85 protein-coding genes, 2 tRNA genes and 1 pseudogene (1 of these 88 cut by a window edge) are annotated in these 92,742 nt (G+C 42.9%); 24 read left to right on the top strand and 64 right to left on the bottom strand.

What is annotated here, in order from left to right:
• Positions 1–191 precede the first annotated feature (191 nt).
• Both LJ658_RS12585 and LJ658_RS12580 read right to left on the bottom strand, forming a co-directional pair.
• Positions 192–464, bottom strand: coding sequence for a hypothetical protein (locus LJ658_RS12585; RefSeq protein ID WP_230546865.1), 273 nt, complete (start codon positions 462–464; stop codon positions 192–194).
• 173 nt (positions 465–637) lie between these two features.
• Positions 638–976 (bottom strand): single-stranded DNA-binding protein, encoded by a 339-nt coding sequence (locus LJ658_RS12580; protein ID WP_230546864.1) that lies wholly within the window; start codon positions 974–976, stop codon positions 638–640.
• Positions 977–1,122: 146 nt separating this feature from the next.
• Between LJ658_RS12580 and LJ658_RS12575 the strand changes: the two genes are divergently transcribed.
• From LJ658_RS12575 to LJ658_RS12560, 4 genes are all read left to right on the top strand, one after another.
• Entirely contained in the window at positions 1,123–1,488 is a 366-nt protein-coding gene (locus LJ658_RS12575; RefSeq protein ID WP_230546863.1) for a hypothetical protein, read from the top strand.
• 90 nt (positions 1,489–1,578) lie between these two features.
• A complete protein-coding gene (locus LJ658_RS12570) occupies positions 1,579–2,649 on the top strand; it encodes an NADH:flavin oxidoreductase/NADH oxidase (protein WP_230546862.1) in 1,071 nt (356 codons plus the stop codon).
• A gap of 129 nt (positions 2,650–2,778) precedes the next feature.
• On the top strand, positions 2,779–3,198 hold the full coding sequence (locus LJ658_RS12565; RefSeq protein WP_230546861.1) for an OsmC family protein: 420 nt from the start codon (positions 2,779–2,781) through the stop codon (positions 3,196–3,198).
• Between the two features lie 169 nt (positions 3,199–3,367).
• Entirely contained in the window at positions 3,368–3,565 is a 198-nt protein-coding gene (locus LJ658_RS12560; RefSeq protein WP_230546860.1) for a hypothetical protein, read from the top strand.
• Positions 3,566–3,620: 55 nt separating this feature from the next.
• On the opposite strand, the gene LJ658_RS12555 is transcribed toward LJ658_RS12560, so the two are convergent.
• The 7 genes from LJ658_RS12555 to LJ658_RS12525 all read right to left on the bottom strand — a co-directional run bounded on the left by LJ658_RS12555 (position 3,621) and on the right by LJ658_RS12525 (position 12,278).
• Positions 3,621–4,718, bottom strand: a complete 1,098-nt coding sequence (locus tag LJ658_RS12555; RefSeq protein ID WP_230546859.1) for an AI-2E family transporter — start codon at positions 4,716–4,718, stop codon at positions 3,621–3,623.
• A gap of 35 nt (positions 4,719–4,753) precedes the next feature.
• Positions 4,754–6,916: a tetratricopeptide repeat-containing sensor histidine kinase gene (locus LJ658_RS12550; protein WP_230546858.1), complete on the bottom strand. Its 2,163-nt coding sequence runs from the start codon at positions 6,914–6,916 to the stop codon at positions 4,754–4,756.
• A 187-nt stretch (positions 6,917–7,103) separates the two neighbouring features.
• Entirely contained in the window at positions 7,104–8,585 is a 1,482-nt protein-coding gene (locus LJ658_RS12545; protein ID WP_230546857.1) for a glycine--tRNA ligase, read from the bottom strand.
• Positions 8,586–8,690: 105 nt separating this feature from the next.
• Positions 8,691–9,896, bottom strand: coding sequence for a carboxypeptidase-like regulatory domain-containing protein (locus LJ658_RS12540; RefSeq protein ID WP_230546856.1), 1,206 nt, complete (start codon positions 9,894–9,896; stop codon positions 8,691–8,693).
• An 88-nt stretch (positions 9,897–9,984) separates the two neighbouring features.
• The gene (locus LJ658_RS12535; RefSeq protein WP_230546855.1) at positions 9,985–10,956 is read right to left on the bottom strand and encodes a zinc-binding alcohol dehydrogenase family protein; all 972 of its coding nucleotides are present in this window, start codon (positions 10,954–10,956) and stop codon (positions 9,985–9,987) included.
• Between the two features lie 73 nt (positions 10,957–11,029).
• Positions 11,030–11,614, bottom strand: a complete 585-nt coding sequence (locus tag LJ658_RS12530; protein WP_230546854.1) for a Crp/Fnr family transcriptional regulator — start codon at positions 11,612–11,614, stop codon at positions 11,030–11,032.
• A 4-nt stretch (positions 11,615–11,618) separates the two neighbouring features.
• Positions 11,619–12,278 (bottom strand): DNA alkylation repair protein, encoded by a 660-nt coding sequence (locus tag LJ658_RS12525; RefSeq protein ID WP_230546853.1) that lies wholly within the window; start codon positions 12,276–12,278, stop codon positions 11,619–11,621.
• An 83-nt stretch (positions 12,279–12,361) separates the two neighbouring features.
• On the opposite strand from LJ658_RS12525, the gene LJ658_RS12520 reads away from it, so the two are divergent.
• Complete coding sequence (locus tag LJ658_RS12520; protein WP_230546852.1) at positions 12,362–12,865, top strand: hypothetical protein; 504 nt, start codon at positions 12,362–12,364, stop codon at positions 12,863–12,865.
• A gap of 49 nt (positions 12,866–12,914) precedes the next feature.
• The gene (locus LJ658_RS12515; protein ID WP_230546851.1) at positions 12,915–13,871 is read left to right on the top strand and encodes an acetyl-CoA carboxylase carboxyltransferase subunit alpha; all 957 of its coding nucleotides are present in this window, start codon (positions 12,915–12,917) and stop codon (positions 13,869–13,871) included.
• 140 nt (positions 13,872–14,011) lie between these two features.
• Here the strand turns inward: LJ658_RS12515 and LJ658_RS12510 are convergent, their stop codons facing one another.
• The gene (locus tag LJ658_RS12510; RefSeq protein WP_230546850.1) at positions 14,012–17,143 is read right to left on the bottom strand and encodes a DUF2723 domain-containing protein; all 3,132 of its coding nucleotides are present in this window, start codon (positions 17,141–17,143) and stop codon (positions 14,012–14,014) included.
• Positions 17,144–17,356: 213 nt separating this feature from the next.
• Here LJ658_RS12510 and LJ658_RS12505 point away from each other — a divergent pair.
• The 8 genes from LJ658_RS12505 to LJ658_RS12470 all read left to right on the top strand — a co-directional run bounded on the left by LJ658_RS12505 (position 17,357) and on the right by LJ658_RS12470 (position 25,840).
• Positions 17,357–17,427, top strand: a tRNA-Gln gene (locus LJ658_RS12505).
• A gap of 93 nt (positions 17,428–17,520) precedes the next feature.
• The gene (locus tag LJ658_RS12500) at positions 17,521–18,465 is read left to right on the top strand and encodes a ribose-phosphate pyrophosphokinase (protein WP_230546849.1); all 945 of its coding nucleotides are present in this window, start codon (positions 17,521–17,523) and stop codon (positions 18,463–18,465) included.
• 51 nt (positions 18,466–18,516) lie between these two features.
• Positions 18,517–19,101: a 50S ribosomal protein L25/general stress protein Ctc gene (locus LJ658_RS12495; RefSeq protein ID WP_230546848.1), complete on the top strand. Its 585-nt coding sequence runs from the start codon at positions 18,517–18,519 to the stop codon at positions 19,099–19,101.
• A gap of 220 nt (positions 19,102–19,321) precedes the next feature.
• Positions 19,322–19,882, top strand: coding sequence for an aminoacyl-tRNA hydrolase (gene pth / locus LJ658_RS12490; RefSeq protein WP_230546847.1), 561 nt, complete (start codon positions 19,322–19,324; stop codon positions 19,880–19,882).
• Between the two features lie 87 nt (positions 19,883–19,969).
• Entirely contained in the window at positions 19,970–22,435 is a 2,466-nt protein-coding gene (locus LJ658_RS12485) for an outer membrane beta-barrel protein (protein WP_230546846.1), read from the top strand.
• A gap of 19 nt (positions 22,436–22,454) precedes the next feature.
• On the top strand, positions 22,455–22,802 hold the full coding sequence (locus LJ658_RS12480; protein WP_230546845.1) for a Spx/MgsR family RNA polymerase-binding regulatory protein: 348 nt from the start codon (positions 22,455–22,457) through the stop codon (positions 22,800–22,802).
• 130 nt (positions 22,803–22,932) lie between these two features.
• Positions 22,933–25,020 carry a M1 family metallopeptidase gene (locus LJ658_RS12475; RefSeq protein ID WP_230546844.1) on the top strand — a complete coding sequence of 696 codons (2,088 nt, stop codon included), beginning with the start codon at positions 22,933–22,935 and terminating at the stop codon, positions 25,018–25,020.
• Positions 25,021–25,156: 136 nt separating this feature from the next.
• Entirely contained in the window at positions 25,157–25,840 is a 684-nt protein-coding gene (locus LJ658_RS12470; RefSeq protein ID WP_230546843.1) for a carboxypeptidase-like regulatory domain-containing protein, read from the top strand.
• Positions 25,841–25,892: 52 nt separating this feature from the next.
• Here the strand turns inward: LJ658_RS12470 and ilvA are convergent, their stop codons facing one another.
• The 18 genes and pseudogenes from ilvA to LJ658_RS12380 form a co-directional block, all read right to left on the bottom strand.
• Positions 25,893–27,140 (bottom strand): threonine ammonia-lyase IlvA, encoded by a 1,248-nt coding sequence (ilvA, locus tag LJ658_RS12465; protein WP_230546842.1) that lies wholly within the window; start codon positions 27,138–27,140, stop codon positions 25,893–25,895.
• Between the two features lie 210 nt (positions 27,141–27,350).
• Positions 27,351–28,409 (bottom strand): 3-isopropylmalate dehydrogenase, encoded by a 1,059-nt coding sequence (leuB, locus tag LJ658_RS12460; protein ID WP_230546841.1) that lies wholly within the window; start codon positions 28,407–28,409, stop codon positions 27,351–27,353.
• A 97-nt stretch (positions 28,410–28,506) separates the two neighbouring features.
• Entirely contained in the window at positions 28,507–30,024 is a 1,518-nt protein-coding gene (locus tag LJ658_RS12455) for an alpha-isopropylmalate synthase regulatory domain-containing protein (RefSeq protein WP_230546840.1), read from the bottom strand.
• A gap of 129 nt (positions 30,025–30,153) precedes the next feature.
• Positions 30,154–30,750, bottom strand: a complete 597-nt coding sequence (gene leuD, locus LJ658_RS12450; protein ID WP_230546839.1) for a 3-isopropylmalate dehydratase small subunit — start codon at positions 30,748–30,750, stop codon at positions 30,154–30,156.
• 81 nt (positions 30,751–30,831) lie between these two features.
• Positions 30,832–32,238, bottom strand: coding sequence for a 3-isopropylmalate dehydratase large subunit (leuC, locus tag LJ658_RS12445; RefSeq protein WP_230546838.1), 1,407 nt, complete (start codon positions 32,236–32,238; stop codon positions 30,832–30,834).
• A gap of 18 nt (positions 32,239–32,256) precedes the next feature.
• Entirely contained in the window at positions 32,257–33,441 is a 1,185-nt protein-coding gene (locus LJ658_RS12440) for a 2-isopropylmalate synthase (RefSeq protein ID WP_230546837.1), read from the bottom strand.
• 114 nt (positions 33,442–33,555) lie between these two features.
• A complete protein-coding gene (gene ilvC / locus LJ658_RS12435) occupies positions 33,556–34,614 on the bottom strand; it encodes a ketol-acid reductoisomerase (RefSeq protein ID WP_230546836.1) in 1,059 nt (352 codons plus the stop codon).
• 67 nt (positions 34,615–34,681) lie between these two features.
• Complete coding sequence (locus LJ658_RS12430) at positions 34,682–35,260, bottom strand: O-methyltransferase (protein WP_230546835.1); 579 nt, start codon at positions 35,258–35,260, stop codon at positions 34,682–34,684.
• A gap of 2 nt (positions 35,261–35,262) precedes the next feature.
• Complete coding sequence (gene ilvN, locus LJ658_RS12425) at positions 35,263–35,868, bottom strand: acetolactate synthase small subunit (protein WP_230546834.1); 606 nt, start codon at positions 35,866–35,868, stop codon at positions 35,263–35,265.
• 68 nt (positions 35,869–35,936) lie between these two features.
• Positions 35,937–37,676, bottom strand: coding sequence for a biosynthetic-type acetolactate synthase large subunit (ilvB, locus tag LJ658_RS12420; protein WP_230546833.1), 1,740 nt, complete (start codon positions 37,674–37,676; stop codon positions 35,937–35,939).
• Between the two features lie 93 nt (positions 37,677–37,769).
• Entirely contained in the window at positions 37,770–39,479 is a 1,710-nt protein-coding gene (gene ilvD / locus LJ658_RS12415; protein ID WP_230546832.1) for a dihydroxy-acid dehydratase, read from the bottom strand.
• A gap of 801 nt (positions 39,480–40,280) precedes the next feature.
• On the bottom strand, positions 40,281–40,529 hold the full coding sequence (atpC, locus tag LJ658_RS12410; protein WP_230546831.1) for an ATP synthase F1 subunit epsilon: 249 nt from the start codon (positions 40,527–40,529) through the stop codon (positions 40,281–40,283).
• A gap of 77 nt (positions 40,530–40,606) precedes the next feature.
• Positions 40,607–42,112 carry a F0F1 ATP synthase subunit beta gene (atpD, locus tag LJ658_RS12405; RefSeq protein WP_230546830.1) on the bottom strand — a complete coding sequence of 502 codons (1,506 nt, stop codon included), beginning with the start codon at positions 42,110–42,112 and terminating at the stop codon, positions 40,607–40,609.
• A 234-nt stretch (positions 42,113–42,346) separates the two neighbouring features.
• Positions 42,347–43,333 (bottom strand): NAD(P)H-quinone oxidoreductase, encoded by a 987-nt coding sequence (locus LJ658_RS12400; protein ID WP_230546829.1) that lies wholly within the window; start codon positions 43,331–43,333, stop codon positions 42,347–42,349.
• Between the two features lie 39 nt (positions 43,334–43,372).
• On the bottom strand, positions 43,373–44,950 hold the full coding sequence (locus tag LJ658_RS12395; protein WP_230546828.1) for a TlpA disulfide reductase family protein: 1,578 nt from the start codon (positions 44,948–44,950) through the stop codon (positions 43,373–43,375).
• Positions 44,951–45,002: 52 nt separating this feature from the next.
• On the bottom strand, positions 45,003–45,761 hold the full coding sequence (locus LJ658_RS12390) for an oxygenase MpaB family protein (RefSeq protein WP_230546827.1): 759 nt from the start codon (positions 45,759–45,761) through the stop codon (positions 45,003–45,005).
• Complete coding sequence (locus LJ658_RS12385; RefSeq protein WP_230546826.1) at positions 45,758–46,240, bottom strand: hypothetical protein; 483 nt, start codon at positions 46,238–46,240, stop codon at positions 45,758–45,760. The genes LJ658_RS12390 and LJ658_RS12385 overlap by 4 nt, the downstream gene beginning before the upstream one ends.
• A pseudogene (locus LJ658_RS12380) lies at positions 46,218–46,600 on the bottom strand (DUF2809 domain-containing protein). The gene LJ658_RS12385 and the pseudogene LJ658_RS12380 overlap by 23 nt, the downstream one beginning before the upstream one ends.
• A gap of 127 nt (positions 46,601–46,727) precedes the next feature.
• Between LJ658_RS12380 and LJ658_RS12375 the strand changes: the two are divergent.
• From LJ658_RS12375 to obgE, 4 genes are all read left to right on the top strand, one after another.
• Positions 46,728–47,189 (top strand): redoxin domain-containing protein, encoded by a 462-nt coding sequence (locus LJ658_RS12375; RefSeq protein ID WP_230546825.1) that lies wholly within the window; start codon positions 46,728–46,730, stop codon positions 47,187–47,189.
• An 83-nt stretch (positions 47,190–47,272) separates the two neighbouring features.
• A tRNA-Arg gene (locus LJ658_RS12370) sits at positions 47,273–47,346 on the top strand.
• Between the two features lie 57 nt (positions 47,347–47,403).
• Positions 47,404–47,976 carry an adenylate kinase gene (locus LJ658_RS12365; RefSeq protein WP_230546824.1) on the top strand — a complete coding sequence of 191 codons (573 nt, stop codon included), beginning with the start codon at positions 47,404–47,406 and terminating at the stop codon, positions 47,974–47,976.
• 78 nt (positions 47,977–48,054) lie between these two features.
• A complete protein-coding gene (gene obgE, locus LJ658_RS12360; protein WP_230546823.1) occupies positions 48,055–49,056 on the top strand; it encodes a GTPase ObgE in 1,002 nt (333 codons plus the stop codon).
• A gap of 38 nt (positions 49,057–49,094) precedes the next feature.
• Here the strand turns inward: obgE and LJ658_RS12355 are convergent, their stop codons facing one another.
• The 34 genes from LJ658_RS12355 to LJ658_RS12190 all read right to left on the bottom strand — a co-directional run bounded on the left by LJ658_RS12355 (position 49,095) and on the right by LJ658_RS12190 (position 83,782).
• A complete protein-coding gene (locus LJ658_RS12355; RefSeq protein ID WP_230546822.1) occupies positions 49,095–49,646 on the bottom strand; it encodes a WcaF family extracellular polysaccharide biosynthesis acetyltransferase in 552 nt (183 codons plus the stop codon).
• Positions 49,627–50,193 (bottom strand): exosortase Y, encoded by a 567-nt coding sequence (xrtY, locus tag LJ658_RS12350; RefSeq protein WP_230546821.1) that lies wholly within the window; start codon positions 50,191–50,193, stop codon positions 49,627–49,629. Before xrtY ends, LJ658_RS12355 begins: the two co-directional genes overlap by 20 nt.
• Positions 50,180–51,043: a glycosyltransferase family 2 protein gene (locus tag LJ658_RS12345; protein ID WP_230546820.1), complete on the bottom strand. Its 864-nt coding sequence runs from the start codon at positions 51,041–51,043 to the stop codon at positions 50,180–50,182. Before LJ658_RS12345 ends, xrtY begins: the two co-directional genes overlap by 14 nt.
• Complete coding sequence (locus LJ658_RS12340) at positions 51,040–51,660, bottom strand: bifunctional 2-polyprenyl-6-hydroxyphenol methylase/3-demethylubiquinol 3-O-methyltransferase UbiG (protein WP_230546819.1); 621 nt, start codon at positions 51,658–51,660, stop codon at positions 51,040–51,042. Before LJ658_RS12340 ends, LJ658_RS12345 begins: the two co-directional genes overlap by 4 nt.
• Positions 51,647–52,789, bottom strand: coding sequence for an XrtY-associated glycosyltransferase XYAG1 (locus LJ658_RS12335; RefSeq protein ID WP_230546818.1), 1,143 nt, complete (start codon positions 52,787–52,789; stop codon positions 51,647–51,649). The genes LJ658_RS12340 and LJ658_RS12335 overlap by 14 nt, the downstream gene beginning before the upstream one ends.
• The gene (locus tag LJ658_RS12330; RefSeq protein WP_230546817.1) at positions 52,786–54,189 is read right to left on the bottom strand and encodes an exosortase Y-associated Wzy-like protein; all 1,404 of its coding nucleotides are present in this window, start codon (positions 54,187–54,189) and stop codon (positions 52,786–52,788) included. The genes LJ658_RS12335 and LJ658_RS12330 overlap by 4 nt, the downstream gene beginning before the upstream one ends.
• Positions 54,186–55,328 carry a glycosyltransferase family 4 protein gene (locus tag LJ658_RS12325; protein ID WP_230546816.1) on the bottom strand — a complete coding sequence of 381 codons (1,143 nt, stop codon included), beginning with the start codon at positions 55,326–55,328 and terminating at the stop codon, positions 54,186–54,188. The genes LJ658_RS12330 and LJ658_RS12325 overlap by 4 nt, the downstream gene beginning before the upstream one ends.
• Positions 55,319–56,608, bottom strand: coding sequence for a glycosyltransferase (locus tag LJ658_RS12320; protein ID WP_230546815.1), 1,290 nt, complete (start codon positions 56,606–56,608; stop codon positions 55,319–55,321). The genes LJ658_RS12325 and LJ658_RS12320 overlap by 10 nt, the downstream gene beginning before the upstream one ends.
• Entirely contained in the window at positions 56,605–57,630 is a 1,026-nt protein-coding gene (locus LJ658_RS12315; RefSeq protein WP_230546814.1) for an acyltransferase, read from the bottom strand. Before LJ658_RS12315 ends, LJ658_RS12320 begins: the two co-directional genes overlap by 4 nt.
• Positions 57,630–58,859: a glycosyltransferase gene (locus tag LJ658_RS12310; protein WP_230546813.1), complete on the bottom strand. Its 1,230-nt coding sequence runs from the start codon at positions 58,857–58,859 to the stop codon at positions 57,630–57,632. Before LJ658_RS12310 ends, LJ658_RS12315 begins: the two co-directional genes overlap by 1 nt.
• 51 nt (positions 58,860–58,910) lie before the next feature.
• Positions 58,911–59,933 carry a glycosyltransferase gene (locus tag LJ658_RS12305; RefSeq protein WP_230546812.1) on the bottom strand — a complete coding sequence of 341 codons (1,023 nt, stop codon included), beginning with the start codon at positions 59,931–59,933 and terminating at the stop codon, positions 58,911–58,913.
• Positions 59,930–60,931: a glycosyltransferase gene (locus LJ658_RS12300; protein ID WP_230546811.1), complete on the bottom strand. Its 1,002-nt coding sequence runs from the start codon at positions 60,929–60,931 to the stop codon at positions 59,930–59,932. Before LJ658_RS12300 ends, LJ658_RS12305 begins: the two co-directional genes overlap by 4 nt.
• Positions 60,924–61,844, bottom strand: a complete 921-nt coding sequence (locus tag LJ658_RS12295; RefSeq protein WP_230546810.1) for a glycosyltransferase family 2 protein — start codon at positions 61,842–61,844, stop codon at positions 60,924–60,926. The genes LJ658_RS12300 and LJ658_RS12295 overlap by 8 nt, the downstream gene beginning before the upstream one ends.
• 2 nt (positions 61,845–61,846) lie before the next feature.
• Positions 61,847–62,824 carry a hypothetical protein gene (locus tag LJ658_RS12290; protein ID WP_230546809.1) on the bottom strand — a complete coding sequence of 326 codons (978 nt, stop codon included), beginning with the start codon at positions 62,822–62,824 and terminating at the stop codon, positions 61,847–61,849.
• A complete protein-coding gene (locus LJ658_RS12285) occupies positions 62,808–63,962 on the bottom strand; it encodes a DUF563 domain-containing protein (RefSeq protein WP_230546808.1) in 1,155 nt (384 codons plus the stop codon). Before LJ658_RS12285 ends, LJ658_RS12290 begins: the two co-directional genes overlap by 17 nt.
• Positions 63,959–64,942 carry a glycosyltransferase family A protein gene (locus LJ658_RS12280; protein WP_230546807.1) on the bottom strand — a complete coding sequence of 328 codons (984 nt, stop codon included), beginning with the start codon at positions 64,940–64,942 and terminating at the stop codon, positions 63,959–63,961. The genes LJ658_RS12285 and LJ658_RS12280 overlap by 4 nt, the downstream gene beginning before the upstream one ends.
• Positions 64,939–65,955 carry a glycosyltransferase family 10 domain-containing protein gene (locus LJ658_RS12275; protein ID WP_230546806.1) on the bottom strand — a complete coding sequence of 339 codons (1,017 nt, stop codon included), beginning with the start codon at positions 65,953–65,955 and terminating at the stop codon, positions 64,939–64,941. The genes LJ658_RS12280 and LJ658_RS12275 overlap by 4 nt, the downstream gene beginning before the upstream one ends.
• Before the next feature lie 10 nt (positions 65,956–65,965).
• Positions 65,966–66,988, bottom strand: a complete 1,023-nt coding sequence (locus tag LJ658_RS12270; protein WP_230546805.1) for an acyltransferase — start codon at positions 66,986–66,988, stop codon at positions 65,966–65,968.
• Positions 66,985–67,878: a glycosyltransferase gene (locus LJ658_RS12265; RefSeq protein ID WP_230546804.1), complete on the bottom strand. Its 894-nt coding sequence runs from the start codon at positions 67,876–67,878 to the stop codon at positions 66,985–66,987. Before LJ658_RS12265 ends, LJ658_RS12270 begins: the two co-directional genes overlap by 4 nt.
• Before the next feature lie 37 nt (positions 67,879–67,915).
• Positions 67,916–68,587, bottom strand: coding sequence for a CatB-related O-acetyltransferase (locus LJ658_RS12260; RefSeq protein ID WP_230546803.1), 672 nt, complete (start codon positions 68,585–68,587; stop codon positions 67,916–67,918).
• Complete coding sequence (locus LJ658_RS12255; RefSeq protein ID WP_230546802.1) at positions 68,584–69,504, bottom strand: nucleotide-diphospho-sugar transferase; 921 nt, start codon at positions 69,502–69,504, stop codon at positions 68,584–68,586. The genes LJ658_RS12260 and LJ658_RS12255 overlap by 4 nt, the downstream gene beginning before the upstream one ends.
• 13 nt (positions 69,505–69,517) lie before the next feature.
• Positions 69,518–70,375: an alpha-1,2-fucosyltransferase gene (locus tag LJ658_RS12250; RefSeq protein WP_230546801.1), complete on the bottom strand. Its 858-nt coding sequence runs from the start codon at positions 70,373–70,375 to the stop codon at positions 69,518–69,520.
• Positions 70,362–71,300 (bottom strand): glycosyltransferase family 2 protein, encoded by a 939-nt coding sequence (locus tag LJ658_RS12245; RefSeq protein WP_230546800.1) that lies wholly within the window; start codon positions 71,298–71,300, stop codon positions 70,362–70,364. Before LJ658_RS12245 ends, LJ658_RS12250 begins: the two co-directional genes overlap by 14 nt.
• 60 nt (positions 71,301–71,360) lie before the next feature.
• Positions 71,361–72,062, bottom strand: coding sequence for an acyltransferase (locus LJ658_RS12240; protein WP_230546799.1), 702 nt, complete (start codon positions 72,060–72,062; stop codon positions 71,361–71,363).
• Positions 72,063–72,093: 31 nt separating this feature from the next.
• Positions 72,094–73,017 carry an exostosin family protein gene (locus LJ658_RS12235; RefSeq protein WP_230546798.1) on the bottom strand — a complete coding sequence of 308 codons (924 nt, stop codon included), beginning with the start codon at positions 73,015–73,017 and terminating at the stop codon, positions 72,094–72,096.
• Between the two features lie 6 nt (positions 73,018–73,023).
• Complete coding sequence (locus LJ658_RS12230) at positions 73,024–73,836, bottom strand: alpha-1,2-fucosyltransferase (protein ID WP_230546797.1); 813 nt, start codon at positions 73,834–73,836, stop codon at positions 73,024–73,026.
• The gene (locus LJ658_RS12225; RefSeq protein ID WP_230546796.1) at positions 73,833–74,861 is read right to left on the bottom strand and encodes a bifunctional 2-polyprenyl-6-hydroxyphenol methylase/3-demethylubiquinol 3-O-methyltransferase UbiG; all 1,029 of its coding nucleotides are present in this window, start codon (positions 74,859–74,861) and stop codon (positions 73,833–73,835) included. The genes LJ658_RS12230 and LJ658_RS12225 overlap by 4 nt, the downstream gene beginning before the upstream one ends.
• Positions 74,851–76,110: a polysaccharide ABC transporter ATP-binding protein gene (locus tag LJ658_RS12220; RefSeq protein WP_230546795.1), complete on the bottom strand. Its 1,260-nt coding sequence runs from the start codon at positions 76,108–76,110 to the stop codon at positions 74,851–74,853. The genes LJ658_RS12225 and LJ658_RS12220 overlap by 11 nt, the downstream gene beginning before the upstream one ends.
• Before the next feature lie 12 nt (positions 76,111–76,122).
• Positions 76,123–76,986, bottom strand: coding sequence for an ABC transporter permease (locus LJ658_RS12215; protein WP_230546794.1), 864 nt, complete (start codon positions 76,984–76,986; stop codon positions 76,123–76,125).
• Positions 76,970–78,100 (bottom strand): glycosyltransferase family 4 protein, encoded by a 1,131-nt coding sequence (locus tag LJ658_RS12210; protein WP_255670499.1) that lies wholly within the window; start codon positions 78,098–78,100, stop codon positions 76,970–76,972. Before LJ658_RS12210 ends, LJ658_RS12215 begins: the two co-directional genes overlap by 17 nt.
• Entirely contained in the window at positions 78,093–79,883 is a 1,791-nt protein-coding gene (gene asnB / locus LJ658_RS12205; protein ID WP_230546792.1) for an asparagine synthase (glutamine-hydrolyzing), read from the bottom strand. Before asnB ends, LJ658_RS12210 begins: the two co-directional genes overlap by 8 nt.
• A gap of 153 nt (positions 79,884–80,036) precedes the next feature.
• Positions 80,037–80,552: a UpxY family transcription antiterminator gene (locus tag LJ658_RS12200; protein ID WP_230546791.1), complete on the bottom strand. Its 516-nt coding sequence runs from the start codon at positions 80,550–80,552 to the stop codon at positions 80,037–80,039.
• Between the two features lie 15 nt (positions 80,553–80,567).
• Positions 80,568–83,000, bottom strand: coding sequence for a tyrosine-protein kinase family protein (locus tag LJ658_RS12195; RefSeq protein ID WP_230546790.1), 2,433 nt, complete (start codon positions 82,998–83,000; stop codon positions 80,568–80,570).
• On the bottom strand, positions 83,000–83,782 hold the full coding sequence (locus tag LJ658_RS12190; RefSeq protein ID WP_230546789.1) for a polysaccharide biosynthesis/export family protein: 783 nt from the start codon (positions 83,780–83,782) through the stop codon (positions 83,000–83,002). Before LJ658_RS12190 ends, LJ658_RS12195 begins: the two co-directional genes overlap by 1 nt.
• A 95-nt stretch (positions 83,783–83,877) precedes the next feature.
• On the opposite strand from LJ658_RS12190, the gene LJ658_RS12185 reads away from it, so the two are divergent.
• The 5 genes from LJ658_RS12185 (at position 83,878) to pgk (ending at position 88,693) form a co-directional block, all read left to right on the top strand.
• Positions 83,878–84,624, top strand: a complete 747-nt coding sequence (locus LJ658_RS12185; protein WP_230546788.1) for a glycosyltransferase family 2 protein — start codon at positions 83,878–83,880, stop codon at positions 84,622–84,624.
• Between the two features lie 106 nt (positions 84,625–84,730).
• Positions 84,731–85,834, top strand: a complete 1,104-nt coding sequence (locus tag LJ658_RS12180; protein ID WP_230546787.1) for an MraY family glycosyltransferase — start codon at positions 84,731–84,733, stop codon at positions 85,832–85,834.
• A gap of 102 nt (positions 85,835–85,936) precedes the next feature.
• A complete protein-coding gene (gene gap / locus LJ658_RS12175) occupies positions 85,937–86,932 on the top strand; it encodes a type I glyceraldehyde-3-phosphate dehydrogenase (protein ID WP_230546786.1) in 996 nt (331 codons plus the stop codon).
• On the top strand, positions 86,929–87,363 hold the full coding sequence (locus LJ658_RS12170; RefSeq protein ID WP_230546785.1) for a GNAT family N-acetyltransferase: 435 nt from the start codon (positions 86,929–86,931) through the stop codon (positions 87,361–87,363). The genes gap and LJ658_RS12170 overlap by 4 nt, the downstream gene beginning before the upstream one ends.
• A 139-nt stretch (positions 87,364–87,502) precedes the next feature.
• Positions 87,503–88,693, top strand: a complete 1,191-nt coding sequence (pgk, locus tag LJ658_RS12165) for a phosphoglycerate kinase (protein ID WP_230546784.1) — start codon at positions 87,503–87,505, stop codon at positions 88,691–88,693.
• A gap of 590 nt (positions 88,694–89,283) precedes the next feature.
• Here the strand turns inward: pgk and dacB are convergent.
• Together dacB and LJ658_RS12155 are read right to left on the bottom strand one after the other, a co-directional pair.
• Positions 89,284–90,705, bottom strand: a complete 1,422-nt coding sequence (dacB, locus tag LJ658_RS12160; RefSeq protein WP_230546783.1) for a D-alanyl-D-alanine carboxypeptidase/D-alanyl-D-alanine-endopeptidase — start codon at positions 90,703–90,705, stop codon at positions 89,284–89,286.
• Positions 90,677–92,140, bottom strand: coding sequence for an APC family permease (locus LJ658_RS12155; RefSeq protein ID WP_230546782.1), 1,464 nt, complete (start codon positions 92,138–92,140; stop codon positions 90,677–90,679). The genes dacB and LJ658_RS12155 overlap by 29 nt, the downstream gene beginning before the upstream one ends.
• 148 nt (positions 92,141–92,288) lie before the next feature.
• On the opposite strand from LJ658_RS12155, the gene LJ658_RS12150 reads away from it, so the two are divergent.
• Positions 92,289–92,742: the 5' portion of a sodium-translocating pyrophosphatase gene (locus LJ658_RS12150; RefSeq protein ID WP_230546781.1), read on the top strand. It continues 1,784 nt past the right edge of the window; only the first 454 of its 2,238 coding nucleotides appear in the window; the start codon lies at positions 92,289–92,291; the stop codon falls past the right edge of the window.

Below are 92,742 nucleotides of genomic sequence, written 5' to 3'. Positions count from 1 at the left end.
ATGTGAAGTATCAGGAGCAGGAAGAACGAAAAGAAGATGGCTCGACTGATTTGAAGTTGTTTTGACGAATACCTCTTTCAGAGGTTAGAATAAAGCCCCCACCTTAGGTGGGGGTTGTTTACTGTAATCACATAACCTTATAACTGTTTATGGAGATCGGCTTAGTGATTATCTTTTTAATGGTTACAGACTTATTTTTTAAGGATCAGCAGAATTGCCAGTGTTGCGCCCACCTGTCCGATCCAAACAATGAACACCCACTTTACCCAATTGCGGATGTCGTTACCCAGGTCATATTTAACCTTTGACAGGTCATCTTTAGTAGCTAATGCCTGGATGTTGTTTTCCACAGATCGCTCTGTTTTATTATCAATGTATTTAAACATGGCCTCGGCGGTGTCGTTACCTAATTTTTCTGATAACAACTGATACAACCGGACGGTTTCTTTTGCTTCTAAGTACATAATAAATATGGTATTAATATGCTTACATCAAAGTACAATATGATTTTCAACGATGTAAAGTGATAAGGTTTAGGTTATTGATAGGGTTACACAGATTTTTCCGATATGATATAAAGTGATAAGGTTTAGGCGGCAAAATCAGTATAATCAAAGCAAATTGGTGTAATCATTTATTAGTTGCGGCTGCTTACCTTTAAAAATTCGTTCACTACAATCTCTGAGGTGTACTTTTTATTGCCGTCTTTATCTATGTAACTTCTGTTATTTATCCTGCCTTCAATAACAATTTCGTCACCTTTTTTCAGGATGTCTTCGGCTATTTTAGCCTGGGCGCCCCAGATCACCAAGTTATGCCATTGGGTGTCTGTTATCTTTTCGCCTTTATCATTTTTGTAGCTCTCGCTGGTAGCCAGGGATAGCTTGGCCAGCTTTTTATTAGTGTCAAATGTTTTTACTTCCGGATCCATACCCAGGTTACCTACCAGGCGTACGCTGTTTTTTAATGAGTTCATAACTTTTGATTTATCGTGTGTGTTTTTAATTGACGATACAAAAGTGCAGCGGGGCCCGAAAATTAGTCGGTTATTAAGCGTTTATAGTCGACAATATACATTTGCAAACGTTTGCAAGCGGATATATAATTGACTACCTTAGCCTTATGGAAATCGAAAAAACCTGCCTTGATTGTGGTAATCCTATTCACGGCCGTGCCGATAAAAAGTTTTGCAACGATCTGTGCCGCAATAATTATAATAACCAGCTCAACAGTAACAGCTATAACCTGGTGCGCAATATCAATAACATCCTGAAACGCAACCGCCGCATACTGGAAGAAATGAACCCCACCGGCAAAACCAAAACCACTGCCGCAAAAATGGCCGCCAGGGGTTTTAACTTTAAATACCTAACCAATAAGTACGATACCCAAAATGGCAAAACTTACCACTTTTGTTATGAGTACGGCTATTTACCGCTGGATAACGACGAAGTTTTGCTGGTAAAACGCGAAGAAAAAACCGAATAAATGTCATAAAAAGTTTTAGTGCCGGTATTTTACAAAACTGTGAAACGGCACCGAATGTTACTATCCATATTTGCCCGTAAAAAACATAATATGCCAAATCTATTCTCCCCCCTAAAAATAAAAGATATCGAATTCAGGAACCGTATCGTCGTGTCGCCGATGTGCGAGTATAGCAGTACAGATGGCTTTGCCAACAACTGGCACCTGGTACATTTAGGCAGCAGGGCGGTAGGCGGCGCCTCACTGGTTATTACTGAGGCCACTGCTATATCGCCCGAGGGCCGGATCAGTTATGGCGACTTGGGGATCTATGAAGACGAGCATATCTCCAAACTAAAAGAGATCACCGGCTTTATCCACGCCCAGGGGGCCGTAGCCGGCATACAACTGGCTCATGCGGGCCGCAAAGCCAGCCATGAATTGCCTTGGAACGGTAATGCGCAGATCGCGTCTGACCAGCCGAATGGCTGGAAGACTCTGGCCCCAAGCCCCGTGCCCTTTGCCGATACCGAAGAAGCGCCGCAGGAACTGGATAAGGCCGGGATAGAAAAAGTAAAGGCCGATTTTAAAGCAGCCGCCATCCGTGCCGTAACGGCCGGGTTTAAGGTGATTGAGCTACACGCCGCCCATGGCTACCTGCTGCACGAATTTTACTCGCCGCTAAGTAATAAACGTACCGACCAATATGGCGGATCATTTGAAAACCGCGTACGCCTGCTACTGGAAGTGGTGGCCGCCGTAAAAGAAGTTTGGCCCGCGGGCAACCCGCTGTTTGTGCGCATATCCGCAAGCGACTGGACCGAAGGCGGCTGGACCATAGACGACTCCGTTGCGCTGGCTAAAATTTTAAAGGATGCCGGGGTCGACCTTATCGACTGCTCATCGGGTGGTAATGTGCTTGCTAAGATCCCTTTAAAACCCGGTTACCAGGTTGAGTTTGCCGAAGCTATACGCGCCACCGGCATACTTACCGGCGCTGTAGGTTTAATAACCGACCCTAAGCAGGCTGACGAAATCATCCAAACGGGTCGGGCGGATATGGTGATGCTGGCGCGCGAGTTGTTGCGCGACCCTCATTTCCCGCTGCGCGCCGCGCACGAGCTGGGTTATACCGGGGTGAAATGGCCCGTGCAATATGAGCGTGCCAAATGGCCCGCTTAACGGTTGATGTTAGGGTCGCCACCGGCTATGATTATTTAACTGAATATTAAAGATTAGTTAACGCATCGCCGCAGGCAAAACTTATTAAATTTATATATTTACATACACAACAATAAAACCAAAACTAATATGAAACGCACCGCACACGCCCATTGGAACGGCACCTTAACCGAGGGCCAGGGAGAGATCTCTACCCAGAGCACCATATTAAATAATACGCAATATTCATTTAAAACCCGTTTCGCCGATGGCATTGGCACCAACCCCGAAGAGCTGATTGCCGCCGCGCATGCCGGCTGCTTCACCATGGCCGTGGGTGCCGCCCTTAGCCAGGCCGGCTTTACCCCGGGCGACCTGACCACCGATGCCATCCTTGACCTTGATATGCAGGCGCTTGCCATTACCGGTATCCACCTGGAGCTTAAAGGCACGGTGATTGACGGCGTATCTGAAGATAAATTTAAAGAGATTGCCGAAGGCGCTAAGGCCAACTGCATTATCAGCAAGGCGCTGAGTGTGCCCATTACGCTAAATATTAGCTACCAATAAGCAACAACGTCACCGTACAGTATTATTAAGCCGTAACCCCGGGTAATCATCATCCGGAGTTACGGCTTTTTTGTACCCGTGAACGGTTATCGCCATACTACCTTAGTGATGAAGATCATTTTTAATTGACTGATAATGAATTAGTTTTATTACCTAAAGCTGATTTGGCATGACCGATTATGAGTTTACCGTTGAATATCTTAAGGCAATTGAAAAGCAATATAAAGACTACTTCGATACTGCAAGGCGCGGCATCATGTCGTGCGTAGTTATTGAAGGTAAAAAACTGGTCACTGTCCACATCACAGAGCCTGATCTGCCGGCCGAAATAAAGCACGATATTGAAATGATGTTTTGGGTAGAGTGATTAACGCCTACTAAGCCTGAAATAATTGTGAGGCAGTAAAAAGCAGGTTATGCGACTATTTTACGCCGACGGCCTGTTTGCGGCGGCGGCTCCAGATCTGGCCCATGTGGCGGGTAGGGACTGAGTCGCCCAGTAATTTGCCCCAGGGCTTAAGGCCCTCAATACGGTCAAATATGATTTTGAGCACCGCTATAAACGGTATGGACAAAAACATTCCCGCCAGGCCCCACATGGCGTTGCCCAGCAGCACCACCACAATGGATATTAATGAGTTGATCTGCACTTTTGAGGATACAATGCGCGGCACCAGTATATTGTTATCAATAAACTGGATCACTATGTAGGCCAGTATTACCAGCAGTTGGGTACTGTAGCCATCTTTAGTTACGGTGACCATCAACACGGGCAGGGCAATAGCTATAATGCCACCCAGGTAGGGCACCAGGTTTAGTATAGCGCCAATACAGCCTATCAGCAGGGCGTACTTAACCCCCAGCGCAAGCAGCGCCGCCGAGTTCATGGCCGCAACAATCATCATCTCGATCAATAAACCTACAATGTAGCTTTGTATGGCGGTTTTGGTTTGCATTAACACTTCGCTTACTTTTTTTGAGTTCTCTTCGGCAAAAACCTCGTATAAAAAATTAAGGATGAGGGTTTTATAATACAGCATTAAAAATATGTATACCGGCAGTAAAAATATAATGGCCAAAGTACCCAGTAATGATCCCAGGGTACTGCTTACGATGCCCTGACTGCTGTCCAGGGCAGACTTGATCATTTGGTCCTGTTTTTTTACGGCCAGGCCAAAGGTTTGGGCCACCCAGTCTTTAACCTGTATAAATAACTCGGCAAATTTTTGCTGCAGCGCCGGTAGCGAGTCGCCAAACTGGATGATCTGGGTGGACAGGAAATAAAATACGCTGGCCACACCTATCAGCATAATAAGCATAGCCAGTACAATGGCATAAATTTTACGCAGGCCCAGCCGCTCAAATCGGTTACAAAGCGGGTTTAATAGGATAGATAAAAAGGCGGCAAAGGCCAGGGGCACCATAATATCAATCAGTTGTACAAAAATATAAACCAGCAAAATAAGCCCGAACAGGATAACGGTGCTTTTTAAATAAAATGGATATTCTTTAATGGCCATAACAAATAAGCTTTACAAACAAAGGTAAATTAGCCTTAATTGTTTTTGAAAAGGTTTCCTGCCGGGGTGCCGGCGGGTATGGCAAAACAAAGCTCAGTGCCCTGGCCAAGGCTGCTGTTGGCCCATATACGGCCGTTTTGCTTTTGGATCAGATCTTTACAGAACAGCAGGCCCATGCCGGTGCCGCTTTCATTTTCAGTACCGGCATTGCTTATTACCTGGCTTTTAAACAGGGTGTTAAGATATTCGGGGCTCATACCTATGCCGTGGTCCTTTATACAAAACTCCACCTCGTCTCCCTGTAACGATGCCGAGATCTCGAGCACCCCGTTGCGGTTTGAAAATTTGATGGCGTTGGTTAAAAAATTATGGATCACTATGCGCACGGGGTTGGGGTCGGCCAGTGCAACGGCATCTGGAGCGAGCGCCAGCTGAACGATTATATTTTTTTGTTGCAGCTTATCTTCCAGGTGCAGCAGTTCGCGGTCAACCAGGCCGGCCAGTAAAAAGTTTTTGGTTTTATTTTCGCTGGCGTCAACCTGGCTATTTATCCAAAACAAAAGGGTATCTAAAAAGTCGCTGGTATGCTCAAGTGTGTTAAACACCTTGGGGGTAAGCTCAATAAACTCGGCGGCGGTAATGCTGGCATCGGTCATTAAATTAAACAGGCCGCGCAGGGTGCTTATAGGCGCGCGCAGGTCATGCGCCAAAACACCTATAAGGCGGTCCTTTAAAATATTTAGCTCATTTAGCTTGGTGGCTTGTGCGTTAAGGTCCTCCTGTTGCGATATGATCTCTTTATTCTTTTCGGCCAGCAGGCGGTTAATTTTTTGCTGCTTGCTTTTGGCGTTGTAATACACCAGTATAATTATGGTTAAAATAATGATAATGGCTGCCGAGATCAGATTCTCATTGCGCTGTTTATCCAGGCGTTGCTGGTATACCAGCTCTTTTTTCCGCTGGCTGTAGGCAAGGTCGCGCTGCTTTTTATTAAAGTCGATCTCGAGGTTATAAAGCATTACTTTATTGATGCTTTCATTATGCCTCAGGTCGCTTTTGTAGGCCGAGTATTGCCGGTGCTGCTGATAGGCTTCCTCAAAACGTTTAAGGCCGGCCAGCGCCGTGCTTAGTTGCAGGGTGGCATCGGTCATCGCTATCAGGCTGTTTAGCTGACGGGCGGTTTTTTGGGCCTGGAGTGCGTATTTATAGGCCAGAGTGTAATTTTTTTCAAGATTATAAACCTTGGCCAGGCCCTGATAAGCATAGGCCTTATTATAGCGTATTTTATTTTTTAATGCCGATTTCAGCGCAAGGTTAAGGTAGCGCTTGGCGCTGTCTTTATAGCCTGCAAAGTAATTGTACAAGCCCAGGTCATAATACACCATGCCAAGGCCCTCGCTGTCATTCATCCGGGTGAAGATGGCGTGTGCTTTACGGATATAACCTATTGCCTGCGGATATTTTTCCTGGATGATGTAGAGGTCGCCGATGTTAAGGCAGCCCGTGCTGATGCCCTGCTGGTCGCCTGCTTTTTGCCACAGGGCCAGGGCGCGGTTATAATAGGTCAGGGCCTTTGGGTAAAGCTCCAGCTCCTGCATAATAATGCCTATGTTGCTGTATTTATCGGCGGCCCGCCGGTTGTTATTATATTTGATATCAATAAAAAGCGATTTGAAATAGCAATCCAGCGCTTTTGACAGATCACCTTTGCTATCGTAGCTGATTCCCATCAAATTATAGCAATGGCCTTCGTCGATTTCGCTGGGTGTTTTTAAGCAATAAGCCAGCGACTTGCGGTATAGCTGCAGAGCGGCATCGTAATTACCCAAAAAATCCTGGATATGGCCCAGCCCGTTATAACTGTCGCTGATTCCCTTATAGTTGTTAAATTGCTGATAGATTTTTAGTGCTGCATTATAGTTTTTGGCCGATTCGGTATAGTTACCCCTGAAGGTGTTTACGGCGGCCAGTTTGGCGGTACCGTTAGCCACGCCCAGGTTGTAATTTATTTTCTTGGCGAGGCCGATTTCTAATTTGCCGTAATAATAGGTGCTGTCTGGGTATGAATCAAAGTATTTGGCGGCCAGTTTATCAATACGCTTGATGGTAGTTGTATCAATAGCCTGCGCGTTGTTATTTAATACCGGTGCTATGAGTCTTTTAAGGCTATCGACCGATTTATCCTGCTGTTTGGCCATCAGTTTAAAACTGGCCAGATTAAAAATAATAAGTAGGACGAAATAAGGTCTCAAGCGGTTATTATTCGATAGTTAATAAAGAATAAAAGTATAACTTATTATTTAAAAAGTATCGGTAAATAATAAATACAAAACAGCCCGCTTAAAACGACTAAGCGGGCTGTTTTGTTTATTAATTAAGTTTTTTTTATTTAAGCAAATTCTTCCAGCTTACCAGGTCGCCAATGATCTTATCCAATTCATCAGCAGCTACCCGCTCTTGTTGCATGCTGTCGCGATGGCGGATGGTAACGGTATTATCTTCAAGCGTTTGATGATCAACCGTGATGCAAAAAGGCGTTCCTATGGCATCCTGGCGGCGGTAGCGTTTACCAATGGCATCTTTCTCTTCATATTGCAGGTTAAAATCAAGTTTAAGTTGGTCCATAATCTCGCGGGCTTTTTCAGGCAGGCCGTCTTTTTTAGTCAGCGGGAAAATGGCGGCTTTAACCGGGGCCAGGCAGGGGTGCAGGTGCAACACGGTGCGGCTATCCTGTTTCTCGGCAGTGCTCAGGTCTTCTTCCTCATAGGCATTTATCATGGTTAGCAGGAACATCCGGTCTAAACCTATGGAGGTTTCAATTACGTAAGGGATGTAGTTGCCGTAAGGTTTATCAGTAGCCGGATCAATTTCCGGATCAAAATATTGCATTTTTTTGCCCGAGAACTGCTGGTGCTGGCTCAGGTCAAAATCAGTACGGCTATGGATGCCTTCAACCTCTTTAAAACCAAACGGGAACTCAAACTCAATGTCATAGGCGGCATCCGCATAATGGGCCAGCTTGGTATGTTCGTGATAGCGGTATTTAGCAGCGTCGGTACCTAAAGCAAGGTGCCATTTAAGGCGGGCTGCTTTCCATTTTTCAAACCACTCCTTCTGTGTGCCGGGGCGCACAAAATATTGCATTTCCATTTGCTCAAACTCACGCATGCGGATAATGAACTGCCGGGCAATAACCTCGTTACGAAACGCTTTACCTATCTGCGCTATACCAAACGGAATTTTCATCCTGCCTGATTTTTGTACGTTAAGATAGTTTACAAAAATGCCCTGCGCTGTTTCAGGGCGCAGGTATATCGTGTCAGATTCATCCGCTATAGCGCCTACCTGGGTGCTGAACATCAGGTTAAACTGGCGTACTTCTGTCCAGTTAGCAGTGCCGCTGATAGGGCATTTTATATTTTGTTCGATGATCAGTTCGCGCAGGCGTGGAAGGTTCTCGGCTTTAAGGGCGTTATCCATTTCTACCTGTAATTCCTCGGCCTCGCTGGTTTTGCCTTCCTCGTCAAGTTTGGCTATGCGGTCCTCCAGCAGCTGGTCGGCGCGGTAGCGTTTATTTGAATCTTTATTGTCGATCATCGGGTCGCTAAAGCCATCAACGTGACCGCTTGCCTTCCAGATCTTAGGGTGCATAAATATGGCCGAATCAATACCAACGATATTATCATGCAGTTGCACCATTGATTTCCACCAGTAGGTTTTAAGATTGTTTTTCAGCTCGGCCCCAAACTGGCCATAGTCATAAACGGCGCTCAGGCCATCATAGATCTCACTACTCGGGAAAACAAAGCCATACTCCTTGGCGTGTGCTATAACGTTTTTAAACAGTTCGTCGGTATTCTTGCTCATAATAGGGGCAAATATATATCTTTTTTCACCCCACCCAAACCCTCCGCCTAAAAGCGGGGGCTTTAAAAAATAAAAAAGTCTCGGCTAAAAAGAGATCCCGGGGGATTACCTCATCGAGCTTATCGCCAAACTGTCCTTCGTGCTTGGCGTAATAAAATTGTGTTCCTTTAATAAGGCGTCATTAATTGCCACACCGTTATTGCAGAGGTTGCCTTTTTTATAAACTTCGCTGCGGGCAAAAGGTGTAAGGTTAGTTGTACTGATATCCGTGGTAACATACTCACTTCGTGGATTGTAAGTTTGATCAAGCGTTGTGCCTGAAAACTTACCGCCAATATGTACCATCACATCAAATTTGAAAAACCTGGGATATATTTTATTGCCTGACCGTTCATAATTAACCTCGGCATATCGTTTCAAGACTTTTACGTGGATGCCCAGTAAACTGCGGCTGGGTAAATTTTGCATTCGTGTGGGATCTATTTCCAGCCGGTATGATTGCAGGGTAAAATCATCAGTCAGATGAAATGTTACCCGGTGTATTTTATCAGCAGCTGCAGGTTTTGGCGACACAATTACTACCAGGTCGGTTGAGTTTTGCACGCTTTCCATGGTATAATTATAATACTTCAAGTCCTCAACCGGGAAGTACTTATCTATCATTCCATAAAGCATGGCATATTCAAAAAGCCTGTTGGGTGGCACTTTTGAGTCCAGATAAAATTCTTTAGCGGCCGACTTGTCTTTATTGTCTTCTTTTGCTTCGGCGCAGCGGGATGCGATGATCTTTAGTTGCCCGTCATCTGATAATTTATTGGTGCTTCTAAAATAGGTGGTAAGCGCATCTGCATATTCGGTGCATTTATTATTGGTAAATACAAATTCGCGATAATAGCCATTCAATTTCATGGGAGTTAAAAACGCTTTTTGATTATGGATGGTAATGCTGTCCAGCAATTGACGCAGCGTAAGTGGTTTTACAGCCACTTCTTTTAATTGCCGGATTAAAGTATCCAGTTGGATCACTAATTCCTGGCTTAATCTAATATTATTCAGGCCTATTTTTTGTGATTTATAGCCCAGGTAATCAATAGCTAATGAATCGGCGGGGGTAAGCCGGGCAACGAGTGTAAACCTGCCTTCTTCGTTAGTAACGGTGCCGATATCTTTGCCTTGCAGACTGATGGAAACGTTAGAGATTGGCTGTTTATCTGTAGCGGAAATCACTTTGCCATTGAGCCTTGTTTGGCTATAAGCGGATAATCCGTTATAAATTAATACAGTTAGGACGATAAGGTTTTTAAGGCGCATGTGGTGACATTATTAATTGCCTCACTAATATACGGTTTTGAAGCGCCTTCGGCGGCAATGATCTTTAGAATAAAGATCATTGCCGCAATTAGATGGTTACCACCAGGCGTTTTCCGGCCGGAATATCCATATCCCAAAGTTTAGCGATATCCTTTAGCTTAACCGTAATAGTTTCCGTTTTAAGTTTACCTGCCGCGGCCAGTTGAAACATATCGGGCAATATTTCGGTAAAAAGCAGGCCAACCTGCTGCCTTGACCAGGCGCCCAAACCCGAGCCGCTTAGCTGAATGTTGACACTCCGGAGGTTAGCTGCCGATAGCTGGATCAGATCGCCGGTTACGCTGCCTACCGATACATACCGGATATGGTTGGTAAATGAGCCGTCGCCCTTTATACAGGCAAGTATGATTTCGGCGGTGTGCCCCCACAGGTAATCTATGATAATATCAATAGGTGTTTGGGCATGGATTGCTTTAAGCTGTGCTTTAAATGACTCATCATCCTGCAAAACAGAAACTACTTCGTCTGCACCAAGTTTTAAGAGGTCATTAAGCGACTGCTGATTTCTGCCGGTTACAATAACTTTTTTTGCGCCGTAATATTTGGCGATCTGGACAGCTATACGGCCGGTAAAACCCGTGGCGCCGTTAATCAGTACCACGTCACCGGGTTGGATATCCGCTTTAAACCTCAGCCCCATTGCCGCGCCAATTACCGCATTAGGCAGCGCAGCCGCTGCGGCATCATCCAGTTCCCGGGGTAATTTAACCATCCGGTCGCGGTCTATAGTCGCTTTCTCCGCCAGCATACCAGATACGCCCATTGCATACACCCTGGTGCCGTCTGCAAGCAAACAAACGCCATCGCCGCCAACCACCCGGCTACCGGGTTTGGGCGCGTTGCTGGTATAGTGCTTACCGGTAGCGCGCCCTTTATCAAAATGTTTAATGGCGACAGCCCTGACCGTTACCAGTAGTTCGTTATTGGTTTGGGCTATGGGATCGGGGAAATCCATATACTGAGGCAATTCGTTTTTGTCGTAAATTATTGCTGCTTTCATTTTTTTTCTTTTTTGTCAGGGGATAAAATTAGCTAAGTAAGCAGCGCGGCGACGATAACATATGTTATCAAATTCAGAAATGTAATTTACCTTTTGCCAGTTTGCTTTTGATGCGGCTTAAATGCACAGTGCTTACACCCAGGTAGGATGCTATGTAATGCTGCGGCACCCGTTGTATAATATGTGGTCTTTCAGTTAGTAATTTTTGATAACGCTGCTCGGGCTTATCCCTGATAAAGGAAACAAACTCATTAATATAATGGGTTTGCCGCCCGGCCGATACCTGCATAATCAGCCGGGCAAAATAAGGCTCGGAACTTAACTCCTCCATCAACCGGATAACATATTGTTTAGGCAATAAATAGACAACCGATGGTTCGATGGTTTCAATAGTGAACTGGCCGGGGGTATCATTAATAAAGCTTTCAAACGAGGTAAGGCCTTCATTTTCAAAAAAGAACTGTACGGTTTTATCGTCTCCGTTGTTATTAAAAAAGGCCCTGACACAGCCTTTCTCAATAAAAATATAATTTTGTGACACTGTTCCTTCTGCCAGCAAAATGGTTTTTGCGGCAACTTCCTGCCGCTGCTGAAATTCAAGATACTTATCCCAAAATGGATTTAATTGCGGAAATTGATTTTTAAAATGGAAAAGCATAGGTTTACTTTATTTTCTTCCTCAATTCGCTTAACGCATTACCCGCTATCCATCTGGCAGCTTTGCTATCCTGTAGCAAAATCCGCTCTGCGCAGGCAATAGCAACCGGTAACAGCACCCTGTTGCGTTTACCAACCTGGCGCAACGCCCAGTTTACAGCCTTCTTTACAAAGTTCCGGTCGTCCCAGGCCTCGCGTTCCATGATGGGGAAGAAGCTGATAAAAACATCATCGGGTGCTTTTTTATTGTGCACCGCGCATGCGGCCATCAGCACAAAGCCGGCGCGTTTTACAAATTCTTCTTTATGTGCACTAAATTCAATTGCTTTTTCAATGGCGTACGGGGTGCGGTCAAACAGGTTGCCGCAAACCTGATCGCAGATATCCCAGGACGTAAAATCTTTGGCCCACCTGTCAATATGTTGTGGTGTTACCAGCGCCGGGTCATCTATCATTGACGCCAGTATGCGCGCCTCGTGGATGTCAGTAGCCCATAATTTTTGCGCCAGCTCATGATCACTTTTGATCTGTTTAGCCAGCTGTCTCAGTTCCGGAATTTTAACGCCAAGCGCTTTTTCATTCTCAATGCCAAAACGCAGCATTCCGTCGCGGTATTTGGCGTCGGCTTTTTGTTTTAACAGGGCGATAACTTCGGTAACATCCATAACGCAGCAGGTTAATTTCCCGAAAATTATAAAATTTAATGAACTTTGTGGCTCAAATGCCGTTTATTGGGTAAACAAAATTTATGCTTAAAACTTTATTTTCTTTTTTGCCGGTGCTGATGGCTACCTTAATTTATGCGCAAACCCATACGGATACATCGGCCGGGCATTCGCCGGCACGTACCTTAACCTATCAGCAATATCAGGCTTATTTAAAAGGTGAAGCAGGCGAGGAACTGGCCCGGGTTGCTGAAATGAACCATTATCCACTACCGGATAAAGTACTGAAATGGCGCAATGAACTAGACCTTAGTCCTATACAAATAAAGAAAATAACTGAGGCCAGCGCTTACCTAAGGCGTCGCAGATTACAGATTGGCGGTTCTGTTATTGATACAGAACGGATGCTTGATAGCATGTTCAGGTATAATAAAGTGCAGGATGGCGGCCTTATTTTTTATGCTAACCGTTATGGATTATACCAGGGCGAATTAAGAAACGCGTTGTTACAGGCCTGTTTATCAACACAAAAACTATTGTCGCAGAAACAAATAGACAGGTATGAAGGCTTGCAGAAACGTAATTGATGAATATGCCGTTCAATTTATTTAATTTAGCGCCCTCATTATTTTAGATATGAAGATTACGTTCGATTTTGAAAAACCATTGGCAGATTTGCTTCACCAGATTGAAAAAGTGAAGCAGGTTGAAGACAAAAATAAGTTAGACATGTCTGCAACAGTGGCTGAGCTGGAGAGTAAATTAGAAGCAACCAAGAAAGAAATATACGGTAACCTGACAGGCTGGCAAAAAGTGCAGATCTCCCGTCATCCCGAAAGGCCATATACTTTACAATACCTGGAGCTGATGTGCGACGATTTTATTGAATTGCACGGCGACCGCACGGTTGGCGACGATAAAGCTATAATTGGTGGTTTTGGTACCTTAAATGGCGAAACAGTTATGTTCATAGGCCATCAAAAAGGCCGCAATACCAAAGAACGGCAGTACCGCAATTTCGGTATGGCTAACCCAGAAGGTTACCGCAAGGCTTTAAGATTGATGAGGCTGGCCGAAAAATTTGGCAAACCGGTAGTTACGCTTATTGATACACCGGGAGCGTTCCCGGGGCTGGAAGCTGAAGAGCGCGGCCAGGGCGAAGCCATCGCGCGGAATCTGCTGGAGATGGCGGTACTTAAAGTGCCGGTTATTTGCGTAGTTATTGGCGAAGGTGCATCGGGTGGCGCATTGGGTATTGGTATTGGCGATAAGGTAATGATGCTGGATAACTCGTGGTATTCGGTTATATCGCCCGAGAACTGCTCAACCATTCTGTTTAAAACGTGGGAGCAAAAAGAACGTGCTGCAGAGATGCTGAAACTGACCTCGACCGAGATGTTAAAAAATAAACTGATTGACGGCGTTATTAAAGAGCCACTGGGCGGCGCACATCAGGACCCGGTTGCCATGGCAGCCACCTTAAAGAAACAACTGTTAAAAGATATTAAAGCCCTTAAAGAACGCGACGTTAACGAACTGGTTACCGAGCGTATAGACAAGTTCTGCTCAATGGGTGTGGTAATAGAAGGGTGATAACAGTGATCCTTAAAGAAAAAAGGCCGGGCTTCATAGGAAGCCCGGCCTTTTTCTTTAATATAATTTGCTTTTGCCGGAGGGGCGCGGCGAAGTAACAGCACGCTGTAAAATTGTAATTGTGCTGCGCATAATGGCTATTACTGCTTCAAATTAACCCCAAAATCTTTAACATAAACATCCAATTGTGCTTTGTATTTATCGCTTAAGCCGGTGTGGTTATAGGTTTTGGTAAGACCCGTTAATCCGTTTAATAAAGAGATCCCAAATTGTACCTCATTCCCGGCGGTTTGTTTACCATCTTTAAACAACGAGTAGTTATAGTTTAATGAATTGGCTACATAATCTTCAATCTGGCTCACGTTTTTGTCAGCCAGGGCGGTTTCACCAAGGCGATAGGCCAGTTCGGCCATATAATACTTGCGCACAGCTATTTCCTGCACCGGTATAATAGCCGGCATTACGTCATCAAATTTATGTAAAGCTTTTTTAGCCAGATCAGGGTGCCCTTCTTTAACCAGCTTATCGGCAAGGTTTAAATAAACGCGGGTAATTAACGGTAAAAACTGGGTTAATGATTCATGATCCAGATAGCCTGCCGTTTTAAAATTGCCCCATTTAAATTTGTTAACCAGGTTATTATACATTACCAGGCTGTTAGTAGCATCCAATGGGGTGGCGGCAGTATCCGGTTTTAAAGGTAACAGGCGATAGGCAAAACCCTCGTTATACATGTATTTACCCAGGCCCATCATATTTTCGGGCGGGCAGGTAACGGTAAAGTAAACCGGTCTTTTCCAGTTGTTATGTGATAAAATATCCATCATAGCTAAATTATCCTTGGTAACATAGGCGCCACCCGGATATGTAAAGTCCATAACCGGGGCAATCTGGTCCTTTTTATCGGCAGGCACGGTGCCTGTTTTAATAACGTCATCAGCATTTACCGTTAATTTAAAGTTTTTGGTAGGCAGGTAATTCATTGATTCGCCATTCTCAAACTGTACCATAGCATCTTTGTTATCTGACGTTATAAAATCAAATACATCCTTTAATTCTAATGATCCCGGTATTTTGGCATCGTTATAATAAATTAAGTCGCGGGTGCCGGTTTTATATTTATTAAAAGCCATGGTAATCGGCAACGGTGCAGACTCATTCATTTTGCCTGTCATCTGCCTGATGTACCAATCAGTACCTAATAAGCTCAGGTTTACAATACGCACATCAGGGCGCACATTTTCAACTTCCTGTATGTACCATAAGGGGTACGTATCATTATCGCCAAACGTAAACAGGATGGCATTTGGGGCGCACGAGTTAAGGTAATCATACGCCATATCATGCGGTGTAAGCTTGGTTGAGCGGTCATGGTCATCCCACTCCTGGTTTGCCATTAAAACCGGGCCAACCGCCAGGCATACCACGGTGGCCAGTAATGCAGCATTGATCTTGCGTTCTTTTTTACTTAACAGATCGGCTATGCAGAGGACTGCCAGGCCTATCCATATTGCAAAGGCATAGAACGAGCCGGCATAAGCGTAATCACGCTCACGCGGCTGCAATGGGTCCTGGTTAAGGTATAATAATATGGCGATACCGGTAAAAAAGAAAAGCACCACCACCACGCCGGCATCTTTTTGGTTGCGCTTAAAGTGGAAATAAACGCCCAGCAATCCTAAAATCAGCGGTAAGAAAAACAGCCGGTTATAAGTTTTGCTTTTGGTTACCGAGTAGGGCAGTACCTTGCTAAAGTTCCAGCCGCTAATCCAGTTGCCGTCTATTCCGTTGTCCTGTCCGTCCATTTCATTGGTCCGGCCCACAAAGTTCCACAAAAAATAGCGGGTATACATTTGGTTAACCTGCCAGCTAAAGAAGAATGAAAGGTTGTCGGCAAATGTTGGGCTCTGGCCTTCGGGCAGTTGTACCCAATCGCGGTAAAATTGCGCGTGGCCTGCCTTCTCACTAAACATCCGCGGAAAGATAGTGTTGTGGTCATAAACAATGTTTTGTTTTTTACCTACTATCTCATATTTGGTTTCACCACGGCGATAAATGTTTGCGCCCTCTGTCTGATCAATGGCTTTTGAATCGAAAAACTGGCCGTACAATAACGGAGTGTCGCCGTACTGATCACGGTTAAGGTAGCCGTTTAAGGCAAAGGCGTCCTGCGGGTTACTGTTATTTAGATTGGTCCCCGCTTTGGCACGGATAACGATCATCACGAACGAACTGTAACCGAACAATATAAAAGCGGTGCAAATTAAAAAGCTGTTTAATGCAAAACGTTTCTCGCGTATTTTAAAACCATACTCTAATATAGCCGCTATAATAACCGACATAAAAAAACCCAAAATACCGGCGCTTATGGTCAGCGTTAACACAAAGCAAACAGCGGCAGTAATAATGGTTGTATTTGATGGCCTAATGGTATAAAGTATCCCGGCAATCAGTGTTGCAAACAGCAGCAGGAAAAATACAATGGCACCGCTGCCAAAACCGAAGCCAAGTGTGTTTACAAAAAAGAGGTCAGAAAAAGCGGCGCCTTTTACCGTGTACTGTATAATGCCCCACAACACGGCCGCCACAATTACCACGCCCAATAAAAACACTTTGATAGTGCCCCAGGTGCTCGCAGATTTTGATTTGCGGAAATATACTACCAGCGCAATGGCGGGTATTACCAGTAAATTTAATAAGTGAATGCCGATTGACAGGCCCATTACATACGCTATGAAAATGATCCATTTATCAGAACGGGGTTCGTCGGCATGCGCATCCCATTTTAAAATAGCCCAGAACACAATAGCGGTACAAAGCGATGACTGCGCATAAACTTCCGACTCGACTGCAGAGAACCAGAACGTATCAGAAAAAGCGTAAGCCAGCGCGCCTACCATACCGGCACCCATAATCAGGATGATGTTGGTGAGATGAAGGTCGTCCTCTTTTTTTATCAGGATCTTTTTTGCCAGCGCGGTAATCGTCCAGAATAAAAATAATATGGTTGCCCCACTGGCCAGCGCCGACGCCATATTAGTCCAGTAAGCTACCTTATCAAGATGCCCCATCGACAATAAAGAAAATATTTTGCCAATCATGGTAAATAGCGGCGCACCCGGTTGGTGGGCTACCTGCAGACGGTATATACAGGCAATAAATTCGCCGCAATCCCAAAAACTGGCTGATGGTTCAAGGGTTAAAATGTAAGTTATTGAAGCTATCAGGAAGGCTATCCAGCCAAATAAGTTATTGATCTTGTTATATTTCATCTGGAAAATATAAGAGGTAATGGTTTAAATCTGAGCCGAAAATAATAAAACTAAGCTGATATTGTGGCTGCCCCCGTTAGGATTTAGCATATTTTAACATAATTTGCAGTCACACAATAAGTTTTATACTTTTTTGAGATTTCCATTTTGAAGTTGAAAATTTCGTCTTATATTTGCATTCCTTTTCGGAACATATGTTTCGGGGGCGGAGATTGCCTGATAGTATAATGGTAGTACGACGGTTTTTGGTACCGTTTGTCTAGGTTCGAATCCTGGTCGGGCAACAATTAACGATTTCGGATTTCGGATTTTCAATTTCGGATTAGTTCCGGAGAAGATTCAAATCCGAAATTGTTTTTTATAGCAATAACCAAACGATGCCCTTACAATTTAACACAGTTAAATTATTTTCAGGTTCTGGCTCTGTAGAACTGGCAACAAAAATTGCTGATGCTTATGGTCATGGACTAGGTGAATCTGTTTTATCCCGTTTCAGCGATGGCGAGTTTCAGCCCCATTTTAATGAGTCTGTTCGTGGTTGTGATCTTTTTCTGATTAATTCTACTCATCAGCCTACCGATAACTTAATGGAGTTATTAATGATGATAGACGCTGCCCGCCGGGCTTCTGCCCATCATGTAAACGCCGTTATACCTTATTTTGGTTTGGCAAGACAGGACAGGAAAGATAAACCGCGTGTTGCTATAGGTGCCAAGCTGATTGCAAATTTACTGGTGGCGGCAGGTATAGACCGCATTATGACCATGGATTTGCATGCAGCGCAGATACAGGGATTTTTTGACGTTCCGGTAGACCACCTGGACGGTTCAATAATTTTTGTACCTTATATTAAAGCACTGGGATTAAGTAAATTAACCATTGCATCGCCCGATATGGGCGGCTCATACCGGGCACGTGGGTTTGCCAAGTTCTTTAACGCCGAGGTGGTAATTTGCGACAAGCAACGTAAACGCGCCAATGAGATAGAATCAATGACGCTGATAGGTGATGTTACCAACCAGGACATTGTGTTAATAGATGATATTTGCGATACGGCCCGTACACTGGCAAAAGCGGCTCAGCTGATCATGGACCGTGGCGCACGTAGCGTACGTGCAGTTTGTACGCACCCGGTATTGTCTGGTAATGCTTATGAAACTATTGAAAACTCTGCCCTGGCCGAGCTGATAGTTACAGATACCATACCGTTAAAACAACCAAGCCCAAAGATAACCGTGTTATCCACAGCTGATTTGTTTGCCAAAGCGATAATGAACGTAAATGAACATGGCTCAATAAGCCAGCTGTTTAAAGTAGATTAAAAATATCCCTGCGCGATGCAGGGCTTTATAAATAAATAATAAATAAAACAAATGAAATCAATTGCTATTAGCGGTTCTCCAAGAGAGAACGTAGGGAAAAGAGACGCGAAAGAGCTGCGTTACCAGGCTTTGGTACCGGCAGTGCTTTACGGTGGTGCAACACAAACCCACTTTTCGGTGTCCGCAGCTGATTTGAAAGCCGTAGTTTATACGCCGGTTGTTCATTTCATCGACCTTGACATTGCTGGTGTTAAATCACAGGCTATTATTAAAGATCTGCAGTTCCATCCATTAACTGAGCAGATCATCCACGTAGACTTCTTATTATTGGATGAAGCTAAACCTATTGCTATCGACATCCCTGTACGTTTAACAGGTACTTCGCCAGGTGTTAAAGTAGGTGGTAAACTGGTACAAAAATTACGTAAGCTAAAAATCAAAGCATTACCTAAAGATCATTTAGACTTTATTGATGTTAGCATTGAAGCTTTAGAAGTTGGTAAATCAGTTAAGGTTGCAGAAATCAGCTTACCTAATTTAACTATCTTAAATTCTAAAGAAGATACTATTGTTTCTGTTACAACTTCACGTGCTTTACGTCAGGCCGAGCAGGAAGCAGCAGCAGGTAAAAAATAATTTAAGGATTTCACTGATTAGTTAGTGATTCCACAGATTTTAAAAGCGACAAGTTTAATACTTGTCGCTTTTGTTTTTTTTAGAAAATAATATCTTCGCAACAAGTTGTTGTTGGAGGGATTAAGGTTCCATCGGTGAAATCAGTAATAACCGGTACAATTAATAACATAGACATTAAATCCTATTTTAGTAAACATTTAAAAAGCCGGTGTAAAACGAAATGAAGTATCTGATTGTTGGTTTAGGTAATATTGGTCCCGAGTATGCTGATACGAGGCATAACATTGGTTTTATGATATTGGATGAACTGGCCAGGCAGGAAGGTGCGAAGTTTCATAACATGCGCCTGGCTTATTATACCGAAGTAACTTACAAGGGCCGTACGCTATGCCTGATTAAGCCAACAACTTACATGAATCTTAGCGGCAAGGCAGTTAACCATTGGATGAAGGAGCTTAAGATACCGGTAGAGAACGTATTGGTATTGGTTGATGATATTGCCCTGCCATTAGGCACGCTGCGCCTTAAACCCAAAGGCAGCGCCGCCGGCCATAACGGCTTAAAACATATAGAAGCCACCCTGGGCAATAATGAATACGCCCGCCTGCGTTTTGGTGTCGGCGATAACTACCCCAAAGGCCGCCAGGTTGATTATGTATTAAGCGGATTTGATGATGACGAAAAACCTGAATTGCCTGCGCTGATAGACCGGTCTATCGAAATGATAAAAAGCTTTGCAACGATAGGGACGGAGTTGACGATGACGAAGTTTAATAAGTAGCCAAAATCATCCTTTAGTTAAATTTATGTTAAAGTTTTTAAAAAGTGTAACGATATAAAGACTTTAGTGTCTTTATATCAAACGCTTATGAAAAAACTTATCCTTACCTTTTTCACAATTTGTATAGCTGCATCGATATTTGCCCAGGCTCCAAAAACTTTATTGATCAAAGGCGTAGTGACCGACTCGGTTACTAATAAGCCTATTGGCTATGCCACCGTTGCCTTGCAGAGCGCTAAAACACAGGTAGCAGTTAAGAGCATACTTACCAGCGACGATGGTAGTTTTGAGCTTGATGTGCCCTCTAAAATCTATCGGCTGGTGTTTGCCAATGCAGGGTATCAGCCCAAGATGCTTAGCTTAACAGATAGCGTTGGCGCTGTTGCTGTCGGTAATATCGTCCTGTCGCCGGTCACTAAACAACTTGCGGGTGTTACCATAACCGCTGCCAAACCATTAATGAAGCGCGAGGTTGACAGGATAAGCTACGATGTACAGGCCGATCCGGAAAGCAAAGCGGTATCCGCATTAGACATGATGCGCAAAGTACCGCTGTTATCTGTAGATGGCAATGACGCTATTAAATTAAAGGGTAACAGTAACTATAAGATCCTGGTGAACGGTCGCGAGTCAGCTTTAGTTGCCAAAAGTCCGTCGGACATATTAAAAGCCATGCCTGCAACCAATGTTGAAAGGATAGAAGTAATCACCACGCCTCCGGCGAAGTACGATGCCGAGGGTTTGGCAGGCATCATCAATATCATCACTAAAAAAAATGCGGATCAGGGATATAACGTGGGTATAAACGGACGGATGAATACTGTTTGGGGCCCCGGCATCAATATCAACAGCACGGTTAAGCAGGGTAAATTTGGTATGTCGGCGTTTGGAGGTTTTGGGCAGGGCGGTAATATTAACCGTAAAAGAGAATCGGGCAGTACGCAAAATTTTTTCAGCCAGCAGTCTACCCTGTCGCAAAGCGGGATCAATGCTTTTGGCGGCAATTATCAATACGGTAATGCCGAGTTGAGTTATGAGATAGACTCGCTTAACCTCCTAACCGCGTCCCTTGAATTTTACGGCAATGATTTTAACCAGTATAATAACCAATCCTCTACACTTACCAATGGTTCTGGCGGTATAGACCAGGGATATAGCCTGGCCAACACCGGCAATGGCAATGAGGCGGGTGGTGGTGGGGCCATCAACTATCAGTTGGGTTTTAAAAATAAAAAAGACCGTTTGCTTACGCTGTCCTATAAATATAATTATGCCCCTTACAATCAGTTTAATGATAACCTTTTTTCTGATCGTATAAATTATCCAACAACGTCGCATCCAGATTTTCAGCAATATAATAAAGCCGGCAACCGTGAGCACACCATCCAGTTGGATTATGCGCATCCCTTTAAAAAAATCACGATTGAAGCCGGCGCCAAGGGCATTATGCGTAATAATTTCAGCAATTATCATTTAGATGATAAAGATTACAGTACCAATACCTATATAACCAACCCCGGCCAAACCAATGATTTTAATTACCGCCAAAATGTATACAGCTTTTATAATTCATATCAGCTAAAGCTGGATAAATGGGCAGCCAAAGCAGGGCTGCGCTTGGAGCACACCACTGTTGATGCCGATTTTTCATCTGCAGGCACCACGGTAAAACAGGATTATAATAATTTTATACCGTCTATATCCATACAACGCAATTTAAAAGGCAGCAGCCTTAACCTGGGTTTTACGCAACGCATACAGCGCCCGGTTATTTACCAGCTCAATCCATTTGTTGATCAAACCAACCCCAAATTTATCAGCACCGGTAATGCCGGTCTGCGGCCCGAGTTAAATAATTCGTTCGAGTTTACTTACAGTAATTTCTCTAAAACGCCAATCAATATCGGCTTAAGCTACTCGTTTTCAAACAACTCGATACAAAATGTATCGGGTTTACAGGTAAATAATGTTGCCGGTAAATTGGATACCGTTACCATTACAACTTTCCAAGACCTGGGCAGCAACAATACGCTGGGGCTAAATCTTAACACCAACCTTAACATTACCCAAAAACTAACCTTTAATATAAATGCCCAGCTAAACCATGTGTGGCTAAAAGGGCAATATAATGGCCAGATGTATAAAAATAGTGGTTATACCGGCAATGCTTTCGGCGGCCTTGTTTACAAGTTTGATAAAGGTTACCGTTTTAATATTGATGCCGGCTATTACAGCGGTAATGTGGTTTTGCAAGGACAATCAAACGCGTTTATATATTCGTCTTATGTTATGTCAAAAGAGTTTTTAAACAAAACGGCTACTATATCGCTGGTGGCAAATAACCCTTACAGCAAATTCAGATCATTTAGGTCAAGCACTACCACGGCTGATTATTATCAGACATCATACAACCAAAATTTTTACCGCACACTTGCCGTAAGGTTTAACTACAAATTTGGCAAGCTCAACAGCGACATAAAGAAGAACAAGCGCGGCATTAATAATGACGATACCAGGGGCGGTTCCGGTAAAAGTACTGGCGGCGGTAATTAATAACTTGTAAATTTACCGCATGAAAGTTTACGGGATCACCAATTGCAATACAGTTAAAAAAGCGCTCGACTGGTTCAAGGCCAATGACGTTATTTATGAGTTTCATGATTTTAAAAAACTGGGTATAAGCCAGGAAAAGCTGCAGGAGTGGGACAGCAAAGCCGGTTATGAAAAGTTTTTAAACAAACAGGGGCTTACCTGGAAACAACTTGCCCCGGCAACCAAGGACAGCATCAGGACCAGGGAAGATGCCCTGCAACTTTTACAACAAAAAACCAGCATGATTAAACGCCCCGTTATTGAGGATGGCGACTTTTTGTTTTTTGGCTTTGATGAGGCTGCTTATCAATCTCATTTTAAGCGGTAGAGACATCATATTTTGCGTCTCACGCAAAATAATCTCGTATAGCGTATTCGCTACGCTGATGTAATAATTTACTTACGTATAATTTGATTGCCTTATTTTTTTATTTTTACAACTCAAACTAAAATAGCTGATGAAATTTAACATTAATGCCGGTTTTGTACTGGCTTTTTGCGCTGGTATGGGCGCCGCTAAGGCTCAAACTACGCCAACCGCGGCCCAGCAACAAGCACGCATCACGGGCCGCGCCGTTGAGGTTGCCGACCCGAATGCCCCGCCAACCAATTACGATTACCACGAAACCTTTAAGCCGTTTTTTTATACCAAAAATGGTAATGAAATGCGCGCAGCCGATGGTCAGCCGGGCCCCAAATACTGGCAAAACCGAGCCGACTACCAGCTAAATGCTACCTTGCATGAGGATGCCAACGAAGTGGTAGGTACCGAGATATTAACCTACACCAATAACAGCCCGCAAAAGCTGGGCTTTATATGGATGCAGTTAGATCAAAACCTATTTAAACAGGACTCGAGAGGTATAAAACAAGTGCCGCTTGACAATACCGGGACCCCACGCAGCCGTAACTGGGGCCAGGGCCAGGTGTTTGATGCCGGCTTTAAAATAAAATCAGTAAAAGTTTTAAGTATAACCAAAGGCAGCAATACCGTTGCTGAGGTTGATGCAAAATACCTGATCAATGATACCCGCATGCAGGTATTTTTACCGGCACAGTTAGCCGCCGAAGGCGGTCAGCTTAAACTTAAAATAGAATATTCATTTGTATCGCCTGACTATGGATCAGACCGTATGGGTATCATCTTACAGGGTACAGAAAAGGGCCAGTCAAGAAATGGCAAGATCTTCCAGGTGGCGCAATGGTACCCGCGTATGTGTGTGTATGATGATGTGCAGGGCTGGAACACGCTTCCCTATACCGGCGAGAGTGAGTTTTATTTAGAGTATGGCGATTTTGATATTAACATTACCGCGCCGGCAAAAGACATTGTGGTATGTTCGGGCGAATTGCTGAACGCTAAAGATGTTTATACACCCGAGCAGCAAAAAAGATGGGCAGCTGCGGCCCAAAGCGATAAAACAGTAATGATCCGTACTGCGGATGAGGTTACTGATCCCGCGTCGCGTCCGGCAGGAAAAAAAGAATTAACCTGGCACTTCCAGATCAGGAACGCACGTGATGCTTCCTGGGGCGCATCTGCATCATTTATAGTTGACGCCGCCAGAATGAATTTGCCAAGCGGCAAAAAATCATTGGCAATATCAGCCTATCCGGTTGAAAGCAGCACAGCAGGTGGTGGCCAATGGAGCCGTGGCACCGAGTTTATTAAAGCATCGATAGAGTATAATTCAAAAAAATGGTTTGAGTATTCATATCCTGCTGCTACGGGTGTTGCCGGTAAAGCAGGTGGTATGGAATATCCGGGCCTTGTATTTTGCAGCTTAGCCGGCGGCTGGGGCGTAACTGATCATGAGTTTGGCCATAACTGGTTCCCGATGATCGTAGGATCAAACGAGCGTTTGTATGGTTGGATGGACGAGGGTTTCAATACGTTTATCAATACTTTATCAACCCAAAATTCATTAAACGGCGAGTTTTATAAGCCAGCCAATGCCGAGCGTTTGCTAACTAACTGGAAAAATTTTACCCGCCCCGGGTTGGAGCCAATATTAAGCAATCCGGATAACCTGAAAGAAACTAATAACGGTACCTTGTTGTATAGCAAACCAAGTGCGGGCCTGGTTATGCTGCGCGAGCAGATATTGGGGCCCGAGCGTTTTGATTTCGCGTTTAAAACTTACATTAACCGCTGGGCCTATAAACACCCTACACCTGACGACTTTTTCAGAACGATGGAAAACGCGGCAGGCGAGAGCCTGCAATGGTTTTGGAGAGGCTGGTTTGAAAACAACTGGCGCCTTGACGTTTCCGTTCGCGATGTGAAGTATATTGATAATGACCCAACCAAGGGGGCTATCATCACTATTGATAACCTGGAGAAGATGGCAATGCCTGTGGTGTTGGAAATTAAAACCGTTAGCGGCAAAACCGAGCGCGTAAACTTTACCGGCGAGATCTGGGAGCGTAACGTAAGCTGGTCGTTTAGATATATGTCTAACGAACCAATCGAGTCTGTCACCTATAACCCTGACTCGACATTGCCGGATTATAACCCGTCAAACAACGTTTGGAAAAAACAATAAAACAGGAACCCGGCTCAATGCCGGGTTTTTTGTTTGTAATAGGTTTGTTAATTTTAAACAGCCAATGTTAAAATATATGGTAATACCAACTATTGGTATTATAATTGATTTACCTTAGTCGTATAACACACAACCTATGAAACGCTATCTCGGAATTATTGTATTGTTGCTGATAACCTGTTACGCCAATGCGCAGGATATATTAAAAGGGACGGTAGTGGAAGCGGACACACATGAAAAGCTAAGCAATGTGTTTGTGCATAATACCAATAACAAACAAATAACCCTGGTTGATAAGAACGGCAGATTTGAAATAAGGGCGGCGACCGGCCATACGCTTATTTTTGATTCGCCGGGCTATCTGTCTGATACGCTGTTTTTGGCGGATATGAGGCCGATAAGGGTTGAATTGAAACAGGTGGGCATCGTTTTAAAAGAGGTTAATATTAACTCACGCGCGGCAACGTTTAATCCCCGTACCGAGTATCCCGAGGTTTACACCAAAAGCAAGGTTTATGTATTCTCGCCAAGCACCTGGTTTTCCAAAGAGGGTAAGGATGCCAGGCGTTTAAAACGCTTTTTTGCTATCGAGGAACGCGAACGTTATGTAGATAAATATTACACTGCCAGTTACGTTGGCTCGCTGGTGCCCTTAAAAGGCATTGAGCTGCAAAACTTTATGGCCCTGTATCGTCCAAGTTATGCTTATGTAAAAAATAACACCGGCCCCTCGCTGGCGGTATATATCAATGATTCTTATCAGAAATATAAGGCATTGCCGCCCGAGAAACGGAAACTGCCGGGTTTAAACGGGCAATAATTGTGTGAATAGATTTGACAACCTGGTAAGATTGTCAAATCTTCTTTTATGATTAGACCAAATATTCAAACAACGTCTGTTCCTTATTCAATTCAATAACTTCAAAACGGTGTTCTTTAAATCGTTTTAAAAGCCCTTCATAATCATTCCTGTTAGCCAGCTCGATGCCTACCAGGGCAGGGCCTTGTTCTTTCTCTGTTTTTTTGATGAACTCAAAACGGGTAATATCGTCATGTGGGCCCAATACATTGTTCACAAATAGCTTTAGTGCACCCGGGCGCTGCGGGAAACGGACGATGAAGTAATGTTTCAATCCTTCATACAATAATGATTTTTCTTTGATCTCCTGCATCCGGGCAATGTCGTTGTTACCGCCGCTGATAACACAAACCACCTTTTTACCTTTGATCTGGTCTCTACATTGGTCCAAAACTGCAACTGACAATGCACCGGCAGGCTCAACCACTATCGCCTCCTCGTTATATAATTTCAGGATGGTTGTACAAACTTTACCTTCGGCGGCAAGCTTTATTTCATCCAGGACTTTAGTACAAAGGCTATAGGTTAAATTACCTACACGTTTAACGGATGCACCATCAACAAAACGGTCTATTTGCGGTAAAGTAACCGGGCCACCATGTTTAAACGCTTCCATCATAGACGGAGCGCCTTCGGGCTCAACACCTATCAATGTTATAGTTGGATTTTTTTCTTTAAGATAAGTTCCGGCGCCGGCTGCCAGGCCGCCACCACCGATAGGCATGATCACTACTTCGGTATCCGGCAGGTCTTCTAATATCTCTACACCAACTGTTCCCTGGCCCTCAATGATACTATAATTATCAAAAGGGGGGATGAAGGTCATTTGATGTTTAGCAGTATAGGCAAGGGCCTCCATCAGGCAATCATCAAAAGTATCGCCTACCAACACCAGCTCAACGCTGCCGTTGCCAAACATTTCTGTTTGCTGTACTTTTTGTTTCGGGGTGATCTCGGGCATAAAAATTACGCCTTTGGTACCCAATTTATCGCAGGAGAAAGCTACTCCCTGCGCATGATTGCCCGCGCTGGCGCAAACCACCCCGCGGTTTAATTCGTCAGCACTTAACTGGCTTATCATGTTATAGGCGCCGCGCAGTTTGTAAGAACGCACAATTTGCAGGTCCTCGCGCTTAAGGTAGATCTCGCAATCGTATTTTTCTGAAAGGCGCGGATTATAAATAAGCGGGGTATGTTTTACAACGTCCTTTAATCGCTTTGCGGCGGCTTCGAAATCTATTTTAACGGTGTTGACTGACATACTTGAAAGTGTATTATTTATAGGTGTAAAGGTAATTCTTTATTGTCATTTCGAAACGAGGAATGAGTGAGCAATCTTAAACGAGCGATCCGCCTACCAGCGTTTAAGATTTCTCTTCGCTACGCTCATTCGAAATGACAAAGCCCCGTTCTTTAAAACGAGGCTTTGAATATCATTAATTATTCCCCCTTCAGGGGGTTAACGGGCGAACTATATGTTTTGTGCCAGCCAATCGCCTACTTCGCTGGTTTTATAAGCTTTATTTTTACCGGCAAGGTCCTCTGTTACGATACCTTCGGCTAATGATTTATTTACAACGCTGCGGATCAGTTCTGCTTCTTCCTTCAAACCAAACGCATCCTCAAACATCATAGCTGCTGATAATACGGTTGCTAACGGATTAGCGATATCTTTACCTGCTGCCTGCGGGTACGAACCATGTATAGGCTCAAATAACGACGTATGAACGCCGATTGATGATGACGGCATTAATCCCATTGATCCTGATATTACCGATGCTTCATCGGTCAGGATATCGCCAAATAAATTTTCGGTGATCAATACATCGTAGCTGCTTGGCCATTGTACCAGGCGCATAGCCACAGCATCAACAAACTCATAACTAACGGTAACTTCAGGATAATCTTTTTCCATTGCCTGTACGGTTTGTCTCCAAAGGCGTGAGGTCTCCAAAACGTTAGCTTTATCTACACAGCATAATTTTTTGCTGCGCTGCATCGCCATTTCAAAACCAAGTTTAGCTAAACGCACTACTTCGTCTTTGGTGTACGTACAAGTATCAAAAGCAGTATTTCCGTCTTCTGATCTGCCGCGCTCGCCGAAGTAAATACCACCGGTAAGCTCGCGCAGGATGATCAGGTCAGTACCCTCAATACGCTCGCGTTTAAGCGGCGAATTGTCAATTAACGAAGGGAAGGTAAACGTAGGTCGTACGTTTGCAAACAGCCCCAGTTTTTTACGCATCTTCAATAAGCCTTGTTCCGGGCGTACTTTAGCGGTTGGGTCGTTATCAAAACGTGGGTGGCCGATAGCACCAAACAATACCGCGTCAGCAGCCATACAAACCTCATGAGTCGAATCCGGGTAAGGTTCGCCAACAGCATCTATCGCGGCAGCACCGGTTAAGGCAGCCGTCCAAACAATTTCATGATTAAATTTTTTTGCTACAGCGTTAGATACTTTAACGGCCTGGTCAATAACCTCTGGTCCAATTCCATCTCCTGCTAAAAGGGCGATATTTAGTTTCATTTTATAGTTGTGTTTTATGATTACACCGATGTTGTGTTGATTACATCGATTTTTTGTTCAATTTTATTCCTAATCTCTAATCACCAATCTCTAACCTCTATATGATATTCAGCATTTTCTGCGTCGCTTTAATAGCGCAAACCGTCTGATCGGAATCTAACCCGCGGGTTATGAATTTCTTTTGATCGGTTTCCCAGGTAATGATGGTTTCGCACAAGGCGTCAGAGGAACTGCCGGGAGCTATACGTACCGCATAATCTATCAGCTTTGGTAATGTCCTTTGTTTTTTAGCATAAACTTTAGCCAGCGCGTTCATAAAAGCGTCAAACTGGCCGTCGCCCTGCGCATTCTCTTCAAATTTTTCGCCATCGATGCTCATAGCTATGGTAGCCGACGGGCGCAAACCCATTGCGTTCATCAGCACGTATGAATCTACAATAACCTTTTCGTCATACAGGCTGCTATCCAATACATCAGATATAATATATGGCAGATCTTCCTTGGTTACGGTTTCTTTTTTATCGCCCAGCTCAATAACACGCTGGGTAACCTTCTTCAAATCGGCATCGTTTAATTTAAGCCCAAGTTCCTGCAGGTTTTTTTCAATATTGGCCTTGCCGGATGTTTTACCCAGTGCATAATTACGCTTGCGGCCAAAACGTTCGGGCAGCAGGTCATTAAAATAAAGGTTGTTCTTGTTGTCGCCATCAGCATGGATGCCGGCTGTTTGCGTAAACACATTTTCGCCGACGATGGGTTTGTTGGTAGGGATCCGCACGCCCGAGAAAGTTTCAACCAGCTTGCTGACTTTATAAATAGACGATTCTTTCAACCCTATTTCAACCTCCGGCACAAAGTCATTGATTACGGCCACAGCACTGGCCAGTGCCGCATTACCCGCACGTTCGCCCATACCGTTAATGGTAAGGTGCAAGCCGCTTATGCCTGCTTTTACGGCTTCCAATACATTGGCGGTGCCCAGGTCATAGTCATTATGCGCATGGAAATCAAAATGCGTATCAGGGTACCTGGTAATCAGTGCCGATAAAAATTGATAGGTTTCGGCGGGAGTTAAAACGCCCAGCGTATCCGGTAATAAAATCCTTTTTACCGGCTGTTGGATAATAAAATCAAGGTACTGGTAAACATACTCGGGCGAATTGCGCATGCCGTTGCTCCAATCCTCTAAATAGACGTTAGTGGCTATGCCGTTTTTAGCGGCCAGCTCAATTACCTGTGTTATCTCTGCAAAGTGCTGTTCGGGTGTTTTTTTAAGCTGATGGGTGAGGTGGTTTAATGAGCCTTTGGTTAAAAGGTTCTGCACCTTAACGCCGGCGTTGATCATCCACTCAATAGATACGCCGTTGTCAACAAACGACAATACTTCTATCCGGTTGGTGTAGCCGTGGATAGCCGCCCAGTCTAAAATTGTTTTAACAGCCTGAAATTCACCTTCGGATACACGTGCCGATGCTATCTCAACGCGGTCAACATTCAACTCCTCTAATAATAGCTGCGTGATGGTTAGTTTTTCGGATATGGAGAATGACACGCCTGATGTTTGTTCGCCATCGCGGAGTGTGGTATCCATTATCTCTATTTTCCTTCTTTCCATTGTAATTGGTTGGTCTGGCAAAGTAGCAACTGTATATTAAGGTAAAAGCGTCTCCACATTATGAAACGCTTTGTTATGATATCAAAGGTGAAATTCCTCCGGGGAAGGAACTTGTAGCATAACGCCCGGTTATATAGGAAGCTGCGCTGCAAATTCCTCAATTTCTCCTTTTATGCTTTGCAGATAGTCAATATCATCAAAGCCGTTAAGCATGTTGTTCTTTTTGTAAGAGTTAATATCAAACGTTTCTTTTTCGCCGGTAGCTAACAGGGTGATGGTTTGATTTGGCAGATTCACTTCAATTTCTGTTTTGGGGTCGGCAAATATCGCCGCGAAGATCTTCTCGGCAAATTCGGGGCTAACCTGTACCGGTAACACGCCTATGTTTAAGCAGTTGCCTCTAAAAATATCGGCAAAGAAACTGGATACCACGCAACGGAAACCATAATCATAAACCGCCCAGGCAGCGTGCTCGCGCGATGAGCCTGAACCGAAGTTTTTACCGCCAACCAATATTTTACCGGTGTAGGTAGGGTCGTTTAATACAAAATCTTTTTTAGGTGTATTGTCCGGGTTATACCGCCAGTCGCGGAAAAGGTTGTCACCAAAACCAACGCGCTCTGTAGCTTTTAAAAAACGTGCAGGTATTAATTGGTCGGTATCCACATTTTCAATAGGCAATGGTACCGCGGTGCTTGTAAGTATATTAAATTTATCGTAAGCCATTTTTTTAAGTCTGTAGTCGTTAGTCTAAGTCTATAGTCGATTTAATTTACTTTCGACTAAGGACTTAAGACTCAAGACTAATTAAACAAGTTCTTCAATTAATGTTCTCGGATCTGTTACTACGCCGGTAACTGCTGCTGCTGCTGCAACAAGCGGGCTGGCCAGCATGGTGCGTGAGCCCGGTCCCTGTCTGCCTTCAAAGTTCCTGTTTGAGGTACTTACTGCGTATTTGCCGGCAGGTACTTTATCATCATTCATAGCTAAACAGGCCGAGCAACCCGGCTGGCGCAATTCAAATCCGGCTTCGGTTAAAATATCCAGTAAGCCTTCTTCTTTAATTTGTGCCTCAACAATGTGCGATCCGGGTACTAACCAGGCCGTAACATTATCGGCCTTATGTTTGCCTTTTACCAACGAGGTAAACGCCCTGAAATCTTCAATACGGCCGTTGGTGCAGCTGCCCACAAAAACAAAATCCACCTGTTTGCCAATCATGCTCTGACCTTCGCTGAAGCCCATATAACCTAATGATTTTGCATAGGTTGCGGCTCCGCCTTCAACGTCAGCAGCGTCGGGGATTTCATGAGATATACCCATGCCCATACCCGGATTAGTACCGTAGGTAATCATTGGCTCGATAGCTGAACCATCAAAAGTTAATTCTTTATCAAATACCGCATCGGCATCCGTTTTTAGTGTTTTGTAATAGGCTAATGCCCTGTCCCAGGCTTCGCCTTTTGGGCTAAATTCGCGGCCCTTTACGTAGTTGATAGTGGTTTCATCCGGAGCGATCATACCGCCACGTGCGCCCATTTCAATACTAAGGTTACAAACTGTCATGCGGCCTTCCATGGTCATGTTTTCAAAAACATCGCCGGCATACTCCACAAAATAGCCGGTAGCCCCCGAGGTTGTTAATTGCGAAATAATAAATAGCGCAACATCCTTAGGCGTAACACCTTTGCCTAATTTGCCATTAACATTAATGCGCATTTTTTTAGGCTTTGGCTGCATGATACATTGGGTAGCCAATACCATTTCCACCTCAGATGTGCCGATGCCAAAAGCAATAGCGCCAAATGCACCGTGAGTTGACGTGTGCGAGTCGCCGCAAACGATGGTTGCACCCGGCTGGGTGATACCATACTCTGGCCCAACTACGTGTACGATGCCATTTTTTTGATGGCCCAGGCCCCAATAGCTAATGCCATACTCATTTGAGTTTTCTTCGAGCATGTGTAACTGGTTGGCTGACAGTGGGTCAGCAACCGGTAAATGCTGGTTAATGGTTGGTGTATTATGATCGGCAGTGGCGAATGTACGGTTAGGGTACAAAACGGTAGTGCCCCTGGTTTTTAAGCCTAAAAAGGCAACAGGGCTGGTAACTTCGTGAATAAGGTGTCTGTCAATAAAAAGCACGTCCGGCCCGCCTTCAATCTTACGTACTACGTGTGCATCCCACACCTTATCAAATAATGTCTTGCTCATTTTTTTAAATTGTATTTATTATCTTTTTTGCACCGACTGAACGTACATATTGTCGCCCGTCATTAACAATAAAAGGTCATCATCATTTATATCTAATTTATTATCGGCCAGGGTAAGGAAACGGTGATAAGCATCGCCTAATTCTTCCTTATTCAGGTTGATTCCCAAACGTTCTAAATGGAACTTTAAAGCATGCCTGCCGCTGCGCGCGGTCAATACAATACTTGCGTTAGGGAAACCAACATCTTCAGGGCGGATAATTTCGTAGTTTTCGCGATTTTTCAGGAAGCCATCCTGGTGAATGCCTGAACTGTGTGCAAACGCGTTGCTGCCAACAATAGCCTTGTTTGGCTGTACCGGCATGCGCATCTGCGAGCTAACCATACGGCTCAGCTCATAAAAATTCCTGGTGTTGATATTGGTATGTAAACCCAGCACCTGGTGAGTTTTCAAGATCATCACTACTTCTTCAATAGAAGTATTACCTGCACGCTCACCAATGCCATTAATAGTGCCCTCAATTTGACGGGCGCCGTTTTGCAGGCCTGCGATTGAGTTTGCCGTAGCTAAACCCAAATCGTTATGGCAATGCACAGATATAATGGCTTTATCTATATTTTTTACGTTCTCTTTCAGGAACTTAATTTTTTGACCATATTGGTCGGGCAGGCAGTAGCCATTGGTATCAGGTATATTTACCACGGTGGCACCTGCTTCAATTACTGCCTCAATCATCTGAGCTAAATAGTGAACGTCGGCGCGACCGGCATCCTCCGCATAAAACTCAATATCTTCAACAGATTTTTTGGCATATTTTACCGCTTCAACAGCACGCACCAGAATCTCTTCGCGGGTGCTGTTAAATTTGTTCTTGATATGCATATCAGACGAGCCAATACCGGTGTGGATCCGTGGGTGCTTGGCATATCTTAATGATTCAACAGCGGCATCGATATCGCCTTTGTTGGCACGGGTTAACGCGCAAACGGTTGGATTTTTTACAGCTTTTGATATCTCTACCACACTCTGGAAATCGCCGGGGCTTGATATAGGGAAACCTGCTTCAATAATGTCAACTCCTAGTGCTTCCAGTTCACGGGCAATCTCAATTTTTTCAGGGGTAGTTAACTGGCAGCCCGGTACCTGCTCGCCATCGCGCAGCGTGGTATCAAAAACGTAGACTCGGTTTGGATCGTGTAACATATCTTTTTTTGTTTGTTGTTGATTTCTTTTAATAGTATCAAGTAGTTAGTATCAAGTAGCAAGACATTTTATTTATCAATCTTGCTACTTGATACTACATACTTGCTACTTAACTTATGCTTCTACAGCCTGGTTTTCGGGGCGTAAACTGCGTACAGTTTTGCCTGCCTGCCATAATTCGCTGTCGCGTAGTTCTTTTAACTCCGCATCCAGTTTCTCACGGTAATCAGTTTTGCTGTTTGAATCAATTGATTTTTGTGACTCAACACCGGTTGCAACGCTTTTGTACAGGTCTTCAAATACCGGTTTAGTAGCGTCACGGAATTTTTTCCACCAGTCTAAAGCACCGCGTTGTGCAGTGGTTGAGCAATTGGCATACATCCAGTCCATACCATTTTCTGCAACTAAAGGCATTAATGATTGAGTTAACTCTTCAACAGTTTCGTTAAACGACTCAGACGGAGAGTGGCCATTGCTGCGTAATACTTCGTATTGTGCAGCAAAAATACCCTGGATACAACCCATCAGCGTACCACGCTCGCCGGTTAAATCGCTATAAACCTCTTTACGGAAATCAGTTTCAAATAAATAACCGCTGCCAACTGCAATACCTAAAGCAATAACACGCTCAAAAGCACGGCCTGTAGCATCCTGGAAGATAGCGTAGCTTGAGTTTAAGCCACGGCCCTGCAGGAACATACGACGTAATGAAGTACCTGACCCTTTTGGTGCAACCAAAAATACGTCAACATCAGCAGGAGGGACGATACCGGTTTGCTCATTGAAAGTTATACCGAAACCATGAGAGAAATATAATGCTTTACCCGGAGTTAAATGTTTCTTAACAGTTGGCCATAATGCAATCTGTGCGGCATCGCTTAATAAATAACAAATTACAGTACCTCTTTCCAGAGCTTCTTCGATCTCAAAAAGAGTTTCGCCCGGTACAAAACCATCGCTGACAGCTTTATCCCATGATTTAGAATTTTTACGCTGACCAACAATTACATTGATACCATTGTCTTTTTGATTAAGCGCCTGCCCCGGGCCCTGTACGCCATAACCGATAACAGCTACTACTTCGTTTTTTAAAATGTCCTGTGCTTTAGCTAAAGGGAACTCCTCGCGGGTTACTACATTTTCTTCAGTAGTGCCGAAAATTAATTTTGCCATGATTTTGTTTTTTTTTATTGATTTTGATTTCACCGATGACTACACCGATGGGGTTTATGTTTATGATTTATTTTTTTGTGATGATTACTACGCCGGTTGCCCAGCCTAATTTTGTTATTGCTAAATCGTCCCTTGAATCTAAATAAGCCAATAGGTCGGTTACTTTATTAGCGTGTCCATCGGGCCAGTTTTGTTGCGGAAGCATATCATCAATGATATAAATTCCGCCTTTTTCCAGCATCCCTAATACTTCATCAAGCAGCAGAAATTTGCCGGGCCATGCATCGGCAAATACGAAGCTGAATTTTTGCTTAATATTTTGCCTGATCCAATCGGCGCCATCGGCACAGATCAATTTTAAGCGTTTATCTACCCCAAGGTTTTCTTTGGCGATGTTTAAAATGGTTTCATCATTATCAATTGATATTAACGTTGAAGCACTGTCCATGCCGTCCAATATCCAGGTAGTAGCTAAACCCGTACCTGTACCAAGCTCCAGGAATTTACCGGCAGGTTTTGATGCCGCCAAGGTTTTAAGTAAAGAGCAGGTTAACACCTCAGACGCCATCGTAAAGCCGCTGCGTTCGCTGGCGGTTTTTATAGCATTGTAGGCTAACGGATATTGTTGTCTTATCTGTTCAAACATAATTACATGGTAAACACTTTAGCTCCTTTATTCAGATACTCGTTCTCAATCACTTCTTCGCCGGGCTCTAAACGCTCAAACTCGCGTAGTTTGGCGTTAAAGCCTTCGCTGTCTTTAATAATTGCCACCCTTGCGCTGCGCACAAATTCTATCAGGCCGTAGGGTTGCAGGATGTTGATCAGGTTATCGGTTTCTTCACGGTGGCCTGTTGTTTCAAACACGGTATAATCTTTACGGATGACAACTGCGCGCGCACCATTTTCGCGCAGTAAACGCTCAACGCTAACTTTCTCGGCTATTACATCTGTCGATACTTTGTAAAGCGCCAGTTCCTGCCAGATCACATCTTCATTAGTGTGGTAGTATACTTTTAAAACCTCTACCTGTTTTTCAATCTGGCGGGTAAGCTTGCGTACTACGTCTTCCGACTCGGTGATCACGATATTAAAGCGGTGGATACTCTCGATCTCTGACGGAGAAGTATTCAGGCTATCTATATTTATTTTACGACGCGTGAATATGATCGCTATCCTGTTTAGCAAACCAACCTGGTTCTCTGTATAGATAGTGATGTTAAATTCCTGCTGGATTGGTTCTTGATTGCTCATTGTCTTTATTGATTAGTCACTGGTCATTTTGCTTCGCTGTCATTGGTCACTGGCTTTTACCTTTTTGATTATTTAAGCCTGATCTCACTAACACTGCAGCCTTGCGGCACCATCGGGAACACGTTGTTCTCTTTAGTTACCATTACTTCAAGCAGGAATGAACCCTTGTTATCTAACATCTCTTTTAAGGCGCCCTGCAACTCATCTCGTTCAGAGATACATTTGCCGGGGATGCGGTAAGCTGCTGCCAACGCCACAAAATCAGGGCTTTGAATATCAACGAACGAGTACCTGCGCTCATTAAACAACTCCTGCCACTGGCGTACCATGCCCAGGAAACGGTTATTCAAAATAATGATCTTCACATCAACACCCGATTGCATGATGGTGCCTAATTCCTGGCAGGTCATCTGGAAACCGCCATCGCCAATAATAGCTACCACGGTACGGTCCTGAGCTCCATATTTAGCGCCTATGGCTGCAGGTAATGCAAATCCCATGGTGCCTAAACCGCCGCTGGTTACGTTGCTGCGTGTTTTATTAAACTGCGCGTAACGGCAAGCCACCATTTGGTGCTGGCCAACATCAGTAACAATCACCGCTTCGCCTTTGGTCAGGTCGTTTAGTTGTTTGATCACTTCGCCCATAGTCATTTCACCGTCGCTGGGGTTCAATTCTTTATGGATCACGGCCTCAACTTCTTTTTGAGTGTACTCATTAAATAGTTTAACCCAATCAGTATGTTGTTTTTCTTCAACCAATGCTGTTAATAACGGCAGGGTTTCTTTACAATCGCCCCAAACAGGAACGGTTGTTTTAACGTTTTTGTCGATCTCGGCAGGGTCAATATCCAAATGGATAACTTTGGCCTGTTTGGCATATTTATCTAAACGGCCGGTAACACGATCATCAAAACGCATACCTATGGCAATCAATACATCGCACTCATTAGTTAATACGTTTGGCCCGTAGTTGCCATGCATACCCAACATACCCACATTTAAGGGATGATCCGTAGGGATAGCGCCGGCGCCCAGGATGGTCCACGCTGCGGGGATACCGCTCTTTTCAACAAAAGCTTTAAATTCCTGCTCGGCGCTGCCTAATAATACGCCCTGGCCAAATAAGATAAATGGTTTTTTAGCCTGGTTAATTAATGCTGCTGCCTGCTCAACATACTGCGGACGAACGATAGGTGTTGGCCTGTAGCTGCGGATATGGTCGCATTTTGTATAGCCTTCGTAATCAAATAACTGGATCTGCGCGTTTTTGGTAATGTCAATCAGTACCGGTCCGGGGCGGCCGCTTTTAGCGATGTAAAAAGCTTTGGCAATAACCTCGGGGATCTCATTGGCATCAGTTACCTGGTAGTTCCATTTGGTAACCGGCGTAGTAATATTGATCACATCCGTTTCCTGGAAAGCATCGGTACCCAAAAGGTGCGCAAACACCTGGCCGGTAATGCATACTAATGGTGTACTGTCTATCTGTGCATCGGCCAGGCCGGTTACCAGGTTGGTAGCGCCGGGGCCGCTGGTGGCGAAAACCACGCCCACTTTGCCCGATGTGCGTGCGTAACCCTGGCCGGCATGTGTGCCGCCCTGCTCATGGCGAACCAATACATGGTTCAGTTTATCATTATAATCATACAAAGCATCATAAATAGGCATAATGGCACCACCCGGATAACCGAAGATGGTATCAACGCCTTCTGCAATTAATGCTTCTAATAGTGCAACCGAGCCGGAAACCCTGGTGGTTTCTTTAGCGGGTGCCGGTGTTAGTATTTCCTGCTGTGCAACTTCCATACTGTTTATTGTTATACGTTGTACGTTATACGTTATACGTTTTTTGTTAATTTGATAAGTACGTACAACGTATAACGTCACACGTACAACCTTTTATTCCATCTCGTCTGTTACGCAACCTTCGGCTGCGTTTGAAACAGTTTTGGCATACCTGTATAGTAAACCTTTGGTAACTTTTAACTTCGGCTGGATCCAGGCTGCCTTGCGGGCTGCCATCTCTTCGTCTGATATCATCACATTGATCTGGTTTGTTGTAGCATCAATAATGATCTTGTCCTCGTCTTTAATCAAACCTATCTCACCGCCGTCAAAAGCTTCGGGGGTGATGTGGCCCACCACAAAACCGTGTGTTCCACCGCTAAAGCGTCCGTCGGTAATTAATGCTACCGAGCTGCCCAAACCTGCGCCAAAAATTGCTGATGTTGGCTTAAGCATCTCTGGCATACCCGGCGCGCCTTTAGGGCCCACGTTGCGGATAACCACCACATCACCTTTTTTGACTCGGCCGCTTGATATGCCTGCAATCAGTTCAAATTCGCCATCAAATACACGGGCCGGGCCTTCAAAATGAGTACCTTCTTTACCGCTTATTTTGGCTACACTACCACCTGTGGCAATATTGCCATACAGTATCTGCAAGTGACCAGTGGCCTTTACAGGCGCTTCAACCGGCCATATAATTTTTTGTGTGTCAAATTCTATTTCAGGTACCTCTTCCATGTTCTCGGCAATTGTTTTGCCGGTTACGGTTAAGCAGTCGCCATGCAGCCAGCCTTGTTTAAGGCAATATTTCATCACCGCCGGTACACCGCCAATGTTATGCAGGTCTTCCATCATGTATTTGCCGCTTGGCTTCATATCAGCCAATACGGGGATGCGGTTACTTACCGCCTGGAAATCGTCCTGCGTTAATTTAACGTCAACGCTTTTTGCCATGGCTATCATGTGCAGTACCGCGTTTGTTGATCCGCCCAATACCATAATCACCACCATCGCATTCTCAAATGCTTTGCGGGTCATGATATCGCTTGGTTTAATATCTTTCTCTAATAATATCTTAATGGCTTTACCGGCTGCTAAACACTCGGCTTTCTTTTCCTCGCTTAAAGCAGGGTTTGATGACGAGTAAGGCAAGCTCATGCCCAATGCCTCGATAGCCGCAGCCATGGTGTTGGCAGTGTATATACCGCCGCAGGCGCCGGCGCTTGGACAAGCATTTTTAATAACACCCATAAAATCTTCGGGGCTAATCTGACCGGCTATCTTTTTACCTAAAGCTTCGAAAGCCGATACGATATTCAGATCTTCACCCTTCCAATGGCCCGGTTTAATCGTACCGCCATATACCATTATCGAAGGACGGTTTAAACGGCCCATAGCCATTATAGAGCCCGGCATGTTTTTATCACAACCCGGCAGGGTAATTAAACCATCATAATATTGCGCACCTGTAACGGCTTCAATCGAGTCGGCAATTACATCACGGCTCACCAACGAGTAGCGCATACCCTCGGTACCATTGCTCATACCATCGCTCACCCCGATAGTGTGAAATATCAGGCCCACCAGGTCTTCGGCCCAAATACCTTGTTTAATAATTTTAGCCAGGTCATTCAGGTGCATGTTGCAGGTATTGCCGTCATAGCCCATACTTGCCACACCTACCTGTGCTTTTTTCATATCATCGTCGGTCAGGCCAATACCATAAAGCATGGCCTGTGCTGCAGGCTGGGTAGGATCCTGCGTAAAAGTTTTGCTGTACTTATTTAACTCTACGCCGGTTGTGCTGTTAGATGAACTCATTTTAGTCGTTATTTTTATTGCAGGATTTAGGTTTCCTGGAAGATCTGTTTTTGTTTCCCTTAAGATAGACATCCCCTAAAAAACTGGCAATAGCATATCTGATTTTTTTCAATTAAATACTATATTCTTAATTTAATATTAAATATATCTATTTAATTCTTTAATAACCAATAAAAACAAAATTAAATTTTTAAGCTACTATACCAAAGTTCAAAACGGTATTTGGTATTCATTTTATGCATGCATAGTAAATGGCGATTTTTCGGCGTGAAATTGGGGTTGAAGAGAAGAAGTTTGTTAAAATAGGTAAAAAGGATAGTTAGAAATTGAGGCACCGGATAGCGCTATTACCAAGATCATAATTTGTGTGGCTGCTTCAGTGTTTATGACTGTCCCGGACAGATGGGACAACTCAGCTAATAGTAATATCAAATTCAGAATTACATTTATCTAACTGCCGTACGCATTACCGTTGTTTAATGGAGTAACGCGCCAAATTCTTTATCAGAAATATTGAATAGAAGCTTAAGTATTAATATCACCTTATATATTATATCATGGTATATATTGACATAGTTGATAGTAAATAGTGGTGTCTTGGTTGTCCCACTTGTCTCGGTTTCTGAAATTGAGACAAGCGAGACAGCCAAGACAGTTTTTACTCAGATATTGTGTGTTGTCCCACTTGTCCCGCTATTTAAAGTATAGGATAAGCGGGACAGGCTGGAACAAGCCCAGGAGAATGATAAACAAAAAAGCCCGGACTTTTCATCCAGGCTTTCCATATTTTAATATTGGATATTAGCGTTGCTCTATGCCTTCGGCCAAAACAGTTACTACATTGTTTAATGCTTCAACAACACCACCTTTAATAAAAAAAACTTCTTCTTTACCACTACCGCGCACGGTTAATTTGCCATCCTGTAAAGTAGAGATGATAGGGGCGTGATGATTCAATATCTCAAAAAAACCCAAAGTGCCCGGAAGAGTTACCGAGGTAGCCTCGCCTTCAAACACTTTTTTATCGGGAGTAAGGATTTCTAATGTCATTTGTTAAGTTGTATGTTGTAAGGTGTAAGTTATAGGTTATAAGTTTTGCAACTTACAACCTATAACTTACAACAAACTTAAGAATTTGCTTCTTCTAATAATTTTTTACCTTTTTCGATAGCTTCTTCTATGCTGCCAACCAGGTTAAATGCTGCTTCAGGATATTGATCTACTTCGCCATCCATGATCATGTTAAAGCCTTTTATGGTTTCTTTAATATCAACCAATACACCTTTTAAGCCGGTAAACTGCTCGGCTACGTGGAACGGCTGAGATAAGAAACGCTGAACACGACGTGCGCGTGATACCACTAATTTATCTTCCTCAGATAACTCGTCCATACCTAAGATGGCGATGATATCCTGTAACTCTTTGTAACGTTGTAAAGTTTCTTTAACGCGCTGAGCGGTGTTGTAATGCTCATCACCTAAGATAGCAGGGCTCAGGATCCGTGAAGTTGAATCCAAAGGATCCACCGCAGGATAAATACCCAGCTCGGCAATTTTACGTGATAATACCGTAGTAGCATCTAAGTGGGCAAATGTTGTGGCCGGCGCAGGGTCGGTCAAATCATCCGCAGGTACGTAAACCGCTTGTACTGATGTAATAGATCCGCGTTTGGTTGAAGTAATACGCTCCTGCATGGTACCCATCTCTGTTGCCAGAGTGGGCTGGTAACCTACCGCCGAAGGCATACGACCCAATAATGCTGATACTTCTGATCCGGCTTGTGTAAAGCGGAAGATGTTATCGATAAAGAATAAGATATCACGGCCCTTGCCATCTGCATCACCATCGCGGAAATACTCGGCAATAGTTAAACCGGAAAGTGCCACACGTGCACGTGCACCAGGAGGCTCGTTCATTTGTCCGAAAACGAAGGTTGCTTTAGATTCTTTTAAAGCTTCGTTGTCGATCTTGGTCAGATCCCAGCCACCTTCTTCCATTGAATGCATAAATGCATCACCATATTTTATAATGCCTGATTCCAGCATCTCACGTAAAAGGTCATTACCTTCACGTGTACGCTCGCCCACACCGGCAAATACTGATAAACCATCATACGCTTTCGCGATGTTGTTGATCAGTTCTTGGATCAATACGGTTTTACCTACACCGGCACCACCAAATAATCCAATTTTACCACCCTTTACATAAGGCTCTAATAAGTCGATAACTTTAATACCGGTAAACAATATCTCAGCCTCGGTCGACAGATCTTCGAAACGCGGAGGGTTAGCGTGTATTGGGCGACCATTGGTTTTATCTAAGTTAGCAATACCATCAATGGCATCACCAACCACGTTAAATACACGGCCTTTAATATTATCGCCGACAGGCATTTTAATTGCCGATTCTAAGTCTAAAACGGGCATACCACGTAATAAACCATCGGTTGAATCCATGGCAACCGCACGTACGCGGTCTTCGCCTAAATGCTGTTGAACCTCTAAAACAACCTTTTGGCCGTTTTCTTTAGTGATCTCTAACGCGCTGTAAATTTTAGGAAGATGTGCATTCTCTGCAAAACTAACGTCGACTACCGGACCGATGATCCGTGATATTTTTCCAATGTTGGGCATATATAACCGGGTATTTTTTAAAATATACTTTGTTAAAATAGTTTGAAACCTTTTCGCGCTATTTCAGGGCGCAAAGTTAAGGTTTATAATACAATATTAAAACACTTAAAGTAAGATTTTTTTGCCCTTATCATTAATAAAAGCGGCGCGAACTATTGCTTAGAGCAGTTTATTTTACAAAAGCCTATTGGTAAAATATAAATCGTTCATATTTAGGTGTTTGTAGTGATTTACTCAAACCTCAAAACTTAAAATTATTTTGCCGGTATGTTGGCTGCTTTCCATTAAAGCGTGAGCCTCGGCAGCGCGACTGGCGGGGAAAATGGCGTTTATCACGGGTTTGATTCGTCCTGAGGCCAATAATGGCCATATATTTTTTTCTAAAGATGCCGCTACATCATTTTTAAATGCCACACTGCGCGGCCTCAGCGCAGAGCCGGTTATGGTTAGCCGTTTGCGCAAAATAACCGACAGGTCGATCTGTGTATCTTTGCCCTCCATCATGTTGATCATTACCAACCTGCCATCATCTGCCAATACCTGCAGGTTGCGCGGGGTGTAGCTGCCGCCAACCATATCCAGTATTACATCAATGCCTTTGCCATTGGTTAGGTGATCTATGGCGTTTACAAAATCGGCAGTTTTATAGTTAATGGCTATATCTGCGCCCAACTCTTTGCATATCCTGCATTTTTCATCGCTGCCTGCGGTTACATATACTTTACTGCCCATGGCTTTCGCCATCTGGATACCGGCCACCCCGATACCGCTTGATCCGCCATGTATTAACAAAGTTTCGCCGGGCTGCAGCCTGCCGCGGTCAAATACATTGCTCCATACCGTAAAAAAAGTTTCGGGCAGGGATGCGCCTTCAATAAAAGTAAAGTTAGGCGGGACAGGTAAGCATTGCCCGCCGGGTACATTGCAGTATTCGGCATAGCCGCCCCCGGCCACCAGCGCGCAAACTTTATCGCCAACTTTCCAGCGGGTAACGTTGCCGCCAACCTGGGTGATGGTGCCGGCTATTTCAAGCCCGGGGATATCCTGCGGTACACCTGCAGGAGGCGGGTAATGGCCCTTGCGTTGCGCCACATCGGGCCGGTTAACGCCGGCTGCCGCAACCTTTATCAATACTTCATCTGCAGTAAAACCGGGTATGGGTCTTTCGGCTATTTGTAAAACTCCGGGAGGGCCGGGTTGGGTAATTATTACAGCTTTCATGTTGCTATAACTGTCGGCAATTTATTATTGTTTTAACGCTTACTGGTTCATGGCAGTTTCCAGTTGTTTAATCAGGACATTTCTATCCATTGGATAACCTGCTTTTGATAACTCGTAGGTACCGTCTTTTTTGATGATAAAGTAGGTTGGATAGCCATCTCCCTTTATTTTAGTCATTATATCTTTGTTAAGCAGGTCATTGGCTAAAATATGCGTGCCTTCCAGGTTAAAATAAGTAATCAATTTTTTCCAGGTGCTTTCGTTGTTTGAATCAAAATTGGCCACATACAGGTAACTCAAGCCTTTGTCTTTAAAATGTTCCTTTACAGCTTTTGAATTTTTTTCAATTTCTTCGCGGCAGGGGCCACACCATGTTCCCCACATATCTACCAGCACCGTTTTTCCCTTTGTTAGCGCTAATACCTCTGTTAGCGTTGTCAATTTAGTGCCATTGTCTGCCGCAAAGATCATTTTATCAGTAATCGTTTGCGACTCTCTTTTTAAAATATCGTCTACAAAGGGTTGGAAATTAGCTGTATACTTACTTTTTGGAAATTCATTTTTAAATCGGTTAAAAATTAAGGGGATATTTTTAGGGTTGCTTTCGTGCTCAGCTTCTGTAAATAACGTAGCATACAGGAACTCGGCAGATTTGCCTGTAAAATAAGCCTTGATTATTTTTTCTTTCAGCAGATTTTCCATATCATCATTAAACTGTTTTCTGCCGCTTTCTTCATCCGCGTTATACCACTGCTTAAAAAAAATACCGGGATTGTTGGATGACTCGTTCCATAGCCATTCTTTTTTCCGTAGTAGAATATTTTGCAATAACAATTGGTAAGCCTCTGATACGAGGGCGTCATCGTTATTTAAATCGCTGATCAGATCAGATTCACTTTTACTGAAGTCAGGTTTTTGCCCTTTTGCTTTAGCGCTTGCTGTAGCAAACAAACTATCCTGTATCTTATCCCATAAGGGCTTAGTCCGAACGTATTCACGCTCTTGTCTATATTTATTATTCTCTTTAAAAGCCAGGTAGTTATAAGCTGAATAATAATCAACATTATAATTTTGTGCTTTTTTAAATTGTGCGGATGGGTTATAACGGGCTATATAATCATTAAGTATTTTTTTGTTGGTAGCCTGCTGGCTGTTTATCAATGCAGTAATGCGATTAGGCAGTGTATCACCATAAAAGGCGTCGGCTTTTGCGTATACGCTTATAGGTAAAGGTTGATTATCTTCACTGCCCTTGCCGGTAACCTCAATACCTTTATCAGGCTTTGCTAAGTTAGCTTTAAACGTAAGGTTATATCCGGGAGAAAGGCTAAACCTATATGCAGACGGGCCTGATTTATCGTCTCCATTGTTAAAATAAAGTGTAAAACTTGTTGGCTTATCTAAAGTAAGATTTATGGTAGCCGTCAAGGTTTTAGTTACAGTGTCAACTTGATAAGTCTTCGTTGTAAATTCTTGTTTTAAGGGGAGGGTATGCAAAATATAAAAGTATTTAGGGCTTGAAACGTGCGCCACAATAACTTTTATGGTTGTGTTTTGAGCCCAAATTAGCGTGGTACAAAGCTGTAATAGGGCGATAGCCGTAATTAACTTTTTCATTTAGTGTAAGGTTTGGAATTTTAAGTTGAAGATATAATTTTAATTTTTAAAATCAATATTTATCCAACTGCTTTATCTGTACCTTATAATCAGCAGGCAGCAGGGCATTTCTTAAAAAGCCTTCGGCTTTAAACCGTCTTAAAAGTTTATAAAATTTTAGTGCCGGATTGATCCACCCTGGTTTACCCAGGGCCAGTAAATTACTTACCGTTTCGGGTACAAGTAGCAACTGAACTTTAATTAATAAAAGGTATCTGAGCGGCCCCAAATGTTTTTTGTATTGCTGATACAGGTGATAGGTATAAGTACTATTGACCAGATCCTGCTGTAAATGTTCCCGGCGGGCGGGTAGCCACCCGGTAAAAGTATGCGGCAGGCCGGTTAAGCGCATCCTGATGCCAACCCGGTAAAACACGTCAAACACCTCCACCTTTTCGGCATAAGTGAGCGGGCGATCCAACAATTCAAACGACCGGATACTGTAGTCTATCAGCATAAATAAAACATCACGATAAGCCCAGTCAGGTATCCGCGCACCGCGATTTTGCTCAACCCCTTTATGAATGACTGTGATTTTATCAATTGATTTAAGCGCCGCTTCCTCTTCGGCAAAAATAATTTCACGGGCATAGGTCACAGTCGAAAATAGCCGTCCCAATGGATCAGCCGGGAGTCTGCCGGTAAAATATAGCCAGTCTACCGCCTTATTTAAAGCAAATTCGGCGGCCGACCCGGCAAAAATAAACAGGGTTGTATCGGCCCTGCCCCATATCTGACGGACGATAGAATCTTGTTTTACAAAATATTTCATTGTAATTTCCTTAACTTAATAACAGCCCGGTAACAATATAATAGCAACGCCAAAGTCACTACGCCGAATGAACAATCGATCATGGTCCAAAAAAATGGAATACCCCGTATGCCACCTGCAATAAATGCTAACGGGAAGATCATTACGCTGGCTATCAGCCCAAATTCAATTACCCAAATGTTTTTAACCGGATCTTTTAGCGGGCCAATAAAAAGGATAGCCAACATTAAATGTGCAAAGGCCAGCCAGTCTGTACCATAACTTAAAAACGGATAATTAGTGTTAGTTAGTTCAACCGCCTGATAAACTTTATTGAGCCATATACTCATATCGTTAATTGCGCATTGATGCCTGACCAGTGTTGCCAGTTCGGTTTCGATAGGGAAGGCGGTAACGCCGCTTAAAAACAAACCCGCTATCACTATCCGGATGCAGAAGCGTATTCGATGTGATAATTTATCTTTTTGCTGATTGTCCATGATTAATAACTTTCTCAATAATAATTACCACTGCTATGCCCAACGTGTAAGTTAACAGATCAATAAAGGAGAACGAGGTGCCCATTATTATCGCCGCGAATTTTGAACGCCCCCAGCCCAGTAAATTGACCAGCTTAAAATATTGTGATACTTCAACCAGGTACGAGAACAGCAGCACATATAGTGCAGTTTAACAGCAGGGGTATTAATAAAAGTTTTTATGAAGCAATAGATCAGTATCACTACCAGGAAGTCCCCTCCGTAAGGGCGTATAAAAGCGTCGTGCAGGCAGCGGGCTATTAAAACCTCTGTGATAAAAAGTAATAGCGCGAATGAGAAATACGATTGATTAAATATCATTTAAAAGTACTTTGTATTGCAAAGTAAATGATAATTGTTTAGATCTGCAACCTGTCCGGTAATTATTACCCGCAGATTTTGAATGTTAATATATAATATCATTTCTTTGCAGAAAATAAATCAGCATATGTCATTAGCAATTGGCCAGTCGGCACCACAGTTTACTTTATTTTCATCGTCTCTGACAGCGGTTTCACTAGCCGATTTTAAAGGGCGTAAGGTGGTTATTCACTTTTTCCCGATGGCTTTTACAGGGGTGTGCACCACACAGCTTTGTACCATGCGCGATAGTTTTGGTTACTATGATGGTTTAAATGCTGTTATATTGGGGATCTCTGTCGATTCGCCCTTTACGCTGGCTAAGTTTAAAGAGGAGAATAAATATCCGTTTGATCTGCTGTCTGATTTTAACAAAGAAGTGTCAACAGCTTATGGGGCGATATACGATGAATTTGTATTTGGATTGAGAGGCGTGTCTAAAAGAGCAGCCTTTGTAATTGATGAAGAACAGCGTATTATTTATGCAGAAGTATTAGAATCGGCCGGAGAATTGCCTGATTTTGCGGCAATTGCAGAGAAAGTAAAGTAATTTTCAAATATTTTCTACACTTTAAAAAAGAAATCCTATTTTTGCAGTCCGTTAAAAAAAGCGGATATTCAAAATAGAATACTGCACTTGTAGCTCAATTGGATAGAGCACCTGACTACGGATCAGGAGGTTAGGGGTTCGACTCCCTTCAAGTGCACTAATAAATGAAGCCTTTCTGTGTACTACCGGAAGGCTTTTAATTTGATAGACGCACATGCTCAACTTAGTGTTATTTGGCCCGCCAGGAGCTGGGAAAGGTACTCAATCACAAAAACTTATCGAAAAATACGGTCTGATCCATTTGTCAACCGGCGACCTTCTGCGCGGCGAAATTTCACAGGGAACTGAACTGGGTTTAGAGGCAAAAAAGCTAATGGACGAAGGCTTATTGGTGCCGGATGCGGTAGTAATAGGCATGATAAGCAATAAGCTTGACGCAAATAAAACGGCCAAAGGCTTTATTTTTGATGGTTTTCCGCGTACAGTAGCACAAGCTGAAGCTTTAGACGAACTGCTTAAAAGCAAACAGTCGGCTATATCAGGCATGATTGCTTTACAGGTTAATGATACCGAGTTAGAACATAGGCTCTTATTAAGAGGCAAAGACTCTGGCCGCCCTGATGATGCCAATCCGGAAATTATCCGCAAGCGGGTAAAAGAATATAATGATAAAACCGCACCTGTTGCCGGTTTTTATAAAGACCAGCACAAATTTACAAGCATCAACGGAATGGGATCAATAGACGAAATTTTTGCCGCTATTGACCACGTTATTGCTTCTTATTAGTTTTATAGTCCGAAAGACCATCAGTAGGGCTTTCAGACTTTCTAACTCTCCGGCTTTCGGACTATAAATACGATCTCTATGTCTCAAGGTTCAAATTTTGTTGATTACGTTAAAATTTGCTGTCGCTCAGGCCATGGCGGAGCCGGGTCATCGCATTTGCACCGTGATAAACATACCGCAACCGGAGGCCCTGATGGCGGCGATGGCGGCCGCGGAGGGCATGTTATTGTAAAAGGTAACGCGCAGCTTTGGACATTACTACACCTTAAATTCCGTAAGCATGTAATTGCCGGCGATGGTGAATCGGGCAGCAGCTCATTAAGTACCGGTAAAACCGGCCGCGACGAGATTCTGGAAGTCCCGCTGGGAACAATAGCCAGAGACGCTGAAACCGGGGAGATATTATTTGAGATTAATACCGATGGCGAAACCCAAATTTTAACCAAAGGTGGCAGGGGAGGCCTGGGCAACGCTAACTTTAAAACCGCAACCCGCCAAACTCCGCGCTTTGCACAACCCGGCGAAGACGGCAAGGAAGTGTGGAACATTTTAGAGTTGAAAATATTGGCGGATGTTGGTTTGGTAGGGTTCCCCAATGCGGGTAAATCAACCTTGCTTTCGGTAGTGTCGGCAGCCAAGCCTGAAATAGCAGATTATGCCTTTACAACGCTGGTACCTAATTTGGGTATAGTGGCTTACCGTAACAACAGATCGTTTGTTATGGCTGATATACCGGGTATTATTGAAGGCGCGTCAAAAGGGAAGGGGCTGGGTATCCGCTTTCTGAAACATATCGAGCGTAACGCAGTATTACTATTTATGGTCCCGGCGGATACTACCCGTACCATACAGCAGGAATACAGCATTTTACTAAATGAGCTTAACGAATATAATCCCGAGTTAATGCACAAACCCCGGGTATTAGCGGTTACCAAATCTGATATGCTGGATGATGAACTGATGGAAGAGATGAAACAGCAGTTGCCAACGGATATCCCGTCGATTTTTATCTCATCAATAGCCCAGAAAAATATTATGGAATTGAAGGATCTGCTTTGGAAAGAGATCAATAATCAATAGAGGAGTCTGGTATAACCGGGTAATTCCGAAACAGCAGACTAGCTGATTTCGCGTTCGCGGACCTTCACTGCAGGGTTACCCTGGTAAATGCAATAATTTTCTAAATTTTTGGTAGCTACAGAGCCGGCAGTAAGCACTGCGTGCGACGCCAGGATGATGCCCTGTGTAACTATAGCTTTTGCACCTACCCACACGCCATCTTCGATTACTACGTTACCCGTTATTAAATTAAAAGATGTCTTTTTATAATTGTGGCTGCCGGTTAATATTACCGCGCCCTGCGAGAGACATACGTTACTACCTATAGTCACCTCTACCAGGTTATCTATCCAGACATCTTCACCAATCCATACCTCGTCGCCTATGGTTAGCAACCAGGGATATTTGATGTTGACACAGGGCTTGACCTCGACCCGCCGGCCAATTTTGGCGCCGAATAAACGCAACAGCGCAACTTTTATCCCATAAACAGGAAAGAGGCTGGTTTTAAATACAAAGCCGTTTATATAGTACCATAAAATTCTTTTAACAGCACTGCCGCCCGGGTGGTAAGGAAAGTTGTTATAAGATTCAAGATCGGTTTTTTGCATGCTGGTTTTTTACGGAAGCGTCATTTTTTACCCAAAAGTAAAGGCTTATACTGATAATAAAATAGATTGATATATTAAAAATCGTATGATGATCTATTTCTCTGTTTGCATTTTTATTCCAAAACAAAGCAAGTAAAACAAATCTTATCACGTTTAAAAACTCGATAGCTACTATACCCGTTAGCAGGAAAATGATTTTTGCTTTTAACGGTTTGGGAAAGGCCAGCACAAATGCCGCAAAAAAACTTAAAACACCCAACCCCAGGCAGGTATAAACCAACACGATAACCCCATGCCCGGCCACCAGTAACTGGTGATTATTGGTTATTGTAATATATCCTAGGCGCCGTAAAATAAATGCGCTGCTGTCTAATAAAAAACCACGTAAAGCCGATATATAGTTTAAATGACCGGCCAAAAAAGGGCTGTATAATTTACCGGGACTGGTAATGCCAAAAAACGCGATATTAAAATAATAAAATAACAAAAATAAGCCAATGAACCAGGCAGCAAACTTTAGGGGGTTATTTTGCTTATCGGGTATCATTTTGCTGTTTTAAAATTTCATCAATTTTGATATCTACAACCAGTCTGAACCAAAAACCCTGCATAAAGTGAAATATAATACCTGTACGCCCGTCAAGTATCCCCAGCTGAAAAATCATCCGTTGTGTAAAGTAAAGCATGGGGCGCACATACCGGGGCAGTTTCCACCATATTTTTTTGAACCAGGCTTTACGCTCATTGGGCGAACCCCAAAACGCGGGCCGTTCCAATTGTGTTATAGATGATTGCCTGCGCTCAACTTCCTGCCTTGCAACCAGGTCGCTATAGCGGTTATGTTTTTCTATCCAGAAACTGATATTGTTCTCTTTCAGGTTCTCCTCTAACAGGTACCCGTCTTTCCAGATTACCGTTTTACCCGGTACAACAAAGCGATGGTCCATAAGTTCGGTAATATCCGAGTAGCCAACCCCATATTTAAACATCTTCAATAAATAAAACGGGTAATAGCCACCATGTTTTATCCAACGGCCCTTAAAAAAATTTTTGCGGTTAAAGTAAATGCCATTAATATCAGAAAAATCGTCGGTTTTGAAATTAATCAGGCGCTGTCTTAGCTCGGGTGTCACCATTTGGTCAGCATCCAGGCAAATTACCCAGGGGGTTTGAACAGGGCAATTTTTAAGCGCAAAATCCCACTGCGTGGGATGGTTCTCAAACCGATTGTAAAGAATTTGCGCACCAAATTCTTCCCCTATTTTTACAGTTGCGTCCGTACTACCTGAGTCGATGATAAAAACCGGTGCATTTAAATCCGCAATTGATTTTAAAAAACGGGGCAGATGCAACTCTTCGTTGTAAGTTAAAACTATAAATGAATAGGGTGGGCTCAACTTAATCTGGCTTTTATGATCATTGATTTCCAAAAATAAGGTATCCGGCCGCAACCTTTAAATTTAATGTCGGTAAAGCCGGCATCAATTAGTGCGTTGCTCAAAGTTTTTCTTGACCAGAGCTTGATGTGCCCGCCATACCACATGGGGTTTAAATGGGTATCCCATTTATTAAACAGGCTTAACATCAGGTTTTTCAGGTAGCCGTGGTAGGGTGTGGATATTATTATTTCGCCGTTATTATTTATGGTCTGTTTACAAAAATCAATAAATCCCCTGGGGTCATATAAATGTTCAATAACCTCGGTTGACAAAATGGTGTCAAAGGCTTTTCCCTGTAATTCCGGGGGTAATTTTCCGGTTGACAGATCCTGCAGAAAAAACCTGCCGGCATTTGTCTGGCCGGCAATTGTTATGCCTTCGGCAGAAGCGTCGGTGCCAAAGGCATTATAACCTTTGCCTATTAAAAAGTTAACCAGGTAACCATTACCACAGCCCAGGTCTAATATGCATTTATTAATGCTTTTATCCAGCATGGCCAGGATGGGCTCCTGCAGATAAGACATGGTATGCGCGGGCGCATCCACCTTAAATCCGTAATCTTTATAGCCTGACATGATTAATAATTTGTTGATACATATTTATATACTTTTTAACTAATTGATCGTCGTCAAAGTCACGATGAATAATAGCAGGGGCTTTTAGGCTGATGTCGGCCAGTTTATCTGGTTGAATTGCTATATCATTGATGGCATTGCTAACAGATTGTGGCGTAGTTTGGCATAGCCAGCCCAACTGGTTGTTTACCACATAGTCGGCTAGGCCCACCTGCCCGCTTATTAAAACGGCAGTGCCTGCGCTAAGGCTTTCAATAACAACGTTACCAAAATTTTCATTGTATGAAGGCAGTACCAACAAATCATGATCAGTAAAAACGTCAAATTTGCTGTCGTTTTGAAATCCTATCCAGCTAATATTGTCATCACTTAAGTTGTAATGTGCTATGTTCTTTAATACATTAATATAGTTCTCATCCCCATCGCCGGCAATAGTTAAATGATAGGGGATATTTAAAAGCGGCAACGCATGTAATAAAATATCAAGACCTTTTTTTTCTTCAATCCTTGACAGGAAAAGAAGTTTTAAAATCGGTCCGCCCGATTTTCTTTTGCGGGATGATGAAATAATTTTTACAAAATTAGGGATATCAAATATCGCCCGAGGCTTTATAATTTCTGCCAATGCCTGTTGCTCGGCCAAAGATGTAGCATGCAAAAATGAGCCGTTCAATAAACGTTTCCCCAATAAATTATGTATGATTTTTTTTATCAGGTTGTTTTTATTGGTAAACGAATAGGCGCTTAAGGTTCCGCGCGGCGAAATAACCACAGGTACTTTCCGTATTAAACCGATCCAGGCGGATAAAACGGACACCAGGTTCCACCAGGCATGGATATGGATAACATCAAAAGTTCGCGCATTCTTCCACAAGCTAATTAACAAGCCTGGCGAAAGGTGACTATGGTCTTTGGTTATGCGTTTAAAATAGGTAACAGAAACACCGTCTACAGGTGTTTCAATACCAGGGCTAACCGTCAATTCGGTATTACCATTTGCTGTAGTAGTAAACACGGTTACCGTGCAATTGGCCTTTGTTAACTGTTCACTTAATTTAGCTACAGACATGGTAGGGCCACCATAAATGTAAGCCGGTTTGTAAGAAGCATTTATCTGTAATATTTTCAAATTTCTTCTAAAATATTTTTCATCCGTAATATTTTATGAATGACCATCATGGTAATATAGCTCCAAAAAACTGAGTTTACTAAAAACTCAAAGCTTAACCCCCGCCAGAAAATTTGAAACAGGCCCGAAAATATCAATGCGGTACCCATAACGTACCCGCCGAAGAGAAATTCGGCTTTCTGAGAGATTAACTGTACTGCTGCGCCATAAATAAATAATGCTAAAAATACACCCAATCCCCCACCTGACAGATAGCCATCAACCAGATACGCCGGCTTGGCGGAGACATTGGAGCTCCTGCTGGCAACTCCGGCGTTATATACACGTTCCATTACTAATGATTCTGTAAAGGGTTTTGACGGCCAAAGTACCCTGGGTACTATAGATATCAAAGATTGTTGTACCAACTGAAAATTATAGTAATCGATGTACTGGGGTGTAGATTGTAAAAAGTCGGTGAACATATCAACTTCGCTTAGCCGGTATACCAAGAAGCCCCAGTTACTCTCATCATCTGATCTGTTAATTGTGGCATCCAGTGCTATTTTATAAGCATCATTCGCAGAGGCATTTTCTCCCCAGGCATTTTCACGAAAAATGTGATTAAAGGTTGGCAATAATACAAAAAGCATTAACAATGTAGGTATAAAGGTAAGGACGACTATTTTTTTATAATTGGGATATAAAAAAATCCCGAGTACCAAAACACTAACAATGATGGGTTCCTTAAAACCTGACGTTAATGCCTGATAAAAATTAGACACATATAAAAGCAGGCACAATAACGTGTTAAAAACTTTTTTAAGGGGGATAGCAAAGGCCAAAGCCAGCGTACCTGCAATAAAACTTAATGAATTAAATTGATGAGCAAATTGTGCAAGGCCACTAATGGTATACGCTAAAACCGTTAAGGGAAGAAATATGAGTGCTATGATTAACAATATATTGGCAATCTTTTCCTTTTCAATCTTGTATTTGTGATCGATCGGATAGCGCATTGAAATGATTAAACCGGTGGCAAAAGCGGCGTGACCTAGAATATAATATCGCTGGCATTCGGCAGTAAGTGCTACTTTTTCATAGTCTATAGCAAATAAATCACCCGCTCCTGAAAGATCATTTACCCCCAAAAGGTTTAGAAAATAGAAAATGGAGCTACAGGCCATGTAACCTATAAAAATAATCTGCACCAAAAATATGGGGCGCATTAATTGCTCACCAATAGTGCGGTCTGTTGGCAATGGTTTTATCCAGCCCGAATAGCAGATAAAAAAGATAAAAAAAGAACCCAGCCAGGCGATAAAGTATGAAACAATTGGATCTTTGGCAAACAGCAATGATAATACCCAGGGCAGGTATAATATCAGATATCGCATAAATGCCGGGCCGTTTTCTTTCATCTCTTATAGTTAACAATATTATCCGCCTGAATATTGATGTCCCAGTTTTTGATGAATTGCGCTGATTTCAGCCCCATCGCTGAGAGTTCTTGTTTGGTCTTGTAAATTAGCAGGCTCAATTTTTCAGACAAGCTTACTTCTGAATTAGCTTCATGTATACAACCGTTAACCTCATTGTTTACCAGATCCACCGCGCAGCCAACTTTATCAGATGCCAGTATCGCTTTAGCGCAAGCCATAGCCTCATTAACTGCCAGTCCCCAGGTTTCACCTGGCCCAGCCGAGGGCAGACAAAATATATCGCAAGCCTGATAAACTACCGGCATAATGTTTTGGTTTTGAAAATCCATAAAGTGAATATTTTCGGACCGCGCGGCCCGTTCTTTTAGTGATTTTTCTAAAAAGCCATTTCCAACAAATAATAAATGCACGCCCGGTGCAGCTAAGTTAATAAACGATCTTAACAATGCCTCGGGGTCTTTTTTTTTCTCCAGCTTACCGGCAAAAAGTACGATAAGGTCGTCATGGCTAATGTTAAGCTGTTGTTTTAACGCGGCAACTTCATTTGTCCGTTGGTTGGCAAATCTTTCATTATCAACAGAGTGCGGTACAAAAATCAGTTGTTTTTCACTAAGGCCATATTTTTTAAAATAGGCTTTATTGTTTGTGCCGGTATACAAAGCATAGTCAATATATTTGTAAACCCATCTTAAATAAAAAGCACGCAGCAGGTTTTTGAAGCCCGGTTTCTCATCCAGCAAGGTTGAATCGCCCCGAAAAAGCACGGGTATTTTATTTTTAAAATGCCGCATTGTACTTAAATGGCTTTTAAAGGCCCAGCCATAAACCAATAGCTCATCCGGCTGCCAGTTGGTTATCTGGCTGATTAAGTCGGGGTTGTCAATACCAATAAAATGATGGGTGCCCGGATCACGCGCCTTATTGTTTACCCATTGATAGTTATAGCCGTCCAATAAATCAATATCCCATTTTATGGTCCGGCCAAAACCCGGATCGTGTTTAGCCATTGATGCTTCACCCCAGGTGTAAAAAACCATCAAATCAATTTTTTGCGCCAATAATTTAAATACCGGCGCATAGTATTGAATAGGATGGGTAGTTATAATTGCTAAACGCATATGCCGGTTAAAACCTGGTTAAACAGATCGCATTGTTTTTTTGTAATATTTTGGGCCGAGTATTTTTCAACCCCCGCAGCATTATAAACGGGTGCCTCAATTTTCTTTTCAGCTAGCAATTTTAAAAAATCAGAAATATAATTATCCAGTCCGTCAGTATCATCATAGCTGTAAACATTCGGGACATCATAATCTTTCAGGACCTGCAGGGCGGGGCTGTGCGAATTAAAAATAGCCAGCAACGGCTTCCGGGCCATCAGATAGGGATATATCTTGGATGCCGTGTATTTAGGGTCATCAGATCCCGGTATAAATAGGCCATCGGCTTGTTGTAAGGTGGCCAGCGCTTCGAAATAGCTTATCCTATCGGTTATTTCAATAACATGATCAGCTATGCCCATCTGCCGGGCTAATGGCATTATGGTAGGCATGCTTTTACCTTTTGGCGCATAACTGGTGCCAATAAAATATAATTTAAGTTGTGTAAACAGATCCGGGTTTGATGTAAGCCCCTGCTTCAGGGCTTTAAACAACGGTTGTACCGCGCTGTGCATATCAAGGCCGCCGCGGCCGATATAAACCAGGTTAGTAAGCCCGGGCCGGAGCAGGCCGGAAAACCGCTTGCTGTTTTTAATGGCAATATCCAGGTCCGGCTCAAAACTGCCAAAAGTTATCGTAGCCGCGGGGATGTTTTTTATCGCAGGATAACGGTTTTTAAGATCGGCGATGTAACTTTCAGAAACGCTTATCAAGCCGTCGGCTTTTTTTAGCGCTATAGGCTCCAGGTACTTGTTTAGCCGATAAGACAACCAATATTTAGGCGGTTGCTGATGTTTGGGCTTATCACGGTAATAGTCGGAGTGCCAGGGGTCCTGCATGTCTATTACATAAGGTACGCCAAACCTTTTTTTCCAATAGGCACCCAAAACGCATATGGCAAATTGTGTGGTTGAAAAATAGATCAAGTCATATTTCTTTTCGGTTAACAACTCATTAACTTTTCTTTTATAAAAAGGAGAAGAACGAAACGCGATATTCCCGAAACCAAATCTCGCGGTGCGCTTTTTTTCAAACGCCTTTACCACATGGACTTTAATGTTTGATGGCACGGTTTCAAGCAGCAATTCGTCTTTTTGCATATCAGAATAAACCGGCGCTACTGTTACTACCTCAGCCTCCCAGCCATATTGCTCGAAATAGGGCAGGCTCATCCTAACCCGTTGCATGTCGGGCGTGTTTGACGGAGGGAAATAAGGCGAAATAATGAGTACCCGTTTCAATTTGTAGTTAAAAAATATCTATTGTTGATACGCCTTGCCAATCGGTGCGACGGTCGCTCAATTAACAGGTAAAAAAGATATGCCGATAAAATAGTTAACAAAACAAATAACGGATAGGTGAAATTGTTAAACACCAGGTATCGTTTCAGCAGCAAAAACACAACCGGATGGCATAAGTATAAGGAATACGAGAATTTTCCCATTTTTTCAAGTAAGCTGTTAGCCGGTTTGTTTTTATAATAAACTATCTCGGCCTGTATCCATTTGTATAGCAACAGCGCGAAAACATTCATCGACAATATATAACTAAGATGCAGGTGAAATTTAGCAATGCATAAGATGCAACTTATTGCATACACCGATAATCTGTACACTATAATTTTGCCGGTAGTTATTGTTTTTAGCTTATCTATATTTTCGGCTATTAATACGCCCAGCAGCCAGCACGGCAGGCCAACCAGCCAGGTAAGATAATTGCCAAATTGCCAGTAATAACCGTGATAATGATTATCGGTTTGTTTAAAAAATGCCTGTATATCATGGAAAGACCCAACACCAATAAAAACTGCTGCAATGCACCAGGCTGCTATAAATTTCATCTTCCAGCGCAGGTTGATCTTTAACAACAGGGGGTATAGAGCATAGTATATCAGTTCACAATATAAGCTCCAGGTGACTGTTTTCTCGGGATGATCAAAAGCCATCCCAACTGAAAGTATAACAGCCAGCGGTATCAGTATCCTCAGGAAACGCCTTATCCAAAACTGGAACGTATTGTCGATACCGTTTTTGCAGGGATAATGAATAACAAATCCCGAAATAATAAAGAATGCAATAACAGCCGAGGTGCCATCAAAAGCATTGGCTAAAAACGCACCCAGGACCTTTAAGGGGAAATGAGCGGATGTTTTTAAGGTTTCGGCATACACATTATCAAAATGCGACAACATTACTACAAAGGCCAGCACAAACCTTATGCTGTCAACCCCATAAAACCATTTGTTTGATTGCTTTTGCTGCATTATTTTTGCTGTAATAAGGTTTGTTTCACTATTGCTAAAAACTTAAGGCCCTCGGTCTCCCAGTTATATTGTTGTTTCGCCAGGCGCAAGGCTTCGTTTTGAGCGTTGGCAAGCTGTGCGCTATGTTGATGATAATTGCGCAGTATAGCGGCCATAACCCCTACGTCTCCTTTCGGATAGACGTGGCCAATGGTTGCGTTTTTAGTCATAAAGTCATGCTGGGCCGTGGTATCACTTGCAACAATAGCTAAACCGGCCTGCATATAAGTGAATAATTTATTACTGAGCGCGATGTTATTATTGATACTGAACCCGGGCTCAAGCGCAAGGCCAATATCAAACTGAGATGCAAAGCCTGCAAGCTCATCCGGCGGTACCGGATTATGGATCTGCAGGTTGATATCGCTGTCAATCAGGCTGCTGATAAACTTTTCGCTGCCCGGCGGCAGCTTTCCCAATAAGTGGAGCTCGAAGTCGGTCTTGTTTAATAGTTGTAAGGCTTTTACAGCATCGTCAATGCCGCGGTTTGGCCCAATGGTTTGCGAAAACCAAAACAATTTTACCGGGCCTTTTTTCTCGACCTTTTTTGTTGCCGTTTCAATTTTCGGGAACACATTTAACAACACAACCGGCTTTAATTGGGGATATAGTTGTTGGTAGGCTTCGGCTATTTGCGGGCTGCTTGTGGTAAAATAGTTTACCTGGGGCAAATATTGGTCCTCTATTTTGGTTTTAAGCATCACTTCGGCATTGTTACTGTCATCGCTGGTTTCATACCGGTGAAAATCCTCGGCGTCAAAACCACATACTTTATTGTATAGTTTAGCCGCGCTGGCAGCTGAGGGCAATGCCCCCAAATTATGGGCGATGTATAAATCGGCTCTGTGTTTTTTTGCCGCTTCTTTCAGCAAGCCGGCCGATCGGGCTATGGCAATATTTGTAAACAATTTTCCCCCGGTTACCCGGTTAATGTACTTTGCCGCGCGATGAGTAATTTTGCTGAATAAGTAGGTTGATTTTTGTTGCTGCGGATCACCGGCAATTCGCACCGCTTTCCACTTTTTAAGCGGGATAAGCTGCCGGTCGAAAACCGTTCCCCAGTCATTCCAGTAGGCGTATAGCACCGTAACGTCATATCCGGCATCACATAAGCTATCGGCTTCTTTAATCAGTCGCGGATTAAGCGAGGGCTGTCCTGAGGATATTAAAACTACTTTTTGTGATGCCATGTCGTAGCTTTTCTGATTGCAGGATTTTTATCAGCAAAAAATGATTTGCCGTTATTCATTAAACAAAGTGAGGTAGTTTTGCGCTATTACTTTAATGTCAAATCTGTCGGCGGCGGTTTGTCTGCAAGCTTTCCTGTCAATAGTGTTAACAGCAGCCAGCTTTTCCGTCATTTCGGCCTGGTTATTTACTATAAATCCATTAATGCCTTCCTGCACAACCTCGGGTACCGACCCGCGTTTAAAAGCGATAACCGGCGTGCCGCACGCCATTGCTTCTATCATCACCATCCCAAAAGGCTCATCCCATTCAATAGGGAACAATAATGCTTTCGCCTGTTGCAGGTACTTGTTCTTTTCGGCATCGTTGAGGGCCCCAACATATTTAATTTGCCGGTTATCTATCAGCGGCTCAATCTCGGTTTTAAAATATTGATAATTGTCCGGCGTATCGGGTATGTTACCTGCCAATATCAAATTATGGTTGGTGGCCCTGGCCACCTTAATTGCGGTATGGGCGCCCTTTATTTTATCAAGCCTGCCCAGGAACATCAGCGGCGCATCATTACTCAAACTTTCATTGAGCTGATATCGCGAAAAATCAATGGTGTTATAAACTGTTTTCCATTTCCCGGCTACATTACCCGTGCCAACGCAATAGTTGCTGCAGGCAGTAAAGATCAGGTTTCGGTTAGGTAGTTTGTTGATTAGTTTAATGCCCGATTCGGTAACCTTCCGGCCATAGGTCATTATTTTTTTTGCGGCTGTATTTAAAACCGGCACCAGATATATCAACCGGCCAAAGTTATGGATCAGGTCGAAGTTGTTTTTGTTGTCCAGGAGATATTTCCAGGCGAAGCCTGCTTCCAGTGTCCGTTGCCATTTAGAACGTCCCAAATCATTTATACCAAACGTTACCGTTTTGCCGCTGCAATAGGAGTTTGGCCCCGCAAGCAAGGTTACCTCATGGCCCAACCGGTGATATTCTTCGGCAAAGGCGTATACCAGTCGCTCGTGCCCGCCGTATGCTTCGGGCGGCACAGGTATGCCCGGGTCCATAATCAGCAGTATCCTCATTTTATAGCTTCATTATTAAGCGTTGAGTACGTGTCCTGAACTATTTTTAAATAGGCAGACGCACATTTTTCAAGCGATAGGTTTTCTATTACGTAATCCCGTGGTTTGAATAAATTAATATCAGCTAAAAAGCCGGCCAGGGTTTCTTCAAAATCGGCTGCCCCGGTAAATTTTTTGCCGCAACGGTCGTCCCAGTAAGGTACTGAACTAACCGGCCCATACTTTACCCTGTCTGGATAATATTCAGGGTCCTGCCAGTAACCGCCCCGGTCCCAGGCCAAAATAGGGGTGTTTGCTGATAGTATTTGTTGATAAGCCAGGCCCTGCGTTTCATGTTCACATAAAAATATCACGGCTTTTGACCGGCTTAATTTATCTTTTAATTCTGCAGGGGTATAAGCGCCGTATTTGATTTGATGATGCGATAAGTTATGCCGGTCCAGTATTTTGACCATGGGATCAATCAACTCGTCGCTAAAGCGGTCATGTTCCCAGCGGATCTTGTCATAGATTAAAAAATCGTAAACTTTATTTTGCAGTGATGGCTGCCATTCATCTGTATCAATCCCGGTTGGCCAGGCTACCACCTTAGCGCCATAAAAGGGCTCAAACATCTGCCGCATCCACTCGCCGGGCACCAATATCTTTTTTACGTTGGGGAACTCTTTTAATAACTCAGGCCGATCAATAGGGTGCGAGTATATGCCTGCACCAAATACAATAGGATTGGTCCAGGTTTGGTTAAACAATACCTGGGGCTTGCCTATAATGCAGGCTATTTCCTGAGGATGGGCTATAATATAGTTATAGTCGTTTAGCCGGTAAGGGATACCTAGTTTGTCAAGCCCCTGCATTAAATTAAGCGCAACACGCATTACGCCACCCGGGCGGGGTTTGCCGCGTACCAGGCGCCTTATTAGCTTACGCGGATACCGGTCGTACTTAAACCAGCGGTCAGGATCTGGTTCGGCATAAAATAAGTTCAGGGCTTTATCCAACACTTCTTTTTAGTTTTAAAAGGTGCTCTGTAAAAGCAAACCCAAAAGTTTTGTATAGGGTAGCCAGGTTTTTATTTTCGGCAGGTTTAAATTGCGGGTTAAGCTCATAAACCCAATTATAAATTTTGTGGCCGTCAGCTATGTTGGTTTTGGCTATCCAGTGCGCCAGGTGCCATAAATTATTGCAAGCCGCGTTTTTACGGCGTTGCGTTAGCTGCCCTGTATTTTTTAAAATATCAAATGCTTTTTGGTAGATATTTAAATAAGCCAGGTGGTTGCCTATCTCTTTAAGTCCACCCATGTTTTGCAACCGCGGCCGGTTATGCACCCGGTGCGCCAGCGTAGCCTGGTTGATATAGCCTGTTACAGGTTGTTTCATGGCGGCTTCAATAATAAACTGGCGGTCATCCAACGCGCCAAATTCCTGCCGGTGTGGTATATCTTTTATAAAGTCTTTTTTAAACAGGTAAGCACTGTAATGGGATGAATCGCACTCGCCTAACTGTTGTGCTATAAAATCATCACAAACGGTCCAGCTTATTTCTTTGATCAGTTTTTCATCCCCGGTATAAAGCTGGTAGCCGGCACAGGTAATGTTTAAGTTGTTTTTCTCGGCTTCGTTAAATAATGCCCGGGATGAGCCGGGTAAGATCCAATCATCCGAATCTAAAAATCTGACGTATTTACCGGTAGCCAGGGCAAAACCTGCATTCACGGCCCAGTCTTTCCCCCGGTTTTCCTGCCGGATGGCAATCAGGTCTTTCTGTTGTTGCAGCCAGTCCCAGGTCCCGTCGGTACTGCCATCATCAACAATAATAATTTGAATTTTTAGGTGCGGGTCGCCGCAACTGTCGATGGTTTTGGGTAAGCTCCAGAGCCGGTTATAGGTTGGTATAATGATACTGATATCCATTATTAATTGATCACTCGTTCTGATTGCTTTACTTTTCTTGTCCCGGCGACAGCGCGGTACAGTGGTCTGAATAATTGTTTAAGCAGGGTAGTGGCATTGGCCGGTAACGTTACCTGTAGCCAGGTTAGGGCTCCCGCCTTACCTGCCGGATATTTATCGCCTAAAATATATTTAAGCCGCTTAACCTCTTTGATATAGGGTAAAGTTTGATTGTGATGACCCAGGAAATGAACTATTAAAGGGTTAGCCTCTTTTAAAGGCCAGTTTTTTTGATAGCGCGGATGACCGGGCTTATTATATAATGTAACGCTTCCTTTAAGCAGATCAGATTCTATACCCGACTGAAAGTTCACAAATTCGGCCAGTATGCTGCCGTTATCATCAACAGGAGATTGACCATGTAATGCCATAGCCAATGCCATTAATACTTCGTCATTGGGGCGCCCCCGCAGGCGGACAAAACCTATCTCATCATATTGCGTTTCAAGTTCACGGGCTGTTTCATAAACCTGCGTTGCTTTGTCGCCGCGTTCCAGATAATAAATGCCGCCGTTAAATTTAGGCAGCTGTTTAATATGGTTCTTTTTACAGATGGCTGCCACGTCGCCAAACCATTCGCCGTCATTAACGTAAACACCAACTACCGCCACACTATAACCCTTAAAAAGATTAAATACCGGCTTTAAGCTGCCATAAATTAAACAGTCGCTGTCAATAAACAGCGTTTGCCCCGCGGGGGCCAGCTTATCTAAATGTAGCTTTGGCGAAAAACCTTTCCCCAGTTCATCCGGCTGTAATGCAATGACTTTAACATAGCTTTTCACGTCATCAGGCAGGTAGTGCGGCAGGTCCGTCGCCAGGTAAAAATCAATGCCGGCGTCTTTGTTCCATAACCAAAATGATCGTGCCAGGTTTACTGCCATATCAACATACAGCTTTTTGCCGGTGGCTAAGGTTAATATATTAAGCTGATTGCTCATTTTCAATAATATGGATGATTTTTAGCAGCAGGTCTTTATCAATAGTAATATCCCCCCAGTTACCATCGGCTGGCTTGGTCCCCGCCAAATACCAGTAATTTAATTTTAGCATACAAGACAGGGTGTAGTAACAATCGGTACGAAAATAATCAGGCGAGAACAGCTCAATAACAGCCGCACCCTTACGGCCAAACAGCAGGTTAGTTAATGCAGCGCCATGCACGCTTATAATTATGGCGGCTTGCTGTACCAGGTTAACCTGATCTGCTACGCTAAGGTTATCGGGCTCAATAATTTCAAATCCCTTGTTTTTCAACAGGGTAATTACAACATCTTCATTTAAGAGTTTCCGCTCTATATTGCCGCCGCGTTTAAAGTATATTCTTTTACCGAATGCTAACACCGGCTTTTTAATCAGCTTATCCCTCGCATAATTTACCGCCCATATTGGCGAGCGACCTTCGCTGCCGGGTAATGAGGCCACGTATAAATGATCAAAATGTATTTTTTCGCCATCATTTATCAGCAATATTTTCTCTGCCGGGATATCAAAATCTGCAAGCAGATCCAAAAACTTAACCGGGACTTTTGACGATACGCAGAAATGGTCGATTTTATCCAGAACAGATTGGTATAGCCGGATACGCGGTAATACATCACTTAGCCAATGGTAATAGTTATGGCTCTCTGGCGAGAGCAATGCTGCGCCTGTGCCGGTTACTTTTTTAACATCCTTCGAAAAAATATAGAATGGATTGCTCCACAGGAATTTCTTTAGCGTTGCTATTCCGAAATGATGGCTAAACTCCTGAAAAACCTGGTGCTTATTATTGAGAATTAAACCTTTGTGGCCCAATACATAGCTGTTCTGTAAATAAAACAAGGTTGCCTTATCAGTAGGGTAATCTTTGTTGTTATAAAACGCGCGGTCATTTGGTGTCCCTAAAGTCTGCGGCGACGGGTGATGTAAGAACTCGCCGGGAAAAATATCTTCAAACCATGGCCCGCGCTGGCTATAGTATAACCCTTTACGTTCCCGCTGACCTATGATCCAATCCCGGCAGGAATAGATGATTTTTGAAGGATAGATAAACGGGAACTGCCTTAAAAAGTATTTTATTTTAGTTGCCGCGCTCATGAGCCTGTAAAAACCTGTTGATAGTGAACAATAAGCCGTGCTGCCTTCCATCCTAAAATATTTGCGATAGTATGGCCCGCGGGCCCGCCGACGTACTTCTCGCCGTTATAACCCAACGCAGTGGCTTTTTGTATGCAACGTTTTGAAAGTGCTTTAAATTCGGGGTAGGCCAGCACCCCGGTCCACCAGTAGTGCCTGGCAAATATCCGGTTGATCAATTTATCGTTACTTTTTGCTGTTAAATATTGGTATTTTAAATCTATTGCAGCTATTGTACTTTGTAGTCCCCGGAGATTTTTTTGTGACGACAAAGAACGCCTGCCGGTAAATTTGCGGTAATAACAAAGGCCCTGTTCGCTAAATTTTATCCCGGCCGAGGCTAAAATCACCCGGCAAAAAAACTCGCCGTCGTCATCAACACTCAATTCTTCGTTCCATGACCCTGCTTTGTCAATCACGCTACGCGGGGTAAGCCATGAATGAACAGTGATCATGCCGCCGTAGCCGGGCAGTACCTCTTCTCCGGCGTAAAGCTTTAGCAGAAAATCTACCGGATTGTCGCTATCCGCATCAAACCAGCTATAATCGGGTTTAACAAGAGTATGATTTTCACCATCCATAAAATGGACGGTACGGCAAATTGATAAATGGGTGGCCGAATTATTAAGGCGCGTTAGCTGACTCTCAATTTTATCAGCACTTAGCAAATCGTCAGCGTCTAAGAATTGTATGTAGTTGCCTTTGGCCACGGCTAAACCTGCATTACGTGCAGCAGCTGCCCCATTGTTTGCCGACATGGTTATACTGACAATGTCATTTTCAAAATCTTTAATAATTTGTGCAGTATTATCGGTTGATCCATTGTCTATAACGATGATCTCTTTGCTATCCCACGTTTGCCCCAATGCTGACCTGATGGTTGCCGACAGATAGCGCCCTGAATTATAAGCAGGGATGATAATGGATACCAAAGGCTTCATTTTGAATTGAATATTTCTATCCAACGCGCTCTGTTGGATACCGCAGGGGGTATCGTGTTACCGGTAAACCAGGGCTGGGTTAAATATTTTACATAAAGATCGGGCTGGGTATCTAAAGCTATGATGCGTTCAATTACCGGCTTAAAATCCATCTCGTTAAAATGAAACCGCCTGTTTATATCCCGTGTAATTGCTTTCAATTTACGTTTTACTTTATGCTTTATACCAGTTAGGTGTGCGGGGCGTATATCTTCAAAATCCATTTGCCCAAGCCTTGTCAGTTTGTTATTTAACCAGCTGTTCTTTGAATGCAGCTGTTCTGTAGCGTTTATAAAGCTGGCGGTATTAAAAATGGTGCCGATAAACGGATCACCACAATAAACAGGAATGCTGTTAGCCTGCATGGCATCATACAGTTTCTCTGTTTGATAGCCGGGATAGATATCATTCTCAAAAGCGATAGTAAATTTATAGTCGCTTAAAAAGCTGCGTTTGCGCTGCCACATATCACCACTGTACCGCTGATCAATACTTTCCATATTGTTCATGGATTTGCCGGGCGCATCAACTTTTTTGTATTTAGATAGCTGCCTGAAAAATTCTTCGCGATAAGGCACTTTGTGCGAATACAGGAAATTGCAAAAGTATTTCTTGCTGCCGGCTATCTCTTCAGCATTATAATCTGCAGGTTTAATTAATGTTGCCGGGTCGGTGCCGTGCCACTGTATTCGTTTGTAACGCGCGTGATTGACTTCTTCGGCGCGCGGTACCCCGAATGCCCAATCGCAGATGGTCATGTCCGGTTGTATGTTTTCGCAATAATAGCCTATGCGGACGTAACTGCCTTTTTGGGGAAGATCATTGCCGTACGGCCCAAAGATCACGAAATCTGGATCAGCAGATTCTTCAAAATCAAATTTGTCAGATAGCCCCTCCAGGTCGAAAACTTCTTTTTTAAAATTTTGGAGCGTGAGGCCGTTTTGAAAATGCAGTTTTATTTTGCGCTTAACCACCCTAATAAAATCATTTTAAAATGTATTGCCTCAGCTTTAAAAAAGGCTTTTCCCATAAATAATAAGAGCCCAGGGCCACTATATAGATGATCAGGATATTTACCGGCCAGGTGCGCCACCATACGACAACATCGCCCACAAAGAAAAACTCCTGCCAAATATACAAGCTGTAGGATAAAACGCCGATATGTACCATGACCCTGTTATTCAGTAATTTGTAAAGCAGATTGTTTGATGGGGTTAGGTTGCCCAGTATTAAGAATAAAACAGCCCCCGAAATAAACAGGCCGCTAAACGGCAAGGACAGGATAGCCAATTTGCCATAACCTGACAGGTAAATAAATAAAAGTATAACGGTAACAGAGAAAACTTTTAATCCATTAGAATGGAATACTTTATGCTTTATGAAATCGGGATTGTCGAAATAAACCAAGCCGCCAAACGCCCCTATTAAAATGGCATCGGCATGCATAAAGAAAGGGGATAGGGTGATGGTGCTGTAGGCGGGGTGCTTATAATCAATCACTCTTGCCAGGCATGCGTAAACTATAAGTATTATTAACACGGGTTTTAAGTGTTTTCTGCAGAAAAGTAATAGCAGGGGCCACATCAAATAAAACTGTTCTTCCACAGAAAGCGACCAAAAATGACCCAGGAACCAATTGGTTTTAGGGTCGAAATTGACGGTAAATGTAAATGCATGAATAAAGTTGGTTCTGGTTAGCCCGAGAAGATAAACGTTGTTTACCACCAGGATAAATAGGGTATAGAGCAAAAATACCGGCAAGATCCTGAATGCACGCCTGATATAAAACCTGCCGGGATGTATGCTTTGGTATTTTGCCTCCTCGGTTAATAACAGGTGGGTGATCAAGAAGCCGCTGATGACAAAAAAAACGGTTACCCCTACCAATCCGTGCCGGGCAATATCGGCAAACCAACCGGGAAAGCCATAGGAAAGCCGGCCATGACAGATCAGAATAAGAATTATGGAGACTGCCCTAAAGCCGTCTAACGAAGGTAACCTTTTCAACAGCTGCCTATAAATGTAAAGCCATCGCCTTTATTGATCTCTGCAATGACATGGTAATAATGGCCGTACACCGAATCTATTTCGTGGTTAATATTATTATTTTCAATTGTGTTTGTTGGTTTGTAAATGGCCTTGCCAATAAAGATTTTAAGTTTCGACCAATAACTTATTTCACTATCATCGCCTGCATAGGCATATAAAATAGCAGCCTGTTTACCCTGCTCTTTTATCTCGGGTTTGTTTACGGATGATGTTACGGTTTGCGGGTGCGCTACGCTCAATGCATTATAGCCGGTATAATAACTGATGTTTGCTTTTAAATAACTTGCACGTAACGAAAACTCCCAGTCCATCATAGTATATAATATATTGTAAAGACCGATATAAGCCAATGAGCCGCGCCTGATCAGCATATGTACATCGCCAAAAGTAAATGAAGGTACTGACGCTTTGCGCCAGTTTTCAAATTGTGGCAGCCGGCTATGCCTGCTTATGGTTTGATGGTTTTTTAATTCGCTTGACAAATCATTGGATATAACGATGTCAACCTGCGGGTTCTGCAGCATGTATAGCTTGCATTTTCTGATGGCATCGTAACAAAAAACATCATCATCAATTATTTTTTTTATTAGGATGCCTTTAGCAAGAAGCATAGCTTTGTTCCAGCCGTGCGCCTGGTTTTTGTCCGGTTCAGAAATAAACTGCTGTATTTTACTTCGCTCTAAAAGCTGCTTAAGATATTCTTTTGAGCCATCGGTACTTTCACTGTCAACTACCACTATTTCTTCATCGTGCTGCAGCCCGCTTATTAACCTTTCTAAAGTGATCTTTAGAAAAGGCAGGCGGTTACGCGTAGTGATGATGTATGAAAGATTAATGATTGGGTCCATTTAGGTTATGGAAGTTATTAATTACATTAGGTAACAATTAAACCTTATCGTTGTATTTTTCGATAAAACCCTGATAGTCAAAAAAATACTTTTCTACGTCCTTAAGGTTATCAGGTTCAAAATCCCACCATTTTAATTTTAGCAGTCTATTTATCGTTGGCTCGTCAAAACGGTATTTTACTACTTTAACAGGTGAGCCCACTGCAATGGCATAAGGCGGAATATCTTTTGAAACTACTGTGCCGGCGCCAATTACCGCGCCGTCGCCAATAGTTACGCCATCAATCACGGTTACATTGATACCGATAAACACATCATTACCTATACGGATTTGCTTATGCTCAACTATTTTATCGTCTGCAGAAAATGTTATTCCACATGCATTACCGGTAGAATAAAATGCCGGAGAGGTAGATAAGCCGTTGGTTGGGTGGATGCCAAAGCCGCAATTAAAATTAGGGCCTATGCTGCAAAACTTACCAATGGTGGTAAGGCTTATAGTTGAATTGCCACTGATATAAGTGTAATCGTCAACCTGGGAGTCGCCGATTTGTGCAGGGCCGTAAATTTTTGCCTTATTGCTGATGGTACTCCTGTTAATATTTTTAATTATACGGCCGATATCACCATTCTGCTTTTCAATTACATAAAGCCGGGGAAAAAATACTTTCAAAAAAAGTAATGCAATTTTTCTGATCATTTTTTTCATTTGATTTTTTTTAACAATAGCTTTATCTTATGAATCAAATTTTTACCCCTCATTAAAAAATAGCCCCGGTAACCCTTTCTGTCCAAATTATGGAGCGTTTTTAAAAAATCGTTTTCAGTTTCTTTGTCTATGGCAATAGTGGCGGGGTGAACTATTTTATTAATAGTTTTGGTAGTTAAGCCGCTATAAGGGCTATCATATTTTGTATGGGTTGCAGTAGCGTCAAATCCAATGTTTGACACAAAGTTATAATTGGTATTAATACAGATACCGCCAGCTTTCCAGATACTAAACATCCATTGATAATCCCAGGTATCAAGCGTCTTTAGTGACTCCAGTACGGTATGCCAAAATCGTCTTTCAAACGGATCTTTAAAACGGGTATTAATCAGTTTTTTATAGTATGATTTATCTGTCAACTCCAGATCGTATTTGCGCCAGGCTCTTTTCCAGGTGGCCCATCCCCAAATGTTAGGATAGTTTGAAAAATAATAGGTATAGTCATGCTTTTTCCCGTTGTCAATCAGGTCGGTTCCGGTTATATGCATAATGCTTTCATTATCCTTGTAAAACTCAAGCATGGCAGAGCAGAAAAAGAAAAAGCTATCATTTGGCACGCAGTCGTCTTCAAGTACTATCCCTTCATCAATGTGCTCAAAAAACCAGTTTATACCCGAACTTACGCTGCGTTTTACGCCGATGTTTTCAGTTCTGTAAAGGGTTTTTAATTCACAGTCCCAATCAATATTTAAAAGCACATCCCTTGTTTGCTGGCATAAAATACCGGCTTCTTCATTCCGGGGTCCGTCGGCAACAACAAATAACTTCGCGGGCCTGACTTTCTTAATCGCCTCAAAAACCTTTAAGGTTTTATCGGGACGGTTATAAATTAAAAACAAAATAGGTGTGTTTAACATATTAGAGCTAATGTTATGCCTCTATCAAATTGAAATTCATACAGGCGCCTATTTCTACAGGATATTCCTGCAGGGTTTTAAAACCCAGCCAATATTTAGGTGCAAAAAACTGTTTGTGCTCCTTATTATTTAACCAAGCACCCCACCAACTAAAACTGCTGTTTGATAAAATACCAATATCGGCATTAATCAGAAATTGCAGATCAATGATCTCCGGATTATTTGAAACGTATTTTTTTTTGATATAACTGAATTCTTTTTCTACAAATTCAGGTTCATCAGATATGAATACACAGTTGGCATTCTCGTAGTCGGCTAGGTCTAATGCTTTTTTATAATAAGATAAGGGCAATGACCAGCTATGATCAATATAATCGCCGCGCCTTATGTGGATCACTATTGTTTTCCGGGTTGACAGGACATTTCGGGACAATGTTTTGAACTTACGGACATGTCGTTTTTTTATGACCAGTAACTTCCTGATGTCGGCACTACTGCTTTCAAAATATTTTTCAGACTGAAAATAGCCCTGATACATATAGTTGTTTTTTAACCGCTGCAGGGCCTCGTCTGGTGGATCTGTATTATATAACGTTATATTTTTGTTGCCGAAAATGATTTTTTGAAGCCAGGCATAAAAAGATTTCCTCTTATTTAAACGGAGACTTCTTTTAAAGCCTTTTGTTGAGAAGAAAGAGGAATCTAACGGTAGCAGGAAATCTGTTTTAAGTTTAAAATATTTAACCGGAATAAAATGCTCAATGCTTTTATCAAGGTAAAAACCTGTATCAAGCTTTTTAGCCGTTGCATAAATAAAGGCGTATTGAAATAGCTGATTACCTAATCTGCCCTCGAGTTTAACGGCCACCATAATTTAATATTCGTTTAATTTTGTCAGTGCCCCTTTTTAAAAAGTTGGCTTTAGGGTAAATGAACTTTACTACTTTTTGATGGAGGTCTTTATAAAAGATATCTTTTGATCCTTTTGATACTAGTTTAAGGGGTTTGCCGGTCCGGTTATAGAACCAGTTGTACCGGCCCTTACCTAACATATAGTTTAAGTATTTTTCGTCTATACGGTCAAAAAATGGATACAACGCATAAGTTGCTTTTACGGACACAGACCATAAGTCGGCCTCTGCGTCGCGCATCCAATAAGATCCTTCATAATCTAACCTGTGATAATAGTACGTGTCTTTTAAAACCACGGTAACAGCTCCGGTCATTGCCTGCCTTAACCCAAATGTCCAGGTATCCAGCGCACCGGAACCCTCTGCATAACCCAGTGCCTTAACCCAGCTTTGTTTAGTAAATAAATAGTTGCCATGCTGACCGGGCGTATTGCCACCATTATAATAAAATTCTAAATCAAATACTCCTTCGGGCAATGACCATATGTAATCGGGTTTGAGTTTGTCAGCCGAAAAAAAATGCTGATACTGAAAAGAGGCTACATCAGCATTCATACTGATCAGGTATTCTTTTAAGGGATCTACGCTATCCGGGGCCAATACGTTATCTGCATCAAGGCAGAACAATAAATCGTTTGCAGCGTTTTCAACCGCTGTATTTCGAGCCGCGGCGCCTCCTTTGTTTCTTTTATGGGTAAATATGTTTATAAAAGGGTGCTGTTGTTTTAACGCCAGCAATACCTCCGCGGTATCATCTGTCGAACAGTCGTTTACAACTATTAGTTCATCACCGTTATTTAGATTACCGGCTATGATTGATTCAATTGATTCGGCTATCGTTTTAGCGCAATTATAAGCGGGAATAAAGAAGGATATGTTAGCCATGAGCTGTCGGGCCGGACAAACGGCGTTTATATTTAAAAAATCTTTTTTTGATATTGTCCATCAAGACTGTTTATTGCTAAAAATAAATTTGTTACGGAGCTCCATAAATGGCCTTTCAATCAGTTTGTAAGAGTATACAGACAATGGGATAGTTAGTAAATAATACAAGAAGATATTAATCGTCTTTAATGTATCTCTATTAGTAACCAACCATAGTAAATCATGATTAATAAACGGTATAATATACTCCTGCATCGGCGTTAAGTTAATTAGATAAACAGAATAAGAGATCAGGCTTATATAGGTAATCATCTTAAACATTAAACCTTTACCCGTTTTATAAGTAGGATGGGGCGTAAATAGGTTTTGAGAGAAAATATAAAAACGTTTAAAAGTCGGGCCGGGCGGCTTGCCATAATTATAGAAAAAAATAACTGCTGACAATATGAAAAAATATACCGGAATTGTTCTTAACCATCTTCGCCACCAAAAATTGAGTAATGTATAGAAATCAAGGTTTTGTTTACTCATGGATTTTATTAAAATGCGGCCAATTAAAAAACCGCTTAAAACAAAAAATATGGATACGCCATCTAAATAAGTAGCTTCTATCACTTTGTTGAGGGCCCGGGGGGTATAGGCCATCCCGTGTGTAACGACAACTACTGTAATAGCAAAGGCTCTTAAAATATCAAGACCATAAACCCGTTCTGCTGGCATGTTGATATTTAAACCCAATAATTTCCAAAGTTTACTAAACATATAAAGTTAGGCCTGCTGCTGCTGTCTTAAATTATAAAGGTATTTTGATTGACTTGTCTTCATTGAGTTGCTCAAGTTCTTTTAATACATATTTGCACCATTTTTGGTAAAATAGTTCGTTTTTCCAGTATTGGAAAGCCTTCCGACCCCTCTCAAGCGCCTCGTTTTTATCCAGGTTTCTAAGTAGCTGATCCAGTTCATCAACAGTAGCTGCATAATAACTTATTTCATCCCAAGGTATAAATTTCTTGAACGGGCGCGCGTCAACATCACCTAATAAACAGGGAGCGGTACCTAATTGCATAGCTTCAAAAAAACGGAATGAGTTGCAGCTTGTGCCACGCGGACTTAAAGCGATATACGATTTCATGGTATTGATGTTGAAACTTTTGCCCCAAAACCACCTTTTATAAAACCTGGTCGGCAATCCGCCCTGTACCAATATATCGGCATTGTCTTTATATCGTTTCAGGAGTTCCATCCGTATAGGATGCGTATCAAAAGCTCCGTTGAAGCTGGCGAGGTAGTCTTTTTTTAGCGGTAACGGCGGTTTGCGGTGCGGGCTGCAAAGAATAGGTATGTCAATACCTTTATTGGTTGTTCGTGCAGCGGTGAATTCAATAGTTTGACCCAGGTTTAACAAGGTGCCACCGTCAAACTGCGTAACCGTAAAAGTTTTACTGTCATCTATTATGATTTTATCAACTGCGGCCTGAAGTTCATTGAGGCCTTCACCATCTGTTGCAAAATTGTGATTAATGTGCCAGCGGGTCCAGAAGACAGGCAGGTAATGCCAATCGGCAGCAGTAAGATCGTTGGTAACAATGTCAGGTTGCTTTTTTAGCCATCTTAAAAAGTCCTGTTCCACCCCATAATCTTTATTATGTGCAGGATATTTAAATGCCTGCGATTTGGGGGTAAGTGCCGGCGGTGTATTTAAGATTAATATTTTCAAGCTAATTTATACATCAAGCTGTAACCAATCTGAAGGGATAATATTTTGAGGGAATTCTCTGTTTACCTTATGCCCCAGCCAGTACCTTGGGGCATATACAACCTTATCGGGTTTATTATTTAACCACGCGCCCCACCATAAAAAAGAGCTGTTTGAAATTATCAACTTATCAGCCAAAATTAGTGAAATAAGGCAATCGGTAACATTGTCCATATATACCGCATTGTCATATCTAAATAATTGTTTAACGGTTTTAATATCTTCTGATACAAATATCAACGTTTTTGATTCGAGATCAGCAATGCTTTTTAGCGCTCTTTTATAATAGTCGATTTCTATAAAAGGCGTATTGTTGTCTATTTCTTTAATGTGCCATTCCCGATATTCTGACAATCTGATGCCAATACAAACCACCTCCTTTTTAAATAACTCTGAAAATTTTGACTGGTAACTATCCATCAGCCCGCTTTTTATTTTAAAGGCTTTTTTAACTTGTTGCTCATACTTTTTAAAATAGGCCTCCGACTGGAAATAGCCATAAATAACTGTATGGTCTTTTACCGCGTTTAAAATAGCAAAAGGTGGTTCGTCCAGGCTTAGGTTTGCGGCGCTATATTTATGAAACTTAAGCGAAAACATGTATCGCAGCAATCTTATTTTTTTTAAAATAGGGCTGTTATAAGGTTTTAATTCAAAATATTTTTCAAGCTCCTCTGTATTAAATACAAAATCTGTCTTCATTTTTTTTGAAACAGCCAGGCCAAATGCAAATTGAAATAGGTGATTACCCAGTTTTCCGGAAGGCATTATAGTAATCATAATAAAGTTGATATTGGTTTTTTATAATGCACCCAAATTGTTTCTCCCAATTTTTTATGTTTACTGAACGCTTGTAACTGTAAAAATTTTATATCCAGGTATTCTTTCACCCTATACCACAGTGTACGTTTAACGGGGGGGAACTGCGCCTTTTTTAATGACCTTGAGTACATTACCGTTTTCATTACGTCCAGCGGCGAATAAGATTCAAAGTCTAGGTCAACCAAATCCCATTGGTATTTTTGTCCTAATATTTTAAAGCTGTTTTTGTTATATCTGCCGACGTGATTAGGCGGTAGATCCAATAAACCATTATGCAGTTCGTTGAAATTAATTTTATAACTGTTGGGCACTCCGATGAATAAGTGCCCGCCGGGTTTGATAATACTATTAAATGTTTCAAAAGTGTCTTTCAAATTATCCAGATGTTCTAGAACCTGGAATAAGCAAATAATATTAAATCGGTTGCAAAATTCCGGCTTCGACTTTAACTCTCTGAAATTCCAGCTGTGGGCCTCTATGCCTATGTCTTTTATAAACTTAACTCCGGTATCTGAATATTCCAGGCAGAAAATATTTTTTTTATCGATTAGCTCAGCGATTTTTTTTGCGAAACTGCCGTTGCTTGCACCGATTTCCAATAATGTTAGCCCGCTTTCTTCTGAGGTTAAAACGTTTATTTCTTTAAATGTCCTGTCAAATTCCCACTTCTGGTACGGCACTGGTTCTATCCCGGTTTCACTGGCGTGGGTAATAAGGTTATAAAACTCATGGTCGCCGCCAGTAAAGGGATCTGCAAAGCCAAATCCGCAATTTTTACAGCTTACCACAGCGGCGGTTTTGGCCTTCCACAGTTTCAGGATACTGTTTTCAACAATATCAATTGCTTCTTTTTTTTCTTTTAGGCTTTGATTAACCAGGAACTGGCTCGCCGCATCTCTTGAATTTATTTCATATAAAAGAAGGTTATCAACATTACCGCAGATGGGGCATTTTGCATTATAAGGGGTGTATCTATATTTCATTAGCCGAATCGATATTTATTAAACCTTTGGCAGAAAAATCATTTAATTCGGTCCACTCATTTGTTATTGTAAATGAATAGGCTTCGTCAATATATAGCCATTCGTTACCATCACTTATCGGATCGCCATTATGCCCGCCCAGGCCAATTGTATAGTTTCCGGGCCTTAACAGGTTGGCCGGTATTAAAAAATTGTCTGCATAATTGCCCGCGATTAGTTGAGTTGGCCATGATTTGTTGTGTATGGTGAACAGTAAAACGCCGTCTTTATAAAAATTAACCGATACCCTGAATTTAGGCAGCCCAATTAAACAGGTATATTTTACATGGACAGCCAATGATTCTGACGGCGAAAATACAGCCTCTTTATTAATAATGCCGTTAATTGAAAATTCAACAAAACGTATGTTGTTTGTTATACTGCCCTGTTGTTTACAGGTTTCAAGGCCCCCGTTTATGATGTTTGACTTAAGATAAAGCGAGAGGGTTTCGTCAACGCTGCCTTGCTTTATTAACTGGCCGTTGTTTAACAGCATTGCGCTGGTACACAGCTGCCTTATGCTGCCCATATTGTGGCTTACAAATAAAACAGTCCGGCCTTCGCCTTTGCTCACGTCGCCCATTTTGCCGAGACATTTTTTCTGAAATTCGGCATCGCCAACCGCCAGTACTTCATCCACTATCAGTATTTCCGACTCGAGATGGGCGGCCACGGCAAAAGCAAGCCTTACATACATACCTGATGAATAGCGTTTCACGGGGGTATCTATATAACGCTCAACGCCCGCAAAATCAACAATCTCGTCAAATTTACGTTTGATCTCGGCCTTACGCATACCCAGTATGGCCCCATTTAGATAGATGTTTTCTTTACCGGTTAACTCGGGATGAAACCCGGTTCCAACTTCCAGAAGGCTGGCTATACGGCCCCTTACTTTAACCGACCCGCTGGTGGGGGCGGTTACCCGGCTTAAGATCTTAAGCAAAGTGCTTTTCCCGGCGCCATTGCGACCAATAATACCTACCGAATCTCCCTGGTTAATTTCAAAGTTGATATCTTTCAAGCTCCATACTACGTCGCTTACGCCCCTGGCAGTACGGTCATTAACTTCGCCTATTTTTAAAAATGGATCTTCTTTACCTCTTAACCTGGCCCAAAACCGTTCCAGGTCGCGTGATATGGTGCCTGTTCCAAAATCGCCCAGTTGATAGGCTTTTGAAAGATGTTCTACTTTAATTACTTTGGTCATTTAGCTTCGCTGTTATACGGTATCAACAAAGTTTTTTTCAACCCGGTTAAAGATTACGGTGCCTGTTAAAAATATAATTACTGTACTAAGAAAACTATAACTTATAATCTTCCAGCTAAAATCACCCTTGCCTAAAAAACCGTATCTAAAAGTTTCAATTACAGCTGTAATTGGGTTGTACCTGATTAACCAGCTATATTCGGGATATTTCAGTTCGGCTGCTGATAGGGGATAAATGACCGTGGTTGCATACATCATCAAAGGCACCCCAAAGGCAACCACAAAAGCCAGGTCGCGATATTTGGTGGTTACCGAGGATATGATCATGCCCAATCCCAGTCCCTGGGCCGCTACTAATATAACCAGTACCGGGAACAGCAGCGCAACGGCGTTGGGGATTATGGAAAGTCCCTTTAGATCAAAAAACAATAATAAAAACAAAAACAACAAAAACTGCACGGCAAACCGGATAAGGTTTGACAGCACGATACTTAGAGGCATTATTAACCTGGGAAAATAGACTTTGCCCAGCATAGATGCATTGTCTTTAAAAACGGTTGAGGTTTTAGTAAGGCAATCGGCGAAATAGTTCCAAATTATGGTTCCGGCCAGGTAAAATAGGGGTTTGGGTATACCGTCGGTAGGTATGCCGGCCAAATTGCCAAACACAAGTGTATACATCATGATGGTGATTATTGGCTGCACAAAAAACCATATCGGGCCCAATATGGTTTGTTTGTAAAAAGCAACAAAATCCCTTCTTACCAGCAGGATAAGTAGATCGCGGTAATGCCAGACATCTTTTAATGCCAAACTAAATAAGTTGTTTTTGGGGCTTATTTCTATATCCCAGTGTTCTTCAGCAGGCTGGCTCATTGTTTAATAATTGTTGTAATTTACGGATGTACTGATCTTCATTAAAATATTGCAGGCATTGCTGTTGAAGATTTTGGCGCATCTGTAAAGTTAAAGGGGTTTTTAAATGTTTTTCAAGCGTGTTTTCAAGTTGGGTCAAATCATCGGGGTTTACGGCCTCGCCCAGTTCCCCGTTCCTGATAGCATCAAGGCTCCCGTCGACATTCCCGCAAATAACGGGCAGCCCGCAGGCTAACGCTTCGATAAAAACAATACCAAACCCTTCTTTTTTACTCGGTAATACAAAAAGATCAGCTAACAAAAAGTGATCCGTCAGCTCATTTTCATCAATAAAACCCGTCAATATCACCTGGTCCTGAACCTGATATTTAGCAATTAACTGTTTAAGACGGTCCTCCTCAACATCGTCATAAGGCCCGGATAGAATATATTTAACCGAAGGCAGCTTAGCCTTTAATTTATGTAAAATCTTGATAACCTGTTCATAACCTTTATATTGTTCTGTAGCGGCCAGCCTGGTCAGGGTAAATAATATCAGGTTATCCTTAGTCAGCTGGTAACGGTAAAGCAATTTTTGCGGCCGGGCAAAGGTTAGCGGTAGTTTCATGAATGAATCGACCGAGTTATTTAATACCAGGCATTTATCTGCATTAATGCTGTGCCACCTTATCATTTCCTGCCGGGTAAAGTTGCTTACGCATATTATTTTATTGCATCTGTTTAAAAACAATTTTTTAATAACGGACAATGGCCGCCAAACTTCAATGCCATGCGCAATTAACCAAACCTGGCATTTAGGGTTAATTAATTTAGCCATCAGCCCGATAATCGACATATTAATGTGGCTGATGATCAAAACATCAGATACCGCGGCAATTTTTAACGCTTTTATTATAAATGAAAAACGCTTGGCATTAAATCCCCTGAAGTTTTCCTTAGGCAGATATTGCGGCATCAGGTCTTCATCCGCGTCATAAGCAGACCATAATTTAAACTGCCAATTGTTATGTGAAGCAATGTGTTGCAATGCATGGGCAAGTGTGCGCGTCATTTTTTGTATACCGCCAGTGGTACTAAACGTTTGTAAGGTAAAAAGAGTTACATTTTTAGGCATGCATTTGTATTTGATAAAGTGCAAATGCTTTTGACCAATGGATGGTATTGCTTTTAAAACCCCTGATAATTCTTTTTGCTTTTCTGCTTCTGTATAACCCTTCGTTACTTAATTCAGCATGGTTTCGCATCCATTGCTGCAGGGGTAAACTAAAACCCATTTTGGGCCTGTTCCAGACAGGTGCCGGCAAAAGATCTTTAAAGGTATCTATCAGTATTTTTTTTGGCTGGTTATCATCAAACCTGATTTGCGGCGTTAGCCTGTTCACAATGCGCTGAAAATCTTCATCCAAAAATGGCACCCTTACTTCTAATCCATGACTCATACTCATCACGTCTGTGTCACGCAATAACTGGTTTTGCATATATAAATTAGTTTCAAACCAGGACGCTTGTTCCTTATTGTAAGCCACAGGGTAAAGATGGTCGTTTTTTGCGAACAAGGTATTTTGAACCTGCCCCTCGTCACAATTCAATATCTCGGCTATATCTTCGGGCGCAAAAACGCCCCTCAGGAAAAGATAGTCGGCAAGCGGATGACGACAGGTTAAAAAGGATAATTTTTTAAAGGGATCTGTAACGAAATGACTGATTGTTTTAAGGAGCGGTGCCGGCACCCTCCGTAAATACTCAATGTATTTTATCCGGTTAAAAGACGGATAGCCGCCAAAGAGTTCGTCGGCGCCGATGCCGGAGAGCACCGCCTTCAGCCCGTCTTGCCGGGCATATTTACTTATAAACCAAGTATTAATACCGTCAGTAGTAGGCATATCCATTGCATTCAAAACATCCGGAAAAAACTCATCAAAATCACGCTGTTTTACCAGGTGGGTAAATTTTTCGCCTTTTGTTTTTCTTAAGATCTGTTGCTGGTAGATGCTTTCATCATATTTTTTTTCGTCAAAGAAGATAGATACAGTTTTAAGCTGCTCTGTTTTTTGCTGGGCGGCCAACAGGGTGAGCAGGCTTGAATCAATACCGCCACTTAAAAACACACCAATCGGGGCATCAGCGATAAGCTGGCGGCCTATGGCCATTTTAAGCGCGCTGTCTATTTGTTTTTTTGCCTCAATTATATCAGTGATGTAAGCACTATTGGTAACCGGTTTCGTGTAATCTAGTATGGCGGCTGTGCCGTCTTTATTGTTCCAGCGCAGGAAATGGCCTTTAGGTAAACCGTATACATTTTTTAAGACGGTGTCGGGTTCGGGCACATGGCCAAACGCTAAAAATTTAATGAGCCAATCCTGATTTTCTTCGGCTGCCAGGCCGGCTGTTTTAAAGGCTTTTACTTCGGATGCAAAACTTAGCTGGCCATTGTTGATATAGTAATACAGCGGTTTTATACCAGTGGTATCGCGTACCAGATAAGTCAGCACGTTGGTAACATCATATATCGCAAAGGTAAACATACCGCGTAGCTTTTTAAAAGCGGCAGTGCCCCAATACAGGTAGGCTTGTATAATAACCTCAGTATCGGTGTGCGAATGAAATCTGGCGCCGGCATTTATCAGTTCACTTTTTAATTCGCGGTAGTTGTATATTTCGCCGTTAAAAGTTATCCACGCTCTCTTGTCAATGTCAGCCATTGGCTGGTGGCCGTTGCTGCTGAGATCAATAATTGACAGCCGCCGATGCCCAAACACCAGGTTAGCTTCCGCAGCCGAAAAGATCCCCGCATCATCAGGCCCGCCATGTTTCATGGCGTCACACATTAAATTTACTTTAATCCGGTCCTCTTCAAGATTTAACCTTTGGGCAACTATCCCTGCTATCCTGCACATAGTAAAAGTATATTCATAGCTTCGCCCCGTAAGTTACATTTTTTAAATTAACTTATTGTTTATCAGTGATTTAAATATAATTAAAACGCTGACCTGACATGAATAACGGGCTTAAATTAAGTTAAAAATGCCATTATCCGTATAAAACTATAATTAAAACCTTTCAATTAACGTTGCCGCGATATTTACGACGATGGAGCAACCAAGGCTTTCAAGCCTTAATATTAATTGTTTTTGTGAACGATAAGAAATTATTTCGCCGGTCATTCCCTTAAGCGGGCCGGCTTTGATCATGATTTTTTCGCCTGGTTGTAAATTTTCCTCGGTAATTTCCAGTTCATAGGGGCTGGCCATTAATAATTTAACATCATCAATTTGCCTGTCGGGCATCGAGGTTATTTTGTTCGAAAAGTATATAAAACGTGCCACCCCTTTGGTCATTAACACTTCGGTTTGCTCACGTTCTGTAATACGGACGAAAAGATAGGATTTAATAAAGGGCTCTTCCACCCATTTTTTTCTGTCGCTCCATTGCTTTAGCTGGCGATGAAGGGGTAAATAAGCCTCTATCCCTTTATTTAACAATGCCTGGCAGGCTTTTTTTTCGGCTCGTGGTTGTGTATAAACCGGGTACCACTTGTAGTCGGCCTTATTTAATCTTGAAACCATAAATTAAACAGCGTCTTATTTTTTAAACCAACGCCATATTTGCCACCATTTACTTTCGTCCGGATCTATATAATAGCCAGAGCCGTCATAACCGCTATAGTCAGAATAATAGTAATATTTGCCATAGTTATCTCCGTTAAATTTAGTAGTGTAATATCTGGAGTGAAGCAAATCCTGCGCAAAGGCGTTTAATACGATCACCGTATTGTTGAGGTGATATTCGTTAGCCAGGCGTTGCGGAACCGTAGCTGAATGAAATTTCGATTTGCCCGACCGTATCACAAAAACATTAATGTCACTTATCCTGATTAAAGGTATCGCATCTGATACCAGGCCTATTGGCGCGGTGTCGATCATTACAATATCGTATATTGTTGAAAGGTGAGTTATCAGCTCACGCATCCGCTCAGAATGTAATAACTCTGACGGATTAGGGGGTACCGGGCCCGAAACTATAAAATCAAGTCCGGTTTGGTTAGAGTGATTTATGATATCATCTGCAGCACACTGATTAGCCAGGAAACTGCTTAACCCCATGTCATTAGGCACATGGAACGTTTTATGCAGTTTAGACCGCCTTAAATCAGCAGCTACCAGCACTACTTTTTTATCAATTAATGAAAGCGTGCTTGACAGGTTTACAGCAACAAATGATTTTCCCTCGCCCGCTACCTCTGAAGTTATGCAAATTACTTTACTCTCTTTTTCGGACGCCAGGAAGTTTAAATTGGTACGTACCGAACGTACAGATTCTGCAAAAATAGATTTGGGTTTGCTGATAGCTAATATTTGCGTGCTAAACTGATCGATCTCATCAGGGAATTTACGGATTACCCCAATTATCGGTATTGTAGTTAAGCTTTCAACAGTTTCCTTGTCATAAATAAAGGGGTTTAAAACCCGTATTAAAACAATTACGCCCAGGCCGATGGCAAGCCCCAACATTAATGCTTTTTGGTGGGTGCCACGTTCATCCGGCGAAACAGGGACATAATTAAGATGAGCGAGGTCTACGATGGTTGCACCCGGTAAAATGCCGGCCCTGAATATTTCCTGATCTATTTTTTTCTCAGACAGGGAAGAGTAAACTTTATCATTAACATCAAAATCGCGTTTCAAACTAACCAGGTCACGTTCGGCGGTGGGTAACTCAGCAATTTTTTGATTAACGGGGCCAAGCTGTGATTGCAAAAATTTAATTTTACTTTCAATTAGCTGCCTTGATAAATTTATACTGGTTAATGCATTGTTTTTAAGTAACAGTATTTGCTTATCTATATCCTGTACTACCTGCGATGCGCTGTTATAGGTTTTAAGATAGGCTGTTTTTGAAACCAGCAAACTGTTTAGGCTGGTTATAAATGTCCCTAACTGGCCATCCACAACGCTGGCGCCGGTTACCAGGTTAAGATTTACATTGTCTTTGCCCTTTATGATGTCCTGCCTGAGCTGATCAATAGCGATCAGGTCAATTTTTAACAAATCTATCTGCGATTCAAGATCTTTGGCCTTGCCGACAACCCTTTCAGTTGCCGACGTTAAATCCATCATTTTATTGGTTTGCTTAAATTGTTTTATAGAGTTTTCAGACCCTCTAACCCCGCCCGAGAGAACCTCAAGCTGGCTGTCAATAAACCTGATCATTTGCGACGCCGACTGCGCTTTCTGTTCGCGGTCATAATTTAAATACTCCTTTACAATGGCATTTAAAACATCTGTGGCAAACTGGGGGTTCATGTCGGTTTGACGCAGCAACAGCATGTTTGAGTTTTTTGAGGTTTCGCTGGTTTGTAAACCAGCCCTTACCCGGGCTACAAAATCTTCAGGCGCGTTTAGCTTAAATAAAATAGAAGTTGTTTTGGATAAATTACCCGGATTTTTTATGCTGATAGCGGTTGGCCCTATAACAAACGGCGCATTATAGCGATATACTTTTTGTATTTCCTTACCGCCATCTTTATAACTCAGGCTAAAAGAATTATCGCTTACCGGCTTAAAGGTTATCAGGTCGTGAAAAAAATTTGTACTGTCAAGTTTTATCAGCTGGATATCCAGCGGTTTTGACGGATATAACTCATTAGTGCGATTAAGAACCCGGCCTACCACATAAAAGCTTATCCGGTAATCAAGTTGCCTGATTGCATTTAACAGCAGCGGTGTACTTGTCAATACCACAGTTTCACTTTGAAGCCTGGAGCCATTGGTGCGTTCAATAACATTTGGTACGCCTACTAAATCACCTATCTCAGATTTTTTATCCTCAAACTTCATTATTGCAGTTGTAGAATAAATCTTGGGCGTATACCACAGGTAAATATTTGACGCCAGCACGCATATTATAACAGAACCGGCTATCCAGTACCAGCGGCTTAGTATGATCCTGACAATTTTTAAATAATCCAGCTCCTGGTTTGGTGATTTATGTTGCGTTTTGTTTAACTCTTCCATTATTTACGCACAAGTGTTAAAATTATCAATACTGTGTTAACTAAAAGTAAAGCCGGCTGTACTAGAGCTGAAAAATTCTGGAGGTTGCTGTTACGTATTGCTTTTCTGTTTTGCGCCACGTAAATGATGTCATTATTCTGGACGATAATTCTGGGGCTCGTTAACGTCCTGATATCGCTAAGGTCAATAATATCTATAGTTGAGTTTTTATCCGCGCGAATTATTTTAATGTGTTTTTCGTCAGCGTTCGCGGTAAGGCCGCCGGCATCGCCTAATACCTCAATTAGGGTAGGGCGGTCTTTGGTTAAAACTACATTTCCCGGCGCTTTGACCTCGCCGGTAATGTTTACTTTAAGGTTTATTATTTTAACCTCAAGTAGGGGATGTTTTAGCTCTTTACTATATAATTCTTCCAGATGCTTCCTGGCCTCTGTGCGCGTCAGGCCCGCTATAGGTACCCGCCCCAATCCGGGCAAGCCGATGAGGCCATCTTCATCAACAAGATAAATATCTTCCTGTGCCGTGTTGGGTGCACCCGTATTGCCCCCGCTTGCAAGGGACGCACCTGCCGACAGGTCAATAAGGCTTTTGCTGTTTTGCACATTGGTGATCTGCAGAATATCCTGAGGCTTAATACGATAATTGCTTATATTTGAAAGATTTTGTGACAGACTGCTGTCCGGGGTCAAAGTTTTTCGTTCAAAAAGTGCCTGGTCTTGTTTGTACGAACATGATGTAAAAAACAGCCCGGTAATAAGGGATAGAATAATTAAATAGCGCATATGTATATTAAAATTCAGCTTAATATTTTATATCTATTCAGCATTAATCCCAAAACTACATATTTGTCACTATAACTTAGCGTATTTTTTCACAAGTGCAGGATTTAAAAATTTCTTTGATTACCGTTACGCTCAATTCGCAAAAAACTATAGGTCACTGTATTGAATCAGTTGCAGCGCAAAATTATAATAACGTTGAATATATAATTATCGACGGCGGATCAACCGATGGCACGCTGCAAATTATCGATCAACACCGGCAACATATCAGCCATCTTATTTCAGAACCCGACAAGGGAATTTACGACGCAATGAATAAAGGGATAAGTTTGGCTACCGGCGATATTATCGGAATACTAAACTCTGACGACATTTTTGCGTATAAGGAAATATTATTTGACGTAGCCGATGTTTTTAAAAAGAAAAATACCGATATTGTGTTCGGAAATTTGAACTATATCAATCCGGAAGGAGTGACAAAGCGCAGATGGGTTTCCGGAACATATAATCACGGTATGTTTAACTGGGGATGGATGCCGCCCCATCCCACTTTTTACTGTAAAAGATCTTTATATAAAGAGTGGGGCTTGTATAATTTGCAATTTGGAACGGCCGCAGACTATGAATTGATGCTGCGGTTCATCCACTTAAATAAGGCTAAAACTGCTTATTTAAATAAAGTAATGGTTAATATGGTTGTAGGTGGAGTTAGTAACCGGAGTTACTATAACCGTTTTAACGCCTGGGTATGTGATTTTAGGGCCATGAAGAAAAATGGGGTGATAATCCCCCTTTTGTGTGTAGTTTTTAAACCATTAAGAAAGATATTTCAGTATGTATAACACAGGCTGATTAGTGGAGATTTTAACGAGTATAATACTATAAGAGCAAGTCATGTTAATAAATTTGGTCGCTAATATATACGCTAAAGCACTACTGGTTAATTATATGCCAGAATTTATAATTCATTACCAGCTTATTTATTATTTGTCTATAACCGGGTTTGCCGCGCTGTTATCAACCATTGCCATCCCTTCAATTTTGCACGTTGCCCGTGCACGTCATTTATATGATGATATAGGTCATTTCAGAAAACAACATGATCACGGTATACCGCGGTTAGGCGGAGTTGCAATTTTTGTTAGTTTTAGCATTACCGCTTTGGTTTTTAGCCTGATTGACCAATCGTTCCCCATTGGCTATTTGCTTACGGCAAGTGTAATTTTATTTATAGTTGGGTTAAAGGATGATCTTTCGGGCGTAAACTCAAGCACCAAGTTTTCTATCCAATTTATTGTTGCGCTGATATTAGTGACACTTGGCAACATCCGGTTAACCAGTATGTATGGGGTGTTTGGTGTGTATGACCTGCCTTTTGCTATCAGTTGTGCGCTGTCGGTACTGGTTATAATTTTAATTGTAAACGCATTTAATCTTATTGATGGCATTGACGGGCTGGCCGGTGTTACCGGTATCCTTACAAATTGCATCTTTACCCTGTTGTTTTTATATATCCACCAATATCAGCTTGCCGTAATTTCTTTAATTTTGGTAGGTTCTATAACAGGCTTTTTAAGATACAATGTCTCGCCGGCCAAGATATTTATGGGCGATACCGGCTCCCTGTTTATCGGGCTGATATCAGTGGTAATGGCCATTAAATTAATTGAGGTCAATAAATTTGTCCCCGGCGGTACGCCGCAAATCAGTTCGGCCCCTGCCATAACCGTAGCCATCCTGATCGGGCCGGTTTTTGATACACTCCGGGTGTTTTTTATCAGGATAATGAGCGGCATATCCCCGTTTACTGCCGATCGTAATCATATCCATCACCGTATTTTAAGATTAGGTTATACGCATATGCAAACAACGATGATACTGGCTACCCTTAACCTGGTTACGGTGGTGCTGGCGCTTGCCTTTAGCGGCCTGGGTAACTTTGTGCTGATCCTTATTATATTCGCCATGTCAATGTTGTTTAACTGGGCAATTACGTTCCTGATTCGCTCTAAAGAGCGCGAGCATGTTACTTTTCGTAACCTGTTTGTGTAGTTTAAACACACTTCAATTCTAATCTTAATGTCTGTTTATAGCTAAAAATTTAGGCGCAAGGGCCTGTTTTAGTTACCTTTGCCTTATATCTATGTTAACATAATGAGAATAGCAATAAACGGATTTGGCAGGATAGGGCGGATATTTTTACGAAATATTTTAGCTAAACCGGGTATTGAGGTAATTGCTGTGAATGACCTGGCCGATACCCGCACGCTGGCCCATTTATTTAAGTATGACTCTGTGCATCACGGGTTTGCCGGTACGGTTAACTTTGATGAAGAACATCTGTATATTAATAACAAAAGCATAAAAGTAATAGCCCGGCGTGAACCTGAAAAGCTGCCCTGGAAAGAACTTGCTATTGACCTGGTCATTGAGTCGACCGGTAAATTTACCGCCAGGCAGGATGCCGAAAAGCATTTAACAGCCGGTGCCAAACAAGTTATTATCTCGGCCCCCTCAACCGATAGAAATGCGCCTACGGTGGTTTTAGGGGTTAATGACGGTATAGTAGACCTGCGGTCGGCCATACTCTCAAACGCTTCGTGTACCACTAATAACGTGGCGGCAATGGTTAAGATACTGGACGACAACTGGGGTATTATGGATGGCTATATTACCACCGTACACTCCATGACCGGCGATCAAAGCCTGCATGATACCCCGCATAAGGACCTGCGCAGGGCGCGCGCGGCATCAGCCTCAATTATCCCGACAACAACAGGCGCGGCAAAAGCCATAACCTCCATATTCCCGCATTTAGAAGGTAAACTGGGCGGCGCGGGCATACGCGTGCCGGTTTTAAACGGTTCATTAACTGATTTTACCTGCATCTTAAAATCACCGGCGACCGTAGCTGAGATTAACCAGGCCTTTAAACAGGCGGCGCAGGGCGATATGAAAAACGTGCTGGAGTATACCGAGGATCCCATTGTATCGCAGGATATTGTGGGTAATACACATAGTTGCATATTTGATGCGCAGTTAACCTCGATAGTAGGCGACCTGGTTAAGGTTGTGGGCTGGTATGATAATGAGATGGGCTACTCAAGCCGCCTGGCAGATTTAGTTGAAAAGATACATTTACTTACATGATCAAATTTATACCTGTAGAAGAACTATTGCCGCTGCGCAATGCCGTATTGCGCGAAGGCAAATTAACACCCGACGAGTGCCGTTTCCCGACTGATAATGTGGCAGGCAACTTTCATATAGGGTATTATATCAAAGGCGAACTCACCAGCATAGCATCGTTCCATCCCCAAAAGTATGGCCAGTTTGAGGGCGAGGGCTACCAGGTGCGTGGCATGGCAACTTCTGCAAAATTTCGCGGGCAGGGTATCGGTACCAGGCTGCTTAATTTCGGTATTGTTTACTTACGCGGGCAAAAAGCAAACTACATATGGTGCAACGGCCGCAAAAAAGCCCTGAAATTTTACCTGGATATGGGTTTCGAAATCGTATCGCCCGAGTTTGATATACCCGGCATTGGCCCGCACCAGGTACTTTATGCCAAAATACAATAACGGGCCCGGTAAAATTATTGCCGGTTTACCTTCGTAGCACTTATTGTTACAGACTAAAAATACCTTTTTTGTTTTTTGAGTTCGGATTTTAGAATTAAATGCTGAATTTGGCGGACTCTTAAAAAAGACCACAGACAGCATGAAAACTATCGATCAAATAAAATTTACGGGCAAAAAAGCACTTATCCGCGTTGATTTCAACGTTCCGTTGGATGAGAATGGCAAAGTTACGGACGATAACCGTTTAACTGCGGCTATCCCAACCATCAAAAAAATATTAACTGATGGCGGCGCGGTAATTTTAATGTCGCACCTGGGCAGGCCAAAAAATGGTCCTGATGAGAAAGATTCTTTAAAGCACGTGATCCCGTATCTGTCTGATCTGCTGGGACAGGAAGTACAGTTTGCCAATGATTGTATCGGCCCCGAGGCTGTTGAAAAAGCAAAAGCGCTGTCGGGTGGCGAAGTATTGTTGCTGGAGAACCTGCGTTTTTATAAAGAAGAAGAAAAAGGGGATGTTGAGTTTGCCAAAAAATTAGCCGCACTTGGCGATGTTTATGTAAATGACGCCTTTGGCACCGCCCACCGCGCGCATGCCTCAACCGCCATTATTGCACAGTTTTTCCCGGATGCCAAATACTTTGGTTATGTAATGGCCAGCGAACTGGCTAATGCCGAAAAAATATTAAATGATGCCGAAAAACCTTTCACCGCTATTATGGGCGGGTCAAAGGTGTCTGATAAAATAGAGCTGATAGAGAAACTTTTGGACAAGGTGGATAACCTGATCATTGGTGGTGGTATGGCTTATACCTTTGCCAAGGCGCAGGGCGGCAACATCGGTACCTCATTGGTTGAGCTGGATAAGCAGGACCTGGCATTGAGCCTGATCAAAAAAGCAAAAGAAAAAGGTGTTAACCTGTTGTTACCCGTAGATAATGTCACTGCTGATGATTTCTCAAACAACGCCAATACCGGCGTCGCAAAAACCGGCGAGATCCCTGACGGCTGGATGGGTTTGGATATTGGCCCTGAAACCGTGGCCCTGTTTAGCAAAGTGGTTGCCGAGTCAAAAACCATCCTGTGGAACGGCCCGATGGGTGTTTTTGAGATGGAGAAATTTTTGGTAGGTACCAAAGCCATTGCCGAAGCGGTTGTTAAGGCAACCCAAAACGGCGCGTTCTCGCTTATCGGCGGCGGCGACTCGGCAGCGGCAGTTTCAAAATTTAACATGACCAAACAGGTAAGCTACGTATCAACCGGAGGCGGCGCCTTGCTTGAGTATATGGAAGGCAAAGAATTGCCGGGTGTTAAAGCGATAAATGATTAAGCTATCACACAAAATGATATACAAAAGGCCCCGGTTTACCGGGGCCTTTGTTATTTAGTGCAAGATTTATCACAGCTGATTGGCTTATGGTCGGTTGTCTTCGTTCCTCGCAATGACACGGGAGGATGTTGGCGATTGTAGCGGGGAAGGAATGGTTAAACTGTCTTGTAGTGTCTTGTACTGTCTTGTTATTTATTTTACAAGACACTACAAGACAGGCAACTCAATAGCTATACTGCCTTATTACTCCCTCCTCGCAATAACCTGGTGGAGAGGGTGTAGGTAAAAAACTGTCTTGCACTGTCTCGCTTGTCTCGTTATAAGACAGACAAGACAAGCAAGACAGGCTTCTTGATAATCCACCACGTCTTCCCGCGGTGATTGCAAGGAGGGAGGAATGGTTAAACTGTCTTGTAGTGTCTTGTACTGTCTTGTTAATTATTTTACAAGACAGACAAGACAGAACAAGACACTGTCTTAAGTGTCTTGTTAATTATTTTTACAAGACAGACAAGACACCGCAAGACACCAACTAACTATCTTTACACCCCTGGCTTTTGCTGCGGCTCAGGATGACAAAAAAAGCAACCTTACTTCAACTCATCCAAAACCCTGAACATCTTTTCCCTGATACCTTTGCCGGGGCCATTGTAGTTATTTACCATAATGCTAAATACCAGCTCACGCCCCTGGTGGGTTTGATAGCCGGTGTAGGCCTGTACGTTGTGGATGCTGCCGCTTTTCATGTGCATATCGTTATAAACGGGCAGGCTGTCATAAAAATCAGCAAACCAGCTTTCTTTTTTGGCCGATTGCATAATGGTGGCTACGGTTTGGGTAGTGATCCTGTCCTCGGGCGACAGGCCGCAACCATCAATCATATCCATCGCGTTAACATCAATGCCACGCGCTTTCCAAAAGTTTTGTATTACAGCCACGCCGTTTGCCGTGGTTACCTCTTTGCCTGCTTTGGCGGCAATGGCTTTCAGCAGCTCTTCGGCATACAGGTTTAGGCTTTTGCGGTTGGTCCAGTAAACAATCTGGCTCAGTCCCGGCGATAGCAGGGTGGTAAGCGTAGTGGTAATTGGCGGCGTTTGCAGCCCCTTTGCAGTAAGGCTCAGGGTTGATTCGGGTGCGCCGGTTACCGTTATGCCTAGCCGCCTCAAAGTATCTAACAGCCGGAAGGCGGCATCAAAAGCAGGGTCGGGGTAAGCGGCCGAGATGAGTTTTTTTGTTTGGTCGATAGCATAGGTACCCCGCAGGTACATCATATTGGTTAAGCCCGTGGGCAGGTAGGGGTAAGCATTGTCGCCGGTGCCGGCTGCCCCGGTGGTCAACTCACTTTTAAATGTCAGGTAGGGGACATCAGGCGTAGTGCCCGCCACCTTTACAGCCGAGCCTGCCGGGCCGGTTTTTAAATTGATATCAAACTGGTTTTCGTGCCAGCAAAGGGCGGTTGCGCCTGCGCCGTAATAGGTGCCCAGGTCCTGCCAGATCCAGCCATCCGGGACAGACTGCGAGCCGTACAGGGTATCGTCGCCAATAATACGGCCGTTTATTTTTTTGATGCCGGCTTTTTTGAGGGCAGCCACCAGTTCATTTAAAACATAGTTTTGGGTAGTGTTTGCCCAGCGCCAGCTGCCCAGGGTAGGGTCGCCGTTGCCTTTGATGATGATGTCGCCGGTTAGCGTTCCGTTGGCTATGGTGCCGTTATAGCCAAACGGGGTTTGATATTTAAAATCCTTCCCCAATAAATTAAAAGCGGTAATGGTGGTCACCGTTTTTAAGGTCGACCCCGGCGCCAAACCCATATTGGGGTTGCCGGCAAACACCTGTTCGCCCGTTCGGGCATCCAGTACGGTTAATGATACCGATGCGTATTTGCACTGGCTATCGGTTTGTAAACGGTTAAACGCCGCCGATAATTTTTGCTGTAAAGATGTTTGTGCCCATGCCTGTGTAGCTGTTAATAATAGGAGTAAACTAAACCGGGCTCTCAAACTGCTCTTCATCTTTTGAAAAATACTTGGTTATATAATAAATGGGTATGCCTATCAGTACAATAATCAGGCCCGGCCAGGTAAACTGCGGTTTATAAATAATCAGCAATAAACAAAACGCCAGTCCCATCACCATATAAATAGCGGGCAGCACCGGGTAACCGAAGGCTTTATACGGGCGCTCGGCCTTAGGGCGTTTTACGCGGAGGATGTAGATGCCTAAAATCGTCAATACATAAAATATCACCACCACAAAGGAGATCATATCCAGCAGGTCGCCGTACCGGCCGCTAAGGCATAATATACTGGCCACAATGCATTGTATCCATAAACCGAAGCCCGGTACAGCGTTCTTGTTTAAAGTGCCCGTACGTTTAAAAAACAAGCCATCCTTGGCCATGGTATAGTATACCCGTGCACCGGCTAATATTAAACCATTATTGCAACCAAAGGTTGATATCATGATCATTACTGCGATGACATAGGTGCCTATGTTGCCAAATATTACCTGCGACGCTGATACCGCCACACGGTCCTTTTCTGCTGTCGCGATATCATGTAATGGTAAAACTCCGGTATACACCAGGTTAACACTAACATAAATAACCGTTACGATCAGGGTACCTAAAAATAAGCTCAGGCCGATATTGCGCTGCGGGTTCTTCATCTCGCCGGCTATAAAGGTTACGTTGTTCCAGGCATCGCTGCTAAAAATTGAACCTACCATTGAGGCGGCAACCGCGCCAAGGGCAGCAGCCATGGTATAAGAAGAAGTACTGCTATCAAAGTTTAGTTTATGGATATTCCAGGCGTTGGTCCAGTTGGCGGTCCATACGTCGCCTTTGATCATGATCAACCCAAATATGATCAGCCCGAATAAACTGGCGAGCTTGGTTATGGTAAATGTATTTTGAATAAGTTTGCCGGTTTTGACGCCACGGGTGTTAATGGCTGTTAAGAGTATTATAATGATGATTGAAACAATTTGTGCCGAACTTATTGTAAAGTGATAACTACCAAACATAGTATCAACAACCTTATAGTCTTCACTTACTAAGTGTACTAAAGGAGCTGGCATTATGTAAGCCGTAAACTTCGAGAATGCCACACCCACCGCCGCTATAGTGCCGGTTTGGATCACTGCGAAGAAGCTCCAGCCATATAAAAAGGCGATGAGTTTATTATAAGCCTCTTTTAAATACACATATTGTCCGCCCGCTTTGGGGAACATGGCGCTTAGCTCGCCATAGCTAACGGCGGCGGTAAGGGTCATGAAACCGGTTATCAGCCAGACAGCTATGAGCCAGCCCGCCGAGCCTACATTACGGATAATATCGGCGCTTACGATGAAGATACCGGAGCCGATCATTGATCCGGCTACGATCATGGTACCGTCAAGCAGGCCCAGTGATGCTTTTAATTTGGTTGGTTCGGTTTCTTTGCTCATTAATCATGTTAATTTAAAGTTCTAAACTATTCAAAAAACTTTATAATTGACACGCTATTGTAAAGAAATTAATTTGCTAATTTGCAAAACCAATTATAGTATTAACCGAATAATCAAAACAAACTAAATATAAACTTTAATAACGTATATGGATTTTCTGAACACTTACTTAATTTACCTGATTCCCGTATTTGGCTTAGTGGGGATTTTATTTATGGGTATCAAGTCGGCCTGGGTTACCAAACAGGAAACCGGCGATGCTTCCATGAATGAGCTGGCCGGCTACATTGCTGATGGGGCAATGGCCTTTCTACGCGCCGAATGGAAAATACTGACCTACTTTGTTGTAGTTACAGCGTTATTGTTGGCCTGGAGCGGTACTACGGTAGTTACCTCAAGCCCTGTTATTGCTATTTCCTTTATTATTGGCGCGTTCTTATCCGCTTTTGCGGGATATTTAGGCATGCGTATCGCTACCAAAGCAAACGTGCGGACAACACAAGCCGCTAAAACCAGTTTGGCGCAGGCGCTTAAAGTATCGTTTACCGGCGGTACTGTAATGGGTCTTGGGGTTGCGGGATTGGCTATCATTGGATTGGGTT

It is taken from the genome of Mucilaginibacter sp. UR6-11 (assembly GCF_020880695.1).
In the GTDB taxonomy this organism is placed as follows: domain Bacteria; phylum Bacteroidota; class Bacteroidia; order Sphingobacteriales; family Sphingobacteriaceae; genus Mucilaginibacter.
The sequence above is the reverse complement of the archived record's forward strand: the minus strand, read 5'-3'. Positions and strand labels throughout refer to the sequence as shown.

Coding starts and splice junctions, on each gene's coding strand:
- LJ658_RS12585 (WP_230546865.1), bottom strand. CDS start 464: ATGTACTTAGAAGCAAAAGAAACCGTCCGGTTGTATCAGTTGTTATCA.
- LJ658_RS12580 (WP_230546864.1), bottom strand. CDS start 976: ATGAACTCATTAAAAAACAGCGTACGCCTGGTAGGTAACCTGGGTATG.
- LJ658_RS12575 (WP_230546863.1), top strand. CDS start 1,123: ATGGAAATCGAAAAAACCTGCCTTGATTGTGGTAATCCTATTCACGGC.
- LJ658_RS12570 (WP_230546862.1), top strand. CDS start 1,579: ATGCCAAATCTATTCTCCCCCCTAAAAATAAAAGATATCGAATTCAGG.
- LJ658_RS12565 (WP_230546861.1), top strand. CDS start 2,779: ATGAAACGCACCGCACACGCCCATTGGAACGGCACCTTAACCGAGGGC.
- LJ658_RS12560 (WP_230546860.1), top strand. CDS start 3,368: ATGACCGATTATGAGTTTACCGTTGAATATCTTAAGGCAATTGAAAAG.
- LJ658_RS12555 (WP_230546859.1), bottom strand. CDS start 4,718: ATGGCCATTAAAGAATATCCATTTTATTTAAAAAGCACCGTTATCCTG.
- LJ658_RS12550 (WP_230546858.1), bottom strand. CDS start 6,916: ATGGCCAAACAGCAGGATAAATCGGTCGATAGCCTTAAAAGACTCATA.
- LJ658_RS12545 (WP_230546857.1), bottom strand. CDS start 8,585: ATGAGCAAGAATACCGACGAACTGTTTAAAAACGTTATAGCACACGCC.
- LJ658_RS12540 (WP_230546856.1), bottom strand. CDS start 9,896: ATGCGCCTTAAAAACCTTATCGTCCTAACTGTATTAATTTATAACGGA.
- LJ658_RS12535 (WP_230546855.1), bottom strand. CDS start 10,956: ATGAAAGCAGCAATAATTTACGACAAAAACGAATTGCCTCAGTATATG.
- LJ658_RS12530 (WP_230546854.1), bottom strand. CDS start 11,614: ATGCTTTTCCATTTTAAAAATCAATTTCCGCAATTAAATCCATTTTGG.
- LJ658_RS12525 (WP_230546853.1), bottom strand. CDS start 12,278: ATGGATGTTACCGAAGTTATCGCCCTGTTAAAACAAAAAGCCGACGCC.
- LJ658_RS12520 (WP_230546852.1), top strand. CDS start 12,362: ATGCTTAAAACTTTATTTTCTTTTTTGCCGGTGCTGATGGCTACCTTA.
- LJ658_RS12515 (WP_230546851.1), top strand. CDS start 12,915: ATGAAGATTACGTTCGATTTTGAAAAACCATTGGCAGATTTGCTTCAC.
- LJ658_RS12510 (WP_230546850.1), bottom strand. CDS start 17,143: ATGAAATATAACAAGATCAATAACTTATTTGGCTGGATAGCCTTCCTG.
- LJ658_RS12500 (WP_230546849.1), top strand. CDS start 17,521: ATGCCCTTACAATTTAACACAGTTAAATTATTTTCAGGTTCTGGCTCT.
- LJ658_RS12495 (WP_230546848.1), top strand. CDS start 18,517: ATGAAATCAATTGCTATTAGCGGTTCTCCAAGAGAGAACGTAGGGAAA.
- pth (WP_230546847.1), top strand. CDS start 19,322: ATGAAGTATCTGATTGTTGGTTTAGGTAATATTGGTCCCGAGTATGCT.
- LJ658_RS12485 (WP_230546846.1), top strand. CDS start 19,970: ATGAAAAAACTTATCCTTACCTTTTTCACAATTTGTATAGCTGCATCG.
- LJ658_RS12480 (WP_230546845.1), top strand. CDS start 22,455: ATGAAAGTTTACGGGATCACCAATTGCAATACAGTTAAAAAAGCGCTC.
- LJ658_RS12475 (WP_230546844.1), top strand. CDS start 22,933: ATGAAATTTAACATTAATGCCGGTTTTGTACTGGCTTTTTGCGCTGGT.
- LJ658_RS12470 (WP_230546843.1), top strand. CDS start 25,157: ATGAAACGCTATCTCGGAATTATTGTATTGTTGCTGATAACCTGTTAC.
- ilvA (WP_230546842.1), bottom strand. CDS start 27,140: ATGTCAGTCAACACCGTTAAAATAGATTTCGAAGCCGCCGCAAAGCGA.
- leuB (WP_230546841.1), bottom strand. CDS start 28,409: ATGAAACTAAATATCGCCCTTTTAGCAGGAGATGGAATTGGACCAGAG.
- LJ658_RS12455 (WP_230546840.1), bottom strand. CDS start 30,024: ATGGAAAGAAGGAAAATAGAGATAATGGATACCACACTCCGCGATGGC.
- leuD (WP_230546839.1), bottom strand. CDS start 30,750: ATGGCTTACGATAAATTTAATATACTTACAAGCACCGCGGTACCATTG.
- leuC (WP_230546838.1), bottom strand. CDS start 32,238: ATGAGCAAGACATTATTTGATAAGGTGTGGGATGCACACGTAGTACGT.
- LJ658_RS12440 (WP_230546837.1), bottom strand. CDS start 33,441: ATGTTACACGATCCAAACCGAGTCTACGTTTTTGATACCACGCTGCGC.
- ilvC (WP_230546836.1), bottom strand. CDS start 34,614: ATGGCAAAATTAATTTTCGGCACTACTGAAGAAAATGTAGTAACCCGC.
- LJ658_RS12430 (WP_230546835.1), bottom strand. CDS start 35,260: ATGTTTGAACAGATAAGACAACAATATCCGTTAGCCTACAATGCTATA.
- ilvN (WP_230546834.1), bottom strand. CDS start 35,868: ATGAGCAATCAAGAACCAATCCAGCAGGAATTTAACATCACTATCTAT.
- ilvB (WP_230546833.1), bottom strand. CDS start 37,676: ATGGAAGTTGCACAGCAGGAAATACTAACACCGGCACCCGCTAAAGAA.
- ilvD (WP_230546832.1), bottom strand. CDS start 39,479: ATGAGTTCATCTAACAGCACAACCGGCGTAGAGTTAAATAAGTACAGC.
- atpC (WP_230546831.1), bottom strand. CDS start 40,529: ATGACATTAGAAATCCTTACTCCCGATAAAAAAGTGTTTGAAGGCGAG.
- atpD (WP_230546830.1), bottom strand. CDS start 42,112: ATGCCCAACATTGGAAAAATATCACGGATCATCGGTCCGGTAGTCGAC.
- LJ658_RS12400 (WP_230546829.1), bottom strand. CDS start 43,333: ATGAAAGCTGTAATAATTACCCAACCCGGCCCTCCCGGAGTTTTACAA.
- LJ658_RS12395 (WP_230546828.1), bottom strand. CDS start 44,950: ATGAAAAAGTTAATTACGGCTATCGCCCTATTACAGCTTTGTACCACG.
- LJ658_RS12390 (WP_230546827.1), bottom strand. CDS start 45,761: ATGAAATATTTTGTAAAACAAGATTCTATCGTCCGTCAGATATGGGGC.
- LJ658_RS12385 (WP_230546826.1), bottom strand. CDS start 46,240: ATGGACAATCAGCAAAAAGATAAATTATCACATCGAATACGCTTCTGC.
- LJ658_RS12375 (WP_230546825.1), top strand. CDS start 46,728: ATGTCATTAGCAATTGGCCAGTCGGCACCACAGTTTACTTTATTTTCA.
- LJ658_RS12365 (WP_230546824.1), top strand. CDS start 47,404: ATGCTCAACTTAGTGTTATTTGGCCCGCCAGGAGCTGGGAAAGGTACT.
- obgE (WP_230546823.1), top strand. CDS start 48,055: ATGTCTCAAGGTTCAAATTTTGTTGATTACGTTAAAATTTGCTGTCGC.
- LJ658_RS12355 (WP_230546822.1), bottom strand. CDS start 49,646: ATGCAAAAAACCGATCTTGAATCTTATAACAACTTTCCTTACCACCCG.
- xrtY (WP_230546821.1), bottom strand. CDS start 50,193: ATGATACCCGATAAGCAAAATAACCCCCTAAAGTTTGCTGCCTGGTTC.
- LJ658_RS12340 (WP_230546819.1), bottom strand. CDS start 51,660: ATGTCAGGCTATAAAGATTACGGATTTAAGGTGGATGCGCCCGCGCAT.
- LJ658_RS12330 (WP_230546817.1), bottom strand. CDS start 54,189: ATGAAAGAAAACGGCCCGGCATTTATGCGATATCTGATATTATACCTG.
- LJ658_RS12325 (WP_230546816.1), bottom strand. CDS start 55,328: ATGCGTTTAGCAATTATAACTACCCATCCTATTCAATACTATGCGCCG.
- LJ658_RS12315 (WP_230546814.1), bottom strand. CDS start 57,630: ATGCAGCAAAAGCAATCAAACAAATGGTTTTATGGGGTTGACAGCATA.
- LJ658_RS12310 (WP_230546813.1), bottom strand. CDS start 58,859: ATGGCATCACAAAAAGTAGTTTTAATATCCTCAGGACAGCCCTCGCTT.
- LJ658_RS12305 (WP_230546812.1), bottom strand. CDS start 59,933: ATGAGGATACTGCTGATTATGGACCCGGGCATACCTGTGCCGCCCGAA.
- LJ658_RS12295 (WP_230546810.1), bottom strand. CDS start 61,844: ATGGATATCAGTATCATTATACCAACCTATAACCGGCTCTGGAGCTTA.
- LJ658_RS12290 (WP_230546809.1), bottom strand. CDS start 62,824: ATGAGCAATCAGCTTAATATATTAACCTTAGCCACCGGCAAAAAGCTG.
- LJ658_RS12285 (WP_230546808.1), bottom strand. CDS start 63,962: ATGAGCGCGGCAACTAAAATAAAATACTTTTTAAGGCAGTTCCCGTTT.
- LJ658_RS12280 (WP_230546807.1), bottom strand. CDS start 64,942: ATGAAGCCTTTGGTATCCATTATCATCCCTGCTTATAATTCAGGGCGC.
- LJ658_RS12265 (WP_230546804.1), bottom strand. CDS start 67,878: ATGGACCCAATCATTAATCTTTCATACATCATCACTACGCGTAACCGC.
- LJ658_RS12260 (WP_230546803.1), bottom strand. CDS start 68,587: ATGAAAAAAATGATCAGAAAAATTGCATTACTTTTTTTGAAAGTATTT.
- LJ658_RS12255 (WP_230546802.1), bottom strand. CDS start 69,504: ATGTTAAACACACCTATTTTGTTTTTAATTTATAACCGTCCCGATAAA.
- LJ658_RS12250 (WP_230546801.1), bottom strand. CDS start 70,375: ATGGTGGCCGTTAAACTCGAGGGCAGATTAGGTAATCAGCTATTTCAA.
- LJ658_RS12245 (WP_230546800.1), bottom strand. CDS start 71,300: ATGGCTAACATATCCTTCTTTATTCCCGCTTATAATTGCGCTAAAACG.
- LJ658_RS12240 (WP_230546799.1), bottom strand. CDS start 72,062: ATGTTTAGTAAACTTTGGAAATTATTGGGTTTAAATATCAACATGCCA.
- LJ658_RS12230 (WP_230546797.1), bottom strand. CDS start 73,836: ATGATTACTATAATGCCTTCCGGAAAACTGGGTAATCACCTATTTCAA.
- LJ658_RS12225 (WP_230546796.1), bottom strand. CDS start 74,861: ATGAAATATAGATACACCCCTTATAATGCAAAATGCCCCATCTGCGGT.
- LJ658_RS12220 (WP_230546795.1), bottom strand. CDS start 76,110: ATGACCAAAGTAATTAAAGTAGAACATCTTTCAAAAGCCTATCAACTG.
- LJ658_RS12215 (WP_230546794.1), bottom strand. CDS start 76,986: ATGAGCCAGCCTGCTGAAGAACACTGGGATATAGAAATAAGCCCCAAA.
- LJ658_RS12210 (WP_255670499.1), bottom strand. CDS start 78,100: ATGCCTAAAAATGTAACTCTTTTTACCTTACAAACGTTTAGTACCACT.
- asnB (WP_230546792.1), bottom strand. CDS start 79,883: ATGTGCAGGATAGCAGGGATAGTTGCCCAAAGGTTAAATCTTGAAGAG.
- LJ658_RS12200 (WP_230546791.1), bottom strand. CDS start 80,552: ATGGTTTCAAGATTAAATAAGGCCGACTACAAGTGGTACCCGGTTTAT.
- LJ658_RS12195 (WP_230546790.1), bottom strand. CDS start 83,000: ATGGAAGAGTTAAACAAAACGCAACATAAATCACCAAACCAGGAGCTG.
- LJ658_RS12190 (WP_230546789.1), bottom strand. CDS start 83,782: ATGCGCTATTTAATTATTCTATCCCTTATTACCGGGCTGTTTTTTACA.
- LJ658_RS12180 (WP_230546787.1), top strand. CDS start 84,731: ATGCCAGAATTTATAATTCATTACCAGCTTATTTATTATTTGTCTATA.
- gap (WP_230546786.1), top strand. CDS start 85,937: ATGAGAATAGCAATAAACGGATTTGGCAGGATAGGGCGGATATTTTTA.
- LJ658_RS12170 (WP_230546785.1), top strand. CDS start 86,929: ATGATCAAATTTATACCTGTAGAAGAACTATTGCCGCTGCGCAATGCC.
- pgk (WP_230546784.1), top strand. CDS start 87,503: ATGAAAACTATCGATCAAATAAAATTTACGGGCAAAAAAGCACTTATC.
- dacB (WP_230546783.1), bottom strand. CDS start 90,705: ATGAAGAGCAGTTTGAGAGCCCGGTTTAGTTTACTCCTATTATTAACA.
- LJ658_RS12155 (WP_230546782.1), bottom strand. CDS start 92,140: ATGAGCAAAGAAACCGAACCAACCAAATTAAAAGCATCACTGGGCCTG.